The organism is Vulcanococcus limneticus LL, assembly GCF_002252705.1.
Classification (GTDB): domain Bacteria; phylum Cyanobacteriota; class Cyanobacteriia; order PCC-6307; family Cyanobiaceae; genus Vulcanococcus; species Vulcanococcus limneticus.
Genome location: NZ_NQLA01000004.1, coordinates 1 through 111,438, shown reverse-complemented (window position 1 = coordinate 111,438; position 111,438 = coordinate 1). Strand labels below are relative to the sequence as shown.

The window sequence follows — 111,438 nt, the reverse complement described above, 5'->3', positions numbered from 1 at the left end:
TTTAGAGAAAGCCGATCTGAGCTTTGATCTGATCACCAAAGCAGTTAACAATAGCTCAATCTTTACCGGTGACAATGATAATATTGTCGAGATTACCAGTGGTTTTGCCCAGGTCCCCTCGGCCACTGAGGATCAGGCTCAGGTTCCGGCCCTTCAGCCGACGCTAAATCTACAGCTGATTGATTCAGTCCCGGAACCGGCTGCCAAGGATGGGGACCCCGTTCCGTCACCCGGTCATGTCAGCCTCAATGCTGCTGCCATCGGGCTTGATCAGAGCCTTCTGGATACAGGAGCTGGTAACGATACCGTCGTTATTTCCACCATCCTATCCCCCTCACTGGTCGACACCAATCCAACTGAGGTGCTCCAAAGTCTCGATTTTGATATTAATCTAGTATCTATTGGCTTGTTGCGCTCCGAAGTCTTACTTGGCAGTGGTAATGATCGCTTATCTGTGGGGGGTGCTACGGTAGACACCCTCATTGACTTAGGCGACGGCAACAACCTCGCGTCACTGGCAGGCTCGGTTGCTGGTGACACGGTGGTACGTGCCGGTGAAGGCTTGAGCACGGTCGTCCTTGGAGACAATACTAATCAATTGTCACTTGATATGAGTGGCTCTCTGTTATTGAAGGGTGGAACAAAATCTGATCTGATTACCCTCCTGCAGGACCCGACCTCTGGCTACCTTGATGGTGCTTCTGGATCTGATCTCTTAAGGGTTGCGACTGATCCCGCTAAGCCGCTGGCCGTCACAGTTACAGGCGCTAATTCAAGCACCGTTGGCTCTGTAACAGTGCAGAATGTTGAATCCCTTGTGCTGGGAGATGGGAACGACAAGGTCCGTATGGGCCAACAGGCAAAGTTGGATGGTGTGCTGGTTGGAGGTGCTGGAAAGGACCTGATTGATTACTCCAGTTTTACCACTCCTGTCATGGTTGATCTGGATGCAGGCACTGCCACCGGTGTGCTTGGTGGGATTGCCGGTATTGAAGGGGTCCTTGGAGGTAAAGGCAATGATAAGATCAGCTTCTCTGCTTCTGCTCAGGTGGTAGATGGCGGAGCTGGCAATGATCTGCTGGTTCTCAATTGGAATCCCTGGACTACTACAGCCACACAGGGAGTCAAGATCCTTGGTGGTGCGGGCCAAGATCTGTTTGTTTTTGCTGGTCTTGATACATCCGTTCCTCCTCCGTCTTGGAATGGATCGAGTGGGCTACCTACCTTTGCCGATCTAAAGCTCGTCAACTCGGCAAGTGGTATTGGCCTCACCGACCGTATAGCCAAAAGCACAACAGTTGTTGGTGCTGGCGGCGCTGTTACAACGATTGTCCAGGAATTGACGCCATCTGGTATCAGTGGGATTGGCGATACCAGGTTGTTGCCAATTGCCCCTCTAGACCAGCTGCTTTCGGGCAGCAGTAGCTTGCAAGATTCCTCTCAACTGGCCATTGCCTTTGATCCTGCCAGTGCCCAAGGCCCTTCATTCATTGAGATCGGTAGCTTGGGTGGTTCTTCATGGAGTCGTCAGATAGCTTCGATCGCTAATTCTTCTCCTTTGAGCAGTCTTTCGGGACTCGGTGGACCGCCATTTAACCTTGTCTGATAGCGGTGACTCGCTGCTAGTGGATCTTAGTCTGACCTGAGATCCCAAAAGCATGGTGGTCGTGGGATTGATCCCTAGATGCTTGGGCTATTATTGCATCACCCGCTGTCTTCGCTGTGACTGGCTCTTCGTTGCAAATACGAGGTAGTCTAGATGGTGTGCTTGGGCGTGTTGCCTTTGGCTGGGCATTCTGCCCGTCTCTGCCACACCAGAAGCTCCGAGTTGAAATCGTTGAGGCCAGTTCAGGTAGGATCTTGGCTGATGGTTTAGCCAATCAGCCAAGAGAAGATCTCTCACGAATGGAATTTGGCGATGGTCGATATGCATTTCGCATTGCCCTACCGTTTTCCCCGGTGCATTCAGACCATCTGCAGGCTCGTGTCGAAGGAGTACTGCTGCCGGCTTCCCGTGGAGTTCAAGCCAGTATCCTGCCTCGTGATCAACTCGATGTAGTTTTACGGGACCAGGAAGACAGTCTCAAGATTCATACGGCTATCGCCAAAGCTGATATATCACTCCACAGAATACTACGCCTTGAGCGACAGCTTCAGGAGCAGGCTCGGACTCTGCATCAACATGATTTGGTGCTGAGGCTGTCTAATTCTGCCAGTCGATCAACTCCTGTCAATTCAGAGACTCTGAGCAAGGCTGCGGACCAGGGCGCGCTGATTATCCTCTCTATTATTGACTGGGACTTCCGCTTTCAGCGCCCACAGCAGTTGTCATTGTCTCTCAGCAAGAGGGGACATCGAGTATTCTACATTAATCCAACCTTTCTTCCTGTTGAGGCTCGCAATCCTGGCGAGGCACTTCGTCCTCGTTTTCGTGATATTGATCTTGCGCTGACTGAGGTCTGCCTCACCGTTCCTGCATTGCTTGGCTCTGATCATAGTCACGTTATTTACGAGCGTCCTTCGCATGGATTGTCTTTATGGCTAGCTGCGCAGATTCGCCAGGTTTGCCATGAAGCGTGTCTGGTTAGTCCTACGATTGTCGTTATGCATCCTTCTTGGCATGCTGTCTGCAGACAAGGACTGCGAGAATTTCCTTTGATCTATGATTGCATGGATTATATTGCAGGGTTTCCAGAGACATCATCTGCAGTGCTTGAGGAAGAGAGTCGCTTGATCCAAGACTGTGACTGTGCTGTTGTTGCCTCTCAGTTTCTCTATGAGCATGTGACGGCATCTCGTCGTGTGCTGGTCCGCAATGCTTGTGATTACAAATATTTCTCGTCCGCCCTTCATTCTGAGGGGGCCTCGGCTCAGCTTCCCACTGACTCACGCGACTTTGCGCATGTAGTTGGTTATTATGGTGCAATCTCGACTTGGTTTGATCTTGAACTCGTCGTGGCTGTTGCGGAGCGACTACCGGATCATCTCTTCATCTTGGCAGGTTCAACTGAAGGGTGTGATACTTCTAGGGCTTCTCATAGCTCCAATATCTTTTTTCTTGGAGAGCTTCCATATGAGGATCTCGTCCCCTTTTTAAGGCGCTGTGACATTTGTATTATTCCCTTTAAGATTAACGACCTGATTCGCGCAACAAATCCGGTGAAGATCTATGAGTATCTGGCTGCTGGCAAGCCCGTTGTGGCTACGCCACTGCCAGAGCTTAAGGCGATTGGTCTTTCATCTAACTTTTGTACTCTAGCAGAGGATGCCGTTTCATTTGTCAATGCAATTTCCGCCCTTTGTCAGACGAATACTCAAGAGCTGGCCCTACAGCGTTCTCACTACGCAAGTGGCCACACATGGGAAGCCAGAGCAGATACTTATGAACAGACTCTTGCTTCGCTTCTGCCATCAGTAACAATCGTTATCATTTGCTACAATCAGGTTGCACTTACTCGCCGCTGCGTAGAGAGCATCCTTAGCTATACTAACTATCCACGCTATGAGTTGATACTGGTTGACAATGGCTCAACTGATGGAACCTATGCTTATGCGAGTCAACTGGAGTCGGAGCACGATCACATCCGCTTCCTGCCTCTTGGCGAGAACCTTGGCTTTCCAGTTGCATGTAATCGTGGAATTCGATCTTCAGATAAAGATGCCGTTGTTTTGATGAATAATGATACGCATGTCACACCTGGATGGCTCTTCAAGTTGATACGACCATCTCTTCGTGATTCCAGCATTGGCCTTTGTGGCCCTTTAACCAATAACATTGGCAATCAGCAGAAGATTCATGTTAACTACTCCACGATGGTTGAAATGGTTGTTCGTAGCGAGATCTTTATGGCGCCTCGCTGTCGGCAGCTGTATGAAGCTGAGGGGCTCGCCTTTTTCTGTGTTTTGCTAACGCGTCGGGTTATTGATGCTGTGGGCCTTCTTGATGAAGGCTATGGTCTTGGCTTCTTTGAGGACGACGACTACTGCATGCGAGTTGCGGAAGCAGGCTATCGGATAGTGATCTGTGATGATGTGTTTGTTCATCATGAGCTGGGAGGCTCGTTTGGTCGTCTCAGTCCTCTGCGGCAACAGCTTATGCGGGATAATGAGCGCCGCTTCCTGCATAAATGGGGGCGCCTGATTTCTCATCGCTATCGAGAGGAGCCTGGATTTGGCTGATGTCTAGCCTCCGTTTCGCTCTTCCCAGCCACAGTCCCTGGTGGCAATTTGTTCGCAGTTCTCTCGAGGCCGAGGAGTGGGCTGTGGCTGAGGGTGGTCTGCGTCGGTTGCTTCAGGATTCTCCCCATCATCCTCAGATTCTCGATCTGCTGGCGTTCACTCTCCTGATGCAAGGGCAGTATCGATTTGCGGAGAGATTTCTGCATCGCGCTATTACTGCTGGCAGCCGCAACTTCTGGACACCCCATAAGCTCGGTGATGCCTTGCGCGGCCTACAGCGTCTTGATGAGGCCGTGCAGGCCTACGAGCAGGCTCTGCTTTGGGGCAGTGACAGCCCGCTAACGGTAAGAAATCTCTTGCATGTGCTTCAGATGTTGGGAGATGCCCATGTCTTGGAGCGTCTCCAACGCTTTCGGGGAGTAGGTCCTCTCTCTTGGACTGATTGCCTGCCCTGGCAGCAGGGAGCCATTCTTGCCGCCCGAAATCTCGGATCACCGGCAATGATCCAATGGCTGTGCCGGCATGGTTGCCCGGAACCTCAGATCCGCTGTCAGGCTTGGTGCGACTCCCTCGCCAGCTTGGATCTTGTGACCACTTTGGAGATCCTTGATGGCTGCTATGTCGACGATGGTGAGGTGTTTCCAGCTGCTGCGGCCCTCCGTTCTCGCCTACAGGGGTTATTGGCTTCACCCCTCCAGCAGTCGGAGTGGATGTCCGGCGGGCAGGGCGGCCAGCAGCTCGGCTCGGCCAGCACGAGCTAGCAGGCATCCCAGCCGCTGGGTCACAAGGGAGGTGATTCTCTTCCGCCCCAGCCAGGTCCGTGCTGCTTGTCGTCCACGCTTGGCTAGCCGCTCCCGCGCGCCGGCATCGCCGGCCAGGTGCCGAAGGGCTGCGGCCGCATAGTTCACGTCTGGTTCTGCCCAGGTACAGCCCGCTGGGTAGTCCCCAGCCTGACGCGGGTTCTTCGTCAGTGTGAACGGTATCAGAACAGCACTCTCTAGGGGCATGAAGTCGAGATTGCCCGAGTAGGCGGTAGCCACGACTGGCAGACCCGATGCCATCGCTTCCGCCATGCATAGACCGAATCCCTCTGATCGATGCAGATGTACAAGCACATCGGCCTCTAGGTACAGGCGGTCGAGAGCTGCACGGGATAGATGCTTGCTGATGAGTTTAATGCGTGGATCGGAGGTCACACGCAGCTGCAATTGCTCGTGCAGTTCGGGGAATTGCTCTGCACTGCCAACCTTCAAGATTAACCGTGCCTCTGGCTGACCGGTCCCCGCCAGTGACCTTCGGGGAAAGGCCTCCGTGAAGGCGTCGATCACCGCCTCGGGGTTTTTCCGGGCAGTGGTGCTCCAGAGATCAAAGGCGAAGAGACAGGTGAACACTCCATTGGGCTTATTCTCAAGTAGCTTGCGTTGATGAAAAAGGGTATCTGCGCGTTCCCAGTCGATCAGGTGTGGAATGGCTGAAACAGGAATCGGACTGCGTTGCCCTAGGCTGCTTGCGCAGAAGTTGGAGGGACACCAGAGCTGATCGAGGCCTTTGAAGCCGGAATCCCAGCCTCTGGGAAATGTATCCAACTCCCAGGCCCAGTAGCCGATCCGCAGTGGAGCCTGGAGGTTCAGCCGTTCACGCAGTCCATCCGTTTGGTTGAGGATATTGGGATTGGTATGGATCAGATCAATGGTCGCCATCCCGCCTGGCTGTTCTCCGGCCACTGGCTGGTCATTGACGTGGGTCGCCAGGGGAATGTCTTGAGCATGAACCTGAACGCCTGCTGCCTCCAAGGCCCGGACCGTGCAACGGGCCCCTTCACCCAGTCCAAATGCCCCACTCAGATGTCCCCAGAGTTTTAAGCTGATCTTGGGTAGGGATGGCTGCATAGAGGGGTGCACCAGAGTTCATGACAGGGCCTGACCATTCTGCGGTTGTTCAGCTTCAGGCTCTCTACCGGCAGGCGGAGAGCGTCTACGCGGCCGGCGATGCTCCCAGGGCGGAGTCACTGTTGCGACAGTTCCTTGATCTCCAGCCCCACCATGGGGCCGCTCACCACTTGCTTGGCAAGGTGCTGGCGGAGCGGGAGGCCTGGGGAGAAGCCCTTGATCACCAGCGCCGGAGCTGCCGCCTTCATCCCGAGCTGGGTTGGAACTGGTTTGCCACGGGCGAGCTGCTCCTTCGCCAGCAGGCCTGGGCTGAAGCCGTTCTTAGCTTTGAGAGGGCCGCGGCAGCTCTGCCCACTGAGGCCTGGATCCGGCTCCGGGTCCAGAAGGCCCGTTTACAGCAGCACTGTGGTGGCGAAGATCTCACCATGGGCCTTGGCCCAGCGGCTTATCAGTATTGGTTGTACCACCATGAGCCCCGCTTGCCGGCTACCGCGCTGAACGATTCCTGGTGGTGGCTGGATCAGGCTGGCCGCTGGCAGGGATTGCATGGCAGTGCTCACCACGATGCCCTCCCTGTTGAGACTTCGAATGACGCGTCCTCCCCCTGGCCCTGTCAGGGCTGGATGCTCCTACTGGATCCTCAATCCCGCCTGCGAGCGGGTGCCCTGCAGGCGGTCGAAGCCTGGTTGGCTGATCAACCGTCCATTTGGACGCCGCATCTGCTCTACAGCGATGAAGACCGTCTAGCGCCTGACGGCCAGCGCTTGGATCCCTGGTTCAAGCCGCAGTGGTGCCCGGACAGCTTCTTCAGCACACCCTGGCTGGAGCGGCTCAGCCTCTGGCGTGTGACCTGGTTGCGGGATCAAGGCTTGCCTTTGCCACCCTCTGAGTCTGGTGCCCGTTTTCGCTGGATTCTTGACGCTCTCTCCCGTGACCCTGTCATTGGCCATGTGCCCAGGATTCTCGTGCATCAGCTGGCGGATCCGGGAGCTCCCGCTTCCTCCGCGCTCCATTCGGATCGGGCCGCTGCCCTTCATGATCATCTGCGCCGGCAGGGGGAGGCCATTGTTGAAGTGACGCCCACCGGTCCTGAGGGGTTTCGACTGATCTGGGCCGCGCCGCGCTCCAAACGCTGTGAGCTGATCATTCCCACCCGAGACCGGGCCGATCTGCTCAGCCCCTGTCTGGAGAGCCTTTGGCGAACGGCTGGTCCTGGTGTCGCGGACCTGGATGTGCGAATCGTGGTTGTTGATAACGGATCTCAGGAAGCTGAGACGGCCACGTTGTTTGAGCGATGGCGTACCCGACTTGCCGATCGCTTCACTGTGCTGACTGATTCTGCCCCCTTCAACTGGAGTCGCCTCAACAACCGTGCCGCCAAGCTTAGTCAGGCTGAGCTCTTGGTTTTCCTCAACAACGATGTTGAGGCACCCTCGCCGGGATGGTTGGAGGCCATGGTTGCCCAGGCCCTCCGGCCAGCCATTGGTTGTGCCGGCGCCCTTTTGACCTATCCTGATGGCTCACTTCAGCACGTTGGTGTGGTCGTCGGCATGCACGGAGCTGCGGACCACGCCTATCGTGGTCTGCCCCTGGAGCATCGGGTGCATCGGGCCCGTAGCTCTTATCTCAGCAACTGGGGAGCTGTCACGGGTGCCTGCATGGCGGTGCGCAGGAACTTGTTCGAGCGAATTGGTGGATTTGATGAGGCTTTGCCTGTCGAATTTAACGATATTGATTTCTGCCTCAGGCTCGGCTCGGTCGGCTACCGTCATCTCGTTGTGCCGGAAGCACGGCTGATTCATCGGGAGAGTCAGAGCCGTGACGCCTTCTCCAGCCCTACGCTCAAGGCTGCCATCGAGATCATGAGACGGCGTTGGAAGACCCGGCTTGAGAATGGCTACCCTTGGTGGCCTCCTGCCTGTGCACGTGACTGTGGCGATGGTCGGCCTAAGGAGCTCAATCAGTAGGGACTGACTAAGCTTCGATTGTCTGCATCTTGGAGTCCCGTCTCTGCCTTTAGGCTTGAGAAGCGTCCGCTGGTCTGAATCTCCTTTGATGGCTTTACCTGAAATGCAGGCCCGCAATCTTCCTCGTGATTGGCTGGCCTCTGAGTTACAAATTCTAGCTGATTCGGGCTTGCTGTTCATCCATGGTGAACCTTGTTCCGATTTGCTTGCCAGGCAGCCAGGGGCTCTTCTGGATCAATGTCTGGATTTACTGGTCGCTCTCCCCTCCGCGCAGGGATGGCCGATCGCGACACCTCTCGTCCTTGCTTCCTGGCTGTTGCCCCAGTTGCCGCAGGATTGGGAGAGTCCCCTGAACCCGCTACTGGCCTATCTGCTGGCCTGTGCGGAGGCTTTCGCGCCGCAGCCTTCCCCTCATCCGCTGGTGGATCCCACCTGGCTCGAGATTCAACTGCCGGCCGCTTCGGCCTCCTCCGCCCATGGGTTGTCGGCGTCATACTTGGCGCGCTATCTGCAGCTATCTGCTGAGCAGCAGCAGCGGATCGGCCCCAATCCCTGGTTTGACCCGTGCTGGTATCTGAGTAGCCACCCTGATCTGCGTGAGGCCGGTATCCAGCAACCGTTCCTTCACTATCTGCATCACGGGGGTGTGGAGGGACGTGCGCCCTCGCCGATCTTCGATGCCACTCGCTGGATCAACCGTCGTGCTGATTGTCTGTTGCATCCGAATCCCCTGGTTGACTTCCTGCTCTTGAGGCGCAGTGAGCCCAGTCTTGCCCCTGAGCCTGTGCGCCTGCCAGGTCACCTTCAGCATCTTACCGCCACAGGAGATCTCATAGGTTGGGCTTGGGATCCTGGTAATTCCGATCCCATTGCCGTTCAGATATGGTGGAATAATGTTTTTTTGGCTGAGGCCCTTGCTGATTGCTGGCGATCCGAGCTGGAGATCGAAGGTTTGCGAGATGGCAGGGTTGGTTATCGCATTCCTCTCCCGGCTGACCAGTGCCAGAATCTCGTGGATGCTGCGTTAAAGGATCAGCTCGAGATTGATGTTCTTCACACCGATGGCAGGATGATTGGAGATGGGTCATGGAGACCCAGCGGCATCGATCTCAAGTGCCTGTACCAGTGGGCTGAATCTGTTCAATTCGGCTCGAAGCAGGCTGCAGGTGCCTGTGCCTCCTGGGATGGCATCCATGAGTTCCCCGAGCTGATGGCTGTTGGCAAGGCCTTCGATCGCTTCGCGGAACTTCTGGACTATCTAGAGCGAAGTCAGCGTGACACTCGCCGCCAGCGGCGGAGGCCCGATGGCCGAGGGGCCTTACCGTGGCCCCTATGATTGACATGTCATCCACACCGGTTTTCGTCACGGAACCCGCTCCGCCGGGATTGACCCTGCCCTTGCTCGATCCCGAGCGCTTCCTTGCGGATGGCTTCGAGCTCACGGCCCAGCTGGCGGTCTTCCTGGGGATCAGCACTGAGGAGCTGGCCGACCGCCTGCCCCTCGGCACCGAGGATCTGGCGGCCCTCCACCCCGGCGCCTTTGACCCGGAGCGGGCCGGCGCCTTCTATGAGGAGACCGTGGGCACTGGCCACCTGCTGGAGCTGGCCGCCTGGCACCTGGGAAGCGCCGACTACATCGCCGACACCCTGCGGCTGCAAGCTCGCTTCGCGCGTGGTCAGGTGCTCGATTTCGGCGGCGGCATCGGCAGCCACGCCCTGGCGGCGGCGGCCCTGCCCGAGGTGGAGGCCGTGTGGTTCGTCGATCTCAATCCCCACAACCGCGCCTTTGTGCAGCAGCGGGCCGAGCGGCTTGGGCTGGCGGATCGGCTGCGCTGCTTCCGCGATCTGGCCGATCCCGAGCTGCCCGCCCGGTTCGACACGATCGTCTGCCTGGATGTGCTGGAGCACCTGGCCGACCCCGCCGGCCAGCTCGAGACCTTCGCCGCCCGCATGGCGCCCCAGGCCATCGCCCTGATGAACTGGTACTTCTTCAAGGGGTTCGGGGGCGAGTACCCCTTCCACTTCGACGATCCCGCGCTGGTGGAGCGCTTCTTCCGCAGCCTGCAGGGCCGCTTTCTGGAACAGTTCCACCCGTATCTGATCACCACCCGCGCCTACCGGCTGCTGGCCTGAGCCAGGCTGGCGCTGGGCCGGCCTGTTGTGTGGCCACACGAAAAGGGCCGGTGGGGGACCACCGGCCGGGGGAGCGGGGCCCTCTGGACCCCGGGTCGCTGGGATTCAGCGCGCCAAGCTTCAGGCAGCGGCGATGTTGATGCGCTTGCGGCTGCGCAGGCCGCGCTTGATCGTGTCGAAGCTCACCACGCCATCCGCCAGGGCGAACAGGGTGTCGTCGGAGCCGCGGCCCACGTTCTGGCCGGCCAGCACGGAGGTGCCCCGCTGGCGGATCAGGATCGAGCCGGCGCTCACGGTCTCACCGCCGTAGCGCTTGACGCCGAGGCGCTTGCTGTTGGAGTCGCGGCCGTTGCGGGTGGAGCCGGTGCCTTTCTTGTGGGCCATGGTTCAGAAGGGACGGGTGAACGGGTGAGAGGTGGGATCGGGAATCTGGTTCTGGTCTCAGGCCAGGGCCTTGCCGCCGACGGTGATGGACTGCACCTGGACGCGGGTCAGCTCCTGGCGATGGCCGTTCTTGCGGCGGGTCTTCTTCTTGGGGCGCATCTTGTAGACGATCACCTTCGGGCCGCGGCGGTGCTCCAGCACCTTCAGCTCGACGGTGGCGGTCGTGACGTAGGGCTGGCCCACCGTGGCGGCGGTGCCGTCGTTCACCAGGAGCACGTTCTCCAGGGTCACGGTGCTGTCGACGTCGGCGTGGATCCGATCGAGGTCGTAGTAGCGGTTGGGCTGCACCCAGAACTGCGTACCCGACGTCTCGACGATGGCGTAGGGACCGGTTGTGGCTGGGTTGGGGGAGGTGCTCATGGCGGTCCGGGGCGTGGACAGGCTGACGGAATCCGGGGCTTCAGCCGGGCAAGCGGCCTGGCTTTTGGGGCGTCATTCGGCCTGCCGCACGGCAATCGAAAGACAAACAACGATCTTCACCCTTCGATCTGCCTATCGTCAACACTGTTGCGAGCACCCCGGGCCCCAGCTCGGCTCCATGTCCCAGCCGGCACTCACCATCGCCTCCCTTCTCACCGATCCCAGCCTGAAGCAGGCCTGCCACAGGTGGCTGCGCGGTGGCCGCTACCGCCTGGAGTATCTGGGGGCGACGCCCGACCCGGTGCGGGAGCTGGAGCGGCGCTGCGACAGCTTCGATGTGGTGCTGCTCCAGCAGGGGGCTTTTCCCGGGGAGGCCTATGGCGAGTTGGTGGCCCAGGGGCTGCTGCTGCCGGCGGTCGTGATCGGTGAGGTGAATGGGCGCACCGACTACCACGAGGCGGAGGTGCATCTGCCGCCGGACCAGCTGGAGCAGCTCAGCTACAGCGTCGATGCGGCCGTCTCGCGCTTTCTGCGGCGCGGCCTCTCCAGCGCTCCTCCCGCACCGGCCTCCGTGCCCAGCCCCGCTCTGGCCCCGCAGGCCGGCTGGGGACTGCCCAGCCGCATCAAGGATCGGCTCGGCTACCTGGGGGTGTTCTACAAGCGGGATCCCTCGCTGTTTCTGCGCAACCTGCCCGAGCAGGAACGCGAGGATCTGCTGGCGTCCCTGGAGCGTACCTACCGTGATCTGCTGCTCAGCTATTTCAGGGATCCGGCCGCCGCCAACCAGGCGATCGAGAGCTTTGTGCACACTGCCTTCTTCAGCGATCTGCCGATCACCAAGGCTGTGGAGATTCACATGAACCTGATTGATGATTTCTCGAAGCAGCTGCGACTGGAAGGTCACAAGAGCGACTTCCTCCAGGACTATCGCCTCGCTTTAATCGACGTCATGGCCCACCTGTGTGAAATGTACCGCCGCTCCGTGCCCCCTGATCTGCCGGTGGGGGCCGCCATCGCTGAGGCTTCAACCCCTATGGACAGTGCATCGTCATGGGGCTGAGCTCAGCCCACCAGCCCTCTCCGCCACGCTGTCAACCCGTTTTCGGTCCGATTTCTCGCCAATCCCCAGCAGGTGATCTGAATGAGCCCCCGCAAGACCTACATCCTCAAGCTGTACGTGGCTGGCAACACGCCCAACTCGATGCGCGCGCTCAAGACCCTCCGCGACATTCTCGAAACTGAGTTCCAGGGTGTGTATGCGCTCAAGGTGATTGATGTGCTCAAGAATCCCCAGCTCGCCGAGGAGGACAAGATCCTGGCGACGCCAACCCTGGCCAAGATCCTGCCGCCGCCGGTGCGGCGAATCATCGGTGATCTCTCCGATCGCGAGCGCGTGCTGATCGGCCTCGATCTGCTCTACGACGAGCTCTCGGAGGAGGATCTGCGCGCTCCCTTGGCCCTGGATCCGGCTGGTGCCGAGCCCCCAGTGGGCCAGGCCACCCAGGCCGGCTCCTGAAATCTGCCGAAACCCTGACACTGCCTAGAATTCTCCCAGGACCACCCGATCGATGCAGGACCCCAGCTCCCCCAACCATGCCCTACTTCAGGTGCAGAAGCTCCCCACGGGGATCGAGGGATTCGATGACATCTGTCAGGGGGGATTGCCGATCGGTCGATCCACGCTGATCAGTGGCACCTCCGGCACCGGCAAGACGGTGCTCTCTCTCAATTTTCTCTGCAATGGCATTCGCCAGTTTGATGAGCCTGGCATCTTTGTAACCTTCGAAGAGTCGCCGCTCGATATTCTGCGCAATGCTTCCAGTTTCGGCTGGAATCTGCAGGAAATGGTGGAGCAGGATAAGCTCTTTATCCTCGATGCCTCGCCTGACCCTGAGGGACAGGACGTGGTCGGCAGCTTCGATCTCTCCGGTCTGATCGAGCGGATCAACTACGCGATCCGCAAGTACAAGGCCCGGCGGGTCGCGATTGATTCGATCACGGCCGTCTTCCAGCAATACGATGCGGTTTCGGTTGTGCGGAGGGAGATCTTCCGGCTGATTGCCAGGCTCAAGGAGATCGGTGTCACCACGGTGATGACCACCGAGCGCATTGATGAATACGGCCCGATTGCCCGCTACGGCGTCGAGGAATTCGTCTCCGACAACGTGGTGATCCTTCGCAATGTGCTGGAGGGCGAGCGCCGCCGCCGCACGGTCGAGATTCTCAAGCTCCGTGGCACCACCCACATGAAGGGTGAATTCCCCTTCACGATGGGGGCGCACGGCATCAGCATCTTCCCGCTTGGGGCGATGCGTCTCACCCAGCGCTCGTCGAACGTGCGGGTCAGCTCCGGTGTGCCCCGCCTCGATGAGATGTGTGGTGGAGGTTTCTTCAAGGATTCGATCATCCTGGCAACCGGGGCAACTGGTACCGGCAAGACGCTGCTGGTGTCCAAGTTTGTTGAGAATGCCTGCAGCAACAAGGAACGGGCGATCCTGTTCGCCTATGAGGAATCGCGCGCCCAGTTGCTTCGCAATGCCACCAGCTGGGGTATCGACTTTGAGCAGATGGAGCGTGATGGTCTGCTGAAAATCATCTGCGCCTACCCTGAATCTACGGGGCTGGAGGATCATTTACAGATTATCAAGACCGAGATCAGTCAGTTCAAGCCGTCGCGGATGGCGATTGACTCACTCTCGGCCCTGGCCCGGGGTGTGAGCCACAATGCCTTCCGCCAGTTCGTGATCGGCGTGACTGGCTATGCCAAGCAGGAGGAGATTGCCGGCTTCTTTACGAACACCTCCGAGGAGTTCATGGGCAGCCACTCGATCACAGACTCCCACATTTCCACGATCACCGACACGATCCTGCTGCTGCAGTATGTGGAGATCCGGGGCGAGATGGCCCGGGCCCTGAATGTGTTCAAGATGCGCGGCTCCTGGCATGACAAGGGCATCCGGGAATTTGTGATCACCGGCAATGGCCCGGAGATCAAGGATTCCTTCTCCAATTTTGAGCGGATCATCAGCGGCGTGCCCCACCGCATCAACGCCGACGAGCGCAGCGATCTGGCCCGGATCGTGCGGGGGGTGGCCAGCGAGGACAAAATCTGAGGGGGGCCCGGCCCGCCTTTGTGCCGCACTAGCCAGCCCCATCCATCAGACCCGGCCGGCCTGTTCCAGCAGCCGCCGTTCGCGGCGCCGCTCGCCTTCCACCAGCAGTTCGTCGCCGTCGGCCTGCTCCAGCGGCAGGTCAAACCAGAAGGTGGTGCCCACCCCCACTTCGCTGACCATCTGGATGCGCGTGCCGTGCTTCTCGAGGATGCCGCGCACGATCGAGAGGCCCAGGCCCGTGCCCACTTCGGTGTGCACGGCATTCTCCACCCGATAGAAGCGCTCGAAGATGCGGCTCTGGTCCTCGCGGGAGATGCCTGAGCCCGTGTCGGCGATCTCCACCCGCAGCCGCGGCAGGGGCGAGGTGAGTTCACAGTAGGGGTTGGCGCTGTCCGGAGCAGTACTGGGATCCAGGGGGCACTGGTCGGGCCAGGGATAGGCCCGCAGGGCAAGGAGGCCGCCGCTGGCTGTGAACTTGAGGGCGTTGCCCACCAGGTTGTCGAACACCTGCAGTAATAGATCCCAGTTGCCGCGGATGCGGGGCAGGGTGCTGTCCACATCGAGTTCCAGCACCACGCCCTTGTCCTCGGCGTTGAGCCGGTAGTTGCGCAGGGTCTGCTCCATGGCCGGCCGCAGCTCCACCGGCTCCAGCGCCCAGACCCGATCGCTCTCCAGCCGGGAGAGGTCGAGCACGTCGTTGACGAGCCGGGTGAGGCGATCGGTTTCGGCGTTGGCGATGCCCAGGAATTCCTTCTTCTCCTCCTCGCTGAGCTGGTCGCCCAGGTCATGGAGGGTCTCCACGTAGCTCTTGATGTTGAAGAGCGGCGTCCGCAGCTCGTGCGAGACGTTGCTGATGAAACGGCTCTGGGCGGCGTTGAGTTCCACCTCGCGGGTGAGGTCCTGCACCGTCACAGCGATGCCCTTGAGGGTTTCGCCGCTGGCATCGCGTACCGCCTGCAGCACGATCCGCAGGGTGCGCGGCGGTTCCCCGAAGCTGCAGCGCACGTCGCTGCTGTCGCGCCCATCGATCAGCAGGCTGTCAAGCGGGGCGTGCAGTTCCACTCCGATCCGCTCCGGCAGCTCGACATCCAGGGGGCTGCCTTCCAGCTTGCGCCCCTCCCATCGGAACAGGCGCCGGGCGGTGGGATTGACCAGCACGATGCGGCCCTCGGCATCCAGCAGCAGAGCCCCATCGGCCATGGTGGCGATCAGGGACTGCTGCTTCACCTGGGCGGCAGTGAGTTCCTCGATGTTGGCCGCCTTGTAGACCTCCAGCTGGGAGGCCATGGCGTTGAAGCCCTGCAGCAGCTCCCCTAACTCGCCGCCCACCGGCTGCGCGATCCGCGTGGCGAAGTCACCGTCGGCGATGGAGCGCACACCGCGCAGCAGCTCCTTCACCGGCTGGATGATCGTGAGCGCATTGAACACCGCCCCCAGGATCACCAGCACCCAGATTGAGATGAACACCGCCACCGTCACCTCCCGGCTGAGGGCGGCGCTGGCGAGCACGGCCTCGTTGGGGTTGATGCCCAGGGCCAGCACGCCCAGATTCCGCCCCCCGGAGACGAGAGGCACGAACACGTCAGTGACCTGCCCGTCGGGGGTGAGGTGCTGGCGGATCAGCGGACTCTGGGGCTGGCGGGCGAGATCGGGGGGGAGTTCGAGGCGGCGGCTGAGCAGCAGTTCGCTGCCGCCGCTGGTACCGCTGATCGGAATGCCCAGGTAGATGACCCCCTCGGGATCGGCGAAGAAGATGTAGCGAAGGCTGCGGGTCGAACGCCAGAAGCGCTCGGCCACCGCCGCCAGCTCCCGGTCGTTGCCCTCGGCCACCAGCGGGGTCACGTTCGCCGACAGCAGCAGCCCCAGGTCGCGGGCGAAGCGGGTGTCGCTCATCCGCACATCGGTCTGGATGCCGTTGAGTGCGAAGAAGGTCATCGCCGTCATCACCAGGCTCACCACCAGGGTGGCGGCGGCGAGCAGCTTGGTCTGCAGGCTGAATTCGGCCCACCACAGCTTCAACCGCAGCCACAGCGACTGGGGCGGCCGGGAGGCGGGCAGGACGGCCTGGGGGGTCGCGCTGGCCGCAGGGGTGGGGGAGGCGGAGCTGGTCACGGCGCTCGGGGCTCCCCAGAAGCCTAGGCAGGTCGTGCTCCCCGGCCCGCTCGGCCGCTCCGCTGGCCGGTTCAGCGGCTCCGCACCTGGTGACCGATGTCGCGGCGGAAGGTGATCCCCTCGAAGCTCACCTGGTCCAGCCCGGCGTAGGCCCGCGTGAAGGCGGCATCGAAATCGTCGGCCTGGGCCACCACCGCCAGGACCCGGCCACCGCTGGTGAGGCAGGTGCCATCGGCCTGGCGGCGTGTGCCGGCGTGGAACAGCTGCAGGTCATCGCTGGGCACCAGGCCGCTGCGGATCGGATCGCCCTTGCGGATCTCGCCGGGGTAGCCCGCGGCGGCGGCGATCACGCAGGCGCTGCAGTGGGGGGCGATGCTCAGCTCCGGGGCCTGATCCAGGCGGCCCTGGGCGCAGGCCAGCAGCACCGCAGCCAGCTCGGGGCCCAGCAGCGGCATCAGGGTCTCGCACTCCGGATCGCCGAAGCGGCAGTTGAACTCGATCACGCTGGGGCCGCTCTCGGTGAGCATCAGCCCGGCGTAGATCACACCGCGGTAGTCGATGCCGCGCTCCTGCAGGGCCCTGAGGGTGGGCTCCAGCACCTGCTGCCGCACCTGCTCCAGCCCGGTGGCATCCAACAGCGGCGCCGGCGCGTAGGCCCCCATGCCGCCGGTGTTGGGGCCCGTGTCACCCTCGCCGATGCGCTTGTGGTCCTGGGCTGGGGGGAGCAGGACGAGCCGTTGGCCATCGCTGAGGGCGAACACCGACACCTCGGGGCCGTGGGTGCGCTCCTCCAGCACCAGGGAGGCGCCGGCGCTGCCGAAGCGGCCGTCAAACACCTCCTCGATCGCGGCTCGCGCCTCCTCCAGCGTTTCGGCCACGGTGACGCCCTTGCCGGCCGCCAGGCCGTCGGCCTTCACTACCAGGGGCTTGCCCTGGGCCTCCAGAGCGGCCAGGGCCTGCTCGCGGCTGCAGGCGGGCCAGTAGCCGGCGGTGGGGATGGCCGCCTCCACCATCAGCGCCTTGGCCCACTGTTTGCTGGCCTCCAGCTGGGCGCCATCGGCGCCAGGGCCGAACACCGGCAGGCCGGCGGCCCGCAGCTGGTCGGCCAGGCCGGCGGCCAGGGGTGCTTCGGGGCCTACCACCACCAGTTCGATGGCGTGCTCGCGGCAGGCGGCCAGCAGGGCGGCGTGGTCGGATTCGGGAATGGCCAGCTGCCGGCAGCCCGCCAGCTCCAGGGTGCCGCCGTTGCCGGGGGCCACCCACACCTGCTCCACACCGCCGCAGCGGGCCAGGGCCCAGGCCAGGGCGTTCTCACGCCCGCCGCCCCCCACCACCAGCACGCGGGCGGGACTGGGCACAGCGGCGGCGGGGGTGGGCATGGCGGGAGGGCCGGAGGCGGAGCGGGTGGGAGGGCCCGGCGGGGTCCCCTAGGTTGTGGCCCAGTGGACGCTGCGCGGTGCCATCCCTTCTTTACACGCCGGTGCGGCTGGGGCTGAGTAGGGCGCTGGGGTTGGTCCTGGGGGGGCTGGCCGCAGGCGCTGGGCCGCTGCCGGCCGTGGCGGCCGTGCCAGTCATCGCCCAGTCCGCCCCGGCTCGGCCCACCGGGCCTCAGGCCGCCCAGTCCGCTCCGGCCGTCTCGCCCGGTCCCAGCGGATCCGCCACGGGGGCAGGACCGGCCGCCTCGCCCGCGGAGCCCGCGGGCTCCACGATCTCCCAGGCCGCCTTCGAGGCGCTGCTGCTGCGCGGCGACCTGGCCTCCCTCGATGCCGCCTGCCTTGATGCCGCCCGCTTCGATCTGGTGAGCCGGCTGCGGATGCTGCGCAATGCCCTGCTGGCGGTGCAGCCCACTCCCCGCTCCCTGGAGCTGGTGTTGCGCAACGCCAATGCCCTGCTGAACTGCCGCGCCCCCGACGACGCCCTCACCGTGCTGAACCGCTACGGGCCCCAGGCAGGGTCCGAGCGGGACCAGTGGCTGATCCAGCAGTGGCGGGCCGCCAACGCCGGCCTGCACCACCGCCTGGCGGCCGAGGCCCTGGAGCGCCTGTCCCAGGGCAGTCTCGCCGCGCTCGAAACCATCCCCCTGCCGCTGCAGCTGCGCCAGGACGGCAGCCTGGCGACTCGCCCGGCCCTGGACGTCTACGCGGAGCACCTGGTGGTGCTGGGTCGGGAGGCTGACGCCGCTGCAGCCCTGCTGGCGGGCCGACTGCCCGGCCGGCCGGCGGCCGAGCGGCTGCAGCGGGCTGCGGCCCTGCTGCGGGAGCTGCCGCTGGAGCAGCGCAACCAGCTGCTCGAGACGGCCCTCGACCAGGCTGCCGCCGCCGGCGCCTGGGGCCTGGCGGCCTCCCTGCTGGCGGACCAGCGGGCCCTGCTCCAGGCCGCGGGCCTGAGTGACCAGCGGCCCAGTGAGCGCTTCCTCAAGCTGGCCCAGCGCATCGATGATGCCTACGGCGAGTGGCAGATCAGGAGGCAGGATCCTCAGCAGGGACCCCGCAGCGCGGAGCTGCAGCGCCAGCTGCGCTCGCCGCGGGAGCCCGGAGGCCACGCCCGATCCCAGCCATGACTGCCGCCTACACCCTCGGCTCCCTGCTCTACGAAGGCAAGGCCAAGCGGGTCTTCCAGACCGACCGGCCCGAGCTGGTGGCGGTGGAGTTCAAGGACGACGCCACGGCCTTCAACGCCCTCAAGAAGGCCCAGCTGGCCGGCAAGGGGGAGCTGAACTGCCAGATCTCTGCCCGGCTGTTCGAGCTGCTGGAGCGCGAGGGCGTACCGACCCACTACCTGGGCCTGCAGGGGCGCAGCTGGCAGGTGGTGAAGCCAGTGTCGATCGTGCCGGTGGAGGTGGTGATCCGCAACGTGGCCGCAGGCTCCCTCTGCAAGCAGATGCCGATCGCCGCCGGCACGCCCCTGGAGCCGCCCCTGCTCGATCTCTATTACAAGGACGACGCCTACGGCGACCCCCTGCTCACCGACGCCCGGCTTGCGCGTCTCGGTCTGCTGAACGCCGACCAGCGGGCGGAGCTGGAGCGCCTGGCCTTCCGGGTCAATGCGGTGCTGCGTGCCTTTTTCGCCGCAATCGGCCTGCAGCTGGTGGATTTCAAGATCGAGCTGGGCTTCACCGCCGCCGGCGAGCTGGTGGTGGCCGATGAGATCAGCCCCGACACCTGCCGCCTCTGGGACCTGCAGGTGGCTGATGCCAGCGACCGCATCCTGGACAAGGACCGGTTCCGCCAGGACCTCGGCGGCGTGGTCGAGGCCTACGGGGAGGTTCTCAAACGGGTCCAGGGGGCCTGCCCCGAGCCGCGCATTTACGGGTAACGTCAGCGGCATTTGCGGCTTGGCCGCGTGCTCAGGACGCCCATGGCTGGCCCAAGCAACGTCATGAACCGCACTCACCGGTTGCGTGAGGCCCTGGGGGTCGCCGCCACCCTGCCGGTGCTGGTGATCGGTGCCGGGTTCCAGGGCGCCCTCGCCGCCCCGGCCTCCACCCGAACCGACGCCCCCTCCACCTCCCAACCGGCCCCCGCCGGCAGCGCCCCAGCTGCCTCGCCCGCACCGGCTCCTGCCCCGCAGGCTGCCCCGGCCCCGGCCGCTGAAGTTCCCGCTGCGGGCCCAGGTAGCCTGGCACCGGCGGCGCCGGCCGAACCACGGGTGCTGATCAGTGAGGTAGTGGTCAAGGGGCTGGAGCAGCACCCCGAGCGCGAGCGCCTGGAGCTGGCCGTCTACGACGCCATGGCCACCCGCCCCGGCACCCGCGCCACCCGCAGCGAACTCCAGACCGACCTCTCGGCTGTCTACGCCACCGGATGGTTCTCGGATGTGCGCATCCAGCCCGTCGACAGCCCCCTGGGGGTGCAGGTGGTGGTGACCGTGGCCCCCAACCCGGTGCTGACCAAGGTGGAGCTGGAGGGCGTCGGAGCCAAGACCAAGCTGCCGGCCACCCTGGTCCCCGACACCTTCGCGGCGGACTACGGCAAGACCCTCAACCTCAACACCCTGCAGACCCGCCTGGGCGAGCTGCAGAAGTGGTATTCCGACCAGGGCTATTCCCTGGCCCGGGTCACTGGCCCCAGCCGCGTCAGCCCCGAGGGGGTGGTGCAGCTGCAGGTGCGGGAGGGCAGGGTGGCCGGCGTGGACGTGCAGTTCCTCAACAAGGAGGGCTCCGCCACCGACGACAAGGGCCGGGCCTACAAGGGCAAGACCAAGAGCTGGGTGATCACCCGCGAAATCTCGATCAAGCCCGGCGAGACCTTCAACCGCCGCCAGCTCGAAGACGACATCAAGCGCCTCTACGGCACTGGCCTGTTCAGTGACGTCAAGGTGACGCTGAGGCCCGTGGCGGCCACGCCGGGAGAGGTCACGATCGTGCTGGGGGTGACCGAGCAGTCCACCGGCTCGCTCTCCGGCGGCCTCGGCTACAGCCAGAGCCAGGGGGTCTTCGGCCAGATCCAGCTGCAGGACAGCAACCTGCTGGGCCGGGCCTGGGACATGGCCCTCAACTTCACCTACGGCCAGTACGGCGGCCTGGCGGATCTCACCTTCAGCGATCCCTGGATCAAGGGCGACAAGTACCGCACGGCTTTCAGGGCCCGCCTGTTCCTGAGCCGCGAAGTGCCCCAGGTCTTCCAGAGCCAGAACAACGGCAACGTCAATACCGTCTCCGACGTCTCCAACGACTTCTTCAAGGCGCCCTCCTCCGCGAACGCCTACAACATCAACAGCAACAACAATCCCACAGGCACCTCCTTCGGCAGCATCAGCAAGGCTGAAAAAGCCGACCCCAGCCTCAACTGGTTCAACCTCGACGGCAACTCGATCGCCCTGCAGCGCTTCGGCGGCAACCTCCAGTTCGTGAGGCCCCTCAACGGCGGCAACCCCTTCAAGCGCGCACCCTGGAGCGTGGTGGTGGGCCTCAGTGCCCAGGAGGTGACGCCGATGAACTTTGCCGGTGACGTGATGCCCTACGGCGTCAGCACCAACAACTTCAACGGCAGCCGCACCACCGTTGGCAACGTGATCTGTGTTGCCTACAACTGCGCTAGTAAAAACCAGCTGGTGGGCCTGCGCTTTGCGGCCACCATGAACAAGCTCAACGATCCCCGCAACCCCACTTCCGGTAACTTCCTCAGCCTCGGCACCGAACAATTCTTCTCCGTAGGCACCGATTCGCCCACCTTTAACCGCCTGCGCGGCAGCTTCACCCACTACATCCCGGTGAACTGGCTGAAGTTCTACAAGGGCTGCCGCGCCAAGCCCGGCCAGAAGCCCTCCGATTGCAAGCAGGCCCTGGCCTTCCAGGTGACCGCCGGCACCAACGTGGGCCAGCTGCCTCCCTACGAGGCCTTCTGCCTGGGTGGCTCCAACTCCGTGCGCGGCTTCTACGACTGCGACCTGGGCGTGGGCCGCAGCTTCGGCGAGGCCACGATCGAATACCGCTTCCCCCTGTTCAGCATCGTCAGCGGCGAGCTCTTCATCGATGGCGGCACCGCCTTCGGCTCCCAGAAGAACGTGCCCGGTTCGCCCGGCACCCTGCTCAACAAGCCCGGCCAGGGCTTCTCCGTGGGTACCGGCGTGATCGTCACCACCCCGGTGGGTCCGCTGCGCCTGGAGGTGGCTAGCCGGGACTTCAGCGGCGACTGGCGCTTCAACCTTGGCGTGGGCTGGAAGTTCTGAGACCCCGTTGCGAGACCCGGTTCTGAACTCAGCAGAAGCGATTCATCCCCCCGAGGTGCCCTAGCCATGACCCTCTGGCCCAGCGACTATTCCCAGGCCTGGACCCTGGCCGCTCCGGTGGAGCGCACCGGGGTGGGTCTGCACAGCGGCGGTCAGGCCCGGCTGCGGCTGGAGCCCTCGGAGCTGCCGGGCTTCCGGGTGGGCTGGCTGGATGCCCCCCAGCTGGGCCTGACGGCCCTGCACCCGGATCAGGTGTGCGAGACCCAGCTGTGCACCGTCCTGGCCCTGGGCCCGCGCCGGCTGGCGACGGTGGAGCACCTGCTGGCGGCCCTGGCCGGGCTGGGCATCACGGCGGCCCTGATCCTCGTGGAGGGGGCCGAGGTGCCCCTGCTGGACGGCTCGGCCCAGCCCTGGGTGGAGGCCATCGCCGAGGCGGGACTGCGGCCGCTCGGCGAGCGTCCCGCCGCCCTGGGCCTGGAGCAGCCGATCGTCCTCCAGCAGGGCCAGAGCTTCGCCACAGCCCTGCCCAGCGAGTGTCTGCGGATCGGAGCTGCGATCGAGTTTCCCCAGGCCGCCATCGGCCGCCAGCTCTACTCGCTCGAGCTCACTCCCCAGGCCTTTGTGGAGCAGATCGCCCCGGCCCGCACCTTCGGCTTCCGCGACCAGGTGGAGCAGCTGCGGGCCGCCGGCCTGATCCGCGGCGGCGCCCTTGACAACGCGCTGGTCTGCGACGGGGACGGCTGGCTCAACCCACCCCTGCGCTACCCCGACGAACCGGTGCGCCATAAGCTCCTGGATCTGCTGGGGGATCTGGCCCTGGTTGGTCTGCCCCGTGCCCAGGTCTTCGCGTTCCGCGGTTCCCACGGCCTCCACACCGCCCTGGCCGCGAGGCTGGCGTCCCTCTCCAGTCCCGTGCCGGCCTGAGCCTGCACCCCGGCCGCTCCCTTCCCTGCCTGACACTCTTGTCCGACTCCACCGCCACGGCTGCCGCTCCCGCCCCCCAGGCGACCGCCGCTCCGGTGCTCACCAGCGAGCAGATCCTGGGGCTGCTGCCCCACCGCTACCCCTTCGCCCTGGTGGATCGGGTGATTGAGCACGAGCCCGGCAAGCGCGCCGTGGCCCTCAAGAACGTGACCTTCAACGAGCCCCAGTTCCAGGGCCATTTCCCCGGGCGACCGCTGATGCCGGGCGTGCTGATCGTGGAGGCGATGGCCCAGGTGGGTGGCCTGATCGTGACCCAGATGCCGGAGCTGCCGAAGGGGCTGTTCGTGTTCGCCGGCATCGACGGGGTGCGCTTCCGTCGGCCCGTGGTGCCCGGTGATCAACTCCGTATCACCTGCGAGCTGCTCAGCCTCAAGCGCCGGCGCTTCGGCAAGGTGAAGGCCGAGGCCCGGGTGGATGGCGAGCTGGTCTGCTCCGGCGAGCTGATGTTTTCCCTGGTGGACTGAGGCGATGAGCAGCGCAGCGACCAGTAGTCAGGCCCCGGTCGACGGGCAGACGCGCATCCACCCCACGGCGGTGGTGGATCCCGCCGCCCAGCTCGATCTGGGGGTGGAGATCGGCCCCTTCGCCGTGGTCGGTCCGGAGGTGCGCATCGGCGCCGGCAGCCGCATCGGCCCCCATGTCGTGCTGGATGGGCGCGTCACCCTGGGCAGCCGCAATCGGATCTTCCCCGGGGCCTGCATCGGCGCCGAACCCCAGGATCTCAAGTACAACGGCGCCCCCACCGAGGTGGTGATCGGCGACGACAACTCGATCCGCGAGTGCGTCACCATCAACCGCGCCACCCATGACGGCGAACAGACCCGCATCGGCAACGGCAACCTGCTGATGGCCTACAGCCACCTGGGCCACAACTGCCACCTGGGCGATCGCATCGTGATCGCCAACGGTGTGGCGGTGGCCGGCCACGTGGTCATCGGCGATCGGGCCGTGATCGGCGGGGTGCTCGGCATCCACCAGTTCGTGCACATCGGCACCATGGCCATGCTGGGCGGCATGAGCCGCATCGACCGCGATGTGCCCCCCTTCGCGATCGTTGAGGGGCACCCTGGCCGGCTGCGGGGCCTGAACCGCATCGGCATCAAGCGCAGTGGCCTGGGTGAGCTGGACGGCGGTGCCCAGGCCAAGCAGCTCCAGGAGGTATGGGCCCAGCTCTATCGCGGCGAGGCGGTGCTGGCCGAGGCCCTGAAGCTGGTGCGCTCCTGGGATCTCTATCCGCCGGCCGAGACCCTGGTGAGCTTCCTGGAGGCCTCGATCGGTCCGGGCCGCCGCGGCCCCCTGCCTGCCCAGCGTCCATGACCCGTCTGCTGATCAGCACCGGGGAGGTGTCCGGTGACCTGCAGGGGGGCCTGCTGGTCACGGCCCTGCGCCAGGAGGCTGGGCGGCGCGGGTTGGATCTGGAGATCGTGGCCCTGGGTGGACCGCGCATGCAGCGGGCCGGCGCCCGTCTGCTGGCGGACACGGCACCGATGGGGGCAATCGGCCTGTGGGAAGCGATCCCGTTGATCCTGCCCACCCTGCGGCTGCAGCGGCGCGTCAACCGCTGGCTGAAGCGCACCCCCCCCGATGGGGTGGTGCTGATCGACTACATGGGGGCCAACGTGAGCCTGGGCCGGCGGCTCAAGCACAAGTTGCCGACGGTGCCGATCACCTACTACATCGCCCCCCAGGAGTGGGCCTTCAGCTTTGGCGAGGGGGGCACCACCCGGCTGATCAGCTTCACCGACAGGATCCTGGCGATCTTTCCCGAGGAGGCCCGCTTCTACGGCGCCCGCGGCGCCCAGGTGACCTGGGTGGGCCATCCGCTGCTCGACACCCTGCAGCAGCTGCCCTCGCGCCAGGTTGCCCGCGTCGAGCTGGGCCTGGCGCCGGACGAACAGTTGCTGCTGCTGCTGCCGGCCTCCCGCAGCCAGGAGCTGCGCTACCTGGTGCCGCCGCTGGCCGCGGCAGCCGCCGAATTGCAGCGGCGACGGCCGGGGCTGCGGGTGCTGGTGCCCGCGGGCCAGGCCAGTTTTGAGGCACCCCTGGCTCGTGCCCTGGCCGCTGCGGGGCTGCGGGCCGAGGTGGTGCCGGCGGCCGAAGCCGACCGGTTGCGGCCCGTGCTCTGCGCCGCCGCTGATCTGGCCCTCACCAAGTCCGGCACGGTGAACCTGGAACTGGCCCTGCGGGGAGTGCCGCAGGTGGTGGGCTACCGGGTCAGCCGGCCCACCGCCTGGGTGGCCAGGCACCTGCTGCGCTTCCAGGTGGACCACATCTCGCCGGTGAATCTGGTGTTGGGGGAGCGGCTGGTGCCCGAGTTGCTCCAGGACGACCTGACGGCGGCGGCGATCGTGGCCGAGGCCCTGCCGCTTCTGGAGGCCGGCGCCGGCCGGGAGCGGATGCTGGAGGGCTACGGGCGTCTGCGCCGGGCCCTGGGGGAGCAGGGCGTCACCCAGCGGGCGGCGGCCGCCATCCTGGATGGCCTGCCCGCCGCCACCCCCGCCGTGGTGCCCGCCTGATGCGCCTGGTTCCCCCCCCAGCCCGCTCCCTTCCAGCCCGCCTGGATGGCCTGCGCGATCGGTGGCGGCGATGCTGTGGCCTGGCCCTTGTGCTCGTGCTGCTCACCGCCCTGGCGGCGCCGGCCCAGGCGGCCGTGGAGGAGGCGGTGCTGGCCGGTGGCTGCTTCTGGTGCCTGGAGCACGACCTGGAGGTGCTGCCCGGGGTGCTGGAGGCGGTGAGCGGCTACAGCGGCGGCTCCCTGGCCAACCCCACCTACCGTCAGGTGTCCGCCGGCGGTACGGGCCACCAGGAGGTGGTGCGCGTGCGCTTCGACAATGCCCGCATCAGTTATCCCACCCTGCTTCGGGCCTATTGGCGCAACGTCGATGCCCTTGATGGCGGTGGCCAGTTCTGTGACCGCGGCAGCTCCTATCGGCCCGTGATCTTCCCGAAGGGGGAGCAGCAGGCCCGGCAGGCCCGCGAGAGCCTCCAGGCCGCCGCCCGCGAGCTGGGCCGGCCCGCCGCGGCCCTGAAGGTGGCGATCAGGCCGCTGCAGACCTTCTGGCCGGCGGAGGCCTACCACCAGAACTACGCCGAGACCAACGCGGTGAAGTACCGCTACTACCGCTGGGCCTGCGGCCGGGACCGGCGCCTCGACGAGCTCTGGGGCTCCCGGGCCCGCACCAGTCGGTCATGGGGTGCTGACCGCTGATTGCTTGGCCATCTCCCGGCTGGGGGATTCGCGGCGGCACTTTCTGTTGAAAAGCTGAAGGCCCTGGCCGCTCCTGAGGGCAACCCTTCAGTGTTGAAGCGGATTTGGCGCCTGTTGGCATCGAGTCCCAGCGCCTACGTTGTCCTGGTCCACCAGCCAGGGTCCGTATGTATCTGCTGACCATCCGCGATGGCCTGGTCACCCGTCACGTGGGCCCCTACGCCAGCCCAAAGCTGGCTGCCGACGACCTGGACCGGCTGCTGCGCCAGTTCGGAGAACGGGCCCGCTGGCAGATCCACGCGCTGGAGTCGCCGGAGCACGTGTTCGGCCGCGCCCAGCTGGCTGCCTGAGGAGTGGCGGCTTGAGCGAGTTCCGGTTGCCTGCGGGCTGGTGCAGCCTGAATCCTCAGTTGGGCAGCTGCTTCTTCTGGCCGGGGTAGCCCCGCAGTAGGCCGCTCTCAATCATGAGGCCCACGCCGGCCACCACGGCGATCAGGCCGAAGGTGCCATACCAGAACCAGGGGCCCGGTTCCTTGATCAGGGCTGAAGACTGGGCCGACTGGGCCCAGGTGTGGATCGTGCGCCGGGTGATCGCCTCACCGATCAGGCACAGGCCCGCGGGCAGCAGCAGGACCCCAGCCTGGGCCTTGACGTACCAGCGGATCTTGCGAGCGGCCATGGCGTCGGGTCGGGCGTCGGGGCGCGCCCACCCTAGGCGGGGCCACCCTGAAGCACCCAGTTCACCAGCGTTCGCACCCCGAAGCCGGTGGCGCCGGCCGGATCCAGGCCGCGGCCCTTGTCGCTCCAGACGGTGCCGGCGATGTCCAGGTGGGCCCAGGGGATGTCCTTGGCCACGAAGTCCCGCAGGAAGAGGGCCGCGGTGATTGAGCCGCCGGGGCGGGGACCGGTGTTCTTGAGGTCGGCCACGCCGCTCTTGAGGCCGTCTTTGTAGGAGGCCCGCAGGGGCATGCGCCACAGGGCCTCACCGCCTTGCTCGCCGGCGGCCAGCAGGGCCTCGGCCAGGCCGTCGCTGGGCGACCAGAGGCCAGCGATCTCCTCGCCCAGGGCAATCACGCAGGCGCCTGTGAGGGTGGCCAGGTCCACCAGGGCATCGGGCTCGAGTTTGCTGGCGTACACCAGGGCATCGGCCAGGGTGAGGCGCCCCTCGGCGTCGGTGTTGTTGATCTCGATCGTCTTGCCGTTGGAGGCGGTGACGATGGCGCCAGGGTGGATGGCGTTACCGCTGATCATGTTTTCGCAGGCGGCCACGATCGCGTGCACTTCCACCCCCGCTGGCTGCAGTTGGGCGATGGCCCGCATGGCGCCCAGCACCGCCGCGCTGCCGCCCATGTCGTACTTCATCATCTCGATCTGGGAGCCGGCGGTCTTGAGGTTGTAGCCGCCCGAATCGAAGGTGAGCCCCTTGCCCACCAGCACCAGGCGCCGCTCCGCGCCGGCGGCCGGTCGGTAGGTGAGGTGGATGAATTTGGGGGGCAGGTCCGAGCCCTGGGCCACCGCCAGATAGGCACCCATGCCCAGCGCTTCGCAGTCGGCCCGCTCCAGCACCTGCAACTCCAGGCCAAAGTCCCGGGCGATGGCGGCGGCCGTGTCGGCCAGGCCCTGGGGGGTCACCACGTTGGGGGGAGCGGCCACCAGCTCGCGGGCCAGCTCCACGCCGGCGCACACCGCCGCCACCCCGTTGAGGGCCGCCACCCTGGCCTCCGGCTGCCCCAGCAGGGTCACGCCGCTCGGCAGCTGGCGGGGTTCGCTCTCGCTCTTGAACCGCTGGTCGGCGAACAGGCTGAGGCGCACGGCCTCGGCGATGGCGGCCGCCGCGGCGCCGGCCTCCAGGCCCTCAAGCGGCAGGGCCAGCCCCAGCTCCCCACCACCGGCGGCCAGGCTGGCCCTCGCGGCGGCCGCGGCCGCGGTGCGCAGGCCATCGAGGTTGAGGTCGGCCGGATCGCCCAGGCCCACCAGCACCAGGGTGCGGGGGCTCTGGCCCAGCAGCTCGAAGCTCAGGCTCTCGCCGGATTTGGCCTTGAACGTGCGCTGCTGCAGCCGCTCGCCCAGGGCCGCCCCGAAGCGTGCGTCCAGCTCGCCCCGCTGGGCCGTGGCCAGGGCTCCGTCGCCGCCGAACAGGCCTACCGCCAGAACGTCGCCGCTCCAGTCGCGGGCGGTTGACGGGCTGCAGCGGAACTCCATCGGGACCTGGCGGGTGGGCGCGATCGTAGGGCTGCTGGCTGGGGCGGCGCCTGTCGGGATGGGCCTGGGAGCCGGGCGCTGTGGCTCAGTCGAGGTCGGCGGTGAAGGGGGTGGCCCAGCGGGCCCGGGTCTCCTTGTTGAAGGGGGGCAGCCAGCGCTGGATCAGCAGCTGCTCCAGGGCGCGGCGGCGCTTCACGGACTCCGGGGCATCGCCCCAGAAGCGGATCGACAGCTGACTGCCCAGTTCGGCCCGCTGCAGGGCCTCTCCGTAGGCCGCCAGGTAGCTCTTGCAGTCGTGCTCGCCCTTCCAGCGACGGTCAGCCCGGCCCGTTTCACCCACATACAGCAGCAGTGGCTGCGCCTCCAGGTGGGGCGGCCGATCCAGCACGAAATAGAGGGCGGCGCCCGCCTGGGGGGCGCTGGGCCAGCGCCAGAACTGCAGGTGCTGGGCCGCCAGGGCCAAGGGGTCTAGGCCGGCGGCCCGGTGCACGAGGTCGTCCCTGGAGGCGTCGTCGGGCGCGTGCGACCCGGAGGGCCAGAGGCTGCCCTGGCTGGCAGGGCCGGCATCCGCCGTCCCGGTGGCCGCCGCGAAGAGGGGTGCCTGGAAACCGGCGAGCCGCTGCTGCCACTCGCACAGCTGCCTCTGTTGCAGCGGCAGCCCCTCGGCTCCCGCCCCCTGACGCGGCGCGCCCGGGCCGCGGGCCAGGCCCAGCTCCGGGTCGACGCCCAGGTCCGGGCCGAACAGACTGCCCTGGCGGGGCTGGCGGGGCTGGCGGGGCTGGCGAGCGGGTGCCATCGGTCTTCAGGCGGGGCGCGGCAGCTCGGGACCGGCGGGGCCCTTGCCGAACCGCACCCGCCCGATCAGCTTCTCCACCACCGCTGGTGGCAGCTGAAGCCGCTCCTGCAGGTCCGCCAGATGGGCGAAGGGTTCCCGCTGGCGCTCGCGCAGCAGCCGCTGGCAGCGGGGCCCCGCCAGCTCCGGCAGCCGTTGCTGCAGCTCCGCTGCGCTGGCCCGGTTCAGATCCACCGCCTGGGGCCGGGAGGCGGAAGGAACCCCATCGCCATACCAGCGGAACAGCAGCAGCGGCTCCCAGCCGCGCAGTTGGGCGCCATCCAGCTCCAGCAGGCGCTGCAGGTCGTCCAGGCCGCTGAGCTGGACGCCGCCGGCCTGAAGCCGCAGCAGCAGATCCACCTGGGCCGGCTGGATGCCGGGTAGCCGCAGCCAGTCGGCGGCGGTGGCGCGGTTCACGTCGAGGCGCCAGCCCAGGGCGGCTGCATGGCGCACCTCCTCGGCGGAGGCGAGGCGAAGGGCCGGGTTCTGGCGCAGCTTGAGGGCCAGGAGCTCCTGCTCGATCGTCTCCTGTTCGACCTGGTCCTGTCCGGCCTGGTCCTGTCCGGCCTGCCCCAGGTCGGTGTTCCGCCGCTCCGCGGCGTCCTGCTGACGTGCATCTGCGCTTCGGGCGCCGGCCGGCCCCCCGGATGGGGCCCGCGGCGGCAGTTGCCCCGCGGCCTCCAGCAGGCTGCGGGCGAGGGGATCCAACCAGTGGCCCTTGGCCATGGCGGCTGGGGCGCGCTCAGGGTCGCCCGACCTTACCGAGGGCGGCCTCACTCCACCAATCCCAGCCGGATCCCCAGCACGGCGGCATGGGTGCGGTTGCGGGCGCCCAGCTTCGTCATCACCCGGCCCATGTGGCTCTTGACCGTCTCGGCCGTCACGTAGAGCTGGCTGGCGATCTCAGCGTTGCTGTGGCCGTCGGCGGCCTGGGCCAGCACGGCCAGTTCCCGTGGGCTGAGCTCCTCGCAGGGGCCGTCCTGGTGCAGGCCGTCCAGCTCAGGATGGGTGAACAGGCTGCGCAGGCCCCGGTCCAGGTAGAGCCCGCCGTTGCACACCGCCCGCACCGCGGCGGCACCGTCGCCGAGTCCGAGGCGCGATTCCAGGCAGATCCCCTCGCAGCCGGCGCGGATGGCGGCCCGGATCCGCGCCCGACGCCGCGGGTTGCTCACGATCAGCAGGGTGCGCTGCTCGGGACTGTGCTCCTTGATGGCCAGCACCAGCGCCATGCCGCAGCCCCGCTCCAGCTGGTCGCTGCAGATCAGCACATCGGGCCGGTGCCGCATCACCTGGTCCAGTCCCTCGGCCTCGGTGGTGCCGGCCCCGAGCACCTGGCCGGGGCGGGCAAAGTTGCTGCTGATGATGCTGAGGCTGAGGCGACTGCCCAGGCAGAGCACCAGGCGGCTGTCCCCCAGCAGCGCCTGACTCTCCAGGGTGTTGCGGTGCAGCTGCTCCAGCAACGGGGTGTAGTCCATGCCGATCCTGCTCGTCAGCGTCATCGCAGTCCCCAGCCTGTCCACTGGACGGCCTGGGTGCCACTGGATGGGCACAACAGCGAGGGCGACCAGCCGTGGCGGTGGGGCATCCCAGGCCGGTCAATACGGGCCTCCGCACTCGCCAGGCCCCCGTTGCGGCCAGCACAATCGAGGCCAATCCCCAGGCGCCCCTGCGCGCCGCCCGGCTGCGATGGCCTTCTTCGAATCCGAGATCGTTCAGGACGAGGCCAAGCGGCTGTTCACTGATTACCAGCAGCTGATGCAGCTGGGCGGCGAGTACGGCAAGTTCGATCGCGAGGGCAAGAAGCTCTTCATCGACCGGATGGAGGAGCTGATGGACCGCTACCGCGTGTTCATGAAGCGCTTCGAGCTCTCCGACGACTTCCAGGCCAAGCTCACGGTGGAGCAGCTGCGCACCCAGCTCAGCCAGTTCGGCATGACGCCCGAGCAGATGTTCGAGCAGATGCACCGCACCCTGGATCGGATGAAGGCCGAGCTGGAGAAGCAGGGCTGAGGGGCGCGGCCGGACCTGGCTGGACCTCCCACGGGAGGGTCTCTGCGTACGATCCGCAGCGATTGGCAGACGCGGCGCAGGAGATGGCCAAGGGCACGTGGGCGCTACCGGACTGGCTCGAACGGGGCGTCGCTGACCTGTTCCCGGCCGCTGCTGGAGCGGAGGCGGCGGCGGATCCCGACCAGCGGCTCGCGGCTCGGCTGGCGGAGGCCGAGCGCGTGGGCCGGCCCCTGCGGGTGAAGCTCGGCATCGATCCCACCGGCTCCGATATCCACCTGGGCCACTCGATCCTGTTCCGCAAGCTGCGGGCCTTCCAGGATGCGGGGCACACCGCGGTGCTGATCATCGGCGACTTCACCGCCCGCATCGGCGATCCCACAGGCAAGAGCGCCACCCGGGTGCAGCTCAGTGCCGCCGAGGTGGAGACCAACGCCGAGACCTATCTGGTGCAGCTGGGCCTGGGCCAGGATCCGGAGCGCGCCCTGCTGGATTTCGAGACCCCCGGCCGCCTGGAGGTGCGCCGCAACAGCGAGTGGCTGGCCACCCTGGATCTGCCCCAGGTGATCGAGCTGCTGGGCACCAGCACCGTGGGTCAGATGCTGGCCAAGGAGGACTTCGCCAATCGCTACGGCTCCGGCACGCCGATCTCCCTGCACGAGTTCCTCTACCCGCTGCTGCAGGGCTACGACTCGGTGCAGGTGCGCGCCGATGTGGAACTGGGCGGCACCGACCAGAAGTTCAACGTGGCCATGGGGCGCGACCTGCAGCGCCACTTCGGCCAGCGCCCCCAGTTCGGGATGCTGCTGCCGATCCTGCCGGGCCTCGATGGCGTGCAGAAGATGAGCAAGAGCCTGGGCAACACCGTGGGCCTGTCCGACGACCCCCTCTCGATGTACTCCAAGCTCGAGAAGGTGCCCGATGCGGCGGTGGAGGAGTACCTCACGCTGCTGACCAACCTGGAGTTGGCGGCTCTGCCTGAGAACCCGCGGGAGCGTCAGAAGGCGATGGCCCTGGAGATCACCCGCCAGCGCCATGGCGCGGCGGCGGCTGGGGCGGCCCAGGCCGATGCGGCGAAGCTGGTGCGACTTGGCGCAGGCACGGGCCACTTCGCTGTCTCAGGCGGGGAGGCTGATCTCCGCGCGGCGTCGGTGCCTGAGGCCTCCCTGGCGGCGGTGAACTTCCCCGCCAAGGCCTTCTATCTGCTCAGTGCCGTGGGGATCTGCGCCAGCAGCAGCGAGGCCCGCCGCCAGATCCAGGGCGGTGGCGTCAAGCTCGATGGCGAGAAGCTCACCGATCCCAACCAGGAGTTCGCCTCGGCGGCCGACCTGGAGGGCAAGGTGCTGCAGCTCGGCAAGAAGACCTTCCGGCGGTTGATTAACGGCTGACAGCCGTGCATCCCTGGCATGGGGGGCTGTGTGTCGCCGTTGGCTGGACAGGCCAGAGCCCTGTCCCTAACTTCACCCGACCCGAGCAACCCTGGCATGGCAGCGTCGATCCTCGTGGGTGATGGCCGATCGCTGACTGTCAGTTCCCATCTCTGCCAGTTGATCGAGACGCTGGACAGGCTCGGGCCTCAGCCTTGCCTGGGCAGCCTGCTGGATCTTCTGGAGAGGTCTCCCCTCACCCTGGAGGACGTCAGGCCCTGGGTGCGTCCCAATCCACGCCGCTTCTCCCGCGCCCGCGTGATCCGCCGGGAGGCCTATGAACTGCGGGTCATGACCTGGTTGCCAGGTCAGAGCGGTGATCCCCATGACCGCGGCACCTCCGTGGAGGCGATGCACGTTCTGGCGGGAACGGCCACGCAGCGCACGTACCAATTGGCCCGTGATGGTTATCTGGACCCCTGCCTGCATCTTGATCTGCCGGCAGGCAGTATCACGGGCTTTCACGATGCCGGCATCCACAGCATCGACAACCGCGACGAGCAGATGCTGGTGACGCTTCATGTGTACGCCCCGCCCCTGAATCACTTCCGCCGCTTCAAGGTGCGCCCCCAGAGGGCAGCACCAGCTTCGGCCAGTGTCTGTGTGATCGGTGGTGGCTACTCCGGTGTGATCACGGCCGTGCAGCTGCTGCGTGAGGCACGCCGGGCCCGAAGGCCGTTGACCGTCCATCTGGTGGAGCGGGAGGGGCGGCTTGGCGAGGGGGCTGCCTATGGAACTCAGGATGCGAACCACCGGCTCAATGTGCCAGCACGCAACATGAGTGCCTTTGCCGATGAGCCTGATCATTTTCTCGAATGGCTGCAGTCTCAGGGGCTTGAGGCCTTGCCCTCCACCTATGCGCTCCGCCTCCATTACGGGCGCTATATCCGGGACATCCTCGATGCCGAATTGAGCCAATCCAGGTGGCGGGACCATGACCTCGTGATCCATCTCGATGAAGCCCGCCGGGTCGAATCGTGTTCTCCGAGGGGATGGCAGGTGCATCTGGCCCGTCAGGACTCGATCAGTGCCGATGCGGTGGTGCTTGCCACCGGTCATCGTCCGCCTGGGGATCCTCTCCAGCACCGCTGGCATGGATCGCGTCAGCGCTGGATCGGCAATCCCTGGCGCCCCTACGTCGTGACGGATATCGAGCCCCACGAACCGGTCGCCGTCGTGGGAACGGGGCTTTCGGCCATCGACATTGCCCTCAGCCTGTGTGATCAGGCGCTGCCGCAGCGCACCGCCCCGGTCTGGCTGCTGTCACGGCGCGGCTGGCTCTGCGGGGCCCATGCCTCCAACCCCTTGCCGCCGCTGGATCTGGGGGATGCGGTGTCCGAGCTGCTGGCCGACCCCTCGCTCTCCACATCACGGCTGCTGCGCTGGTTTCGAACCCTGCTGAGGCGAGAGGACTGCCGGGATTGGCGACAGGCGATCGATGGGCTCAGACCCTTCACGAACCGGATCTGGGCAGCCCTGCCGCAGCCGCAGCGCGCCCGCTGGCTTCGTCATCTCAGGCCACACTGGGAGGTGCATCGTCACCGGATGGCCCCGGAGATCGCCGCCCGGATTGATCAGTTGATCGCCGCGGGTCTGCTGCGGATCCTGCCCTGCAGGCTGGACTCCGCCAGCGCTACCGACCAGGGCGTCGCCCTGACGCTGCGGGAGACCCGCGGGGAGCGCCGGGAGCGCCAGCTCGAGCTGGGATGGGTCATCAACTGCACAGGCCCTGCCCCCATCGATCGCCTCAGCGTGGATCCCCTGCTGGATTCCCTCCTGCGTTCCGGCGCCCTGCAGGTTGATTCGCTGGGGTTGGGACTTGCCAGTACCCCTGATGGCCGGGTTCTCGATGCGGCCGGTTCCATCCAGAACGATTTGCTGGTGGTCGGCACATTGCATAAACCATTGGCCTGGGAGAGCACCGCCGTGCCGGAGTTGCGCCAGCAGGCTGCGGTGGTGGCCCGGATCGCGGCATCAGTTCTGAGCGAGACCATTCTGAGCGAGACCATCTCCCCAGGTGAGGCTTGAGGCCGTGGCAGGTGGCAGCTGCCTCACTCCCGCCGGAACGTCCCCAGCCCGTTGAGGTTGAGGTTGTCAATGCGCAACGCCTCGGCACTGCCGCCCGAGCCGATCGAGAACACCACGGCGCTGGGTCCGTAGGCGTTCTCGCCTATCGGCTGGTAGCGGAAGGTGTGGCCGCTGACGTGGGTCAGGGGGAAGCGCAGCGGCGCCGGACCCAGCTCCAGCATCAGGCCCTGCCCCTCCTGGTGCCGCACGGCGATCGGGCCTACGTAGGCGTTGCGGTAGCGGCCCGCATAGGCCTGCGGCGCCAGGGCCGGAGTCGGTGCGGCGGGCGCCACGACCTGGGGATAATCCTGGCTGCCCATAGCCTGGAACACCCTGTTCAGGGCCGGGAGGTAGTCCTGCTGGATCGCACCGCGGCTGGCCAGATCCAGGAAGCTCAGCGCCAGGCTCTCGGGCAGGCCAACCGGTTGGGCGTTGGTGAGCGCCACGATCCCCAGCTTCTCTTCCGGCAACAGGTACACGGCGGTGGCGGCTCCGAGGTTGAAGGCGCCCGAATGGCTCAGCTGCACCTCGCCCCGGTTGGTGTACCCCACACCCCAGCCGAGGCCGTAGAGCCCGGCATGGTCCTGGCTGGGATTCTTCGGCGGGGTGCTGATCATCTGGGGGCGATGGGTCTCGGCCAGGGCGGTCGCCGCCACCAGCTGACGGCCATCAACCCTGCCGCCGGCGAGCTGCAGCCGCAGCCACTGGCCCAGGTCGCGAGCCGACGAGCTCACCCCACCGGCCGGTGCCTGGGCCTGGGGATCGCGCTGATAGCGGTCCACCCAGCGGCCGCCGTCGGGGACGTGGGGCCGGGCGCGGTTGGCCATCGCCATCCACTCGCTGAAGCGGGAGGTGGTGCGGGCCATGCCCAGGGGCCGGTAGAGCCGCTGGGCCGAGAGCGTCTCCCAGTCCTGGCCTGCGGCCCGGGCGGCGGCCACGGCGCCGGCGGTGAAGCCGAAGTTGGTGTAGTTGTAAACGGCGCGGAAGCGATTCTCGATCGGGATCAGGCGCAGTCGCCGCAGGATCGTCTCGCGATCGAAGCCGATGTCTTCCAGGTGGTCGCCGGCGTGGTCCGGCAGGCCGCTGCGGTGGGAGAGCAGATCCCGCAGGGTCACGCTGCTGGCGATCGCTGGAGGGCCGATGCGGGCTTCCGGCAGGGTGCGCAGCACCGGGTCGTCAAAGCCCACGCGCCCGTCGCCAACCACGGCCGCCACCACCGTGCTGGCGATGGGCTTGGAGAGGGAGGCCAGCTGGAACACCGTGTCGCCGTCCACGCGTGCCGGCTGGCCCGCCTCCAGCACACCGAAGCCCCGCAGATACACCACCCGGTCGTCGTGGACCACGACCACCGACATCCCCGGCACGCCACTGCGCCGCATCAGGTCTGCCGCCAGGCCGTCCAGCTGGGCCAGGGCGTTGCGTAGCCGCGTTGGGGTCACCTGGCTTGCCGGCGCTGGCGGCCCCTCGGCGGCGCGGGCGGCCGGGACGGCAAGCCTGGCCGGGCCGAGACCGCCCCAGCTGACCAGCAGAAGGATCCCGGCCCGGAGCGCCGGCCGGGCCGCCCGGTTCCTCGCCGCCGGGTTTGCTGCCGCCCGGTTGCGGGGTCTGCCGGAGTCGTCTGCGACCATTGCCCCCCAGCCAGTGGCGTCACGCTAGGAACGGCTGCCGCTGCCGGCGGCGGTCCCGGGGCGGTGGCAGAAGGGGCCTGTCAGAGGCTGCGCAGCACCGCCAGATCCTCGGCGTCGAGGGGGGTGGGGATGCCGTGGCGCAGCACCTCCGCGAAGTCGGCATCGCCGCTCAGCACTGTGAGCAGATAGAGCCGACCCGGCCCCGGATTCTCCAGATCGTGGAAGGCGTCCTCCGGCACCACCACCACGTCGCCGCCTCGGGCGCGGATGCAGGCCTCCCCCACGTGGAACAGCACCTGCCCGCGCAGCACGAAGAACAGTTCGGCGGCGTGGTGGTGGGCGTGGGGCGGAACCCGGTCGCTGGGGTCGTGAATCTCCAGGAAGACCGTTGCCGCCGTTGCCTGCTCCGGATCGTGCAGCAGCGACAGGCGGCAGTGGTCGCTGTCGCTGAAGCGAAAGCCCTGGAGCTGTTCGGGCCGAAGGATGCGCGGGAGCAACGGACGCAGCCGGAACGGCGGTTCACAGCGCGCATGCTGGGTCGCCGCGATGGCGTTGGCAAGGGCACCGCTCCCTAGCCTGCGGGTTGTGCGTCGTCCCTACGCCCGTGACCGCCACACCCGCCGATCGGATCATCGTGGCCCTCGATGGCATGGCCCCGGATCAGGCGCTGACCTTCGCGGCGACTGTGTCGGATCTGCGCTGGGTGAAGGTGGGACTGGAGCTATTCGTAGCGGGGGGGCCGGCCGTGGTGGAGCGGCTGCGCCAGCGGGGCCTGCGGGTGTTCCTGGATCTCAAGTTCCACGACATCCCCGCCACCATGGCCGGGGCCTGCCGCAGCGCGACCCGGCTCGGGGCCGAGCTGATCACGGTGCATGCCAGTGCGGGGAGCGAGGCCCTCGCGGCAGCCCAGAGCGCAGCGGTGCAGGCGGCTGCGGACTCCGGCCTGCCGGCGCCCACCCTGCTGGCGGTGACGGTGCTCACCAGCTGGGATCCGCTCCGCTTCGCCGCCGAGCTGGCGATCGAGGAGCCGCTGCAGGCCTACGTACCCCGCCTGGCGCAGCTGGCGGCGGCCTCCGGGATCGGCGGGGCCGTGTGCTCGCCCCTGGAGGTGGCGGCCCTGCGCGCTGCCCATCCCCATCCCTTTGCCCTGGTGACGCCGGGCATCCGGCCGGCGGGGGCCGATCGCGGCGATCAGCAGCGGGTGCTCACCCCCGCCGAGGCCGTGGCGGCGGGCTCCAGCCAGCTGGTGATCGGGCGACCGATCACGGCGGAGGCGGATCCAGCGGCGGCCTTTGCGGCCTGTTGCGCCGAGCTGGAGGGCTGAGCGATGCCCTGGTGGTGTGTCCCGAGTGTGCCCACGCATGGCCAGCCGTCGCCGACCCGGTCGAAGCCCCTGGCGAGCCCGTTGTGCGGGATGCCAACGGCAACGAGCTGGCCAGTGGCGATGCCGTGTGCGTGATCAAGGATTTGACGCTGAAGGGCACGTCGCTGGTGGTCAAGGCCGGTACCAAGGAGAAGGGCATCCGGCTGGTGGAGCGCCAGGCCAACGCCGACCACGACTTCGACTGCAAGATCCCGGGCATCGGTGCGATGTCGCTCAAATCGGAATTCGTGAAGAAGCTGTAGGCAGCTCTGTCGCCGCGCCGCGATGCCCAGCCTGCCGATCCAGACGGCCCAGCCCCCGCTCCGGTTCATTCCGCCGGCCTACACCCCCTGGCTGCGGCGCCTGGCGCAGTGGTCGTTGCCGCTGCTGCTGCGCCTTCGCCGCATCCACCGCACCGAGAGCCGCGGTGCCGAGCGCCTGGCGGCCCTGCTGGCCGACCAGCAGGCCGGCCGGGCCCGCCTGCTGCTGGCCTTCCGCCACCCCAGCACCCTGGATCCGCTGCTGATGGCCCAGCTGCTCTGGTGTGGCGTGCCGCGGGCCGCCCGCCGGGCCGGCATCCGCCTGCCGGGCACCGTCCACAGCCAGTTCCTCTACGACCGCGGCATTCCCCTCTGGGCCGGTCCCCTGGCCGGCTGGCTGCTCAGCCACCTCGGCGGCATTCCGATCCAGCGAGGCAAGCTGGATCGCCTCGCCCTCAAGACCGCCCGCGATCTGTTCGCCCACGGTCCCTTCCCCCTGGCGATCGCGCCCGAGGGGGCCACCAACCACCACGGCGAACTGCTCAGCCCCCTGGAGCCCGGCCTGGCCCAGATGGCCTTCTGGTGCTGCGAGGACCTGGCCGCCGAGGGGCGCACCGAGGAGCAGGTGTGGATCGTGCCGGTGGGGCTGCGCTACAGCCTGCTCCGGCCCCGCTGGCAGGGGATCGATGCCCTGCTGGTGGGTCTGGAGGAGCAGCTGGATCTGGCGCGGGTTGGTGGCGTGGACACCTCCGCCGCACCGGCCACGGGGCTCGGTGATCTGCGCTATCGCCGTCTGATCGCCATCGCCGAGCGCCTGCTGGCCTTGCTGGAGGACTTCTACCAGGAGGCCCACGGCGTGCGTCCCGAACGGGAGCGGCCGTTCCTGGAGCGGATCGATCGCCTGCGTCACGCCGCCCTGGCGGTGGCCGAGGCCCAGTTCGGCCTGCTGGCGAAGGGCAACCTGCAGGAGCGTTGCCGCCGCATCGAGCAGGCCGGCTGGGAGCGCATCTACCGCGCCGACCTCGCTGGGCTCTCGCCCGTGGCCCGCAGCCTGGCGGACTGGAGTGCCAGCGAGGCGGCCCTGCGCATGGGGCACATGCGGCTGGTGGAGCACTTCGCCTCGCTGAGCGGCTCCTACGTGGCAGAGAACCCCAGCCCGGATCGCTACGCCGAGGTGCTGCAGATCCTCTGGCGGGCGGTGGCCTGGATTCAGGGGCCTGGCGGTGCCCCTCTGCCCGACCTGGGGCCCCTGCAGGCCTGCATCACGGTGGGGCCGCCAATCGCCGTGTCGGAGCACTTCGCCGACTACCAGCACAATCGCCGCAGGGCGGTGGAGCGGTTGACGGCTGCGCTGGGGGCTCGCCTGGAGGCCAGCATCGGGCTGGCACCCACCGCTGCCGATGGCACGCTGCCCCCCCTGGATGAGCCATGGGCCTGAGCTTTCGCTTCCGGCCCTGCGGTGCGGGCCGCTACGCCGAAGCGGCGTTCCTCGGCGTCTGGCTGGTGGGCTGGCTGCTGGCCGAGACCATTGTCCTGGGGCTCCTGGGTGCCGGGGCCAGGTCGCTGCTGCTGGGTCTTCCCCTGGCGGGCTCCAGTTTGCCGGCATCGCCGGGGCCGGCCCTGGCGATCGGGGGCTTCCTGGTGGTGTGGCTCTCCCTCTGGACGGTGGGTGGGGTGCTCGCCCTGCGCCAGTTGTTGCGCTGCCTCTGGGCCGAAGACCGGCTCAGCCTGGAGGATGGCACCCTCTCGCTCAGCCGCCGGCTGGGGCCGTTTCGCACCCGCCAGCGCCTCGCGGACCGCACGATCCGGCAGGTGATGGTCCGCAGCGGCCGCGGTGCTGCCCCTGCCCTGGGGCCCCTGGTGGCGGAACGGAGGGATGGGCAGGTGGTGACCCTGACGGATCTGGGAACTCCGCAGCAGCGGGCGGAGGCCGCCGCTGCCCTCCAGGTGGCGCTGGCCCTGCCGGATGTCCCGACCGTGGGGAGGGCCTCGGCGGGGGCGCTGCCCCGGGGCTGGGACTGCCTGGAGCCCAGCTTCGGCAGCGCCCTGCTGGTGCCGGAGCGCCGCCGCCGCCGCCGCCAGGCCGTGGCGATCAGTGCGATCGCCCTGACGCTGGCCGCCATCCTGGCCCTGACCCTGCAGCAGGCCCGCTTCGAACCCAGTGTCTGGCCGCTCGGCCTGATGCTGCTGGCATTGACTCTCGGCGTTGCCTGGGCCAGCGCGTGGCTCTGGCTCGGTCGCCTGGAGTGGCGGCTCGAGGCCCGGCGCCTGGTGCTGCAGCGGCGCTTCGGGTCAGGGCTGCGGGAGCTGGCGGAGCTGCGCGCCCTGCAGCTGCGGGAGCACCTCGACAGCGATGGCGATGCCTGGTACATCCTGGCGAGCCCCGACGGGGCTGGCCGACCGATCCTGCAGGTCATGGGCGATCCCCAGGAGCCCCGGGCCCTGGGTCAGTGGTTGGCCCACCGCACCGGCATCCCCTTCGAAGACGCGGTACCGTCCGCCGACGAGCGCCTGGCCGCAAGGCAGCAGGAACTCGAGCGGCTGCGCCGCCAACTGGCGGGGAGTGGCCGGTGGGGCCGGCTGGCCCTGAGGCTGCTGGAGGGAATGGAGCGCCGCGGCGGCTGAGGACTCAGGCCGCGACCGTGACCCTCGGTACCAGCTCGGCGTAGAGCTGTTCGAGGGCGTCGATGTTGCGCTCCAGGGTGTAGCGCTCCAGCACCCGCGCGCGGGCGCGGCGCCCCAGCTCGGCGGTCAGCACCGGCTGGTCGCGCAGCACCGGCAGCAGGGTGCGCAGCTGGGTGGTGACCCCCTGGGTGCTGATCACGATGCCGGCACCGCCCTCCAGCACTTCGCCGTCGGCGCCGGCATCGGTGGCCACGCAGGCGGTGCCGCTGGCCATCGCCTCCAGCAGCGCCAGGCTGAGGCCCTCCACCAGGGAGGGCAGCAGGAAGACCTCGGCCAGCTGCAGCAGCGCCAGCCGCCTGGCCCGCTCGGGTTCGTAGCCCCACCAGACCACCTGGGCCTCCGCGCCGATCGCCTGCTGCAGCGAGGAGCGCAGCGGGCCGTCGCCCACGACCACCAGCACACAGTTCTCCGGCTGCACGAGGCGCCAGGCCCGCAGCAGCGCCTCCACGTTCTTCTCGGTGGCGATGCGGCCCATGTAGAGGAACACCCGCCGGCCGGAAAAGCGCTGCCGCAGCGTCGCCAGTTCCGCCTTCACGCCGCTGTCCGGGGGCTCCTGGCCGGCCGGGGCCCACTGCTGGGGATCCACGCCGTTGGGGATCACCGCCAGGCGGCTGCGCTTCACCCCCAGCCGGGCCAGCACCTCGGCCTGCAGCTCGGAGAACACGATCACCCGGTCGAAGCGGGCCAGCGATGGGGCGTAGAGCTGGTAGGTGAGCTGCTGGGTGCCGGCACTGAGGTTGCGCAGGCTGGCGTCGAAGGCGGGGTGGAAGGTGGCCACCAGCGGCAGTCCCAGCTGCTGGCACAGATCCGGCAGCAGGAAGTCCAGCGGCGAGAGGGTGAGGCTGGCGTGCACCAGATCCGGCCGCAACCGCTCCAGCGATTCGCGCAGCTCCCGCTGGGCCCCCGGCGAAGGGATCGTGTACACCTGGGACTTCACCAGGTAGGGCAGGGTCACCTCCGGAGCCTCGGCACTGCCGACGGGGTGGACCTGACTCGAGCCCTGGCTGGGGTGCTGCTCCGGCTCGTGCTCGTCGCGGCGCAGCGGGAAGCCGGTGGGGGTGTCGAAGTGGATGAAGCTGATGCCGTGGCCGCGGCGCCGGAGGGCCTCGGTGATGGTCAGGCCGTAGGTGACGTTGCCGCAGAAGGGCGATTTCTTGCCCAGCCAGGCAATGTGAACCACGCCGCCGCGCCTCGCTCGAAGGGTCAGGCTAGCAGCGTTTCCAGGGCCGCTCGAGCAGCGCCGCCACCAGGGCCAGGGCCGCCAGGGCCCACAGCACCGGCAGCAGGCCGAAGCGGCTCACCAGGGTGCCCGCCAGCACCAGGGGCAGGCTCAGGGCGATGTTGATCAGGTTGTTCTGCAGGCCGAACACCTTGCCGCGCTGGCTCTCGGGGGTCTCCTCCTGGATGGTGGTCTGGGCGGGGATCGCCAGCAGGGCAGCCCCGACGCCGAGCACGCCGCAGAGGGTGAGGGTGAGCAGCAGGCTGCCCCGCAGCTGGCCCAGCAGCACCAGGCTCCAGGCGATGGTGCCCAGGCCGGCGGAGGCCAGCACGCGCCGGTTGAAGCCATGGCCCACCTGGGCCACGGTCACGGCCCCCACCGCCAGGCCGGCGCCGCTCATGGCCAGCAGGGTGCCGAAGCGGGTGGGCCCCAGCCCCTGGATCGCCGAGGCCAGGCTGATCGACATCACGTAGAGGGCCGCCAGCAGGCTGTAGAGCAGCACCAGATGGATCATCGAGCTGCGCACGCTGGGCAGGTCGCGCAGCACCTGCATCCCCTCGCCGATCTCCCGCCAGACGCTGCTGGTGCTGGCGGGCTTCACCTCCTCCTCCACCCGGATCCAGGCGATGAACAGGGCGGCCAGGCCGTAGCAGATCGGCAGCAGCACGAATTCGCCGTTGGCGATTCCCAGCTGCGCCAGGCCGTTCTGCAGCAGCCGCAGCACCGGATCGCCGAGGGCGAAGCCCACGATCGTGGCGCCCATGCTGGTGGCCTGGTAGAGCGAATTGGCCGCGAGCAGCTGGGGGGCCGGCACCAGCATCGGGATCGCCGCCTGTTCCGCCGGGGCGAAGAACTGGGTCAGCACCGATTCGAGAAAGGTGATCAGCAGCAGGCCCCAGTAGCCCCAGCTCAGCCCCAGCCAGTAGGGCCCCTCCAGCAGGCAGAGGGGCACGAGCATCGCCAGGCCGGCGCGGATGCCGTTGGAGGCCACCATCACCTCGCGCTTGCGCCAGCGGTCGGCCCAGACCCCCGCCACCAGGCCCAGCAGCATGGCCGGGATCGTGTTGGCTACGTAGATCCCTGTGGCCAGCAGGGTGATCAGCTGGGCGCGGCTCTCGATGTCGAGCTTGAAGTGGCCGGCGGCCTCCGCCAGGGCGCCGCCGGCCGGGGGCGTGCTGCTCACCCAGTACTGGGCGATCAGGAACACCATCAACACGATGTAGAACTTGTCCGCCAGCTGGCTGAACACCTGGCCGAGCCACAGCTTGCGGAACTCGGGCAGCGCCAGAACCCCCTGGATGCCGGACGGTCTGGCGGTTCCGCTCAAGGGCTCCATCGGTTGCCGGACCCCGATGATGCCGCAGCAGGCCCCCGCGGCACGAGCGCCTCGCGCACAAGGCGCCAGGCCCGGGGCGAACGGGCCAGGTGCTCGCGGCTCCAGATCTCCACCAGCTGCAGCAGCCGCAGCCACACCGGTAAGGGCCCCATCAGGCTGCCGTCGCGCTTGCGGGGCAGGGCCGGCCGCGGCAGCCGCTGCAGCAGGGCCAGCTCCGAGGCGTTCAGCACCAGCTGGGCCCCCGCCACCGCCCCCAGCACCAGGCCTTCGGCGGGGATCAGGCTGCAGCGCCAGCTCCAGTCGCCCAGGGGGGGCTCCAGCCGGGCGCCGCTGCGGGCGCAGTGGGCCAGGGGCAGGGCGTAGCCCCCCAGGGCCAGCAGGTGCACGCTGCCCTGCACCGCCAGGGCCAGGGCCTCCACGCCTTCGCTGCGCTCTTGCACCACCAGGTCCAGCCGCGCCAGCTGCAGCAGCAGGTCGTCGAGCACCCCCGGCACGGCGGCGCCTTCGGGCACCAGCTGCAGACTCAGCTCCGCCAGGCCCTGGGCCGCCGCCAGGGTCTCCAGCCGCTGGGCCAGGGCGGCGAAGTTGCGCCGCACCTCCAGCTGGCGCACCCGCCGCAGGCCGCGGCCGCTGCCCACCTGCAGATGCAGCACCGCTAGGGGCACCGCCGCCGCCAGGGAGCTCTTCGGCTTGCGGGCGCCTGGCACGGCCAGACGGACCAGTCCGTCGCTGGCGCTGAGCAGGGTGAGCAGGCGATCGCTCTCACCCAGGGGGCCGGCCTTGAGCACCAGCCCCTCCAGGCGGCTGTCACCGCTCACGGTGCGGGGGGCTCGGCGGATTCGGCGCCCGCCGTCCGGCTACCGCCCTGGCGCAGGGCCTGCATCAGCGCCACGCCGCGGCTGGTACCCAGGCGGCTGGCGCCGGCCTCCACCAGGGCCAGGGCCTGCTCCAGATCGGCGATGCCGCCGGAGGCCTTGATCCCGGCCCTACCCCGGGCCAGCTCCCGCAGCCGCTGCACCTGCTCCACGCTGGCGGCCGGGCCGAAGCCGCTGCCGGTCTTGAGGAAACTGGCGCCGACGTCGATCGCCGCGGCCACCGCCAGTTCCAGGGCCTCGGGTGCCAGGCGACCCACCTCCAGGATCACCTTCACCGGCAGGCCCAGTTCCACGATCGGGGCCAGGTCCTGGCAGAAGGCGCCGCTGTCGCCATCGGCCAGGGCCCCGAAATCAGGCACCACATCCAGCTCGTCGGCACCGGCGGCGGCGGCCCATTCCGCCTCGGCCCACTTGATCGCCGCCGGGATGGCGCCGAAAGGGAAGCCCACGACCCCCACCAACCGGGTGCGGGAGCCGCTGCTGCCGAGGCGCTCGCGGGCCACCGGCAGCCAGCGCGAAGCCACGCACACGCCGGCAAAGCCGAAGTGGCGGGCCTCGTCGCAGCAGCGCTGGATCGCCTCGCTGCCCACGTGGGGATCCAGCAGGGCGTGGTCGATCAGGGGGGCGAGATCGGGGAGGTCGCGGGCCACGGGGTCAGGAAAGCGGCCGGAGGCCGGCTGAGACCGAGGTTGCCCCCAGGGACAACCTCGGATCGATGGGGGCAGTCTCCCCCGGCCGGCTCAGGATTCCCGCGCCTGGATCACGCCGAAACCGCCGTGGTTTCGGTGGTACACCACCTGCAGCTCACCGCTGTCCGCGTCGCGGAACAGGTAGAAGTCGTGGTCAATCAGCTCCAGCTGGTGCAGGGCGTCGTCCAGGCTCATCGCCGGCATGGCGAAATACTTCCGGCGCACGCCGGGGCTGGGCAGTTCCGCCTCCTTGCCGTCGGTGAGGCTGGCGCCGGGGGGCGGCAGGGTGGCGGCACCGGCCTCCTCGTCGCGGGCGGAGCGGTGCACCGGACCCTGGTGCTGCTCCTGCAGGCGGTCCTTGAAGCGCCGCAGCTGGCGGGTCAGCTTGTCGGCCACCAGATCGATGCTGGCGTAGAGGTTCTCGCTGCGCTCCTGGGCCCGGATCACGGTGCCGTTGGCGAAGACCGTCACTTCCGCGGTCTGCTGCGGCACCCGCGGGTTGCGGGCCACCGAGAGGTGCACATCGGCCTCCTTGACCAGACCGTTGAAGTTGCCGATCGCGCGCGTCAGCTTCTCCTCCGTGTAGTCGTGAATGGCCGGCGTCACGTCCAGATTGCGGCCGTGGATCAGAAGCTTCATCCCAGTGCTCCCAGGCTTGGGGACGCCCCAACGCTAGGAACGGTGGGTGAAACACCCAGCCGCTGACGCAATCTGTTTCCAATCGCCTGGACCGGTGGCCTACGCCACGGGGTGGCGGTGGCAGCGGCAGCTGCAGGAGCGGTTGCTCACGGATCCGGCCGGCCCCGACGCGGTGCTGCTGCTGGAGCACGAGCCCTGCTACACCCTCGGCCGTGGCGCCAGTGAGGCCTTCCTGGGCTTCGATCCGGCCGCGCCGCCGGCGCCCCTGTTCCGGATCGACCGTGGCGGTGAGGTGACCCACCACGTCCCAGGCCAGCTGGTGCTCTACCCGGTGCTCAACCTGCAGCGCCACGGCGCCGACCTGCACCGCTATCTGCGCGAGCTGGAGGGGGTGGTGCTGGATCTGCTGGCGGAGCTGGATCTGGAGGGGGAGCGGTTGGCTGGACTCACCGGCGTCTGGTTGGAGGGCCGCAAGCTGGCGGCCATCGGCGTGGGGGCGCGGCGCTGGATCAGCCAGCACGGCCTGGCCCTCAACGTGGACTGTGACCTGGCCGGCTTCAGCGCGATCGTGCCCTGTGGCATCGCCGATCGGCCCGTGGGGCGCCTGGTGGATTGGCGGCCGGAACTCACGGCGGCGCAGCTGCGGCCCCGGCTGCTGGCGGCCTTCGCCCGGCGTTTCAACCTGGCGCTCCGTCCCCCTCGGCCCCCCGAAATCCTGCAGGGGTTGTAACCATGCTCCTCAGTCCGCCGCCGCGCCGAGCGCGCCCACCGAGATGGCCCCAACCACCCGGAGCACCAGCCGCGCAGAAATCCACTGGAGTGCCGATCGGCGCGACCGCCGTGCCCTGGCCCTGCGGGATGACTGGAGCGGCATCAGCGGGATCGAACAGCTCTGGCCGGTGTTGGCCGAGCGCTACGGCGACGCCGTGGCCGTGGAAGCCCCCCACGCCAAGCCGCCGGAAACCCTGAGCTACCGCGAGCTCCAGCAGCACATCGAGCAGGCCGCGGCGGCCTTCGCGGCCCTGGGGGTGCGGCCGGGCGACGTGGTGGCCCTGTTCGCCGAGAACGGCCCCCGCTGGCTGGTGGCCGACCAGGGGCTGATGCGTGCCGGTGCCGCGGACGCGGTGCGCGGCAGTGCCGCACCGGCCGAGGAGCTGGGCTACATCCTCGGGGATTCCGGTGCCGTCGGCCTGGTGGTGGAGTCGGCGGCGCTGCTGGGGCAGCTGGCTCTGGGCTCGGAGGCGCTGGGGCGGCTCCGCTTCGTGCTGGTGCTGGAGGGGGAGGGGGGCGCCGAGGCGCCGGTGGTGCCCTGCCTCAGCTGGGCCGACTTCCTGGCCCGTGGCGCCCAGGTGCCCGTGCCGCCCTGGCCCACCGGCGGCGAGCAGCGCCTGGCGACCCTGCTCTACACCTCCGGCACCACCGGCCAGCCCAAGGGCGTGCCCCTCAGCCACGCCAACCTGCTGCACCAGATCCGCACCCTGGGCGTGGCGGTGGCGCCCCGGCCCGGCGACCACGTGCTCAGCGTGCTGCCGATCTGGCACGCCTACGAGCGCACGGCCGAATACCTGCTGCTCAGCTGCGGCTGCCGCCAGACCTACACGACCCTGCGGCACCTCAAGGCCGACCTGCAGCGGGTCCGGCCCCAGTACCTGATCAGCGTGCCCCGGCTGTGGGAGGCCCTGCTGGCCGGCTTCGAGGATGCCGTGGCCGCCATGCCGCCGGGCCGCCAGCGCCTGCTGGGCCGGGCCCTGGCCATCAGCCGTTTCCACAGCGCCCAGAAGCGCCGTGCCCGCGACCTCACCCTCAGCCCCCATGGCCCCGTGGACCGGCTGGCGGGTGCGGTCCTGGCAGGGGCCAGCTGGCCCCTGCACGCCCTGGCGGCGCGCCTGTTCTGGCCCAAGGTGCGGGCCCAGCTGGCCGGCGGTCGCCTGGGGACGGCGATCAGTGGCGGCGGCGCCCTGGCCCCCCACGTGGATGGCTTCTTTGAGGCGATCGGCATCGAGCTGCTGGTGGGCTACGGCCTCACCGAGACGGCGCCCGTGCTCACCTGTCGCCGCCCATGGGCCAACCGCCGCGGCAGCGCCGGCCAGCCCCTGCCGGGCACGGCCCTCAAGATCGTGGACCTGGAGGGCACGGCCACCCTGGGCTGGGGCGAGCGGGGCCGGGTGCTCGCCCGGGGCCCCCAGGTGATGGCCGGCTACTTCGGCAAGCCCGAGGCCACCGCCAAGGTGATCGACGCCGAGGGCTGGTTTGACACCGGCGACCTGGGCCACCTGCTGCCCGACGGCTCCCTGGTGCTCACCGGCCGGGCCAAGGACACGATCGTGCTCAGCAGCGGCGAGAACATCGAGCCCGGCCCGCTGGAGGAGGAGCTGGCCGCCTGCGCCCTGGTGGAGCAGGTGATGCTGGTGGGCCAGGACCGGCGCCAGCTCGGCGCCCTGATCGTGCCGCGCCCCGAGCCCCTGGCGGCCTTCGCCCGTGAGCAGGGGCTCACCCCGCCGCCGGTCTTCCCCGATGGCTCCCCCGCCGGCGCCGAGGCGGCGCTGCTCAAGGCGCTCACCGGCCGGCTCAACCGCCGTCTGGCGGCCCGGCCCGGCTCCCGGCCGGACGAGCGCCTGGGGGGGGTGGCCCTGGTGGCGCCCTTCAGCATCGAGAACGGCCTGCTCACCCAGACCCTCAAGCAGAAGCGCGACCGCATCACCCAGCGGGATGCCGCGGCGATCGAGGCGATCTACGGGCGCTGAGCCACCGCTGGCCCCGGTGCGGCGATCCGGCCGTTGACCCTCCGGGTCCGGGCTGAGAGCCTGGATGCTGATTTTTTGTTTCCATGGCCGACGGCTCCCTTTCGATCAAGCGCACGATCACGGTGCGGGCCGTGGTGACTCCCCGCTGGAAGGAGGACGCCGAGCGCGAGCTGAGCAACGCCATCGCCGGCAGCGATGGCCAGCTGGCCCAGCTGGAGCAGGAGGGCCAGCAGGTGGTGGATGCGATCCGCAGCCAGAGCGCCAACCCCCTCGATCCCCGCGTGTCGGAGCAGGTGGCCTCCGTGCAGGAGCAGGTGGCCGCCAAGCGGGCCGAGCTGGAGGAGCAGAAGCGCCAGCTGCTGGAGCAGCAGCGCCAAGTGCGCGAGCTGGAGCTGGAGCAGATCGTGGAGCAGGGCCAGCTGGAGAGCTTCACCGACGTGCGCGTGGGCGACAACCTGGTGGAGAAGCTGCAGGTGGCGGTGGTGGTGCGCGACGGCGTGATCGAGGCGATCGAGGGCGCCTGAGCCCGGCCGAAGCGGGCGCTACGCGGCTCCATCCCCCCGCCGGGCCGCGCCCTCTGACCAGCGGGTGGCGCCCGCAAGCCACGTAAAATCCGCCCCAATTGCGCGGCAGACCTCCGTTGGCCACCCACGAAATCTTCATGCCGGCCCTCTCCTCCACCATGACGGAGGGCAAGATCGTGGAATGGCTGAAGAAGCCCGGCGACAAGGTCGCCCGTGGCGAGTCGGTGCTGGTGGTGGAGTCGGACAAGGCCGACATGGACGTGGAGTCGTTCAATGAGGGCTTCCTGGCGGCCGTGCTGATGCCCGCCGGCGGCACGGCTCCGGTGGGCGAGACGATCGGCCTGATCGTGGAAACCGAGGCGGAGATCGCTGAGGCGGCGGCCAAGGCTCCGGCCGCTGGATCGGCGGCGGTGCCCGCTGCGGCCCCAGCCCCTGCCTCTCCTGCGGCGACCACGCCGGCTCCGGTGGCCCCAGCAGCTCCCGTTCCAGTGCCCGCTGCCGTGGCGGTCGCCCCCGCCCCGGTGGCCTCAGGCCGGGTGGTGGCCTCGCCCCGCGCCAAGAAACTGGCTAGTCAGCACGGCGTGGCCCTGGACACCCTGCGGGGCAGCGGCCCCCACGGCCGCATCCAGGCGGAGGACGTGGAGCGGGCCCTGGGGCTGACCGTGGCCGTGCCGCGGGTGGCCGAGGGCTCGGGCCCGGCTGTGGCAGCTGCTGCCGGGAACGGGGCCGCCGCCCCTGGCGCCGCTGCCCCGGCGGCCGCCCCCGCTGGCCAGAGCTTCGGGCGCCCCGGCGAGAGCGTGGCCTTCAACACCCTGCAGGCGGCGGTGGTGCGCAACATGAACGCCAGCCTGGCGGTGCCCACCTTCCACGTGGGGTACACGATCACCACCGACCGGCTCGACGCTTTCTACAAGCAGGTGAAGGGCAAGGGCGTCACGATGACGGCGCTGCTGGCCAAGGCCGTGGGCGTGGTGCTGGCCCGCCATCCCCAAGTGAACGCCGCGGCGAGCGACACCGCCATGACCTACCCCGGCGCCGTGAACGTGGCCGTGGCCGTGGCCATGGACGACGGTGGCCTGATCACGCCGGTGCTGGCCAATGCCGACCGCACAGATCTCTACTCCCTTGCCCGCAACTGGGCCGACCTGGTGGCCCGCTCTCGCAGCAAGCAGCTCAAGCCCGAGGAGTACAGCACCGGCACCTTCACCCTCTCCAACCTGGGCATGTTCGGGGTGGATCGCTTCGACGCGATCCTGCCGCCGGGCACCGGCGCGATCCTGGCGGTGGCTGCTTCCCGCCCCACGGTGGTGGCCGGCAAGGACGGCTCGATCAGCGTGAGGAACCAGATGCAGGTGAACCTCACCGCCGACCACCGCGTGATCTACGGCACCCATGCCGCCGCCTTCCTCAAGGACCTGGCCCAGCTGATCGAGACCAACCCTGAGAGCCTTGCACTCTGAGTGCAGCGGGGTGCTGATGCCCTCCGCCATCTCGCCTTCGCGCTCGATGCTCCCGATGGATCCCGCTGATCTGCGGCTCTCCAGCTACGACTTCGACCTGCCGGAGGCGCGCATCGCCCAGCGGCCGGCGGAACCCCGCCACGCCGCCCGGCTGCTGGTGGTGGATCCAGTCGGGACGGGCCCTATGCCCCATTCCCGCCACCTGAGCGTGTGGGAGCTGCAGCAGTTGCTCCAGCCCGGCGATCTGCTGGTGGTGAACGACACCCGGGTGCTGCGGGCCCGGCTGGAGGCGCGCCGGCCCAGTGGCGGTGCGGTGGAGCTGCTGGTGTTGGAGCCCTGGCAGCCCCTGCCGGGCTCCTCGGCTGCCGATGGGGTGGCGCCGGCCCCCGGCCAGTGGCTCTGCCTGGCCAAGCCGGCCAAGAAGCTCAGGCCCGGTGACTGGCTCGAGGTGGTGGCTGACGGCCAGCCGCCCCTGCCGTTGCAGGTGCTGGGCAGCGATCCTGAAACGGGCGGCCGCATCGTGCAGTTTCCGCCCGAGTGCACGGATGCGGCGGCTCTGGAGCCGCTGCTCGTGCGCTACGGCGCCATCCCCCTGCCGCCCTACATCCACGAGCACGACGCCAGCGATAACGACCGCTACCAGACCCGCTACGCCTCCCGGCCAGGAGCCGTGGCCGCGCCGACGGCGGGTCTGCACCTCAGCGACGAGCTGCTGGCGGCGATCCGCGCGCGGGGTGTGGAGCTCGCCACCACCACCCTGCACGTGGGCCTGGGCACCTTCAGGCCGGTGGAGACGGAAGACCTCAGCCAGCTGCAGCTGCACAGCGAGTGGGTGGAGGTGAGCCCGCAGCTGGTGGCGGCGGTGGCCGCCTGCCGCGAGCGCGGCGGCCGCGTGATCGCCATCGGCACCACCTCGGTGCGCAGCCTGGAGGCGGTGGCCCAGCTGCACGGGGGCGAGCTGCACCCCCACACCGGCCCCGTGAATCTGGTGATCCAGCCCGGCTACCGCTTTGCCGTGGTGCAGGGCCTGCTCACCAACTTCCACCTGCCCAAGAGCTCCCTGCTGCTGCTGGTGAGTGCCCTGATCGGCCGCGAGCGTCTGTTGGCCCTCTACGCCGAGGCGATCGAGCGCCAGTACCGCTTCTTCTCCTATGGCGACGCGATGTGGATTCCGCCCCAGGCGGTGCTCAGCTCAGCCGCCCCACCTTCGCGAACAGGCTGAACACTGGATCGGGCTTAGCGAGGACCAGCTCCTGCTGCGCTGGTCTGGGCAGCTAGGCCAGCGCGTAGGGCGGCCTCGCCGCTGATCGCTCGTTCGGTGGCGACCGGGTTGGCGGCGGCGAAGTCCCCGTTGATCAGCTGGTCGAGGGAGGTGCTGATGCCGTCCTGGCGGGGGGTGTGGTAGTTGATGCCGTCGGCGTGCCTTCCCACGTCGATGGTCTGCAGGGCCGTCGCTCCGTGGGCCACGGGCCGATCGGCGTTGCCGGTCCTGGTCACCTTGAGGGAGCCGTTCTCAAGCACTCGCCAGGCTCAGCAGCTGCCAAACCGGGTGGCGCCAGTGGCCTTGAGCTCCTCCACCAGCTCCTCGAAGCCGCCGAAATCAACGTAGATCCTGACCGTCGGGGAGCCGATCGGATCGACCGGCGCCATTGCTACATCTCCTTAGGAGAAGGCAAGGGGAGCCATCGGGTGGTGGAGTCAGCGGAGGCTCGGCCCGCCAGGAAGGCAGGCCAAGCCTCCGTTTCGAGCGGTGGGCTCACGTAATAGCCCTGAATGTAAATGGGGCGGACCATTCCCTCAAGCAGGTCCAGTTCGAGCTGGCTCTCCACACCCTCTGCCACCAGATCGAAATCGAGGTGTTCGGAGAGCCGCATGATCGAGTCCACGATCGCTTGATTGCGAGGTTGCTGGTGGAGTTCGCTGATGAAGGAGCGATCGATCTTGAGGATGTCGAAGCTGAAGTGCTGCAGGTAGGAGAGGGAGGCGTAGCCGGTGCCGAAGTCGTCGATGGCGATGCGGATTCCATGTTGCTGGAGTTGGCGGAAGGCCTCCGACGTGGTGGAGAAGTTCTCCACCAGTACGCTTTCGGTCAGCTCCAGGTGGATCAGGGAAGGATCCACCCCAAGCCGGTCGATGGTTCTGCAGGTGCGCGTCACGAAATCCGGTTGATTCAGCTGCAATCCGGAGACATTCACCGCCACGCTGATCGGACCGTAAGGGCTGTTCTGAAACGTCAGAACCTGTTGACAAGCCCTCTCCAGGATCCAGTCCCCCAGCTCAAGGATGAAGCCGCTCTGTTCCGCAAGGGGAATGAATTCGGCCGGTAGTACGTTGCCATGCTCCGGCGAGCGCCAGCGCAGCAGGGCTTCGGCACTGTGCACACGCCCAATCGGTAGGTGGAGCTGGGGCTGGTACACCAGGCGGAACTCACCGCGACTGAAACCCTTCTTCAGGTCTAAGTGCCGTCTGGCAAGCAGCCGATCGCGGTCGTCCTTCAGGGAGTTCACCTGCTTCTGGAGGATCTCGTTGATGCCGTAGAGATCAAGAGGGTCGAGCACATCGGTGAGGTCGGTTTCGGTGACCACGCCGGCCAGGTGGCCCATCGCGTTGGTCACCACCAGGTGGCCCACCCATTTGCGGTTCATCAGATCCTGCACAGCTCCCAACTCGTCGTCGGGTTTCACACAGATCGGTGGGCCACTCATCACCTGCTCCACCAGCAGGTTGCCGAGGTCCTGTCCCAGGGCCTGCAACTGAAGCAGGTCATTCTCGGTGAGAATCCCCACGGGTTTCAGATGATCTGCTTCTCCGGAGACCCCATCGCCATGGTGCCCCACGCCGTTGTCGAGGCCCTCCACCACCACCACGCAGCTGATCGAGTGGTCGCCGATTTTTTTTACCGCTTCCTGCACCATTGCCTGGGGCTCGATGGTGACCACCCTGGTGGTCATCACCTCTGCCACCTGCCGGAAGCGCAGGAAGAACGTCTGCTTGAGGAGGCGCCTCAGGCTGGAAATTGTCACCAGTCCGAGGGGGGCTCCCCCCTCGTCGACGATCGGAAGATGGCGGATGCGGTGGCGCCGCAGAAGATGGATGGTGGCGAAGATGTTTGTGAGTTCCAGTTGGCGCAGACTCAGCACCGGGCTGGTCATCACCGCGGCCAGGCGGGTGGTATCCAGATCGAGGGAGCCAGAGGCCAGGCGCACCAGGTCCCGGGTCGTGACGATGCCCTCAAGCCGGCCTCCCTCCACCACCAGCACGCAGCCCGTGTTCTCCGCCAACACCGGTGCTTTCGACGTCGATGATGGGGCTTGACCTTCGGCAGCGGCAGGAATCTGGCAGTCGAGACTGCCGCGGACCAGGGTCAGGGCTTCCCGCAGACTGGCATTCCTTGGCAGGCATGGCGGGTCGGGCAGGATCGCCAGGCTTGGATCGTCCAGGCTCAGGGGGTTGTTCATCTGGCCCCTGACGGCTGGGTTTTGTTGATCATCAAGGTCAAACCCAGGCTGCGCGAGATCGTTGCGAAATAAAAAGCCCCCGTCCAGTGGACAGGGGCCATGGGAGATGGGCAGAACGCAGGCCTTGATCAGGCGGCCGCCAGGTTGGCGGCCACGAAGTCCCAGTTCACCAGCTTGTCGAGGAAGGTGCTGATGTAGTCGGGACGGCGGTTCTGGTAGTCGAGGTAGTAGGCGTGCTCCCACACGTCGATGGTGAGCAGGGCCTTCTGGCCGTGGGCCAGGGGCAGATCGGCGTTGCCGGTCTTGGTGACCTTGAGGCTGCCGTTGTCGAGCACCAGCCAGGCCCAGCCGCTGCCGAACTGGGTGGCGCCGGCGGCCTTCAGTTCTTCCACCAGCTTCTCGAAGCTGCCGAAGTCGGCGTTGATCTTGTCGAGCAGGGCGCCCGTGGGGGTGCCGCCTCCATTGGGTTTGATGCCCTGCCAGTAGAAGCTGTGGTTCCACACCTGGGCGGCGTTGTTGAAGATGCCGGCCTTGCTGGTGTCACCGGCCACGGCCGTGATGGTGTCTTCCAGGCTCTTGCCCTCCAGTTCGGTGCCGGCCACCAGGTTGTTGAGGTTGGTCACGTAAGCGTTGTGGTGCTTGCCGTGGTGGAACTCCAGGGTCTGGCGGGAGATGTGGGGCTCGAGCGCATCGAGGCCGTAGGGCAGCGCGGGCAGCGTGTGAGCCATGGGGTGGGAAAGCTTGGGGGACAACCCGCCGGGGCGGGCTTGGGCTGGAATCGAGTGGGCTGGACCTCGCCGGGGCAAGGCGCTGATCCGATCGGCGTACCGCCGCTGGCGGGGCCGGGAGCCGTGATCTTAGGGATCACGTCCGGTTGCGAGGGTCGCCCACTGTGTCGAAAAAACCGCCCGCTGCTGCTAGGGCAGCGCGGGCGTTCGGTCGGCGAATCGGTGGCGAATCGGCCCCCGACCCCATGACCGGTTGGTCAGTTGCCGCCTGGTCAGTTGCCGACCTGGAGCAGCTCCACCTCAAAGATCAGGGTGGCGTTGGGGGGAATCACGCCGCCGGCGCCGCGCTCGCCGTAGGCCAGATCGGCGGGGATCACCAGCTTGCGCTTGCCGCCGACCTTCATGCCGGCGACGCCCTCATCCCAGCCCTTGATCACCCGACCGCCGCCGAGGGGGAAGGAGAAGGGGCCGCGGCCGTAGCTGCTGTCGAATTCCTTGCCGCTCTCCAGGGTGCCGCGGTAGTTCACCGAGACGGTCTGGCCGGAACTGGCTTCGGGACCGTCGCCGATCACCAGGTCGGTGATGCGCAGGCCGCTGGGGGTGGTGCGCTCCTTGGCGGCCACGAGTTCGCCGCCGAGGGCACTCGCGCCGGTGCTGGCGATCTGGGGGTCTGGGCTGTCGCTTGCCATGGCAAAGAGGGTGGGATTGGGGTCGTCGGGGTCGAGCTCGAAACCGCGGGTGGCGCTCACCACGGCCGGGGCCACAGCGGCAGCCGGGGGGCTGGCTGTGGTGGCGGCGGCCACGGTGGAGGGGGCCACCAGCTGGCTCACCAAGGCGAGGAGCAGGCAGGCCACGCAGACCGCCGAACTGATCAGGATGTCGCGCATGGCAGGGCACGTGGCGCCGTGAGCCCGCGATTCTGCCAGCGCCTGCCCTCCGGGGTTGTGGCCTCAGGCCGGGATCCCTTCACCACCACTGCCGTGCTGGCTGCCGCCGCTGGTCTCACCGCTGCCCGCGCCACCGCCGGTACTCCCGGTGGTGCGCAGCTGGCGCAGGGCCTGCTCGAGCCGATCGATGCGGCCCCGCAGCTCGTCCACCTCCCGCTGGCGGGCCAGACCCACGTCCTGCAGCAGCTGGTCGAGGTTGCGCTCCAACTGGCGCTCGGTCTGCCGTTCCAGTTCCGGGTTCTCACCGCGCAAGCTGGCCAGCACATCGTCCACCAGGGCACTGGCCTGGGCGGGATCGAGGCGGCCGCTGCTCACCCAGGCCTGGGTGACCGATCGCAGCCGATCGGCCATCAGCGAGGTGGTGCCAAGGCCGCGCAGCAAGAGCTGCTGGAGGGGGTTGGAGGGGTCCATGCCGCGGTGGCCGCTGATCAGCTGCCTCCGACCTTGGCGCTTCCGTAGCGTCGTGGCCATGGCAGAGAACCGGCGCCGTTGGTGGATCTCCGCCCCCCTGGTGGGGGGGCTGGCCGGCGCCCTGGCCGGGTTGGCGCTGCCGTCCCTGGGCTGGCCGCCGCTGCTGTGGCTGGCCCTGGTGCCGCTCTGGAGCCAAGGCCCCAGGTGGGGCGGCCTGTGGGGTCTGGTGGCGGTGCTGGTGAGCCACCGTTGGCTGTTGGGGCTCCATCCCCTCGATTGGATCGGGGTGCCGCTGCCCCTCAGCCTGCCCCTCTGCTGGCTGCTGTTGCTGCTGATCGCCCTGCTGGGCGGCGCGCTGGTGGCGGGCTGGCGCGCGCTGATGGAGGGGCTCGGGCCCGAGCGCTGGAGCACGGCCCTGCTGGGGGCGGCCCTGTGGGGCCTGGCCGAGGTGCTGCTGGCCAAGGGCCCCCTGTTCTGGATCGGCCTGGGGGCGGCGGCCCTGCCGGGCGATCGGGCCCTGGCGGGCCTGGCGCGGTTGGTGGGGGCCGGTGGGCTGGCGGCGCTGCAGCTGCTGCTCGGCTGGGGCCTGTGGCGCGTCCTGGCGTTGCTGCTGGCCGAGCGTCGGGGCTGGCGCCGGCTCCTGGCTGGCTGGCTTACCGCGCTGGCGGCCCTGCACCTGCTGGGGTGGGGGTTGTTGCACTCAGGGGAGGCCCCGGGAGCTGCAGCGCCGCTCGTACGGCTGCGGGGGACGGGCAACCCTGCCTTGGGGGCCGGTCTGGCCCTATCCGGCGCGCCCCAGCCTGGCGTGCCCCTGCCCCCCGTGCCCTTGCTGGTGGTGCAGCCGGCGATTCCCACCCGCGAGAAGTTCAGCGCCCTCCAGCAGGAGCGCCTGCTGGGCCGCTTGGCGGCGGCCCAGCGGGAGGCCAGCCAGCAACAGGCGGAGGCGGTGCTGCTGCCGGAGGGGGCCCTGGCCCTGGGCCAGGGCCTGCCGTTGCAGGCGCCTGTGGAGGTGCTCAGCGGCGGCTTCCGCCAGCAGGGCGTCGAGCAGCGCAGTGCCCTGCTGCGCTTTCCCCCAGAAGCGCTCGCCCCTGCGGGTTGGCTCGATAAGCACCGCCTGGTGCCGCTGGGGGAGTGGGTGCCCCTGGGGGGGCTGCTGCGCTGGTCAGGGCTCTCGGCGGTTGGCGGGCTCAGCTCCGGTGCGCCCTCGCGCCTGCTGAACAGACCCGCGGGCCCCATCGGCGTGGCCATCTGCTACGAGATCTCCGACGGCAGCGCCCTGGCGGCCGCCAGCCGCGGCGGGGCCCGTTGGCTCCTGGCCAGCGCCAACCTCGATCCCTATCCGTTGCTGCTGCAGCGCCAGTTCGCCGCGCTGGCCCAGCTGAGGGCGATCGAGGCGGGCCGCTGGCTGGTGAGCTCCGCCAACACCGGCCCGAGCCTGGTGGTGGATGCCGCCGGTGCGGTGCGCCAGCAGCTGCCGGCCGGCCGGCCGGCCACGGCCCTGCTCCGCGTCCAGCCCCTGCTGGGTCTCACCGCCTATGCCCGTTTGGGGGAGCTGCCCCTGCTGCTGCTGGCCCTGGCGGGGGGGCTGCTGCGCTGGCGTTGGCGCCACTGAGCGGAGACTCTCCGTGGGGCTCGGCTCTGGTTTCGGCTCTGGTTTCGGCTCGGGGCAGGGCCGTAGGGATCAGTCCCGGCTGAAGCTGGTGCTTTCGGGCGCAAACAGGAACACTTGCTCCCCGATCCGGGCGGCTGTGCCATCGAGGGCGTAGATCGCGCCCGTGAGGAAGTCCACCACTCGCTGGCCGATGGCCGGCTCCAGGCCGGAGAGATCCACCAGCAGGGTTTTCTGATCGCGAACGTGCAGCAGCGCATCGCAGCCTGCTTCGAAGGAGAGGGGGTGCACCACCACCACTTCAGGCTGCCGATTGTAAAAGGGATCCTCCATGGCCCTAAGGGTGCCTTCCCCGGCGGCCTGGGGCCAGGCCGCTTCCGATCGGATCTGGCCATGGCCCGCCTTGGAAGGCCAAGACCACCAGGAGCAAGGCCAACGCCAATCGGATTGCCATGCCGCAGCGACAGGCCGATGATCAGGCCGATGCCGGCGACCCACGGCCAGGACGGGTGCTCGCGGAGCCACTTCAACCAGGGCGGCAGCTGATCGCGCCTCTGCATCCAGCCGGAAGGTCGGCATGACCTGCCACTGTTCAGGCACCAGGGCCTGATCGCCCCTGGCGAGCACCTCACCAACCGCTGCGGGTGCTGGGCCTCAATGGCAGCGGCATGGCCCCGAGCGCGGCCAGTTTCGATCCCATCGGGCCAGACACCGTGATGCCCGAGCACGGCGCGGCCTCGGTGACGATCTCTGGAGCCGTGGACCATTGGCGCGCGCTGCTGGAGCACTTCGGCACGCAGTCGTTGGCGCGGCCGAGGGAGCCGGCGATGCCCTTGGCGGCCTTGAGGGCCTGCCCCTCGTCGCGCTGGCGACGGCCTGTGCACCAGCCTGGAAGCCGGCGTGGATCACCGGCTCGACGGCGTGGCGCTGGGATTCTGATCCAGCAGGCCCAGCACCTGGTGGTCATTCCAGCCCTCGCCGCGCCAGCGCTCGCCGAGAGCAGCGGCCACTGCACTCACGAGCAACAGCAGTGGCAGGAGGCCCGGATCGCCCTGGAGGGTGAACACGAAGGCGGCGCAGAACAGCGGGCAGCCATGGGCACCGGCAAACAGGGCGGTGGCCCCCACCGCCGCCAGCTGGGCGAGCGCATTGCTGTCGAGCGCCGGCAGCCCCTGCAGCGGGCTGATCAGCAGGGCACCGAGGGTCATGCTGTCGTGCATCAGGCCGCCTGGGGCCCCCAGCGCCAGGCTGAGCACACTGGACAGCAGGCGCCAGAGCCAGATCGCCGGAGGCCCCACGGCGTCGCCGGAGAGAGCCGCAGCCAGCGACAGGGAGCCGTCGTTGAGGCTCAGGCCGCCACTGGCCAGCGCCAGCAGGGTGAGTGAGCTCGCCAGCAGCACCGTGCCTACCAGCCGGCGCTTCGCCAGCAGCCGTTTCACCGCCGCCGCTGCCGGCAGCAGCAGCCGTACAAGCAGGGCGCCCGCGGCAGCGCCCACCAGGGTGAGCACGGTGGCCCAGCCCCACACCTCCGGCGGCAACGGCCCGAGCTCAAGGCCCGGCAGCCGCGCCGGCTGGCCCATGGTCGTGGCCACCAGGGTGCCGCTGCCCGCCAGCAGTAGCGCCGGCAACACCAGTGGCAGGCCACGGTGCTGGCCAAGCTCTTCCAGCCCGTAGGTGACGGCCAGCAGGGGCGAGCGAAACGCCGCTCCGAGGCCGGCCGCGCCACCGATCACCGCCACCAGCTGCGGGGAGAGGGAGGCCAGCAGCTGTAGCCCCGGCCAGCGGCGGCGGATCGCCAGCAGCACGCTGGCCCCGAGCGCCACCGACGGCGACTCCACGCCCACCGCCAGTCCACCCAGATGGGTGAGAAGCATCAGGGGCAGCCGCCGCAGCTGGGTGGCCAGGCTCAGCTGCTGCAACCAGCGCTCCTCACGTCCGGCCCGCTCGGAGTCGGGCGCGCGATCGAGGGCGAGCAGCGAAGCTGTGCCACCACCCCGGCCGCCGGCCAGCGGGCCCCAGGCCAGCAGCACCAGAAGGCTGGTGGCCCCAAACACCAGCAGACAGCCCAGCAGCGGCTGGGGCTGGGGCGCCAGCCAGAGGCCCCGTTGCAGGCGGAAGCCGAGTTCCGAGAGGGCCTGGTAGGGCCACAGCAGCACCCCAAACAACAGGCCCAGAAGCAGCCAGCTGCCCAGGGGTGCCACAACGGCGGAACTGGGTTCAGTCAAGGCGAACGCGCAGCGAGCCAGTGGCGCAATCCTGAACGGATTGGGTCCGCCTGGCAGCGGATGCGCGACACACGGCCCAACGCGTCATCGGGATGGGAGAGATCGTCTTCAATCCCTCGATTACGGCGCAGTCCTGGGGATTGCCATCGCAGTTCTCCAGCACGGTCAGCTCTGGGGGACTGCGTGTTGTGTGATGTGTGTTGGGCTGCCGTCCGGTTTCGGCAGTGATCGCCAGCCGTCGGCTGCTTTGGCGATCTCCCGAGCCGTTGGCACCCCAGGAGGGGGGGAGCGGGCGGCTGCCAGGACGAGACTAAGTCCAGTTCCGCCCCCAGTCAGGTACCGAACGCGTCGTGAAAAAAACCCCACCTGGCCAGGAGACAGGTGGGGTTTTTCTCAGAATGGAGCCAAGCGGACTCGAACCGCTGACCCCCTGCATGCCATGCAGGTGCTCTACCAGCTGAGCTATGGCCCCGTAGGTATCGGTGAGCTCGCGGAGCACTGGTCGCTCCGAGTGGGCCGTTGGCCCCGCTGCCGATGGGAAGAGCTTACACGGCAGCGGGTCCAGCCCCCTCACACCTGGCGCCAGACCGCCACGAGCTTGCCCTGGATCGTCACCTGGTCGGCGTCCACCAGGATCGGGGCGTAGGCCGGGTTCGCGGCTTCCAGACGTACCCGGCGGCCGTCACGGTGGAAGTGCTTGAGGGTGGTGCCGCTGCCAGGCACCAGGGCACTCACGATCGTGCCCTCCTTGAGGCGGCTGGGCTCGCCCACCGGCTCCAGCAACACCACGTCGCCATCGGCGATGTGGGCATCCACCATCGAATCTCCGTTCACGCTGAGGGCGAACAGGCCGCGGGTCTCCAGCACCGGCGCCAGGTCGAGACGTTCGCGCACGTCGTCGAAGGCCTCGATCAGCCCGCCGGCGGCCACGGCGCCCAGCACGGGGATGCCGCGGCTGAGGCTGCCCAGCAATTGCAGGGTGCGGGCCTGGCCCTCCTGCCAGGTGATCCAGCCCTTCTGCTGCAGATGGCGCAGTCGGCTCTGGATCGGGGCGGGCGAGCGCAACCCCATCGCCTCCATCATCTGGCGGATCGAGGGGCTGTGCCGGTGATCGCCGATGTAGGCCACCAGCCAGTCGTAGAGCTCCTGCTGGGCGGTGGTGAGGGGCTGCGGCTGGTCGGGGGTGGTGGCGAGGGAGCCCGCGGACCTGGCGATCACCGGCAATACGGATGAACTATCTGCCATTCATGGCAGAGATCGGCGCGCTTGTCCAGTACTGGCGAGGGATTGGGCCTCCCTGTGACCCCTGGCACCGGGGGGCGGTGAGCCGGCTTCAGTCCCCCAGCAGGGCGGCGAGCAGGGCCTGCTGGGCGTGCAGGCGGTTCTCGGCCTGGTCGAACACACGGCTGGCGCTGCCCTCGATCGCGCCGGCGCTTATCTCCTCGCCCCGGTGGGCGGGCAGGCAATGCAGCACGATGGCGCGGCTGTCGGCCTCGGCGATCAGGGCCTCATCCAGGCACCAGCCGGCGAAGGCCCGTTCCCGTTCCGCCTGTTCTTGCTCCTGCCCCATTGACGCCCACACATCGGTGTAGAGGCCGTGGGCACCCCGTACCGCCGCCACCGGCTCATGCAGCACCTCGATGCTGCACCGGCCCTGGGCAAGGTTGCGGGCCTGCTCCAGCACCGTGGGACTGGGGGCGAAGCCCTCGGGGCAGCCGATGCGCACGTTCACCCCGAGCAGGGCGCCGCCGAGCATCAGCGAGTGGGCCACGTTGTTGCCGTCGCCCACGTAGGCGAGGGTCAGGCCCCGCAGCCGCTCCAGCTCCAGGCTGCCGTCCGGGGCGGCGGCGAAGTGTTCCGCCAGGGTGAGGTAGTCGGCCAGGGCCTGGCAGGGGTGCTCCAGGTCGGTGAGGGCATTGACCACCGGAACCGTGGCCCAGTGGGCGTACTCCGCCAGCTCGGCCTGGGCAAAGGTGCGGATCGCCAGGGCGTCCACATAGCGGCTCAGCACCCTCGCCGTATCGGCCACGGGTTCCCCACGTCCCACCTGCGTGACGCTGGGGTTGAGATCAATCGTCTGGCCGCCCAGCCGTGCCATCGCCACGGTGAAGCTCACCCGGGTGCGGGTGGAGGCCTTGCTGAAGATCAGGCCGAGGCTGCGGCCGCCCAGATCCAGGTGGGTGCGGCCAGTTTTGAGGTCTGCGGCCAACAGCAGCAGTGCCTCGGTCTCGGCGGGGCTGAGGTCGGCGGAGGAGAGCAGGTCGCGGCCCTTCAGGCCGGCGAGCACCGGATGGCTGGCGCGGGGGGAGGTGGCGGCGCTCGGAACAGCCATGGACCCGTCTCAAAGAACCCTTATCCGGGATCGGAGGGCTGTCCGTCAAGGGGGGGAGGCCGCCACGGCAGGCCCAGGCCAGGTGCGATCAGGAGCCCATACAAAAAGGGGCCCTTGGGCCCCTCTGGATGCGATCCGGCCGGACCGGGGTGGATGGCCTCAGCCGCCTACGGCTGCGGCTTCCGGGAGGACGCTGCTGGCGAGCAGATTCTTGAGATCGTCGCCCTCAATCACCTCCTTCTCGAGGATCTGCTGCGAAATCGATTCGAGCAGCTCGCGGTTGTGGTGAAGGATCGAGAGGGCCCGATCGTGGGCTCGATCCACCAGACCGCGCACTTCCTTGTCGATCGCCTGGGCCGTGGAGTCGCTCACCACCCGGCGGGGATTGGAGCCGCCGCCGAGGAAGCGGCTGCCGCCCTGCTTGTCGTAGGCAAGGGGGCCGAGCGTGTCGCTCATGCCGTAGGTGCCCACCATCTGCTCGGCGATGTCGGTGGCGCGCTGCAGGTCGTTAGCGGCTCCGGTGGTCACCTCTCCGAACACGATCTCCTCGGCGCTGCGGCCCCCCAGCAGGGTGGCGATCTGGCCTTCGAGGTCTTCCTTGGAGTTGAGGAAGCGCTCTTCGGTGGGCAGCTGCAGGGTGTAGCCCAGGGCACTCATGCCGCGGGGAACGATCGAGATCTTGGCCACCTTGGCCCCGCCGGGCATGAGGTGCCCAACGATGGCGTGCCCCACTTCGTGGTAGGCCACCACCTTCTTCTCGTCGGGCTGCAGCACCCGGCTCTTCTTCTCCAGGCCCGCCACCACGCGCTCGATAGCCTCGTTGAGATCCGCCTGTTCGACACTGGTGCGGTAGGCCCGGGCTGCCAGCAGCGCGGCCTCGTTCACCAGGTTGGCCAGGTCGGCGCCGGCGAAGCCACTGGTGGCCTGGGCGATCTTGTCGAGATCGACACCGGCCGAGAGCTTCACCTTCTTGGCATAGATGTCGAGGATCTTCTTGCGACCCGAGAGATCGGGCCGGTCGACGAGCACCTGCCGATCGAAGCGACCGGGGCGCAGCAGGGCGGCGTCGAGGGTTTCAGGCTGGTTGGTGGCCGCCAGCACGATCACCGGCTTGTCCTGGGCGGCGAAGCCGTCCATCTCGGTGAGCAGTTGGTTAAGGGTCTGCTCCCGCTCGTCGTTGCCGCCGACCACGCCCATGGAGCCGGAGCGGCTCTTGCCAATGGCATCGAGTTCGTCGATGAAGATGATGCAGGGAGCCTTCTTCTTGGCCTCTTCAAACAGATCGCGCACCCGGGCTGCGCCGGCGCCCACGAACAGCTCCACGAACTCGGAGCCGGAAATGATGAAGAACGGCACGCCCGCCTCACCGGCCACCGCCTTGGACAGCAGGGTCTTGCCGGTGCCGGGGGGACCCACCAGCAGCACGCCCTTGGGGATGCGGGCGCCGATGGCCGTGTAGCGCTCGGGAGTCTTGAGGAAGTCGACGATCTCGGTGAGCTCGGCCTTGGCCTCATCGACGCCGGCCACGTCGGCGAAGGTCACCCGGGATTCCTCATCGGGCACATACACCTTGGCCTTGCTCTTGGTGAAGCTCAGGGCCCCCTGGGCCCCACCCATCTGGCGGCGGGCGAAGAACTGCAGCACCAGGATGAAGATCAGCGGCGGCACCACCCAGCTCAGCAGTGTGGTGAAGAAGCTGGGCTTCTGGGGCGGGGCGGCGGCGAACTCAACGCCTTTCTGCTCCAGGCGCTGCGGCAGCTCCATGTCGAAGATCGGCGTGGTGGCGAGCACCGTGGGTGCTCCTTCCGCCGGTGCCTCCTTCAGTTCGTAGCGGATCTGATCCTGGGTGATGTAGGCCCGCTTGACATTGCCATCATCCACCTGGTTGATGAACAGGGAGTAGGGCACTCGGGGCACCTGCTGGGCGCCCTGGTTTGGCAGGAAGCTGCTGAACAGCAGCAACACGCCGAAGCCGATCAGCACCAGGTTGATGATGCCGAAGCGCCTGTTGGGTGGGGTGTCGTCCTGGCGGATGGCCATGGGCTCGCGGGCTGGCGATTCGATGGCACCAAACTAGGTGGCCCCCCTCACCTGGCGCCTGCACCGTCAGGGGTGAGAACCGAACGCAGCAGACCCCCACCGTCCCCCCAGGCATCCCGCCAGGGTCCCGTCCCTCCTTTTCCCCGCCTGCGATGTGCGGCCGCTTCTCGCTCACCACCGCCATCGACCGGCTGCTGCCGCGCCTGGGGACGTCCCTGCCCGAGGGGCTGCTGGAGCACTATGCGCCGCGGCAGCGGATCGCCCCCGGCGAGCCGGTGCTGGTGCTGCGCCAGGAGCATGGGCGGATCGGCACGGCGTTGATGCTCTGGGGCCTCCTGCCCGAGTGGAGCCGCGATCCCCTGGCTGGACCGCGCCCCTTCAACGCCCGCAGTGAGACGGTGGCCGAGAAGGCCAGCTTCCGGGGCCCCTGGCGCCACCGCCGCTGCCTGCTGCCTTCCGATGGCTTTCTGGAGAAGGGCCGCCTGATCCGCCGCCGCGACCGGGCCCCTTTCTGGCTGGCGGGTCTCTGGGACCGCTGGATCGGACCGGAGGGCAGCGAGGTCGAGAGCTGCTGTGTGCTCACCACCGCCGCCAACGGCCTGATCCGCCCCTTGCACGATCGGATGCCCGTGATCCTTCCCGACGGTCTTGAGCAGGCCTGGCTGGCGCCCGCCGATGGGCCGCAGCTGCGGGCCCTGCAGCCACTGCTGGAGGGCTGGGATCCGATGGGCTGGGAGCTGCTGGAGCCCGCGGTAAGGCGGGATCACCCCCGGCGCGCGCGGTCGGCGGGCACGCCGGCTGCCTCTGGCGAGGTCGCAGGGCCCGGGGCCGCCCAGTTGGATCTGTTCCGCTGAGGGGCCCACAATCGAGCCAGATCGGCTGGAGCCTGGTTCCCTGTCCCCCGCGCCCCCGCCGCCCGCCTCACCGCTGCCATCCGCCTCTGCCCAGGTCCTGCGGCGGCTCCATCGCAGCTACAACCAGCTGTTGGTGCTCTGCGTGGTGCTGATCGGCGCCTATGCCCTGCCCGCGGGCCTGAACCGGCTGGTGGTGATGGCGTGTTTCACCTTGATGCCGCTGGTGCTGCTGCGGGGAATCGGCCATGGCAGCCCCGCCCTGCCGTTGCAGCCCTGGGCTCGCCGCGGCTACCGCGTGCTGGGCCTGCTGAGCCTCCTGGCCTTCCTGTTCTGGACCTTCACCCCGCTGGGGCTGCGCCACAGCGGGCTGCCGGTGCTGGTGCTCTGGACCCTGTTCGTCGGCTGGAGCAGCGTCCGGCTGGTGAAGGGGCTGGCCCGTGAGCCTCTGGTCAACGGGCCGGTCCTGCAGGGGGCCATGGCCGGCTATCTGCTGCTCGGCATGACCGCCGGTCTGCTGTTCGCTGCCCTGGAAACCCTGCATCCCGGCAGCTTCACCAGCGTGCACCACGCCGGTGGACAGCTGGTGGCGCCCTGGGCCCTGAGCCTGGACCACGACCCCCTCGTGTACCAGGTGGACATGGTTCGCTTCCACTACTACGCCCTGGTGACGCTCACCACCACGGGTTACGGCGACATCCTGCCGGTGACCCCCCAGGCCCAGATGGCCAGCATGGCGCTGGCCCTGGTGGGCACCGTCTATGTGGCGGTGGTGATGGCGCTGCTGATCAGCCGGCTCACGGTGCAGGAGTCGGCGGGCCCGCGTCGCGGCCCGCCGGGGAGCGATGGCGATGGGATCTAGAGCGTGAGCTCCCAGAGCAGGTCGCGATCCAGACGCTGCAGCCGCAGGTCGCCCAGCGATGCGGCCGCGTTCACATCCACCAGCTCCAGATCGCCCAGGGGCGTGCGGGCTGCGTCGCCCCCCAGCAGCTTCGGGGCCACCACGGCGGCCAGCTGCTGGATGCAGCCCTGGCGCAGGGCTGCGGCGGCCAGCTCCGGACCGCACTCCCACAGCACCTGGTTGCAGCCCCGCTCGGCCAGGGCCTGCATCAGGGTGTCGGGCTCGCAGGGCTCCAGCAACAGCCGCTCCACCCCCAGGCCATCGAGGTGGAAGCGGAACCGCCCGGGGGCGCCGTAGCCGTGGGCCACCAGGGTGGGAGCCGCGGTCTGCTCCCAGAGGCGGGCGCCATCGGGCAGATCGAGGCGGCGGCTCAGCACCACCCGCAGCGGTTCCGGTTGGCGCCCGCCGCGGCTGGTGAGCAGGGGGTCGTCAGCGCGCACGGTGCCACCTCCCACGATCACCGCATCGCAGCTGGCCCGCAGCCGGTGCACCCAGGCGCGGGCGGCCGGGCCGCTGATCCACTGGCTGGAGCCGTTGGGCAGGGCCGTGCGGCCATCCAGGCTCATCGCCCACTTGAGGATCCCCAGGGGCCGGCCTCTGCTCACCCTGTGCACGAAGGCACGGTTCAGGGCCCGGGCCTCGGTCTCGCCGACCCCCTCCACCACCTCGATGCCGGCGGCCCGCAGCTCCGCCAGTCCCTGGCCGGCCACGCGCGGGTCTGGGTCGGTCATGGCCACCACCACCCGGGCCACCCCGGCGGCTACCAGGGCCTGGCTGCAGGGGGGCGTGCGGCCGTGGTGGCAGCAGGGCTCCAGGGTCACCACGGCGGTGCCGCCCCGGGCCCGTGTGCCGGCCTGGCGCAGGGCCCCCACCTCGGCGTGGGGCTCGCCGGTGCGGGCGTGGTAGCCCTCGCCCACCAGCTGGCCGGCGGCATCGAGCACCACGCAGCCCACCTGGGGGTTGGGGCTGGTGCGGCCGGCCCCGAGGGCCGCCAGTTGCAGCGCCCGCCGCATCCAAGGCAACCAGGTGCTGGGTGGCGCCGTGGCCGCGGGCTGGGTCACCGTCATGACGCGCCGGCCTCCCGCCAGTCGGGCAGGCTGCGCCACTCGCCCACCACGTAGGGCGGCACGGGCAGCTCCACGAACACACCGGGCAGCGCCAGCCGCAGGGGGCGGTTCTGTTGCAGGTCCGCCAGCAGCGGCGCCAGGTCGAACTCGGCGGCGGCATCGCGGCCGTCGAGCGCCAACTTGGGGTTGGCGGTGGTGATGTCGTCCAGTTGCCAGCTCTGGCGGCCGGACCGCACCAGAAGTGCTGTGGGGTGATCGAGGCGCACCTTGCCCGGGTAGCCCACGATCCGCAGGGTCACCGGCCCACCGGGCTGGCCCTGCCGGTAGGCCACCACCTGCCAGCTTCGGTAGTCGAGGTCCCGCAGGCTCTCGAGGCTGCGCACCACCGGCGCGCCGTTCTCATCCGGGTGGGCGTGCACCTGGGCGACGGCCGCAGGTGGCGCAGCCAGCCAGGCCAGCAGCGCGATCGCCAGGGCCAGCAGGGGCCGCAGCGGCCCTGGCGACGTCTGCGGCCTGGGGGTGGACAGGGTCATGGAGCGATGGGGCTTGCGGTGAGGACCATGGGGCCAGCCTGCCTGGGGGCCGTCAGGCTTCCCGTTCGGCGCCGGGGATGGGCTGCCAGCCCGTGTGGGTGGCCCACAGTCCCCAGATCGCCATGGCCCGCAGGTAGTGGCAGGCGCGGAAGGTGTTGACGCCGGTGATGGCCTCCGGGGTGCGGAACTGCAGGCCGCCCGCGTACACCTGCTCCACCACGGCGCCGGTAATGGCGAAGGCGGTGCTGGTGTCGCCCATCAGCCGGTAGTAGGAGGCCAGGCCGAAGTTGATGCCGGTCCACACCTCCAGGGGATGGGTGCCGTTGGGATCGAGGGGCGTGCCGTCGCGGCGCAGGCCGTTGGCCACGCCCAGCTGTCCGCCCTGGAAGCCCTCGAAGCAGGCCTCCTTCACGGCCTTCAGCGAACTCTGGGCTCGCTCGCCGGCCACCACGGGCGGAAGCCCCAGCAGGCGGGCGTAGAAGTCGCCGCAGAGCTGGTCGGCCATCACCACCGGCGTGCCGCTCTCGGCATCGATGTTGTAGTACTCGCCGTTCCAGAGCAGGCGGTCGAAGTTGGCACGGGACTGCTCCAGCCAGCCGCTGAATTCCCGCTGTTCGCTCGACGTGTCCAGCCCCATGGCGAGCTGGAGTTGCTGGGCCATCGCCAGTGCCGCCTCCAGGGCGGCGATCCACAGCGCCCCGCAGTAGGCGCTCACCCCCTTGAGGGGCCAGTCGTCGAAGGTCTGGTCGGGGGCGCCGCCGTTGTCGGGCAGGCCGTCGCCATTGGCGTCAAAGGTCTTCAGGTAGCGCAGGGCCTGTACCGCCGCGGGCCAGCAGTCCGCCAGGAAGCGCAGGTCCTCGCCGCCGGGGGCCAGCTTGAAGGTGCGCCACACCTGCAGCACGTAGTCACTGGCCAGGTCCTTCCAGAGGTTGCAGTCCTGGTAGGCGGTGTAGTTGCTGGCATCCCAGGGGCGCTCGTTGGGGGCGCCCAGGTCGTGGGGGGTGGCGCCGGCCACTTTGCGGGCGGCCTCGACGCGGCCCTTGCCCTGGGTGAAATACCAGCCGATCGGCCGTGGTGTGGGGTCTGCGGCGGGGATGGTGCGGGCGAAGCTGCGCAGCACCGCCTTGTCGAGCTCAGGCCAGAGCTGCAGCAGGGCGAAGGAGCCGTAGAGACGCACATCGAGGCTCTCGTACCAGGCGTAGTCGAGGCACTCGAGCACGCCGAAGCGGCCCACGGGATCGCTGGGGCTGGCGGCACTCCAGAGGCTGCCGCCGGAGGCGAGGTCGTAGAGCTCGTTGAACAGTGCCATCCGCAGCGGTTCAGGGATGTCGGTCCGCTCCAGCACCGGCTGCTGCCAGGCGTCGATCTGGGTGCGCCAGTCGCGCCAGTCGCGCAGGGCCTCGGCGGCAATTGCCGCGGCGTTGTCGCCGCCGGCGCCGTAGAAGTCGGTGTAGCGGCGCAGGTCGCGCACGCCGCTGGCGAAGGCGGTCACGGGCAGGTCCCAGGCGATCACCACCGGGATCTCCACGCTGGCGCCCGGCGCCAGCCGCAGCCGCACGGCCAGGGCGGCGCTGGCCGGATCGGCGTCGCCGCTGCGGCGGTCGTTGTTGCTGTCGGGGATTGAGCCGTCCCGCGCGAAGGGCTCCCAGAGTTCGGCGCCCGTGCCGGCGGGGTTCCAGCGGCTGCAGCGCTGGATCTGGGGTGCTCCCACCCCGAGTGGACCGCTGACCCCCGCCCCGGCCAGCTCCGTCCCCTCGGGCAGCGCCAGGCACCACTGGCCCTCGCCTTCCCCGATCGGGCTGGAGAGTTCGCCCTCCAGCAGCACGCCCCGCAGGCCCGGCTGGTCGATCCAGCGGTTGCGCTGGCCGGCGCTGCGGCCGACGGCGGGCAGGTAGTTGTGTTCGGGGCTGCCGTCGTCGCGGAAGTGGACGGCCGCCGAGGCGTCGGTGTTGGTGAACCAGCCCGTGGTGTTGCGCCAGCTCAGCAGCAGCGAGAGATCGAGGGGCTGGTCGGTGGGGTTGGTGAGGCTCCAGCGGAACACCACCACCGGGTAGCTGCTGCGCTGGTAGTCGCCGGGCAGGATCGGGCTGAAGGCCTCGCAGGCCACGTCGGCGTCGAACACGCCCTCGTAGCTGGTCCAGGTGAGGGGATACCGGGCGGCGTAGGTGCCGGTGCGCTGTTCGGCGCTGCTGGCCGGGTACCAGCTCCAGGCGCCCAGGGGCTCTCCCGCCTCGGGGCGGCTGGCATCCCGCTCCGGCTTCACCGCCAGGGCGTGGGCGCGGCTGTGCTCCCCATCGCTCTCAAACAGGGCGAACTGGCAGTCGGGCAGGGTGCCGAACCAGTGCTCGCCGCCGTCGAGGTGCCAGAGGTTGAAGCTGCCGTCGGGGCCTCGGCCGATGCAGCCGGCACCGAAGCCCCCCAGGGGAGCGCCGTGGTTGGGGCCGTCGTCGAGGTTGCTGGCGTAGCGGACGGTGTAGGGCCGTTCCCAGCCCAGGCCGAAGGGCCGGCTCCAGCTCGCGGCCGGCGCCTGCCAGCTGGAGCCGGCCGAGCGGCCGGAGCCCTGGCCCCGCAGCAGCGATCTCAGGGCGGAGAGGCCGAAGCGCGCCATGGGGCCACGAAAAGTGCGCCCAGCTTGTCAGAGCTGGCTGGTGGGGCGGGCTGGCGGTGGGTCAGCCCGACTCAGGCTCAGCGCTCGGGCCCTGGAAGCCGCCACCCAGCTCCTGGTCCACCAGGGCGTCGAGGGTGACGGCGGAGCGCACCAGGGCCTGGTAGCGCTGCACCACGCGGCGGTTGCGCTCGATCCAGTTGCCGGCATCCCCGCCGCCCAGGCCGTTGCTGTCGCCGGCGAGCAGCTCCAGCTCCTTCTGCTGGGCCAGCAGGGCCAGCACCAGCTCGTGGATGCGCTGGCGGCGATCGCTCATCGGGGCAGGGGAGCGGGCGGCTGAGCATCATGGCGCCAGTGGCGGGGAAGGCCCTGGGCAGCGAGGCGATGGCGGGCAGGCCCGGCGTGCTGGAGGTGGTCGGCAACGATGCCGGTGGCCTCGCTGCACTTCCGCTGGCGGCGCAGGCGCTGATCCGCTCGGCGGCCCTGGTGGCGGGTCCGCGGCGGCTGCTCGGCGAGCTGCAGCCCTGGTGGGCCGCGCAGGCCGCCGCGGGGCTGCTGCCTCCCCAGGCGACCTGCCCCGAGCTGGTACCCACCGATCGCCCGGAGGCGGCCTGGCCGGCCCTGGAGGTGGCCCTCGCCGACGGTCGGCCGGCGGTGCTGCTGGCGAGCGGCGATCCGCTCTGGTTCGGCATCGGCCGGCTGCTGCTGCAGCGCTTCGGCCCGGAACGGCTGCGCTTCCACCCGGCCCCGAGCTCCCTGCAGCTCGCCTTCGCCCGCCTCGGTCGCCCCTGGCAGGACGCCAGCTGGATCAGCCTGCACGGCCGCGACCCCGAGCCCCTGGCGGCAGCCCTGCAGAAGCGCCCCCCCGCCCTGGCGGTGCTCACCGACCCCAGCCGCGGCGGTGCTGAGGAGGTGCGCCGGATCCTGGCGGCCTCGGGCCTGGAGATGGCCTATGCCGTTTGGCTGTGCGAGCGGCTGGGGCACCCCGAGGAGCGGGTGCAGCGGCTTGACCCCGGCGACCCCCTGCCGGCCGATTGCGATCCCCTGCACCTGGTGCTGCTGATTGCCGAGCCAGCCGCGCCCCTCGTCGATCCCGCCGCCCTGCCCCTGTTCGGCCTCGACGACGGCCTGTTCCTCCAGCACGACGACCGCCCCGGTCTGATGACCAAGCGGGAGGTGCGCATTCAGCTGCTGGCGGATCTGGAGCTACCCGAGCGCGGCGTGCTCTGGGATATCGGCGCTGGCGTGGGCTCGGTGGGGCTGGAGGCCCTGCGGCTGCGGCCGGGCCTGGCGGGCTGGTTCCTGGAGCAACGGGGTGGATCGGCGCCGCTCATCGCCACCAATGCCGAGCGGCTGGGGGTGCGGCCGGCGGGGATCTTGGAGGGCCGGGCTCCCGAGGCCCTCGCTGCCCTGCCGGACCCCGATCGGGTGCTGATCGGCGGCGGCGGCCGCGCGCGTGCGGTGGTGCTGGCGGCGGTGCTGGAGCGGCTGCTGCCCGGCGGGGTGGTGGTGATCCCCCTAGCCACGGTGGAGGCGTTGGCGGAGCTGCGGCCGCAGTTGGAGCTGGCTGGCTGCCGGGTGGTGGTGAGTCAGCACCAGGCCTGGCGCGGGGCGCCGCTGGCCGACGGAACACGCCTGGCGCCGCTCAACCCGGTGTTGGTGTTGAAGGGGAGTCGGGCCTGAAGCGGCCGGCAGTGGGGCGGATCGGCCTGGTTCTGCGGGCTCCGGAGGAGCGGGGCCCGCTGCGGTTGGCCTGCTGGGGCCTCGCCTATTTGTCAGGTGAGCCGATGCTGCGGTTGGCGCGTAAGTGATCTGCTTAGGTGATATCAATGAACAGCCAGTGGATAGTGGCTTAAATCAGTGACTGGCCAGCTCATTGAACTGTATTGATTCTGTCTGACGAGGTGCAACGGGGGGATTAACTTTTCCCTGGCCTGCTCGGTGAGTCTGCCTGGTTAATTCTCGCGTCGCTAGTGACCGTGAATGTATCGCATCGTGCTTCCCTTTATGGCTATTGGCTTATGATTATCAAGATTGTGCTTGGGCGAAAGGCATGAAGATCGGAAAAGTCAGTCACATGCTCCCAGTGGCTTGTCTGGCGGGCTTGGCCTTGGCCGTTTCCCCGGTCATGGCCTCGGGTGTCCTCACCGTCACCCGTCCGGTGATCCTGCGCGAGGCTCGCGTCGTCATGAATCTCGATCATGCAGCCTTTGAAGGCGACAATCCAACCGGCCTTAACTTCCTGGATCAGATCATGCGAGATTTTCGTGCGGCTGGCACGAGATCACGTGTTATTGCCATTGCCCATGGAGAGCTTGGCTACCTTCTTCTCGATGATGTCCGCTACAATCAGGTGCGGCGCACCAGCCGGGGCAATCCATACAAGAACATCATTCTCAATCTTCAGCAGCAAGGGGTTAAATTTGAGGAATGTGCCGTTACTGCCCGGGCCAATGGCTGGGTGAATGGTGATTTCCTGCCTGGTGTGGCGATCGTGACATCTGCGAATCTGCGAATCCTGCAGCTGGTCGGCGAGGACTACGTGCAGATCCAGCCCTAGCCTTCATTGATTCGTCGCGTCAGTGTCGCTTTCGGTTCAGATCTATAGAATGGTTCTCAGATCGAGCTGTGCATGTGACCCTCGCATCCATTCCCTTCCCTGTTGCGCCGATGGCGGCCCAGGCTCTCTCCCGGGGTCTGAGCGGATTGATGGAGGTTGATGGCGGGGCCACCGCTGAGCAGCGGCGTGTCTTCACGGCCTTGGCCACCCACCTCCTGGGGCAGGAGTCGACGGCGCTGGCGGTGCTGTCTCCTCTTGGTCCCGATCGGCTGGCAGAGGAGCTCGTTGATCCCTGTTGGCGCCGCTTGTTCCTTCAGGTCGCCATCATTCTGGATCTCTGTCGACATCCCAAGAGCGAAGCGCAGCTGAAGAATCTGGAAGCCTATGCGGAGGCCCTCCAAGTCGATCCGCCGCAGCTCAAGATCGTCCGTGATTTTGCCCATCTCTCCGCGGTTGAGGCAACGAATCGATTCGTTCGCCTCTATGAAAATTACATGCCGGAGCTCTCAGAGAACTATCGTCATCAGCCTGGAGAGGGCAGGCAAAATTACGATGATTCATTTTTTGAGGCTGTTGAGCGATTGGCTGAGATGCCAGAAGGCAGCTTGGGCTGGGCCTTCATTCAGCTCTACGAACGCAATGGCATGACTGTGCCGAGTCGAAGCACTCCGAATCCCGGTTACTACGTTTGCCATGATATGAATCACGTGATTACGGGTTATGAGCCCACGGGCCCCGGTGAGATCGCTCTGGGTGCATTCAAGCTGGCACTCAATAACAGCGATGCCAACTGGATGGCCTCGCTCACGAATTTCCTCATCCATGAAGTGGGTCTCTTTAAGCACGGAACTAACCTGCAATTCATCCCCTATGGTGGTGGTGGAGAGCCGTATCATGGAGTTGATGGCCGCTGCGGGGCCCTCGATCTTCCGGGCTCGCCGGAGCTCCTCGCAGAGGCTCTCGTGCGGGGATCCGCCTGTTCGGGGGACTTCAGCCAGCTGGATCATCTGGCCATCGCTGCGCAACCGCTGCGGGAGATTCGCCGCCAGTTTCATGTCCTGCCACTGCGGCGACCCATGATCGATCAACCTGATCTCTGGCCGAGCAGCTACTGAGTCACTCCTCCGGAACGGCGCCCTTCCCCAGTTGTCACTGGACCGGCCGGGCGCTCCTGGCCATCGATGAAGGACGCCAGGTCCCAGGCCTCCTGATCGGTGAGATTTCCACCGAAGCCACGGGGCATGTTCGCCCGCAGGAAGGGAGCCATCTTGGCCGACTCCGCCAGTCCAGCCTGTCGGTTGAAGGAGTGGGGGCCCCAGAGTGCCGGGCGGTAGTAGCGACCATCGTCGTAGCGTCCCTGGCCCTGGACGTTGTGGCAGAAGGCGCATTTCTGCCGGAAGATCTCCTGCCCCCGTGCTGCATTGCCGCTGAGGAGTGCAATCGGCGGGAAGGCCGTGGCAGGAGTTTGGAGGCCCCGAGCTTTCGCCTGCTCATCGAGCCATTGCATGTAGACGATGAAGGCCTGCATCGTGGGCTCGCCTGCCTCCAGTGGCAAGGGGTGCCCATTGAGGCTGTGGGAAAAGCACAGGTTGATACGTCGCTGTAGATCCTGAGTCTGGGGATAGTTGTATTTTCGGGTCATGCCCAGCCAGGGGGAGGCCTGGGTGTTGCCACCGGCATCGAGATGGCAACTGGCGCAGTGCAGCCGAGCCGTGGGCACCTGCGCCGGCAGCTCCTCATAGGTCGCCGTGCTGAGCGTGTAGCCGCGCAGGATGCTGTCCCAGTTCTGCCTGTCCCACCTGGTGCGTGGGGCCGCAGGCGGCGGCACGACCCTTGGGTCGGGACGGCGAGGGTAGGCCTCGGAGAAGGTGAAGCTGAAGTCTGAGGACACATACCGTTCTCTCTTGCTGCTGCGTGCCATGGCGTGGCAGCCCATGCAGGAAGAGCTGGTCTGGATGTAGGTCTCCATCGTGGTGTTGGCCAGTAGGCCCGGACGCACGGAGAAGACCGTTGTGGGCTGCCGGGCCGAGGTTTCGGACAGCGCCGCAGCCGGAGGCAGGGGCCACTGGGCCCCGACCAGTTCGTAGTTCCGCCACACCGAGGCCGGCAGCGACGCCTGGATCTGTCGATTCAGCTCCTGGAGGTTGTCATTGGACTCGTCGGCGCGGGCACAGTCGGGTTCCCTGGAGGGGATCGGTGTGAGCCGGGTGACCTGATTCGGAAACCCCGGGGGGCCCTGCCGATTGGTCAGACAGTCGCTGCAGTGGGGATTGCGAAAGGACGGGTCCGCACCCTCCACATTGTCGATCTGTTCGTAGGTGGTCCAGATCCACTGCGGTGCGCTTGCGGTCTTCTGCATCGCGTGCAGGCCGACGAGGCCCACCAGGCGTCGCCGCGGTGTGGACCCTGCCGGGTCGTCGGGGTCCCAGATATCGGCTGTCCTGGTGTAGAAGCGCGACTGCTCACCCGGCTCGAGTTCACGCCAGGCGGCCTTGATCAGGATCGATCCCTCCGGCGCGGAGATGTGCTCCAGGGCCGCCTGGCGGTCGGCCTGGAACAGTCCGTGCGTCACCACATAGTCGTAGAGGGTCCGGTTCATCCGGATCTCGTAGTGCACCAGACGCCCGCGTTGGTCGGTGAGCGTGCCCGGGAAGGCACCGCTGGCCTTCGTGGGCTGGAACGCGTCATCCAGCGGATGGTGAACCTTGCTGAGGCGGAACAGCTGCTTCACAGGGCCGCTCCGCGCTGCAGCCCTGGTCACGACGTCTCCGGCTCGGGCCGGATCCCTCCAGGGGGGGGGCGCTGAACCATCGGCCCGGTAGACCTCCGAGGCCTCCATCCAGGTTTCCCATACCCGTGGGCCCTTGGCTTCCAGGGAGCGGCCATGGTCGGGCTCACCTCTGGCTGCGGGGGCAGCTGGCCAGTTCAGGGCAATGAACTGCTGCCAGGCGAAGAGATCGGTGGCCCGCTGGGCGACATTGCGATTCGGCTGGCGCAGACCACCTTCCACATCCTGGGGGAGCTCCCAACTGAGGCGTGGCGCTTGCAAGCGAGCGCCGCAGACGGCGGGTAGCTCAGGGGCCTCCAATCGGCGCTCGCCCCGGGACTGGCCGGCCAGGGCGATGGCCCCCACAGCAGCGGTAGCACCAGGCAGCTGAGAACGATCAGCCTTCGCCACCCGGATGGGCGGAAAGGCCAGGGCTGCCTGGCTCGGTCAGGGCGGGGCGGCAGTGGCACGGGGGTGATGGTCAGGCCCTTGGGGCTGTCTCAACGGACCGAGAAGATGCTGCTGCGGCGCGGCAGTGCCTCAACGATCCCGGCAGGCACCTGGAAGGTGTTGCCGAGCACGCTGTCTGGGTTTGTGGCGATCCAGCCATCCAGATCGATGCTCTGGTAATCGCCGTCGTTGAAGACCACGAGGATGTCGACAGGCTTGGAGGAATCGTTGCGCAAGGCATGGCCATAGCCCTTGGGTACATACCCCACATCTCCCGCCACCAATTTGCTCATGCTCGCCTTGCCCTCTGAGGCGAACACACTGAGCTCCATCTCACCGTTGAGCACGTATTGCCACTCATCAGCATTGGGGTGCCAGTGGAGCTGGCGCATGGCCCCCGGTTCCAGGTGTATCAGGCCACCGGCCATGTTGAAGCTGGCTGGAAACTCCCGCGCTGTGGCCAGCCGGATGGTGCTGCCGGCCTTGGCTGCGATCGGCTTCTGACTGCCCAGCGCATAGACGTGGGAGATGGAGAGTGGCTGAATCCCCAGGCCACGTGGTTTGGTGGTGGCCAGGGGGCCGGGGGCGGGGGGGCGCCGCGAGATGTAGACCTCCTTCTTGGGGAAGCGATTCACCTGCTCGGGGCTGATGCCGAGATTCTGAGCCACCCAGGACACTGGCGTGTGTGAGATCCAGTCGGTGATGCTGAAGGTCGCGCCTTCTGAGAAGGTGCCGTCGTTGAAGACCAGCAGAAACTTGGCGTTGCCAGGGCCAAGGCCTTCGATGCTATGGCCCCAGCCCCGCGGGAAATACCACAGTCCGCCGGCATCCACGTCGGAGATTTCAACCTTCCCTTCCGGACTGGTGAGGGTGATCCGGGTTCTCCCCTCAATGACGTAGGCCCATTCAGCGGCATTGGCATGCCAGTGAAGCTCGCGAATGGCCCCGGGCTCAAGCGTCATGTAGACGCCGGCCATTCCCTTGCTCACTGGGAAGTTGTACGTTCCCACCTGCTTGGTTGTGCCTCCGTCATACAGAATGAGGGGCTTCTTGTGGAAGGGATAGCTGAAGGCCGGCAGGCCCGCACCCCAGACCACGCTGGAGAGAGACCGCCATGCTGAACTCTGCGCCAGAGCCGGGGGGGCCCAGGCGGCGAGAGCGATAACCGCCAGGGCAAGGATCGGGGCCAGGACCAGCAACCAGAGGCGCCGAACTGACGTCGGAAGCTTGATTCGTATCAACGACAACGCACTGAAACGCCGAAGGCACCTTTGAACCCTAGCGATGGACTGGGGAGAGACTCCTTGTGAAAGGATTCGACATCAGGCACGGCTTCCTATCGCCGCGCTTTGCCTCTCATTACTCCTGCCATTTCTGAGACTCATCGTCACTCCGATCCGAAGCCGGCAGGATGGGGCGCATCAGGGCATGGCCATGGGCAGCTGGACAGTGATCCTTTTCGCCTGCCTCGGCGCGGTTCTGGGGCAGAGCGGGATGTTCATCGACCTGCCCTCCCTTCCTGACCTGGCCGCCGATTTCCGGATCGGCGGCGCGGGCGCCCAGGCCACGATCGCCAGCTATGCCCTGGGGTATGGCCTCTCCCAGCTGCTCTGGGGAGCCCTCGCTGACCGCTGTGGTCGGCGTCCCGTGGCGCTGGTGGGCATGCTCCTCTTCGCCGTCGCCAGCCTCGCGCTCTGCGTCGTGACCGGGTTCGCATCCTTCCAGGCCCTGCGCCTGCTGCAGGGGGTGGGGGCCGGCTGTGGCACCTCGGTCTCGCGGGCGACCCTCCGCGACGTGTTCAGCGACCGGCGCCTCGCCCAGGCGATGTCATGGGTGAGCGTCTGCTTCGCGGGCGCCCTCGGCTTTGCCCCCTTCGTGGGGGGACAGATCGCGCAGATCGCCCCCTGGCGAGCGGACTTCCTCCTGCTGGCGGCGGTGGCGGCGGCGACGGCCGCCTTCCTGGCCATCGCCCTGCCGGAGACCCGTCCGGCCGAGGCTGGACAGCGGCCTAAGAAACCACGCCCGGCACGGATCGTCGCCGACTACGTCCGGCTGCTGGTCGATCCGCGTTTCCTGCTCCCGGCGGCCATCTGTGCGCTCGCCACCGGCATGATCGCCCTCTACGACGCGGTGAGCCCGTTCGATCTGGAGAGTGGGCTGGGGCTCAGCCGCACCGCCTTCGGCAACCTCTCCCTGAGCCTCACCGGCGCCTATCTCGTGGGCGCGATCGTCGTGAACCGCGGGGTGGTGCGGCTCGGCCAGCTCAGGCTGCTGGCTCTGGGGGCCGTCTGCGCGCTCGTGGGCCCTGTGCTGATGCTCCTCGCTGCCCTGGCGGGATGGTTCAGCGTGGCCTCCGTCCTGCTGCCGATGCTCCCCGTGGTGGTGGGTGGTGGCCTGATGATCCCCATTGGCCTGGCGATGCCGATGCAGGCGTTCCCCGAACGGGCTGGAGCCGCCTCGGCGCTCACTGGCTTCCTGCAGCAGGAGGGATCCGGTCTGTTCGTGGCCCTGGGGGCCATGCTGCCGGCCGCCCGGCTCCTGCCACTGGCGACGGCCCTGCTGGCCATCGCCCTGGTTCTGGCGCTGCTGGTGGGGGTCTACGGGAGACGCCTCCAGGAGTTGGCCGGCGCAGGGGGGCGTTGAAGTCCAGCCCGCCCCCTGGAGGCCAAGGTCATGCCAATGCCTGATCGGCCCCCCAGCGGGCGATCAGCGTGGGTCGTGGAGCTCAGCCCGGGCCAGCAGCGCTCCTTCAGGAGCGGCGCAGCCGCGACACCGACGTCGTCCTGCTGGTCGAGGACAAACCCGCTAGGGCGCCGGCTGCATGGGCGCCGTGCGCGCGGGCGGCCGTTTCAGCTGTATCGGACGGATCGGCGCCGGGCTCCCCACCCGAATCCCCAGCCTCGCCGCCTCCCCCGCCGCCAGTTCCACCACGCCATCACTGGGCTCAGCCGGTCCATAGCTGCGGCATGGGAGCCGCGGGCAGGGTGCGGCGCCGGCTTCGATCGCGATCACCTTGCCGTCGCGGATGAAGAGCATGTCGAGCGGGGAAGGGGTGCGGTGCATCCAGAACTTCACCGGTTCAGCGGGTTGGAAACGGAACCACATCCCGGTGTACGGCGCCAGCGGCGGCCGGCCCATCAGCCCCCAGGTGTACTGGCGCGGTGTGGCCGGCACCTCCAACTGGATGCAGCCATGGGGATTCGCTGAGGCACCGGCTGTGGCGGCCGCCGGTGCCTCCAAACACCACTCGGCCGTGACGGGCAGATATTGGGGTGGCCCGGCTGACGGGGGCACAGCCATGGCGAACAGCGGTGCGATCACCGGGCACCTCCGGGAGGGTGGATGGGCGGCGGCCCGTCGCTGAGGCAGTAACCCTGCCCGCGCACGGTGTGGATCAGCCGCCTTTCGCCCCCCTCCTCCAGCTTCTGGCGCAGGTAGCGCACATACACCTCGATCACGTTGCTGGCGGCCCCCTGCTGGTCGTGCCACACCTCCCGCAGGATCTGCTCGCGGCTCAGCACGGCCCCGCTGTGCTGCATCAGGTAGAGAAGCAGGGCGTACTCCCGGGCCGTGAGCGCCAGGCTGCGCTGGCCGCGCCGCACCTCGTGGCGGCTGGGCACCAGGCTCAGGTCCGCCAGGGTGAGCCGGTTGGGCGGCGGCGCGGCCTTGGCGGCCGCCTTGGCGTGCAGCCGCAGCCGCTGCAGCAGATCACTGGCCCCGTTGCTGGAGAGCCAGAAGTCGTGGGCGCCGGCACAGAGGCAGCGGGCCCGGGCCGCCACGCTGTCGCTGCCGATGTCGAGCAGCAGCACGGCGCCGGGCAGGGCCTGGTGCAGGCCAGGGATGGCGGCGACGGCATCAGCCGCCAGTACCACCAGATCGGGGGTTCCAGCGGCTGTCCAGCTGGCGGGATCCAGGGGATCGCCCAGCTGCACTGGGTAGCCGCTGGCCTCAAGCCGGGGGGCCTGGGCAATGGACGCCGCACCCAGCAGCAGCAGGGGGCTCCCTGTGGCGCCGCTCATGCCGCGCCTCCGTTGCCCGGTTTGGCCACGTGCGGTAAGCCCCAGCCCAGCTTGTTGCGCAGCACCTGGAAGAACTCGTGGTCCGCCAGGCGCACGAAGCGAACGGGGTGCTCGCTGCGGCGGATCAGCACCCGGTCTTCGGGCCAGATGTAACAGCCGGCGCTGCCATCCACCACCATCATCAGCCGCTCGGGCGTGGCGGGAAACACGGTTACCGGCTCCCGGTCGCTGAAGACCAGGGCCCGCGAGGCCAGGGAGTGGGGCGCGATCGGCGTGAGCTGCAGCACCGGGCAGTCGGGCGTGATCACCGGGCCGCCGGCGCTGAGGGCGTAGGCGGTGGAGCCGGTGGGGGTCGAGAGGATCACGCCGTCGGCGGCGATGTCCACGGGGGCGTGGCGGCCGATGGCGATTTCGAAGTGGCACATCGAGGTGAGCGGCTCGCGGTGCAGCGCCATCTCGTTGAGGCAGAGCACCTCCCAGCGCCGCTGCTCGCCTCGCAGCACGCTCACCACCAGCATGGTGCGCTCCTCCACCGTCCATTCGCCTGCGATCACCTGCTCGAGGGCCGCGTCGAGCTTGGGCAGGTAGGTCTCGGCCAGGAAGCCCAGGTGGCCTGTGTTGATCGTGAGGATCGGCACGTCAATCGGCGCCGTCTGGCGGGCGGCCGAGAGCACGGTGCCGTCGCCGCCGAGCACCAGCGCCAGCTCCATGCCGCGCCGGAAACTCGCCGGCACGCAGGCGGTGTGCCCCAGGGTGCGCAGGTGCTGGTCGGGGTTGGCGAAGCCCACCATGCCGCCGGCGCTGCTCACCCGCATCACCTCGTAGCCGGCCTGAACGAAGCGGTCTTCGATGGCGTCGGCTGTTCTGAGGGCCAGGTCCTTGCCATCATTCACGATCAGTCCAACGCAGGGCACCGATCGCGGGCGGGGGGCTGAAGGAGTTTATGAGGGGCCCCGTACGGCCTGGCGGGCCAGGCTTCAGAACTGTTCGAGGAAGCGCAGATCGCTGGTGAACAGGCGGCGGATGTCGTCGATGCCGTGGCGCACCATGCAGAAGCGCTCCACCCCCAGCCCGGCGGCAAAGCCGCTGTAGCGGGTGGGGTCGATGCCGAGGCCCTCCAGCACCGCCGGATCGACCATGCCGCAGCCCATCACCTCCAGCCAGCGGCCGCGCCACTGCACGTCCACCTCGGCGCTGGGCTCGGTGAAAGGGAAGTAGCTGGCACGGAAGCGCACCGGCAGATCCCCGAAGAACTGCTGCAGGAAGGCCGTCACGGTGCCGCGCAGGTGGCTGAAATCCAGTCCTTCATCGATGGCCAGCACCTCCACCTGGTGGAACACCGGCGAGTGGGTGGCATCCACCGCGTCGCGGCGATACACCCTGCCCGGGGCCACGATCCGCACCGGTGGGGGGTTGTTCTCCAGATGGCGGATCTGCACCGGCGAGGTGTGGGTGCGCAACAGCTCGTGCTCCGAGAGATAGAAGGTGTCCTGCATGTCCCTCGCCGGGTGGTGGGGCGGGATGTTCAGGGCGGTGAAGTTGTAGTGGTCGGTCTCGATCTCGGGGCCCTCCTCCACCCGGTAACCCAGGCCCGCGAAGATGTCCACGATCTCCTCGATCGTGCTGATCAGGGGGTGGCGATGGCCGGCCGGGATCGTGCTGGCCGGCATGGTCACATCGAGGGATTCCGCGGCGATCCGCTCCGCCAGCGCCGCCGACTTCACCCACGCCAGACGCTCCGCCAGCAGTCCTTGCACCTGCTCCTTGAGCACGTTGGCCCGTTGGCCCACCAGCGGCCGCTCCTCGCCGGGCAGCTTGCCCATGGCGCCGAGCACCCCCGAGAGCTTGCCCTTCTTGCCCAGCAGGCCGACCCGCAGCTCCTCCAGATCAGCGGCGCTGGCGGCAGCGGCGATGGCGGCGGCGGCCTGCGCTTCCAGCTGATCGAGCTGGTCAGTGAGCTGCTGCAGGCTGACGGTGGCGCTCACGGCGGGAACACGGCGACCGCCGACTCTAGGCAGCGGCGCCTGGCTGCCCTGTCCTGCTGGCTGCCCCTGCCCCGCTGGCGCGCCGACCCGCTGGCGGCGCCACTCGCCCATGGCACGGACGACACGCGCTGCCCACGGGGGCTCCCCCTAGCTTGCGGCCAGTGCACCTCGCCTGGCGCCGATGGTTCCCCTGCGCATCCTGATCAGCAACGACGACGGGGTGTTCGCGGCCGGCATCCAGGCCCTGGCGGCCGAGGCCGCCCGCCGCGGCCATGCCGTGACGGTGGTCTGCCCGGACCAGGAGCGCTCCGCCACCGGCCATGGCCTCACCCTGCAGACCCCGCTGCGGGCCGAGCGGGCCGACGCCCTGTTCGCCGAGGGGGTGACGGCCTGGGCCTGCAGCGGCACCCCCAGCGACTGCGTCAAGCTCGCCCTGTTCTCGCTGCTGGAGGCCCCGCCGGACCTGGTGCTCTCGGGCATCAATCACGGCCCCAACCTGGGCAGCGATGTGTTCTATTCCGGCACGGTGTCGGCGGCGATGGAGGGCACCCTGGAGGGGCTGCCTTCCCTGGCGGTGAGCAGCGGCTGCTTCCAGTGGCGTGACTTCGCCCCCGCGGCCGTGATCGCCCTCGACCTGGCCGAGCGCAGCCTGGCCGCCGGCTGGCCCGAGGGGCTGCTGCTGAACCTCAACGTGCCGGCCCTGCCGGCAGGAGAGATCGGTCCGCCCCGTTGGTGCCGCCCCGGCCTGCGCCGCTACGTGGATCAGTTCGATCGCCGCAGCGACCCCCGCGGCCGTACTTACTACTGGCTGGCCGGCGAGGTGGTGACCGATCTGGAATCCGCCGGAGCCGGTCCGCTTGAGTGGCCCACGGACGTCGCTCAGGTGCATGCAGGCGGAGCGGCGGTTACGCCCCTGCAGCCGGAGCTGTTCTGGCGCGGGGGCCTGAAGCAGCTGCCCGACCTGGGCTGACTGGTCGCCGCGTCAGCGGGGCCGATACATGCGCTGCAGCAGCCACAGGCTGATCACCAGACCGATCAGGTGGGCGAACAGCACCTGGGTGTTGCCCAGCACCGAGAACATCTCGATCGACGTGATCGGCAGGCCCACCACACGGCCCTGGGTTCCGGCCGGCATCTGGATCTGGGCCCCGAAGAACCCCGGCACCTGCTGGGAGGCCTGTACGAACAGGCTGCCCGCCAGCGACTGGTAGCCGAGCACGGCCAGCACCAGGCCGCCCAGGTCGGCCAGCAGCCCCCGCTTGATCAGCCGGGCCGTCTCCCCCTTGCTGGGCCGCACCGGGCTGTTCAGGGCCCGGCCGCAGCGCACGATCAGCCAGCTCTGCCACAGGCACCAGAGCAGCACCAGAAACGACAGGGTGGTGAGCGAGATCCCGGGCCCCAGGCCAAGGGCGCGGGAGGAATTGGCCGCCAGGCGCCCACCGATGTTGTTGAACACCAGCACCCCCACCACCACCACCGCCAGCACCACCTGGGTCCAGAAGCGGATCCAGCCCATGCGGCGCAGGGCGGCGGAGATCAGCTGCAGGTCCAGGCGGTCGGCCATCGGGAAAAGAGGAGAGAGGCGCCGGGGCGCGGCGGGGCGGGCCCCAAACTTGCCATGGGAGGATCGCCCCGGCGAGGGCGACGGTTGCGACGCACGGTGATCAGGACGGCACTCTCCCCACGGCAGCAGGCCAAGGCCCAGGTCCAGGCCCAGGTCCAGGGATGGCGCGGGGATGACCGGGCCGGCGGCATCGTTTCCGGAAGTCCGAGCCCCGGCCGCTGGCTTCCCCTGACCCCGGGGGCGCTTTGATTCCGCTGCGCGCGCCCGAGGAGGCCCAGCGGCCCACCGCCGTGGCCCTCGGCAGCTTCGATGGCCTGCACGCGGGGCACCGCCGGGTCATCGCGGCTGTGGCTGGGAGCGATGGCCCAGGGCAGCGGGGCCACGGTATGGAGCCAGGGGGCGAGCTGGTGCCCACGGTGGTCAGCTTCTGGCCCCATCCCCGCGAGGTGCTGTTCGGCGACACCCGCCTGCGGCTCGACATGCCCTCCGAGAAACTGGAGCTGCTGGAGCCCCTGGGCATCCGCCAGTTGGTGCTGGTGCCGTTCACCCCCCAGCTGGCTGCCCTAAGCCCGGAGGCCTTCGTGACCGAGGTGCTCGTGGGCCAGCTCCAGGCCGGCCTGGTGGCGGTGGGGGAGAACTTCCGCTTCGGCGCCGGCCGCAGCGGCGACACGGCCCTGCTGCAGGAGCTCGGGGCGCGCCACGGCCTTGAGGTGCAGGTGCTGCCGACCCTGCGCGACGGCGAGGGACGGCTGAGCAGCAGCCGGATCCGCCGGGCCCTGGCGGCCGGGGATCTGGCGGCGGCCGAGGCCCTGCTGCAGCGTCCGTACCGCTTCGGCGGCCGTGTGGTGCGGGGCCGGGGCCTGGGCCGCGAACTGGGCTGGCCGACCGCCAACCTCCAGGTGGATGGCCGCAAGCTTCTCCCCCTGGAGGGGGTCTACGCCGCCTGGGCCCGCGTCAACGGCGGCGAACCGCTGGCGGCGGTGATGAACCTGGGCCCCCAGCCCACCGTGGATCCCACCGCCCCCTCCGCCCTGGAGGTGCACCTGCTGGGGCAGCAGCTCGAGCTGGAGGGCAGTGAGCTGAGCGTGCAGCCGGTGGCGCTGCTGCGCCGCCAGCAGAAGTTTGGGAGCCTGGAGGCCCTCTGTGCCCAGATCGCCGCCGATGCCCAGCGGGCCGGCGAACTGCTGGCGGCAAGGTCTCCGGAGGCCGGAAGTTTGCCCATGGTCGCCTCCGCAGCTGGCACCGCAGGGGACATTCAGCCAGCCGGGTAGGCGTTGGTCAGACCCCAGCCGATGAAGGCGGCGATGCCGCCCAGCAGCAGAATCCCGGAGATCAGCACCAGCATCGGGCTGTCGGATCCGCCCTGGTCCATCGCTTCAGGCCTGTCGTTGGTTGGCGCCACCCTAGGCACGCTGTCGCCCCCTGCCGTTCCCCGATCCCCCCGCCCGTGACGATGCCCACCCCGTCCTCCGCCAGTGCCGCCGGCCCGGATCCCCAGGCGTCGGCCCCGCCGACGCCCGCAGCACAGCAAGCTCCAGAGCCTCCGGCCCTGGAGCGCCGCGCCGTGGAGCGCCTGCTCGACGCCAACCTCGATCGGGCCCGGGAGGGCCTGCGGGTGATCGAGGACTGGTGCCGCTTTGGGCTCGACCGGGCTGATCTGGTGGCGCGCACCAAGGACATGCGCCAGCGACTGGGGCGTTGCCACCGCAAGGCCTACAAGCTGGCCCGCCACACCGCCACGGATGTGGGCGCTGGCCTGAGCCATCCCGCCCAGGCGGAGCGCACGGCCGCCGCCGCCGTGGTGGCCGCCAACTGCGGGCGGGTGCAGGAGGCCCTGCGGGTCCTGGAAGAATTCGGCCGCGACCCCGACCCTGGGTTGGCCGCCGAGGCCGCTGCGATCCGGTATGCGCTCTACGACCTGGAGGTGGAGCTGCTGCGGGCCGCCGCCGGCCCCGGATGGCGTCAGGCGCTGCTGCAGCGCTGCCGGCTCTATCTGGTCACCAGCCCGGGGCCCGGCCTGGAGGCCACGGTGGGGCGGGCCCTGGAGGGCGGCGTGCGGCTGGTGCAGTACCGGGCCAAGGAGGGAGGCACCGGCAGCGACGGCCAGCCCCTCACCGACCAGCAGCGCCTGCTGGAAGCCCGAGCCCTGCGCCAGCTCTGCGCCCGCCATGGCGCCCTGTTCCTGGTGAACGACCGCATCGACCTGGCCCTGGCGGTGGATGCCGATGGGGTGCATCTGGGCCAGGGGGACCTGCCCCCCGCCATCGCCCGCCAGCTGCTGGGGCCCGAGCGCCTGATCGGCCGCAGCACCCATGCCGTCACCCAGCTGCGCCAGGCCGTGGCCGATGGCTGCGACTACGTGGGTGTGGGACCGGTGAATGCCACCCCCACCAAGCCGGGCCGGGAGCCGGTGGGGCTCGACTACGTGCGCCAGGCCGCCGCTGAGAGCCCGATTCCCTTCTTCGCGATCGGCGGCATCGAGGCCGCGAACCTGCCGGCCGTCCAGACTGCGGGGGCCAGCCGGGTGGCAGTCGTGCGGGCCATCACCGGCGCCGCCGATCCCCGGGCTGCGGCTGCCGAGCTGGTGGCGTTGCTGGGCTGCGGGGCGGTGCCCAACCCGGCCACCAGCACGGAGGCCAGCCGATGAGCAGCCCCGACGCCCCCGACGCCGCGGCCACCATCACGGTGCGGCTCAACGGCGAGGAGCGCCGCTGTCCGGCTGGGCTGAACCTGCAGGAGCTCCTGGAGCACGTCGGCTACCGGCCCCAGCTGGTGGTGGTGGAGTTCAACGGCGAGATCCTGCCCCGCTCCCGCTGGCTCGCGCAGCCGGTTCGGGAAGCCGACAACCTCGAGGTGGTCACCATCGTGGGAGGCGGTTCCTAGATTCCAGCGATCCCCGGGTCACGGCCTTGTCCCCCAACCGTCCGCCCCTGCTGCTCACCCTGCGGCTCCGCCGTGTCTGCAGCCTGCTCCTCGTGCCGGCCTTTCTGGCGGTACTGCTGGCGGTGCCCGAGCCCAGCTGGGCGGCCAGCGGAGGTCGCATCGGCGGCGGCAGCTTCCGCTCCGCACCCTCGGTGCCGCGCAGCTACGGGGGCGGCGGCTATCGGGGTGGCTACGGCGGCGGCGTCCAGCGCGGCTACGGCGGCGGCATCGGCTTCCCCTTCATCGTGCCCTTCTTCGGCTTCGGCGGCGGCGGCCTGTTCGGCTTCCTGATCCTGATGGCCGTGGTGGGGGTGGTGGTCAACGCCCTGCGCGGCGGTGGCGGCTCCCTGGCGGCCGGTGAGGGCGGTGGCCAGATCCGCCCCAGCCGGCCCGACGGACCCGTGTCGATCACCCAGCTTCAGGTGGGTCTGCTGGCTTCGGCCCGGGAGCTTCAGGACGACCTGCGCAGCCTGGCCACCAGCGCCGACACGTCCAGCAGCACGGGCCTGCAGCGTGTGCTGCAGGACACCACCCTGGCCCTGCTGCGCCACCCCGACCTCTGGGTGTACGCCAATGCCGAGGTGGGTGAGGTGCCCTTCGTGGCGGCTGAATCCACCTTCAACCGCCTCTCGATGACGGAGCGCAGCAAGCTGCGCAGCGAACTCACCACCAACGTGGGCGGCCGCCGCTCAGCAGCTTCGGCCGCTGCGGTGGGCGCCGCCGATGCCACCAGCGACTTCCTCGCCGTGACCCTGCTGGTCGCCAGCCGCCGCCGCCTGCCCCTCAAGCCCGTGAGCGGCTCTGAAGAGCTGCGCGAGGCCCTGCGGCTGGTGGGTTCGGTTCCCTCCGACGACCTGCTGGCCCTGGAGGTGATCTGGCAGCCCGATGGCGCCGGTGAGGTGCTCAGCACCGAGGAGCTGATCACGGCCTATCCGGATCTGAAGCACCTCTGAGCAGCTGCCGGGCTTCCAGCGTGCTGATCGGCCTGGCAGCACGCACTGACGCGGATCCGCCGGGCGGCCGCACTTTTGCCATAGCTGCTGTTGCGAATCCTTCGCATTTCCTTTGGATTTGCAGCTCCGGGTGGCGCCATTGAAGAACTTAAGAAACTCTTCGGGCTCAAGGTGTTCGTGAGGGTTCACTCAAACGCTTGCGTCTGTTTATGGTGACGGATCCATTCGCTGGCCGGCTTAGTGAGGCAGTCCGTTCGCAAACCTGAGCCCCGTTCCATGAAGTGGCAGGCGAACGGCGAGCTGGCCGGCAGTGACCTCTTTGCCTTGGTCTGTGAGCTGGAGCGGGTGGAAACCGAGGAGCGCCGCCATGAGCTCTGGCGCCTCGGCCACCGCTACCCCCAGGGCTGACTGAGCGCCGAGGCCGCTGCCGGTGGGGTTGCCGGGCCCTGATACGGGCCGCACACTGCGGACCAGCTGATCCCTACCCCATGGCCCCGCGCTCGCCCCAGTGGGTGAACACGCCGGTTCTACTGGAGGCCCTGGAGCGCTACGAACAGGGCCGGCTCTCCTACCCGATGGCGCTGTGGCTGCTCCAGCTTCTGGAGCTCGATGGGCCTGATCCAGCGGCGCGATCTGCAGAAGCGCCAGCCCGATCGCTCAGGTCCCGCTGCGGCCAGGGTCATGGTGGCTCGGGCCACTCCTGAGGATCCGCAGGGCCGCCATGGCGGCGCCATAGCCGTTGTCGATATTCACCACGGTGAGGCCCGGAGCGCAGCTGGCCAGCATCCCGTGCAGGGCCGCTGTGCCGCCGGCGCTGACGCCGTAGCCCACGCTCACCGGCACGCCGATCACCGGCTGGGGTGCCAGGCCGGCCAGCACCGTGGGCAGGGCCCCCTCCATGCCGGCGCAGGCGATCAGCACCCGTGCCTGGGCCAGGCTCTCCAGCTCCCCCAGTAGCCGGTGCAGCCCCGCGACCCCCACGTCGACCAGCAGCCGGGTGGCCACGCCGTGGGCCTGGAGCGCCAGCTCCGCCTCCTGCGCCACCGCTAGGTCGCTGGTGCCGCCGCAGAGCACCGCCACCTGGCCCAGGCCTGGATCTGGGCGGGGCAGCTCCCCCCAGATGAGGCAGCGGGACTGGCGGTGGTGCTCCAGCCGCGCGCGCCCATCGCCGAGCAGCTGCGCCACGGTCTCCGCCTTGGCCGCGTCCACCCGGGTCACCAGGCCCAGCTCGCCGGCCGCCTCCAGCTGTTTCAGGATCGCCGCGATCTGCTCGGCGCTCTTGTTCTCGCCCCAGACAGCCTCCACCATGCCGATCCGGCGGCGGCGGTCCAGGTCGAGCCGGGCGTGGGGGGGGCTGGCAGGGGAGGTGTTCCCGGCCTGGGCAGGGGGACCGGCGTGGAGGGTCTCAGCCGCGGGGAGAGTCCCGGGTTCAAAGGGGGTGGAGTTCACCTTCAAACACCAGCGGGAAGGGGTTGCCCTGGGGCATCCCCATGGCCTGGCGGGCGAGCGCCTCGAAGCGGTTCTGCACCTGGGCCACCGCTGCGGGGGGGATCGCCTCCCACTGCTCGCGGCTGGCCCAGTGGATCAACAGGGTGCCCTCCTCGCGCTTGGGGTCCCAGAGCAGCTGGCGTTCCAAAAAGCCCGGCTGTTGGGCCAGCCAGGGCTCCCAGCTGCTCCGCTCCGCCTGCAGCCAGGCCTCGACGCCGGCCGCGGGGACCTTGAGCCGTAGGTGCTCCACCACCACAACGTCGTAGCCGGATGGGGCGGTGGCGGCCATGGCGGGTGCGGGACGGAACAGGCCCATGGCCATCGAGCCCGGGGCCAACTTGACGGTGGCCAGCGAGCCCGTGGCCATCGCAACGGGTGGCACCAGGGCCGGTGCGATCAGCAGCAGAGCCGCCAGGAGCAGCCCCCCCAGCCGCCGCGCCAACGGGCTGGTCGTGGTCGGGGAGCAGGGCTCGGCCATGGCCCCATTCTGGAGCGCGGCCGACTGTTTCAGGGGCGGTGCAGCAGCGCCACCGCGTGGCAGGAGATGCCCTCCTCGCGGCCCTCGGCACCGAGCTGTTCATTGGTGGTGGCCTTGACGCCCACCTGATCGGGATCCAGGCCCATCCGCTGGGCGATGGCGGCCCGCATGGCTGCGATGTGGGGCTTGAGCTTGGGACGCTCGGCCACCACCACTGAGTCCACGTTGGTGATGCTCCAGCCCCGCTCGGCCACCAGGGCCACCACCTGCTCCAGCAGCACCAGGCTGTCGGCCCCCTTCCACCGCGGGTCGTCCGGGGGGAAGTACTTGCCGATGTCGCCCAGGGACAGGGCGCCCAGCAGGGCATCCATGATCGCGTGCACCAGCACGTCGGCATCGCTGTGGCCATCGAGGCCGAGGCCCTCGGGGTGGTCCAGTTGCTGGCCCCCCAGGATCAGCGGCCGCCCCGGCACCAGGCGGTGAATGTCGTAGCCGTTGCCGATGCGCAGTTGCATGGCACTCACTCTGCCGCCTGCTGGCTGAGCCAGCAGGCGTAGAGGTCGGGCCGGCGCTCGCGGGTGCGCTGCTCCTGCTGCTCGGCGCGCCAGCGGGAGATGGCGCCATGGTCGCCGCTGCGCAACACGGCCGGCACCTCCATCTCCCGGAAGCAGGCGGGGCGGGTGTAGTGGGGGTGCTCCAGCAGCAGGGCACTGTGGCTCTCCTCCTCCAGGCAGGCCTCGGTGCCCACGGTGCCCGGCAGCAGTCGCACGACGCCGTTGATGATCGTCATGGCGGGCAGCTCTCCACCGGTGAGAACGAAGTCGCCGATCGAAACTTCTTCATCGGCGAGGCAGCGGATGCGCTCATCGAAGCCCTCGTAGTGGCCGCAGAGGAATACCAGCTGGTCGTAGCTGCTGGCCCAGCGGCGCAGATCGGCCTGGCGCAGCGGCTGGCCCTGGGGGCTCATCAGCAGCACCCGCCGCCGCGGCAGCACGGGGATCGCCTCCACGGCCGCGAACACGGGCTCGGGCTTGAGCACCATGCCGGCGCCGCCGCCATAGGGCTCATCGTCGACCTTTCGGTAGCGGTCGCTGGCGTAATCACGCGGGTTATGGAGGTGCAGCTCGGCGCGACCCGCCGCGAAGGCCCGGCCGATCACCCCCAGCCCCCGCAGGGGAGCGAAGGCTTCCGGGGCAAGGCTCACGACGTCGAGGCGCATGGCGTCAGGTGTCGGCGCCCGGGGCCTGGGTGGGGGCGGGGCGCTGCACCCGGCGGATCTCGGAGCTGAAGCTGGCCCGCCCCGGAGCTCCGCCCCTGGGTTGGTCCACGGTGCTGCGCAGCCGCAGGTTGGGCTTGGTGAACCAGATCCGCTCGCGCAGCTCCCGCTCGTCCGTCTCGATCACCAGCTCCAGGCTGCCGTCGGGCCAGAGGGTCCAGTGGCCGCCGCGGCCGTCCACCCGCTCAGCCTGGAAGCGGCCGTCAGCGTTGAAGTGCAGGGCGCTGCGGCGGCCGGGCTGGTCCTTGCTGGTCACCGCCAGGCCGCCGACGTCACCGTGCTCACCCCCGGGGAGCAGTTCGATCAGCAGCTCACCCCGCTCGCTGGCGTGCCAGCTGTCGTCGTCGCCCACGGCCTCCAGATCGAAGCGGCTGCGCAGGCTCATCCACTCGCCGGCGCAGCACTGCAGGAAGGCTGGCAGGTCAGCTGGGGGAAAGGGAAGCTCGGCCGGGGCAGCGCTGGGGGCGGCGGTCACGGGCAGGGGCGCGCGCGGAGACGGGGGGCGCGATCGGTCCATCCTCTCAGCCGGGGGTCAGTCGCCCCGGTAGCCCAGTTCCGCCAGGCGGCTGGGGTTGCGGCGCCAGTTGGGCACCACCTTCACGAACAGCTCCAGATACACCGGCCCATCGATCAGCTTCTGCATCTGCAGCCGGGCGCCCTTGCCGATCTCCCGCAACATCTGGCCGCCCTTGCCGATCAGGATCCCCTTCTGGCTGCTGCGCTCCACCAGCACCGTGGCCAGCACCGCCGTGCGCGGCCCGTCCTCCACGATCCGCTCGATCTGGACGGCCACCGAGTGGGGCACTTCCTCGCGGGTGTGGGTCAGTACCTGCTCGCGAATCAGCTCGGCCAGCAGTAGCTGCTCCGGCTGGTCGCTCACCGCCTCGGGGGGGTAGAGGTGCGGCCCCTCGGGCAGATCGGCCGCCAGCGCTGCCACCAGTGCCTCGGTGCCCTCGCCGGTGAGTGCGCTCACCGGGTGCAGGGGCCAGGCCAGTGCGGCGCCGGCGTGGGATGTCGCGTCGCCGGTCTCGGTGGAGGAGGTTTCCCGGTCAGGGCCGGCCAGCAGGGCGCGGTAGCTGGCGGCCAGCTCCTCGGCCCGCTCGGGATCCACCAGGTCGTGCTTGTTCAGGGCCACGTGCACCGGAACCCGGCTGTGGCGCAGCAGCTCCACGATGAAGCCGTCGCCGCGGCCGGCTGGCTGGCTGCCGTCCACGAGCAGCAGCACCACATCCACCTCGCCGATGGCGCCGCGGGCGCTCTGGACCAGCCGCTGACCCAGCAGGTGGTGGGGCTTGTGGATGCCGGGCGTGTCCACCAGCACCAGCTGGGCCTCAGGGGTGGTGAGGATTGCCCGCAGCCGGTTGCGGGTGGTCTGGGCGATGGGGGAGGTGATCGCCACCTTCTCGCCCACCAGCTGGTTGAGCAGGGTGGATTTGCCCACATTGGGACGGCCCACCAGCGCTACGAAGCCGGAACGGAAGCCCGCGGGGCTCAGTCCCAGCCCCAGGCCGCCTCCGCTGGGGGGGGCAGGGATCGGCAGCAGGGTGCCGGTCACCCCCTCGTCTGACCAGGCCTCGCCGGGGTGCCCTTCGGTGGGTGGGGATGCGGCGGGCCGTGCGGCGCCGGGCATGGGGCGGCGCTTCGTGCTGGGGGGCAGCGGCTCGCTCGGGTGACTTGGCTCCATAACCTCAACACTGACAGTTCGCCGGCCCGATCTCTGCGGCCGTCCTTGCGCCATGACCGATGCCACCGGCTCCTCCGCCCTGCTTGAGCCCACCTTCCAGCAGGCCCTCGAGATCACGGCCCAGTGGCTGGGCCTGTGGGAGGGCGGTGAACTGAGCGACGAGGTTCTGGCAGATCGCGTCGGTGAGCTGGTGCTGAGCCGCGACGGCGCCCGCGGCTTCTTCGTGGTGGCCCTGGCCGGCGACTGCCCGCTGATGGACCGGCTGCCCGATCCGGTGGCGCTGGCCCTGCGCGGCGCCGGCGAGGGCGTGGTTGACCTCAGTGCCCGCAACCTGGCGATGAGCACGGCCATGGCCCTGCACCACTGCCGCAATGGTGATGGCAGTCAGCAGGCGGGCTCGGAGCGGGTGCAGCTGCGCTGCACCGAGCTGCTGCGGCTGCTGGAGCCTGCGCAGGTGAAGGCGCGGCTGGAGACCCTGCTGGCGGCCACCTCTGGCCAGGGCGAGGACGTGGCCTTCCTGGAGCGCTGGGGCTACGACGCCGAGCAGCGGGCGGCCATCGCCGAGGCGGTGCTGGCGGTGGCGCAGGGCTGAGGGCCAGACTTCGAACGAGGTGCAGGTGCAGACCATAAAAAAGCACCCCCGATGTGGGGGGTGCAGGGTGCGGGGACATGGTCTGTAAGCAGCTGTTGTTGCACAACAGGACGCAGGTCCGCGCTCCGCCGACTTCAGTCGCGGCGGCCACCGCCGTTGAGGGCGATGATCAGGCGCAGGATGAAGATGAAGAGGTTGATGTAGGTGAGGTACATCCCAAGGGCGCCGGCCAGGTACTGGTCGTCGCTGTAGGTGCGGGGCATCGTGTAGAAGTCCACGAAGGCGGCGCCTACGAACAGCACGGTGCCGAAGCCGGCGATCAGCAGCTCCATGCCGCCCATGCCGAAGCCCGGCACGAAGATGCCGCCCACGATCTGAACCACCATGGCGATCAGCAGGCCGAGGATGCCGAGGCCCACCACGCCGCTCAGCGCCTGACCGACGCTGTCACTCATGCGCCGGCCCACCACCGAGGCGATCACGAAGGTGATGCCGGTGGCCAGGGCTGCGGTGCCGATGGCGCCGATGCCGGCGGTGCCGATGGCCATGGCCACGATGCCGCTCAGGGTGAAGCCGGTGAGCAGGCTGTAGGCCGTGAGGATCGGCAGGGCCGTGCCGTTGTTGCCCTTCAGGGCCGCGTTCTGGGCCACGAAGAACAGGATGAAGTTGCCGATCAGGGCCACCCAGAACAGCGGCATGAAGCCGGCGGGGTTGCTGCCCAGCAGGGCCAGACCGCCGAGCACCCCGCCGGCGGTGAGCACCATGCCCCCGCCCACGTAGGGCAGGGCCTTGTTCACCACATTGGGGCCCACCAGGGCGCTGGATTGCGCCTCGCGGATGGCCTCCTGAAAATTGCTGCTGGCCGGCATGGCACAGGGATTTCAACTCCCCTCATCCTGCCAGCGCCGGCCAGGCAGCGGCGTGGATGTGTCAGTGGTGCTGGTGCGGATCTCCCTATCCGGACCGGGCGTCCGTATGGGGGTGGCGGCTTCAGGCGGCGTCGTCCGGCTCGGACCGTGATCCACTCCAGAGTCGGACGCCCAGCACGGCAACGCCCGTGCCGATGCAGGATTCCACAAAGCGCAGCAGGGCGTTCAGGCCCGGGCTCAGCTTCGGATCCAGGCTGCCGGTGACCATCACCACGATCACCGTGATCGCCGCCAGGCGGCCGTGGCTGGGGATGTTGACGGCCGCGCAGAGCACCACCGTGGCGAAGATCGCCAGGGCCATGCCAAGCGGGTGAAAGGGCAGCAGGGTCAGGTAGGCCGCGCTGGTGAGCGCGCCGATCGCCGACCCGAGAATCCGCAGCGAGGCCGTGGAGGTGGTCTCCCTGCGGGTGGCCTGGGTCACCACGATGGCCGAGAGCGCTGACCAGAGGCCGCCGATCTTGGGCAGGTAGCCCGGGAACAGGCTGGTGAACCAGAAGCCGACCAGGTAGGCCACCAGGGCCGACAGGGCGATTTCGGCGGGGATGCGCAGGCGCTCAGCGCTGTTCATCGCTGGAGGAGGGTCTGCGGTTGGCGTGGCTGCCATCCATTCGCCTGGTGCCGGCCGGCGCCAGCCGGTTGGCATCGCGGGCGGCATAGGCCGTCACCAGCCGCTGCACGAGGGGATGGCGCACCACATCGGCCGCCGTGAGCCGGCAGATGGCCACGCCCTCCACGCCCTCCAGCACCTGGGCAGCCTCGATCAGCCCGCTGAGCTGGCCGCTTGGCAGGTCGATCTGGGTGGGATCGCCGGTCACCACCATGCGCGAGTTCTCCCCCAGGCGGGTGAGCACCATGCGCATCTGGGCGGTGGTGGTGTTCTGGGCCTCATCGAGGATCACGAAGGCATCGGCCAGGGTGCGGCCGCGCATGTAAGCCAGGGGCGCCACCTCGATCACATTTTTCTCCAGCAGGGCAGCGGTGCGCTCCTGGCCCAGCAGGGTGTGCAGGGCGTCGTAGAGGGGCCGCAGGTAGGGATCCACCTTCTGCTGCAGATCGCCGGGCAGGAAGCCCAGCCGCTCGCCGGCCTCCACCGCCGGGCGGGTGAGGATCAGTCGCTCCACCCTGCGCTCCTGCAGCATCCGCACCGCCTGCACGGTGGCCAGGAACGTCTTGCCGGTGCCGGCAGGGCCCAGGGCCAGGGTGAGGTCGTGGCGCTCGATCGCCTCGACGTAGCTCTTCTGCTTGAGGGTACGGGGGCGGAGCAGACGGCCGGTCTGGCTCTTGGCCAGCACCTGCTGACCCAATTGCTGGTGCTCGGCGCCGCGGCCGGTGTCCAGGGCCGCCAGGGCGGTCTGCACGTCCACCTGGGTGACGGGCTGGCCCTCCTGCCAGATCGGCCGCAGCAGTTCCACCAGGCCGGAGGCCCGCTCCAGCTGGCTGGGTCGACCCCTCAGCCGCAGCGAAAGACCCCGCAGAACCAGCGAGACACCAGTCAGGGCCTCAAGGCGATGCAGGGTCGCTTCCGCCGCCCCGGCCAGCGCCAGCGCGGCGTCCTGGTCGGGGAGATCGATCGTGAAGGTCTGGAGGGTGTCAGCCCCGGACATGGGGCCGGACCTCAGGCTTCAGCAGCGGCTTCAGCGGCGGCGGCTTCCTCGGCGGCCTTGGCGGCAGCTTCCGCTGCTTCCTTGGCGGCCTGTTTGGCAGCGGCTTCGCGGGCAGCGGCCTGCTTGGCCTGGCCCACGGTCACCGAGGCGCGAACGGTCTTCTCGATCAGGCCGCCCCGCTCCAGCAGGGTCAGAACGCTGTCGGTGGGCTGGGCACCCTGGGCCAGGCGGGCACGGATGGCCTCGGTGTTCAGGCGAGTCTCCTTGGTGCGGGGGTTGTAGAAGCCCAGCTCCTCCAGGGGACGTCCGTCCCGACGGGACGTGCTGTTGGTGGCCACCAGGCGGAAGCTCGCTTCCCGCTTCTTGCCGAACCGCTTCAGGCGGAGCTTGATCATCGTGGCCTTGCCTTACTTGACTGGAGGGTGGGTTGGATCAACAGCCTTTGGGGGCGGCCTTGGGGACGCCCCTGCGGGTGAGACCGATCGGGCGGTGTGGAATCACGCGCCAAACGACAAGAATACCCTGTGACCGAACGGGGCCCCCTCCCGCTGCTGGGACAGAGCCGCAGGCTCACAGCTCGTTGGAGCCGCAGGCTCAGAGCTCGCCGAAGCCCTTGCGCTTCTTGGCGGGCTTAGGGGCTCGGGGTATCGCCCCACCACCGCGGCCAGGACGGCCCGCGGGCATGCCGCCCCCGGGGAAGCCCCCCATCCCGGGCATCCCGCCCATGCCGGGAAAGCCGCCACCCATGCCCGGCATCCCAGGCATGCCGCCGCGGGTCATCTGCTGCATGAAGCCGCGCATCTTCTGAAAGTCGGCCAGCACCTTGTCCACATCGGCAGAGCTGTGGCCGCTGCCGGCGGCGATGCGCCGCCGCCGTGACGGCTGGGAGGCCAGCAGTTCCGGCTGCTGACGCTCAGCCTCGGTCATCGAGCCGATCATCGCCTCGATCTTCTTGAGCTGCTGCTCGCCCTGCTTGAGCATGCCGTCGTCAATCTTGTTCATGCCTGGGATCAGCTTCATCAGGCCGCCCAGGGAGCCCATGCGCTTGATCAGGCGCATCTGCTGCAGGAAGTCGGAGAAGTCGAAGCTGGCCTCCTGGAGCTTCTGCTGCATGCGCGCCACATCGGCCAGCTCCACCTCCTTCTGGGCCTTCTCCACCAGGGTGAGCACGTCGCCCATGCCCAGGATGCGGCTGGCCATCCGCTCGGGGTGGAAGGGCTGAAGCGCCTCCACCTTCTCGCCGGTGCCGATGAACTTGATCGGCGCACCGCTCACCTTGCGGATCGAGAGGGCAGCGCCGCCGCGGGAGTCACCGTCGAGCTTCGTGAGCACCGCGCCGGTGATGCCCACCTGCTCGTGGAAGGCGCGGGTGAGTTCGGCGGCCTCCTGGCCGATCATCGAATCCACCACCAGCAGCACCTCGTCGGGCTGCACGGCCTCACGGATCCGCACCATCTCCTCCATCATCGAGGTGTCGATCTGGAGCCGGCCGGCGGTATCGACCAGCACCGTGTCGAAGCCCTCGGCCCTGGCCTTGGCGATGCCGGCGGCGGCGATGTCCTCAGGCTTGGCCTCGGTGCCGAGGCTGAACACCTCCACGCCGATCTGCCGCCCCAGCGTCTGCAGCTGGTCGATGGCCGCCGGGCGGTACACGTCCGCGCCCACCAGCAGCGCCTTGCGCCCCTGTTCCTTGAGGTGCAGGCCGAGCTTGGCGGTGGCGGTGGTCTTGCCGGCGCCCTGCAGGCCCGCCATCAGCACCACCGATGGCTCACCGGCCTTGCCGCCGGCAGCCAGGGGGGCGTTCTCGCCGCCCATGGTGTCCACCAGCTGCTCGTGCACCACCTGGATGAACTTCTGATCCGGGCTGATGCCGCGTACCACCTCGGTGCCGAGGGCTTTCCGGCGCACCTCGTCGACGAACTCCTTGACGACCGGCAGGCTCACGTCGGCCTCCAGCAGGGCGCGGCGCACCTCCTTGAGGGCCCCCTCGATGTTGGTCTCCGAGATGGCGCCCTGGCCCCTCAGGTTCTTGACGGCGTCTTCAAACCGCTGGGAAAGCTCGTCGAACATGGGTGTGGGGCGCGCGCGCTTGGGTGGGGCTCAGGGCCCCGCGTGGCGCGATCGTAAAAAGGCGGGGTGCCGGGCTCAGCGGCTGGCGCGGAAGGCGGCCAGGTGCCAGGTCTGGCCATCGCGGGCAAACACGTAGGTGTTGCGCCGCTCGCCCTCGGGGGTGGAGGCGATCAGCTTGCCGTTGGCGTCCTTGCGGGCGTCGCTGTAGCGCAGGGTCACCTCCGCTTCGATCCGCTGCGGTGTCTGGCTGGTGACGCTGAAGTCGCGCACCTCGGCCGTGACGGTTTCGCTCTCGCCGCGGCTGGCGTTCTCCCTCCGCTGACTCTCGACGTTGCCCACCAGGGCGCTGCGCGCCAGCTGCTCGAGCGGATGCTCCGGCGTGGCGCCCGCCAGCACGGCGGCCTTGGCGGCCAGCCAGGCCTCCAGCAGGCTCCGTAGCTGGGCTGAGCTGGGCTCCGCCACCGTGAGTGGCAGGTTCCGGGGCGCGGGCGGCGCCGGGGTTGGCGCTGGGGCTCCTGGAGCACCGGCTCCTGGGCTGGCGGCCGCCTTGGGGGCGCCCGTCGCGGCTGGGGATGGCTTGGCTCCTGTCTGAACGGTGCCGTCTGGGGCGGGCAGCACCGGGATCGGTTGGCCCCGCTCGGGTTTCGGCCGCAGGGCCAGCCAGCCGCCGACGCCGACGCCGCCCAGGGTCACCGCCACAGCCAGGGGCAGGACCCAGCTGGGAGGCTGGGCCAGCAGCTCAGCGGCCGAAGTCCGCAGCTGGGCCCACCGCTCGGCCAGCTGCAGGTCCTGCCAGTGCAGGTTCGGCCAGCCCAGGGCCAGGTCTGGCCAGTCGTCCTCGTCCTCTTCCGGCTGCAGGGGCTCGGACAGGGCCCCGGATTGGCCTGGTTGGCTCGGCGCTGCCAGGCCGCTGGCCAGGGGGTCTCCCGGCCACAGGGGCATCGCGTCGAGGCTGCTCTGCGTCGACGGGGTGCCTGCACCGGCCCCCGCGGCCGCCTCCGGCGGGTGGAGCGGGGCGCTGCGGGCCCGCTTGCGGTCCTGCTGCTCCACGTAGGCCTGCACGTCCCGGTCGGCGAACCAGGCCTCCAGGTCCGGATCGGCCTCGATGTCGCGGAAGCCGGGCAGCACTTCGCGCTCCAGCCAGTCGCGGCAGTAGGCGCAGAGGCCTGCCAGGGGCTCTTCACCCTGCTCGTTTGCCCACTGGCGCAGGGCCGGGTCGGCCCCCTGCTCGAACAGGGCCTGGGCCGGTTCGATCTGGCCCAGCAGCAGCAGCTGACAGGCCAGGAAGGGCTCCACCCCGGCCTGGCCGCTGCCCGCAAGGCGCCCGTAGGCCGCCTGCAGGCGCTCGGGTTTGCGCTGGGCGAAGCCGGACGCCGTCAGGGCGATGCTGGCCAGGAAATCTGCCAGGGGGGAGCCGGCCTCCGCCCAGCGACTGAACAGGTCCACCTGCTCCTGGGCGGTGAGGAACTGGCGGATCTGTTTGAAGAAGGGCTGGAACTCGCTCGCCGGGAAGGCCGCGTCGGACTCCCCCTCCAGGCCGCCGCGGCGGCGCACCAGCTGATCCAGCAGCTGCAGACCCTCGTTGCGCTCCAGGCTGGCGGAGAGGTCGCGGCTCAGCAGGTCCAGCACCCGGTAGGGCAGCAGGGCGTCGAGGGCCAGATCCAGACGGCGGCGCTGCTCCGGTTGCTGGCCCATGCGCTGCAGCAGCTGCAGGCCCTGCTGCAGCACGCGGGCGGCGGCCTCGTAGCGGCGCTGCTGGCGGTAGTCCTCCGCGGCGCCCTGGCAGGCCAGCCCCGCCAGCAGCGCCAGGTCGGCCTCGCGGCTGCTGCCCAGGGCCGGCGCCTGGGGCGGCTGCAGGCCGCGGCTGGCCTTCTCGAAGGCCTCCTGGGCCTGGCCCGCCTCCAGCAGCAGCAGCAGGCCGCCCACCTCCTTGGAATTGGGGATCTCCAGGGCCGGGATCGCCGACTGACCGCCCTCGCCCTCGGCGCTGAGGGCCGTCAGCTCCGCCTCGTAGGCGGTGCGGTGCCGGTCGTCGCTGAGCAGGTCGGCGCTGTTGCGCAGTAGATCGGCCCGGGCCTGGAGCGTCTCGTGGGTGAAGCCCTGGTCGGGGGCCCGGTCCAGGCGCTGCTGCAGAGTGCGAAGCACCGTCTGACCATCGGTGGCCGGGCTCACCCCGAGCAGTCGGAAATGGTCGATCGGCAGTTCCAATCCGGGCCCTTCTCTGCGGCGTGACTGTAGGCAGGGTCTGCGGTTTTGACTGCCGCCGCCGCCGCTTTCGGTGGCTGGACCCCGTACAGTCGGTCCCAGCATCAGGCTCCCGCGACAGGACGGCCGACATGACCCAGGCAGACATGAGCCAGGCCAAGACCAGTCAGGCCGCCGCCGGCGTTGGCCCCGGAGACGTCCTCGCGGCCAGTGGCGCCCCCGCCTGCTCAGGCGACGCCAACGCCGTGGGCCTGCACGCCGAGCGCCTGCTCAACCTTTACCCCTCCACCCCGGCCACTGTGTCGCGGGATGAGGGGCTGCTCCTCTATCGCGACATGACCCTGGGTCGGCGCTTTGAGGACAAGTGCGCCGAGATGTACTACCGGGGCAAGATGTTCGGCTTCGTGCATCTCTACAACGGCCAGGAGGCCGTGAGCACGGGCGTGATCCAGGCGATGAAGTTGCAGCACGACTGGTTCTGCAGCACCTACCGCGACCACGTGCATGCCCTCAGCTGCGGCGTGCCGGCCCGTGAGGTGATGAGCGAACTCTTCGGCAAGGAGACCGGCTGCAGCAAGGGCCGCGGCGGCTCGATGCACCTGTTCTCCAAGGAACACCACCTGCTGGGTGGCTATGCCTTCATCGGTGAGGGCATCCCGGTGGCCCTCGGCGCCGCCTTCACCAGCCGCTACAAGCGCGATGCCCTGGGTGATGCCAGCAGTGATGCCGTCACGGCCGCCTTCTTCGGCGACGGCACCTGCAACATTGGCCAGTTCTATGAGTGCCTGAACATGGCGGCCCTCTGGAAACTGCCGATCCTGTTTGTGGTCGAAAACAACAAGTGGGCCATCGGCATGGATCACAACCGCGCCACCAGCGATCCGGAGATCTGGCGCAAGGCGGCCGCCTTCGGCATGCACGGCGAAGAGGTGGACGGCATGGACGTGCTGGCCGTGCGCGGTGCCGCCCAGCGGGCCATCGAGCGGGCCCGCGCCGGCGAAGGTCCCACCCTGCTGGAATGCCTCACCTACCGCTTCCGCGGCCACTCCCTGGCTGACCCCGACGAGCTGCGGGCCGAGGCTGAGAAGGAGTTCTGGGCCCAGCGTGACCCGATCAAGCGCCTCGGCGCCCACCTGATCGAGCAGAACCTGGCCACGGCCGAGGAGCTTAAGGCGATCGAAAAGGAGATCGATGCCGAGGTGGCCGACTGCGTGGAGTTCGCCCTGGCGGCCCCCGAGCCCAAGCCCGAGGAGCTCACCCGCTACATCTGGGCGGAAGACTGATCCTCCGGCTGATGGCGCCCCTTCGCATTCACAGGCCTCTCCGCTAGAGACCGTGCAAGCGGGCCTGCTCCGCCGCCGCCCGGAACACCAGGCCGTGGCGCTCCACCAGGGGGGTCAGCTCGTCGTAGCCACCGCCGATCAGCGTGGCCACCGGGATGCCGCGCCGCAGGCAGGCATCGAGCACCAGCCGGTCGCGATTGAGCAGCCCTTCGCTGCTCAGGGCCAGCCGCCCCAGGCGATCGCCCCGGTGGGGATCCACGCCGGCGTTGTACAGCACCAGCTCGGGCCGCTGCTGATCCAGCAGATCGGGCAGCACATCCCCAACGGCCGCCAGGTAGGCCTGGTCCTCCAGGCCATCGGCCAGGGGCAGATCCAGGTCGCTGCGCTGCTTGCGGAGCGGGAAGTTGCTGGCGCAGTGGGCCGAGAAGGTGAACACCCGCGGCTCGCCCGCGAAGATCGCCGCGGTGGCATCGCCCTGGTGCACGTCCAGGTCCACCACCATCAGGCGCCGCACCAGCCCCTCGTCCAGCAGCACCCGGGCCGCTACGGCCGCGTCGTTGAAGATGCAGAAGCCGCTGCCGTGGTCGGGGAAGGCGTGGTGGGTGCCGCCGGCCAGGTGGCAGGCCAGCCCATGGCGCAGAGCGAGCCGTGCCGTGAGCACCGTGCCCCCCACGGCCAGCCAGGTGCGGCGCACCAGGGGGGCGGTGGCCGGCAGGCCGATGCGGCGCTTCTCCGCCGCCGACAGCTGGCCCCGGGCGAAGGCCTGGTGGTAGCGGCGCCCATGCACCAGCTCCAGCCAGCGCCTGGGTGCCGGGAGTGGCTGGTGCAGCTGTTCCTCGCTGGCCAGGCCCTGGCGGCGCAGCAGAGCGAGTAGCAGGCGGAATTTCGCCATCGGGAAACGATGGCTGCTTGGTAGCGGTGCCGAATAGGCCGGGTGGTAGATGAGCGGAGGTCTCAGGAGTCGCGGCGCGGCGGCACCCAGGCTGGCGCGACCTGGGTGCCGCTCAGAGGCTGCTCGGCATCTTGCGGGTGAGGTGGCGCAGTTTGCGCAGGGCCTTGAGTTCCACCTGGCGCACCCGCTCCCGCGACACATCCAGCAGCCGGCCAATCTCGGCCAGGGTGTGGCGCTCCTCGCCCTCCAGCCCGAAGCGCAGCTCCAGCACCTGGCGCTCCTGGTCGGTGAGGTAGGTGAGCCAGCGACCCAGCTGCTCCTGGTGGATGCCGCGCTCCACCTGCTCGAGGGGTTCGGCGCCGTTGGTGTCGGCGATCAGATCGCCGAGGAAGCTGCGGCCCTCTTCGCCGTTCACGGGCGCATCGAGGCTGGAGGTGGTGAGGGCCTGACGCAGCAGGCCGTCCAGCTCATCGAGGGGGATGTCCATCTCCTCGGCGATCTCGCGGCGGCTGGGCATGGCGCCGAGCTTGTGGGCCAGCTCCAGGCTCACTTTGCGGATGGCGCCGAGCCGCTCGGAGAGATGCACTGGCAGTCGGATCGTGCGCGACTGGCAGGCGATCGCCCGCGTCATGCTCTGGCGGATCCACCAGAAGGCATAGGTCGAGAACTTGTAGCCACGGGTGGGATCGAACTTCTCCACCGCCCGCTCCAGCCCCAGGGAGCCCTCCTGAATGAGATCGAGCAACTCCAGCCCTTTGCCTTGGTACTTCTTGGCAACGCTCACGACCAGGCGCAGATTCGCCTTCATCATCCGCTGCTTGGAGCGGCGGCCCACCCGGATGGTTTTCTGTTCCTTTTCGCTGTAGTCAGCCTCGCTGCGCTGCTCTTCGACCAGCCGCATCATCGCCTGCACCTGGTTGCCGAGTTCGATTTCCTCGGAGGGGGTGAGCAGGGGCACACGGCCGATCGTGGCGAGATACCAACTGATCGGGTCACTGCTGCGGCGCCGCGTGCTGGAGCTGGCGGAGAGGCTGGATGCCGTCATGAGTCCGCACCGGGGAAGTTTGGGAAATCTCCTATGGATTGCTGCTGGCGCGCTGTTGCTTCAGCAACCCTTCAGCTTTTATCCCTAAAACCACACGCTTTGTGTTGAGACTCACGCTATAATCTGAGCCCGTGTGTCAGTGACTACCGAGGTCTTGCCTGTGGGTGGCCTGCGCTACTCGAACGGCCTGGGGATGGCTGATTCCCTGGGCTGGTCTGGGTCTATCTGTGCCAGGGCGTGGGCAACGGCCATCGGCGTGGCTCCTCCCGCCCCCTGCTCCCCGATCGCCGCCAGGCCCGCCTCGGCGTGGTCCAGGGCCGCGGCGGCCAACAGGGATCCATCCGCGGACCAGCCGGCCGCCAGGGCCAGGGCGCCTCGGCCGGCGGCGTAGCCCGCCAGCACGTCCCCCAGACCGGCCCTGGCCGCCGCAGGGCTGGCCCGGAGCAGTTGCCAGCTGCGGCCATCGGGGGCTGCCACCACGCTGCGGGCCCCCTTCAGCAGTACGGCCGCGCCGCTGCGTTGGGCTGCGGAGCGGGCCGCCTCGGGGGGCGGCAGGTCCGCGAGGTCGGGGAAGAGGCGCGTGAATTCGCCGGCGTGGGGGGTGAGCCAGGTGGCCCCGGCCCGCCGCTGCAGCCAGTGCAGGGCCGCGTCAGCTCCACCGGCTCCGCCGCCGGCCGCCAGCCGGTTGAGACCATCGGCATCGAGCACCAGCAGGCCCGGGAACTGCTGCAGCGCCGTCCATGTGCGGGCCTCGCCGGCTTGGCGCTCCCCGCCTCCAGGCGCCGCGGCTGCTGCTGCCGGCCCGGTTCCCGGGCCGATTCCCGGGCCCAGCAGCAGTGCATCCAGCCGCTGCGACCCGGCACTCGAGCGCGCCGGCGCCACCAGGCCCAGGGCTTCCAGGTCCAGTTCCGCCAGATCCAGTCCGCCCTGGCCGTTGCGGCCCAGGTTGGCCGCCACCACCACGTGAGGCTGGACCACCCACAGCCCGGCGGCCACGGCCTGCGGCAGGCCCGCCCGCAGGCTGCCGCAGCCGCTGGCGCTGGCCCCCAGCAGCGCCAGCTGGGCCGCTCCCCGGTAGGCCTCGCTGCCCGCCAGCACCAGCAGCCGGCCCCTGCCGTACTTGGCCGCCTGCGGCGCCGGCTGGGGCCTGGGGGCCGTGGCGAGGTCTTCGGCGCCCAGGGCGAGGGGCTGGTCGGCCGGCAGGGTCTGCAGCAGGGTGGCGGGCAGGCCCAGCTCGATCCGCTCCAGCCGGCCTACCCAGGCCAGGGCCGGGTCCTGGATCAGCCCCTGCTTGAGCAGGCCGATGCAGTAGGTCGTGTCGGCGCAGGCCGGCTGGTTCCCTGTGGGCAGGCCGCTGTCGGCGCAGAGGCCGGTTGGTACATCCACCGCCACCAGCCGCTGGGGCCGTTCCCGTTGCCGCTCCGCCAGCAGGCTCTCGATCGCGTCACCCGCGGACCGCTCCTGGCCGATGCCCAGCAGGGCATCGATCCAGAGTTCGGGGCCGTTGGCATCGGGTGGTCGCTGCAGCCGCGGGATTCCCAGCCAGAGGCAGTGGCGCAGGTGGGCCGCCGTGAGCGGCTTGTGGCGTTCAAAGGGGCTCCAGATCGCCGTGGCCACTCCGGCCAGGTGCAGTTCGCGGGCGATCACCAGGCCATCGCCGCCGTTGTGGCCAGGCCCCACCAGCACCAGGGCGCCGCACTGACGCAGCAGGCCACCGTGCTGCTCCAGCAGGCGCCGGCCCACGGCCAGGGCCGCCTTCTCCATCAGGGCCTCCACCGGCAGGCCGGACGCGAAGATCTGCTCCTCCAGCCCCGCCATCTGGCGGGAACTCACCAACAGGTGGGCGGCGTCGCGGGCGGGCCAAGGCGGCGGTGGGAGCAGGGAGGCCGTGGGGTTGGGCATGGGCAGGCGGGGCCGCAGCGGCAGGAGCGGGGGTGCTGGACCCGGGCCCGGGCGCGGAACCGCACCGTCGAGCTGGGTTGTGGAGCCGAGGGGTGAACCAGGTGCCCACACCCCGCCTCCATGATGGGGAGAATCTCCGCCCTGACCCTCCGGGGCCAGCACCCTGCCGCCGTTGGCCCGCTTCTCCGCCCCGCCACTGCCCGCCACCGCCGGAGCTTCCGTGGCGGCCACCCCGGCCGGCGCCGCGGCGATCGAGCGGCTGCGCGCCTGGCCGGGTGAGCATCGTGTGGTGGTGGGCCTCTCCGGCGGGGTGGACAGTTCGCTCACGGCCGCCCTGCTGGTGGAGGCCGGCTGGACGGTGGAGGGGCTCACCCTGTGGCTGATGAGCGGCAAGGGTGCCTGCTGCGCCGAGGGACTGGTGGATGCGGCCGGCATCTGTGAGCAGCTGGGGGTGCCCCACCACGTGGTGGATTTCCGCGAGCACTTCCGCGAGCAGATCGTGGATTTCCTGGTGCAGGGCTATGGGGCGGGCGTCACGCCCCTGCCCTGCTCCCGCTGCAACCGGGAGGTGAAGTTCGGCCCGATGCTGCGCTGGGCGGCGGCGGAGCGGGGCATCGAGCGGCTTGCCACCGGCCATTACGCCCGGGTGCGCCACGCCGAGGCCGGCGACCCCCTGCCGGTGCCGGGTGAGGGGCGCGGCCGCCACCAACTGCTGCGCGGGCTCGATGCCCGCAAGGACCAGAGCTACTTCCTCTACGACCTGCCCCAGCAGGTGCTGGGCCGGCTGGTGTTCCCCCTGGGCGAGCTCACCAAGCCCGACACCCGCGCCGAGGCCGAGCGCCATGGCCTGCGCACCGCCCAAAAGCCCGAGAGCCAGGACCTCTGTCTGGCGGATCACCATGGCTCGATGAAGGCCTTCCTCGATGCCTATCTGCCGCCGCGCCAGGGGGAGATCGTGCTCGGCGATGGCCGCGTGGTGGGCCAGCACGACGGCATCGAGCACTTCACGATCGGGCAGCGCAAGGGCCTGGGGGTGGCCTGGAGCGAGCCGCTGCACGTGGTTCGTCTCGATGGCGCCATGAACCGGGTGGTGGTGGCCCCCCGCTCCGAGGCCGCCCGCTCCACCTGTGTGGTGGGTGCAATCAACTGGGTGTCGATCGAGCCGCCCACCGCCCCGCTTGAGCTGGAGGTGCAGGTGCGCTACCGCAGCGGCCCCGAGCGTGCCCTGCTCACCCCCCTGGCCCCCACGGACGCCGACTACGCCGCCGAGCGTCCCCACCGCTGCCGGCTGGAGTTTGCCGAGTCCCAGTTCTCAATCACGCCTGGGCAGGCGGCCGTTTTCTATGCGGGTGAGGTGCTGCTCGGGGGGGGCTTGATTCAGGCCTGAGGCTGGCCCTCGGGCCGGGCCCCGAAGCGTGCCGGCGGCGATGACAGCCCGCGCCCTACCAGTGGGGATCCACGGCGATCTCCAGCACCAGCTGGCCGCTGGCACTGGCCGGCACCGTGGCGATGCAGGCGCGTACCAGCTGGCCGTTCACCTCAATTTCACAGGCCCCGCAGCTGCCCCCCAGGCAGCCGGTGGGGATGGCGTAGCCGGCCACGGCGGCGGCCTGCAGCCAGTCCTCCCCGCTCTGGGCCTGGCTGCGTCTTCCGTCCGGCCAGATCACCTCCAGGCTGCGCCGTTCCGGCATCGGCTAAGTCCCGCGCGATAGGCGCCAGTCTCCGGCACCGGCCAGCGGGGATGGCTCAGCCCAGCAGCGGCCCCAGATCCACATGGGCCTCGAAGGCATCCGCCAGGCGGTCGAGCAGCGCCTCGCGCTGGCGGCTGTGGTGGGGCACGGCTTCCGGCAGGGCGGCCAGACCCCGCCGCTGCCGCAGCAGGTTCAGCCAGCGGCGCCGCCAGGGTCCGTCTTCGAACACCCCATGCAGGTAGGTGCCGGCCACCAGCCCGCCCCGCCCGCCGTCGGCGAGACGCCACCAGCCCAGCTCGGCGTCGGCGGCCAGTGGCTGGCAGGGGGCCGTGCCATCGAGCAGCTGGGTCGTGCCGCGATGCAGCTCGAACCCCTCCAGTGGCAGCCTGCCCCCCTCCCCAGGCGGGGGCCAGAGCGCTTGGCTGCGCCGATGGCGCAGGGCCTTGGTCGCGCCGAAGCGCGTGCGCAGCGGCAGCAGCCCCAGGCCTGCCCGGCTGGCGGGGCCTCCATCACCCTCCAGGCCATCGGGATCCTCGAGCGCTACCCCCAGCATCTGCAGGCCGCCGCAGATCCCGAACACGTGGCCGCCCTCCACCAGGTAGGCCTGCAGCTCAGATGCCAAGTCCCTGGCCTGCAGGGCAGCCAGGTCCCGCAGGGTCTGCTTGCTGCCGGGCACGATCACCGCATCGGGACGCCCGAGGCGCTCGCCGGGACGGATCCAGCGCAGCTGCACGCTGGGCTCGGCCTCCAGGGGATCGAGGTCGGAGAAGTTGCTGAGGGAGGGCAGGCGCAGCACGGCGATCTCCAGCTCCGCCTCGCGCTTGCGACCGCGGCGCTCCAGCAGATCCAGCGAGTCCTCCGGCGGGAAGAGCTCGTCGAGCCAGGGCATCACCCCCAGCACCGGCACCCCTGTCTGGCGTTCCAGCCAGTCGCGACCGGCATCAAACAGCTCGCGCCGGCCACGGAAACGGTTGATCAGCAGGCCGCGGATCAGGGGCCGCTCCACCGGCCGCAGTAGCGCCAGGGTGCCCACCAGCTGGGCGAACACGCCGCCGCGCTCGATGTCCGCCACCAGCAGGCAGCGGGCGCGCAGGAACTGGGCCAGGCGCAGGTTGGTCAGGTCGCGCGCCTGCAGATTCACTTCCACCGGACTGCCCGCTCCCTCAAGCACCAGGCGCCCCTGGGGATGGGCGGCCTGCAGCTCGGCCAGCCCGGTGCGGATCGCCCGCCAGCCGGGCCGGAACCAGTCGCGGTAGTAGTGCTCGGCACGGGCACTGCCCACCGAGTGGCCCAGGTGGATCACCTCGCTGGTGGAATCGCCCTGGGGCTTGAGCAGCACCGGGTTCATGGCCGCCACGGGTTCCAGGCCCGCCGACCAGGCCTGCAGGGCCTGGCTGTAGGCCATCTCACCGCCGGCCCCATCCACCCAGGCGTTGTTGCTCATGTTCTGCCCCTTGAAGGGCAGAGGTGTCTCGCCGCGGCGGCGCAGCACCCGGCACAGGGCCGCCGTCATCAGCGATTTTCCGGCGCCGCTGCTGGTGCCGAGCACCATCAACGGCGTGGGCCGGGTGGCGGGTGGCTCTGGGGGCTGTCCAGGGGTGGCGTTCACAGACGCGGCCGGCGGCGGCGCAGGCCGTGCAGCAGCCGTTCCCCCAGGTCTGCCCGTGGCAGCTCGCCCGGCCAGCGGCCGAGCAGTTGCCGGCCCATGGGGGTGAGCCGCACCCGTTCGGTCAGGCCCTGGCCATCGACCTCGCGGCGCAGCACCCCCAGGCGGATCAGCCAGATCAGGTGGTCCTCGGCGCGCTTCGGCGTGAGCGGGCGGAACCAGTAGCGGCTGCGGTCGGGGTGCTCGCACAGGCTGCCGCTGCTGATCGCTTCGACGGCGACCCGTTCGTAGAAGGCGCGCCGCAGGGGCAGGCAGCGCAGCGCCGACGCGGCCCGGGCCAGGGAACGGGGATCGGTGAGGCTGCCATCCATGGGTCGATTCTCCCGGACGGCTGCCCCCCAGCGCGGCTGGAGCGGGCGCTGACCTCCGCCTCCGCCAGGGGCCAGGATCGAGATCCTTGGCTGCCCGGCTCACCCCAGGCTGGCCGCACCGTTCACACCCTGCCGGCCGTGCTGCTGCTCGCCTCCGCCTCCCCCGCCCGCCGCCGCCTGCTGGAGCAGGCGGCCATTCCCCATCGGGTGCGGGTGAGCGGCGTCGATGAGGACGCGATTCAGGAGACCGACCCGACCCTGCTGGTGCAGCGGCTGGCCCAGATCAAGGCAGGTGTGGTGGCCGATCTGGAACGCCAGGAGGCTGGGGGCGTCGGCCCCGGGGTGCCCGGCTCCGCAGCCGGCATGCCCGTGCTCGGCTGCGACTCCCTGCTGGTGTTTGGGGGGGAGGTGTTCGGCAAACCCCTTGATCCGGACGAGGCCATGGCGCGCTGGCGGCGCATGGCCGGGGCCTGGGGGGAGCTGCACACCGGCCACTGTCTGATCTCTCCGCAAGCGGACCTGGCCCCGCGGTTGGCCACGGTCACCACCCGGGTGCAGTTCGCACCGCTCACCCCGGCCCAGATCGAGGCCTATGTCGCCACGGGTGAGCCGCTGCACTGCGCCGGAGGCTTTGCCCTGGAGGGGATCGGCGGGCTCACGGTGGAGCGGATCGAGGGCTGCTTCAGCAATGTGATCGGCCTGAGCCTGCCGCTGCTGCGGCGCTGGCTCCAGCCCCTCGGCTGAAGCCAGCCGGCCGAAGGCCTCAGCGGAACAGGTTGTTGAACAGATCCTGGATGAACTGGCCGGTGGGGGCCTGGTTCCAGGGCAACGGTCGCTGGCTGGGGCCTGTGCCGTAGCCGTAGTCGTAGGTGGGGCGGGTCACCAGCTGCAGATCCGCCCAGCGGAAGATCAGATCGTTGCCGCGGCTATAGAACTGCGCCGGCCAGAGATTGGCGGCGTCGTTTAGCACCAGCTGGCCCTGGCGGTTGCGGAAGGCATAGCGCCGACCATCGCTGAGTTCCACCACATAGGCGGTGCCATCGCCCGTAGCCCGCTGGCGCAGACCGCACTCCCCTGAAAACAGTTGCTGGCCCCGCTGGCTCAGCTCACAGCGGCTGAGTTGCTGGCCGGGACGCGTGTTGCCGTTCTGCCAGTTGTTATTGCCGTTATTCCAGTTGTTATTGCCATTGTTCCAGTTGTTATTACCGTTCTGCCAGTTGTTGTTGCCGTTGGTCCAGGCGTTGCTGTTCCAGCTGCTGCCGAACAGCTGGCGGCTCAGACGTTTGCTCACGTTGCGTCGCTGCCCGCCGTCATCCCAGCAGACCTGGCGCTGCAGTTCGCACAGCTCGCCGCTGCTGAAGACCAGCTGGTTGGGCCAGGGGCGGCCGGAGAGCTGGCGGCGCAGATTCTGCTCTGCGCGGGAGCCGAATTCACGGCGGGTCTGGGAATAGGAAACCCCGTTCCGGTCGTAGCAGATGTTGGTGCCCCGATCACAGATCACACCGTTTCGTGGGAATTTGAGGCCCTGGCCCTCGGCCTGAACGGGAGCTGTGGCGGCCAGGGGCAGGGCAACAACGCCGGCGGCCATCCAGCGCAGCAGACGGGGCGGTTGATGCAGGGCCGGGAACGCCATGGCGGTCTCCAATGGGGTGCCGTCAACCTAGGCAGCATCGAGGCTGCCGATGCGTCCCGAATCCATCTGCGGGCCGTGCAGTGATGACCAACTCTTTCTGAGCAGGTTTTCCCCTGGCCAGCCTTCTCTTCTGCTTGCGGTGGCTGACAACAAAAAAGCCCCCGCTGTTGGCGGGGGCAGGTTGTGATGATCCCAGCCCAGTCAGGCGGGGAAACGCACTGAATCAGTCGAGGTCTGGCATTGCCAGGGTGGGCTCGGCCTTACGGTCGATGCCCTTCTCGAAACCAGCGGCGGCAGCGCGGGCGCGGCCAGCGTGCCAGAGGTGGCCCACCAGGAAGAAGAAGGCGAGCACGAACTGCGTGGACGCCAGCCATTGGCGGATGTTCACGAAGTTCACCGAGTTGGGCTCGGTGATGATGCCGCCCACGGAGTTGAGGGAGGCGTTGGGGGCGTGGGTCATATAGTCAGCCGCGCGGCGCACTTGCCAGGGCTGAATATCGTTCTGGAGCTTGTCGAGGCTCAGACCGTTGGGACCACGCAGGGGCTCGAGCCAGGGACCGCGGAAGTCCCAGAAGCGCATGGTTTCACCACCGAAGATGATTTCGCCGGTAGGGGAGCGCATCAGGTACTTGCCCAGACCGGTGGGGCCCATGGCCGAACCGATGTTGGCGCCGAGGCGCTGGTCACGCACCAGGAAGGTGAAGCTCTGGGCCTGGGAGGACTCGGCGTTGGTGGGGCCGTAGAACTCAGAGGGATAGGCGGTGTTGTTGAACCAGATGTAGGCCGAGGCGATGAAGCTCATGAAGCTCAGGGCGCCCAGGCTGTAGCTCAGGTAGGCCTCACCGTTCCAGATGAAGGCACGACGCACCCAGCCGAAGGGCTTGGTGATCACGTGCCAGATGCCACCGAAGATCAGGGTCAGACCCAGCCAGATGTGGCCGCCGATGATGTCTTCCATCGAGTTCACCCCGATGATCCAGCCCTCGCCACCGAAGGGGGCGCGGGTGAGATAGCCGAAGATCACGCCGGGATCCAGGGTGGGGTTGGTGATCAGGCGCACATCGCCGCCACCAGGGGCCCAGGTGTCGTAGACACCGCCGAAGAACATGGCCTTGAACACCAGCAGCAGCGCACCCACACCCAGCAGGATCAGGTGGTAACCAATGATGTTGGTCATCTGGTTCTTATCGCGCCAATCCTGCGAGAAGAAGGCGGAGTAATTCTCCAGAATCTCGGGGCCGCGGATGGCGTGATACAGACCGCCGAGGCCGAGCACGGCGGAGCTGATCAGGTGCAGCACCCCCACCACGAAGAAGGGGTAGAGGTCGGTGACTTCACCGCCGGGACCAACGCCATAGCCAAGGGTGGCCACGTGGGGAAACAGGATCAGACCCTGTTCGTACATCGGCTTGTCGAAGGTGAAGTGGCTCACCTCGAACAGCATCATGGCGCCGGCCCAGAACACCATCAGGCCAGCGTGGGCCACGTGGGCGCCGAGCAGGCGGCCGGAGAGGTTGATCAGACGGGCGTTACCCGACCACCAGGCATAGCCGGTGGAGTCGAGATCCTTCCCGCCGATCCCGGAGAGGGAGGGATTAGAGAGCGTTACCACGGGGCAGAACCTCTTCAGGGAAGACGAAGTTTTCGTGCGGCTGGTCAGCCGGCGCCATCCAGGCGCGCAGACCTTCATTCAGCAGAATGTTCTTGGTGTAGAAGGTCTCGAACTCGGGATCCTCAGCGGCGCGGA

General features: G+C 68.9%; 106 protein-coding genes, 1 tRNA gene and 1 pseudogene (1 of these 108 only partly in view). 47 read left to right on the top strand and 61 right to left on the bottom strand.

Annotation, left to right across the window (positions count from 1 at the left end; all coding sequences use genetic code 11):
• Together CJZ98_RS18160 and CJZ98_RS18155 are read left to right on the top strand one after the other, a co-directional pair.
• Positions 1–1,606, top strand: the 3' portion of a protein-coding gene (locus tag CJZ98_RS18160) for a calcium-binding protein (protein WP_157910854.1). 1,223 nt of this gene lie to the left of the window's left edge; the window shows 1,606 of its 2,829 coding nt (coding positions 1,224–2,829); the start codon falls outside the window, past its left edge; it ends in the stop codon at positions 1,604–1,606.
• Between the two features lie 254 nt (positions 1,607–1,860).
• Positions 1,861–4,179, top strand: coding sequence for a glycosyltransferase (locus tag CJZ98_RS18155; RefSeq protein ID WP_232756172.1), 2,319 nt, complete (start codon positions 1,861–1,863; stop codon positions 4,177–4,179).
• Positions 4,180–4,865: 686 nt separating this feature from the next.
• Here the strand turns inward: CJZ98_RS18155 and CJZ98_RS03780 are convergent.
• Entirely contained in the window at positions 4,866–5,972 is a 1,107-nt protein-coding gene (locus CJZ98_RS03780) for a glycosyltransferase family 4 protein (protein ID WP_232756171.1), read from the bottom strand.
• A gap of 116 nt (positions 5,973–6,088) precedes the next feature.
• Here CJZ98_RS03780 and CJZ98_RS03775 point away from each other — a divergent pair, with 116 nt between their 5' ends.
• From CJZ98_RS03775 to CJZ98_RS03765, 3 genes are all read left to right on the top strand, one after another.
• Positions 6,089–8,035 carry a glycosyltransferase family 2 protein gene (locus tag CJZ98_RS03775; protein ID WP_094588494.1) on the top strand — a complete coding sequence of 649 codons (1,947 nt, stop codon included), beginning with the start codon at positions 6,089–6,091 and terminating at the stop codon, positions 8,033–8,035.
• Between the two features lie 88 nt (positions 8,036–8,123).
• Positions 8,124–9,371 carry a hypothetical protein gene (locus CJZ98_RS18145; protein WP_157910851.1) on the top strand — a complete coding sequence of 416 codons (1,248 nt, stop codon included), beginning with the start codon at positions 8,124–8,126 and terminating at the stop codon, positions 9,369–9,371.
• 5 nt (positions 9,372–9,376) lie between these two features.
• On the top strand, positions 9,377–10,168 hold the full coding sequence (locus tag CJZ98_RS03765) for a class I SAM-dependent methyltransferase (protein WP_094588633.1): 792 nt from the start codon (positions 9,377–9,379) through the stop codon (positions 10,166–10,168).
• Positions 10,169–10,288: 120 nt separating this feature from the next.
• On the opposite strand, the gene rpmA is transcribed toward CJZ98_RS03765, so the two are convergent.
• Both rpmA and rplU read right to left on the bottom strand, forming a co-directional pair.
• Positions 10,289–10,552 (bottom strand): 50S ribosomal protein L27, encoded by a 264-nt coding sequence (rpmA, locus tag CJZ98_RS03760; protein WP_094588490.1) that lies wholly within the window; start codon positions 10,550–10,552, stop codon positions 10,289–10,291.
• 57 nt (positions 10,553–10,609) lie between these two features.
• The gene (gene rplU / locus CJZ98_RS03755; RefSeq protein ID WP_094588488.1) at positions 10,610–10,972 is read right to left on the bottom strand and encodes a 50S ribosomal protein L21; all 363 of its coding nucleotides are present in this window, start codon (positions 10,970–10,972) and stop codon (positions 10,610–10,612) included.
• A gap of 178 nt (positions 10,973–11,150) precedes the next feature.
• Here rplU and CJZ98_RS03750 point away from each other — a divergent pair, with 178 nt between their 5' ends.
• From CJZ98_RS03750 to kaiC, 3 genes are all read left to right on the top strand, one after another.
• Complete coding sequence (locus tag CJZ98_RS03750) at positions 11,151–12,032, top strand: circadian clock protein KaiA (protein WP_094588486.1); 882 nt, start codon at positions 11,151–11,153, stop codon at positions 12,030–12,032.
• Positions 12,033–12,113: 81 nt separating this feature from the next.
• Positions 12,114–12,488 carry a circadian clock protein KaiB gene (gene kaiB / locus CJZ98_RS03745; RefSeq protein ID WP_232756170.1) on the top strand — a complete coding sequence of 125 codons (375 nt, stop codon included), beginning with the start codon at positions 12,114–12,116 and terminating at the stop codon, positions 12,486–12,488.
• A 52-nt stretch (positions 12,489–12,540) separates the two neighbouring features.
• Positions 12,541–14,085 (top strand): circadian clock protein KaiC, encoded by a 1,545-nt coding sequence (kaiC, locus tag CJZ98_RS03740; RefSeq protein ID WP_094588484.1) that lies wholly within the window; start codon positions 12,541–12,543, stop codon positions 14,083–14,085.
• Between the two features lie 45 nt (positions 14,086–14,130).
• Here kaiC and nblS read toward each other — a convergent pair whose 3' ends face one another.
• Both nblS and purD read right to left on the bottom strand, forming a co-directional pair.
• Positions 14,131–16,143: a two-component system sensor histidine kinase NblS gene (nblS, locus tag CJZ98_RS03735; RefSeq protein ID WP_094588631.1), complete on the bottom strand. Its 2,013-nt coding sequence runs from the start codon at positions 16,141–16,143 to the stop codon at positions 14,131–14,133.
• Between the two features lie 125 nt (positions 16,144–16,268).
• On the bottom strand, positions 16,269–17,576 hold the full coding sequence (purD, locus tag CJZ98_RS03730) for a phosphoribosylamine--glycine ligase (RefSeq protein ID WP_094588482.1): 1,308 nt from the start codon (positions 17,574–17,576) through the stop codon (positions 16,269–16,271).
• 77 nt (positions 17,577–17,653) lie between these two features.
• On the opposite strand from purD, the gene CJZ98_RS03725 reads away from it, so the two are divergent.
• From CJZ98_RS03725 to CJZ98_RS03685, 9 genes are all read left to right on the top strand, one after another.
• Positions 17,654–18,757 (top strand): hypothetical protein, encoded by a 1,104-nt coding sequence (locus CJZ98_RS03725; RefSeq protein ID WP_157910850.1) that lies wholly within the window; start codon positions 17,654–17,656, stop codon positions 18,755–18,757.
• On the top strand, positions 18,754–19,512 hold the full coding sequence (purC, locus tag CJZ98_RS03720) for a phosphoribosylaminoimidazolesuccinocarboxamide synthase (RefSeq protein ID WP_094588478.1): 759 nt from the start codon (positions 18,754–18,756) through the stop codon (positions 19,510–19,512). The genes CJZ98_RS03725 and purC overlap by 4 nt, the downstream gene beginning before the upstream one ends.
• 63 nt (positions 19,513–19,575) lie before the next feature.
• The gene (locus tag CJZ98_RS03715) at positions 19,576–21,867 is read left to right on the top strand and encodes a BamA/TamA family outer membrane protein (RefSeq protein WP_094588476.1); all 2,292 of its coding nucleotides are present in this window, start codon (positions 19,576–19,578) and stop codon (positions 21,865–21,867) included.
• Positions 21,868–21,933: 66 nt separating this feature from the next.
• Positions 21,934–22,791 (top strand): UDP-3-O-acyl-N-acetylglucosamine deacetylase, encoded by an 858-nt coding sequence (gene lpxC, locus CJZ98_RS03710; RefSeq protein WP_094588474.1) that lies wholly within the window; start codon positions 21,934–21,936, stop codon positions 22,789–22,791.
• 95 nt (positions 22,792–22,886) lie between these two features.
• Positions 22,887–23,315 carry a 3-hydroxyacyl-ACP dehydratase FabZ gene (gene fabZ, locus CJZ98_RS03705; protein WP_094588630.1) on the top strand — a complete coding sequence of 143 codons (429 nt, stop codon included), beginning with the start codon at positions 22,887–22,889 and terminating at the stop codon, positions 23,313–23,315.
• Positions 23,316–23,319: 4 nt separating this feature from the next.
• Complete coding sequence (gene lpxA, locus CJZ98_RS03700; RefSeq protein WP_094588472.1) at positions 23,320–24,168, top strand: acyl-ACP--UDP-N-acetylglucosamine O-acyltransferase; 849 nt, start codon at positions 23,320–23,322, stop codon at positions 24,166–24,168.
• Positions 24,165–25,367 (top strand): lipid-A-disaccharide synthase, encoded by a 1,203-nt coding sequence (gene lpxB, locus CJZ98_RS03695; protein WP_094588470.1) that lies wholly within the window; start codon positions 24,165–24,167, stop codon positions 25,365–25,367. Before lpxA ends, lpxB begins: the two co-directional genes overlap by 4 nt.
• Entirely contained in the window at positions 25,367–26,059 is a 693-nt protein-coding gene (gene msrA / locus CJZ98_RS03690) for a peptide-methionine (S)-S-oxide reductase MsrA (RefSeq protein ID WP_094588468.1), read from the top strand. The genes lpxB and msrA overlap by 1 nt, the downstream gene beginning before the upstream one ends.
• A gap of 167 nt (positions 26,060–26,226) precedes the next feature.
• A complete protein-coding gene (locus tag CJZ98_RS03685; RefSeq protein ID WP_094588466.1) occupies positions 26,227–26,409 on the top strand; it encodes a hypothetical protein in 183 nt (60 codons plus the stop codon).
• 55 nt (positions 26,410–26,464) lie between these two features.
• Here the strand turns inward: CJZ98_RS03685 and CJZ98_RS03680 are convergent, their stop codons facing one another.
• The 5 genes from CJZ98_RS03680 to CJZ98_RS03660 form a co-directional block, all read right to left on the bottom strand.
• Entirely contained in the window at positions 26,465–26,737 is a 273-nt protein-coding gene (locus tag CJZ98_RS03680; protein WP_094588464.1) for a hypothetical protein, read from the bottom strand.
• A gap of 32 nt (positions 26,738–26,769) precedes the next feature.
• Complete coding sequence (locus tag CJZ98_RS03675) at positions 26,770–28,260, bottom strand: leucyl aminopeptidase (protein ID WP_094588462.1); 1,491 nt, start codon at positions 28,258–28,260, stop codon at positions 26,770–26,772.
• 85 nt (positions 28,261–28,345) lie between these two features.
• Complete coding sequence (locus CJZ98_RS03670; RefSeq protein ID WP_232756169.1) at positions 28,346–29,056, bottom strand: GIY-YIG nuclease family protein; 711 nt, start codon at positions 29,054–29,056, stop codon at positions 28,346–28,348.
• A 6-nt stretch (positions 29,057–29,062) separates the two neighbouring features.
• Positions 29,063–29,818: a helix-hairpin-helix domain-containing protein gene (locus tag CJZ98_RS03665; protein WP_094588460.1), complete on the bottom strand. Its 756-nt coding sequence runs from the start codon at positions 29,816–29,818 to the stop codon at positions 29,063–29,065.
• A 47-nt stretch (positions 29,819–29,865) separates the two neighbouring features.
• Positions 29,866–30,591 carry a helix-turn-helix transcriptional regulator gene (locus CJZ98_RS03660; RefSeq protein ID WP_094588458.1) on the bottom strand — a complete coding sequence of 242 codons (726 nt, stop codon included), beginning with the start codon at positions 30,589–30,591 and terminating at the stop codon, positions 29,866–29,868.
• Between the two features lie 187 nt (positions 30,592–30,778).
• On the opposite strand from CJZ98_RS03660, the gene CJZ98_RS03655 reads away from it, so the two are divergent.
• From CJZ98_RS03655 to CJZ98_RS03645, 3 genes are all read left to right on the top strand, one after another.
• Entirely contained in the window at positions 30,779–31,102 is a 324-nt protein-coding gene (locus CJZ98_RS03655; protein WP_094588456.1) for a DUF1825 family protein, read from the top strand.
• An 83-nt stretch (positions 31,103–31,185) separates the two neighbouring features.
• Positions 31,186–32,487, top strand: coding sequence for a tyrosine--tRNA ligase (gene tyrS / locus CJZ98_RS03650; RefSeq protein ID WP_094588454.1), 1,302 nt, complete (start codon positions 31,186–31,188; stop codon positions 32,485–32,487).
• Positions 32,488–32,583: 96 nt separating this feature from the next.
• The gene (locus tag CJZ98_RS03645; RefSeq protein ID WP_198537460.1) at positions 32,584–34,554 is read left to right on the top strand and encodes an FAD/NAD(P)-binding protein; all 1,971 of its coding nucleotides are present in this window, start codon (positions 32,584–32,586) and stop codon (positions 34,552–34,554) included.
• A 23-nt stretch (positions 34,555–34,577) separates the two neighbouring features.
• Here the strand turns inward: CJZ98_RS03645 and CJZ98_RS03640 are convergent, their stop codons facing one another.
• Positions 34,578–36,032 carry a serine hydrolase gene (locus tag CJZ98_RS03640; protein WP_232756168.1) on the bottom strand — a complete coding sequence of 485 codons (1,455 nt, stop codon included), beginning with the start codon at positions 36,030–36,032 and terminating at the stop codon, positions 34,578–34,580.
• Between the two features lie 269 nt (positions 36,033–36,301).
• Positions 36,302–36,718, bottom strand: coding sequence for a cupin domain-containing protein (locus CJZ98_RS03635; protein WP_094588448.1), 417 nt, complete (start codon positions 36,716–36,718; stop codon positions 36,302–36,304).
• Between the two features lie 107 nt (positions 36,719–36,825).
• On the opposite strand from CJZ98_RS03635, the gene pyrF reads away from it, so the two are divergent.
• The 4 genes from pyrF to CJZ98_RS03615 are packed head-to-tail and all read left to right on the top strand — an operon-like array spanning position 36,826 to position 40,469.
• Positions 36,826–37,545 carry an orotidine-5'-phosphate decarboxylase gene (gene pyrF / locus CJZ98_RS03630; protein ID WP_094588446.1) on the top strand — a complete coding sequence of 240 codons (720 nt, stop codon included), beginning with the start codon at positions 36,826–36,828 and terminating at the stop codon, positions 37,543–37,545.
• Positions 37,546–37,556: 11 nt separating this feature from the next.
• Positions 37,557–37,847: a zinc ribbon domain-containing protein YjdM gene (locus tag CJZ98_RS03625; protein ID WP_269798971.1), complete on the top strand. Its 291-nt coding sequence runs from the start codon at positions 37,557–37,559 to the stop codon at positions 37,845–37,847.
• A 22-nt stretch (positions 37,848–37,869) separates the two neighbouring features.
• Positions 37,870–39,282 (top strand): 1-acyl-sn-glycerol-3-phosphate acyltransferase, encoded by a 1,413-nt coding sequence (locus tag CJZ98_RS03620; protein ID WP_094588444.1) that lies wholly within the window; start codon positions 37,870–37,872, stop codon positions 39,280–39,282.
• Entirely contained in the window at positions 39,273–40,469 is a 1,197-nt protein-coding gene (locus tag CJZ98_RS03615) for a hypothetical protein (RefSeq protein WP_094588442.1), read from the top strand. The genes CJZ98_RS03620 and CJZ98_RS03615 overlap by 10 nt, the downstream gene beginning before the upstream one ends.
• Before the next feature lie 4 nt (positions 40,470–40,473).
• Here the strand turns inward: CJZ98_RS03615 and CJZ98_RS03610 are convergent, their stop codons facing one another.
• The 5 genes from CJZ98_RS03610 to hpf all read right to left on the bottom strand — a co-directional run bounded on the left by CJZ98_RS03610 (position 40,474) and on the right by hpf (position 45,287).
• Positions 40,474–41,709, bottom strand: a complete 1,236-nt coding sequence (locus CJZ98_RS03610; protein ID WP_094588440.1) for a glycosyltransferase family 4 protein — start codon at positions 41,707–41,709, stop codon at positions 40,474–40,476.
• 28 nt (positions 41,710–41,737) lie between these two features.
• Positions 41,738–43,084 (bottom strand): MFS transporter, encoded by a 1,347-nt coding sequence (locus CJZ98_RS03605; protein ID WP_094588438.1) that lies wholly within the window; start codon positions 43,082–43,084, stop codon positions 41,738–41,740.
• Positions 43,072–43,902, bottom strand: coding sequence for a DNA repair protein RecO (recO, locus tag CJZ98_RS03600; protein WP_094588436.1), 831 nt, complete (start codon positions 43,900–43,902; stop codon positions 43,072–43,074). The genes CJZ98_RS03605 and recO overlap by 13 nt, the downstream gene beginning before the upstream one ends.
• Positions 43,899–44,609, bottom strand: a complete 711-nt coding sequence (gene deoC / locus CJZ98_RS03595; RefSeq protein WP_094588434.1) for a deoxyribose-phosphate aldolase — start codon at positions 44,607–44,609, stop codon at positions 43,899–43,901. The genes recO and deoC overlap by 4 nt, the downstream gene beginning before the upstream one ends.
• A 90-nt stretch (positions 44,610–44,699) precedes the next feature.
• Positions 44,700–45,287: a ribosome hibernation-promoting factor, HPF/YfiA family gene (gene hpf, locus CJZ98_RS03590; RefSeq protein WP_094588432.1), complete on the bottom strand. Its 588-nt coding sequence runs from the start codon at positions 45,285–45,287 to the stop codon at positions 44,700–44,702.
• 46 nt (positions 45,288–45,333) lie between these two features.
• Here hpf and lipB point away from each other — a divergent pair, with 46 nt between their 5' ends.
• From lipB to queA, 5 genes are all read left to right on the top strand, one after another.
• Positions 45,334–46,017 carry a lipoyl(octanoyl) transferase LipB gene (lipB, locus tag CJZ98_RS03585; RefSeq protein ID WP_094588430.1) on the top strand — a complete coding sequence of 228 codons (684 nt, stop codon included), beginning with the start codon at positions 45,334–45,336 and terminating at the stop codon, positions 46,015–46,017.
• A gap of 43 nt (positions 46,018–46,060) precedes the next feature.
• A complete protein-coding gene (locus tag CJZ98_RS03580) occupies positions 46,061–48,031 on the top strand; it encodes an AMP-binding protein (RefSeq protein WP_094588428.1) in 1,971 nt (656 codons plus the stop codon).
• An 83-nt stretch (positions 48,032–48,114) separates the two neighbouring features.
• On the top strand, positions 48,115–48,555 hold the full coding sequence (locus CJZ98_RS03575; protein WP_094588426.1) for a YlqD family protein: 441 nt from the start codon (positions 48,115–48,117) through the stop codon (positions 48,553–48,555).
• Between the two features lie 116 nt (positions 48,556–48,671).
• Positions 48,672–50,015: a dihydrolipoamide acetyltransferase family protein gene (locus tag CJZ98_RS03570; RefSeq protein WP_094588424.1), complete on the top strand. Its 1,344-nt coding sequence runs from the start codon at positions 48,672–48,674 to the stop codon at positions 50,013–50,015.
• A gap of 55 nt (positions 50,016–50,070) precedes the next feature.
• Positions 50,071–51,237 carry a tRNA preQ1(34) S-adenosylmethionine ribosyltransferase-isomerase QueA gene (queA, locus tag CJZ98_RS03565; protein WP_390625460.1) on the top strand — a complete coding sequence of 389 codons (1,167 nt, stop codon included), beginning with the start codon at positions 50,071–50,073 and terminating at the stop codon, positions 51,235–51,237.
• 14 nt (positions 51,238–51,251) lie between these two features.
• Here queA and CJZ98_RS03560 read toward each other — a convergent pair whose 3' ends face one another.
• From CJZ98_RS03560 to CJZ98_RS03540, 6 genes are all read right to left on the bottom strand, one after another.
• Positions 51,252–51,536, bottom strand: a complete 285-nt coding sequence (locus CJZ98_RS03560; protein WP_094588420.1) for a hypothetical protein — start codon at positions 51,534–51,536, stop codon at positions 51,252–51,254.
• 9 nt (positions 51,537–51,545) lie between these two features.
• A complete protein-coding gene (locus tag CJZ98_RS18985; protein ID WP_232756165.1) occupies positions 51,546–51,665 on the bottom strand; it encodes a Fe-Mn family superoxide dismutase in 120 nt (39 codons plus the stop codon).
• A gap of 2 nt (positions 51,666–51,667) precedes the next feature.
• Positions 51,668–53,473 (bottom strand): EAL domain-containing protein, encoded by a 1,806-nt coding sequence (locus tag CJZ98_RS03555; protein ID WP_094588418.1) that lies wholly within the window; start codon positions 53,471–53,473, stop codon positions 51,668–51,670.
• A gap of 128 nt (positions 53,474–53,601) precedes the next feature.
• Complete coding sequence (locus tag CJZ98_RS03550; protein WP_094588416.1) at positions 53,602–54,201, bottom strand: superoxide dismutase; 600 nt, start codon at positions 54,199–54,201, stop codon at positions 53,602–53,604.
• A gap of 272 nt (positions 54,202–54,473) precedes the next feature.
• The gene (locus tag CJZ98_RS03545; RefSeq protein ID WP_094588414.1) at positions 54,474–55,088 is read right to left on the bottom strand and encodes an FKBP-type peptidyl-prolyl cis-trans isomerase; all 615 of its coding nucleotides are present in this window, start codon (positions 55,086–55,088) and stop codon (positions 54,474–54,476) included.
• Positions 55,089–55,151: 63 nt separating this feature from the next.
• Positions 55,152–55,559, bottom strand: a complete 408-nt coding sequence (locus CJZ98_RS03540) for a phasin family protein (protein ID WP_232756183.1) — start codon at positions 55,557–55,559, stop codon at positions 55,152–55,154.
• 58 nt (positions 55,560–55,617) lie between these two features.
• Here CJZ98_RS03540 and CJZ98_RS03535 point away from each other — a divergent pair, with 58 nt between their 5' ends.
• Positions 55,618–57,171 carry an apolipoprotein N-acyltransferase gene (locus CJZ98_RS03535; RefSeq protein WP_094588412.1) on the top strand — a complete coding sequence of 518 codons (1,554 nt, stop codon included), beginning with the start codon at positions 55,618–55,620 and terminating at the stop codon, positions 57,169–57,171.
• 69 nt (positions 57,172–57,240) lie between these two features.
• Here CJZ98_RS03535 and CJZ98_RS03530 read toward each other — a convergent pair whose 3' ends face one another.
• From CJZ98_RS03530 to ftsH, 6 genes are all read right to left on the bottom strand, one after another.
• Positions 57,241–57,501, bottom strand: a complete 261-nt coding sequence (locus tag CJZ98_RS03530) for a cell division protein SepF (protein WP_094588410.1) — start codon at positions 57,499–57,501, stop codon at positions 57,241–57,243.
• Positions 57,502–58,073: 572 nt separating this feature from the next.
• The gene (locus CJZ98_RS03525; RefSeq protein ID WP_094588408.1) at positions 58,074–59,393 is read right to left on the bottom strand and encodes a chloride channel protein; all 1,320 of its coding nucleotides are present in this window, start codon (positions 59,391–59,393) and stop codon (positions 58,074–58,076) included.
• Positions 59,394–59,792: 399 nt separating this feature from the next.
• Positions 59,793–59,865: transfer RNA gene (locus CJZ98_RS03520), tRNA-Ala, on the bottom strand.
• Positions 59,866–59,963: 98 nt separating this feature from the next.
• On the bottom strand, positions 59,964–60,611 hold the full coding sequence (gene lexA / locus CJZ98_RS03515; protein ID WP_232756164.1) for a transcriptional repressor LexA: 648 nt from the start codon (positions 60,609–60,611) through the stop codon (positions 59,964–59,966).
• A 115-nt stretch (positions 60,612–60,726) separates the two neighbouring features.
• Positions 60,727–61,725 carry an ornithine carbamoyltransferase gene (gene argF, locus CJZ98_RS03510; RefSeq protein ID WP_094588404.1) on the bottom strand — a complete coding sequence of 333 codons (999 nt, stop codon included), beginning with the start codon at positions 61,723–61,725 and terminating at the stop codon, positions 60,727–60,729.
• A 159-nt stretch (positions 61,726–61,884) separates the two neighbouring features.
• Positions 61,885–63,765: an ATP-dependent zinc metalloprotease FtsH gene (gene ftsH, locus CJZ98_RS03505; protein ID WP_094588402.1), complete on the bottom strand. Its 1,881-nt coding sequence runs from the start codon at positions 63,763–63,765 to the stop codon at positions 61,885–61,887.
• 152 nt (positions 63,766–63,917) lie between these two features.
• Between ftsH and CJZ98_RS03500 the strand changes: the two genes are divergently transcribed.
• On the top strand, positions 63,918–64,619 hold the full coding sequence (locus CJZ98_RS03500; RefSeq protein ID WP_094588400.1) for an SOS response-associated peptidase: 702 nt from the start codon (positions 63,918–63,920) through the stop codon (positions 64,617–64,619).
• A 133-nt stretch (positions 64,620–64,752) separates the two neighbouring features.
• Positions 64,753–65,478 carry a potassium channel family protein gene (locus CJZ98_RS03495; RefSeq protein ID WP_232756182.1) on the top strand — a complete coding sequence of 242 codons (726 nt, stop codon included), beginning with the start codon at positions 64,753–64,755 and terminating at the stop codon, positions 65,476–65,478.
• Here CJZ98_RS03495 and ribD read toward each other — a convergent pair.
• The 4 genes from ribD to CJZ98_RS03475 form a co-directional block, all read right to left on the bottom strand.
• Positions 65,475–66,584, bottom strand: a complete 1,110-nt coding sequence (gene ribD / locus CJZ98_RS03490) for a bifunctional diaminohydroxyphosphoribosylaminopyrimidine deaminase/5-amino-6-(5-phosphoribosylamino)uracil reductase RibD (RefSeq protein WP_232756163.1) — start codon at positions 66,582–66,584, stop codon at positions 65,475–65,477. The two genes, CJZ98_RS03495 and ribD, sit on opposite strands and share 4 nt — an antisense overlap.
• Positions 66,581–67,117: a DUF3122 domain-containing protein gene (locus CJZ98_RS03485; RefSeq protein WP_094588397.1), complete on the bottom strand. Its 537-nt coding sequence runs from the start codon at positions 67,115–67,117 to the stop codon at positions 66,581–66,583. Before CJZ98_RS03485 ends, ribD begins: the two co-directional genes overlap by 4 nt.
• Before the next feature lie 52 nt (positions 67,118–67,169).
• A complete protein-coding gene (locus CJZ98_RS03480; RefSeq protein WP_094588395.1) occupies positions 67,170–69,725 on the bottom strand; it encodes a GH116 family glycosyl hydrolase in 2,556 nt (851 codons plus the stop codon).
• Between the two features lie 61 nt (positions 69,726–69,786).
• On the bottom strand, positions 69,787–70,038 hold the full coding sequence (locus CJZ98_RS03475) for a hypothetical protein (RefSeq protein ID WP_094588393.1): 252 nt from the start codon (positions 70,036–70,038) through the stop codon (positions 69,787–69,789).
• A gap of 29 nt (positions 70,039–70,067) precedes the next feature.
• On the opposite strand from CJZ98_RS03475, the gene cbiE reads away from it, so the two are divergent.
• From cbiE to CJZ98_RS18140, 3 genes are all read left to right on the top strand, one after another.
• Positions 70,068–71,405, top strand: a complete 1,338-nt coding sequence (cbiE, locus tag CJZ98_RS03470; RefSeq protein ID WP_232756162.1) for a precorrin-6y C5,15-methyltransferase (decarboxylating) subunit CbiE — start codon at positions 70,068–70,070, stop codon at positions 71,403–71,405.
• Positions 71,406–71,832: 427 nt separating this feature from the next.
• A complete protein-coding gene (locus CJZ98_RS03465) occupies positions 71,833–72,282 on the top strand; it encodes a hypothetical protein (protein WP_198537457.1) in 450 nt (149 codons plus the stop codon).
• 74 nt (positions 72,283–72,356) lie between these two features.
• A complete protein-coding gene (locus CJZ98_RS18140) occupies positions 72,357–73,397 on the top strand; it encodes a hypothetical protein (RefSeq protein ID WP_157910848.1) in 1,041 nt (346 codons plus the stop codon).
• Here the strand turns inward: CJZ98_RS18140 and CJZ98_RS03450 are convergent.
• The gene (locus CJZ98_RS03450) at positions 73,391–75,043 is read right to left on the bottom strand and encodes a c-type cytochrome (RefSeq protein ID WP_232756161.1); all 1,653 of its coding nucleotides are present in this window, start codon (positions 75,041–75,043) and stop codon (positions 73,391–73,393) included. The genes CJZ98_RS18140 and CJZ98_RS03450 overlap by 7 nt on opposite strands.
• A 506-nt stretch (positions 75,044–75,549) precedes the next feature.
• On the bottom strand, positions 75,550–76,698 hold the full coding sequence (locus CJZ98_RS03445) for a cupin domain-containing protein (RefSeq protein ID WP_094588383.1): 1,149 nt from the start codon (positions 76,696–76,698) through the stop codon (positions 75,550–75,552).
• 235 nt (positions 76,699–76,933) lie between these two features.
• Between CJZ98_RS03445 and CJZ98_RS03440 the strand changes: the two genes are divergently transcribed.
• Entirely contained in the window at positions 76,934–78,142 is a 1,209-nt protein-coding gene (locus tag CJZ98_RS03440; protein ID WP_157910847.1) for an MFS transporter, read from the top strand.
• 162 nt (positions 78,143–78,304) lie between these two features.
• Here CJZ98_RS03440 and CJZ98_RS03435 read toward each other — a convergent pair whose 3' ends face one another.
• The 4 genes from CJZ98_RS03435 to pheS all read right to left on the bottom strand — a co-directional run bounded on the left by CJZ98_RS03435 (position 78,305) and on the right by pheS (position 81,503).
• Complete coding sequence (locus CJZ98_RS03435) at positions 78,305–78,799, bottom strand: DUF192 domain-containing protein (RefSeq protein WP_094588620.1); 495 nt, start codon at positions 78,797–78,799, stop codon at positions 78,305–78,307.
• 17 nt (positions 78,800–78,816) lie between these two features.
• On the bottom strand, positions 78,817–79,518 hold the full coding sequence (locus CJZ98_RS03430; RefSeq protein ID WP_094588379.1) for a winged helix-turn-helix domain-containing protein: 702 nt from the start codon (positions 79,516–79,518) through the stop codon (positions 78,817–78,819).
• Positions 79,515–80,432 carry an NAD(+) kinase gene (locus tag CJZ98_RS03425; protein WP_094588377.1) on the bottom strand — a complete coding sequence of 306 codons (918 nt, stop codon included), beginning with the start codon at positions 80,430–80,432 and terminating at the stop codon, positions 79,515–79,517. The genes CJZ98_RS03430 and CJZ98_RS03425 overlap by 4 nt, the downstream gene beginning before the upstream one ends.
• A gap of 63 nt (positions 80,433–80,495) precedes the next feature.
• The gene (gene pheS / locus CJZ98_RS03420; protein ID WP_094588375.1) at positions 80,496–81,503 is read right to left on the bottom strand and encodes a phenylalanine--tRNA ligase subunit alpha; all 1,008 of its coding nucleotides are present in this window, start codon (positions 81,501–81,503) and stop codon (positions 80,496–80,498) included.
• A gap of 181 nt (positions 81,504–81,684) precedes the next feature.
• On the opposite strand from pheS, the gene surE reads away from it, so the two are divergent.
• On the top strand, positions 81,685–82,473 hold the full coding sequence (gene surE / locus CJZ98_RS03415; protein WP_094588373.1) for a 5'/3'-nucleotidase SurE: 789 nt from the start codon (positions 81,685–81,687) through the stop codon (positions 82,471–82,473).
• Between the two features lie 12 nt (positions 82,474–82,485).
• On the opposite strand, the gene CJZ98_RS03410 is transcribed toward surE, so the two are convergent.
• Positions 82,486–83,067, bottom strand: a complete 582-nt coding sequence (locus CJZ98_RS03410) for a DUF3611 family protein (RefSeq protein ID WP_094588371.1) — start codon at positions 83,065–83,067, stop codon at positions 82,486–82,488.
• Positions 83,068–83,312: 245 nt separating this feature from the next.
• Here CJZ98_RS03410 and CJZ98_RS03405 point away from each other — a divergent pair, with 245 nt between their 5' ends.
• From CJZ98_RS03405 to CJZ98_RS17935, 6 genes are all read left to right on the top strand, one after another.
• A complete protein-coding gene (locus tag CJZ98_RS03405; protein WP_094588369.1) occupies positions 83,313–84,338 on the top strand; it encodes a bifunctional riboflavin kinase/FAD synthetase in 1,026 nt (341 codons plus the stop codon).
• 182 nt (positions 84,339–84,520) lie between these two features.
• A complete protein-coding gene (locus CJZ98_RS03400; protein WP_094588367.1) occupies positions 84,521–85,714 on the top strand; it encodes a thiamine phosphate synthase in 1,194 nt (397 codons plus the stop codon).
• Positions 85,711–85,950, top strand: coding sequence for a sulfur carrier protein ThiS (thiS, locus tag CJZ98_RS03395; RefSeq protein ID WP_094588365.1), 240 nt, complete (start codon positions 85,711–85,713; stop codon positions 85,948–85,950). Before CJZ98_RS03400 ends, thiS begins: the two co-directional genes overlap by 4 nt.
• Before the next feature lie 26 nt (positions 85,951–85,976).
• A complete protein-coding gene (locus tag CJZ98_RS03390) occupies positions 85,977–86,942 on the top strand; it encodes a DUF1517 domain-containing protein (RefSeq protein ID WP_094588363.1) in 966 nt (321 codons plus the stop codon).
• 276 nt (positions 86,943–87,218) lie between these two features.
• On the top strand, positions 87,219–87,350 hold the full coding sequence (locus CJZ98_RS19310; protein WP_255082178.1) for a hypothetical protein: 132 nt from the start codon (positions 87,219–87,221) through the stop codon (positions 87,348–87,350).
• A gap of 80 nt (positions 87,351–87,430) precedes the next feature.
• Positions 87,431–87,646, top strand: coding sequence for a hypothetical protein (locus CJZ98_RS17935; protein ID WP_108723276.1), 216 nt, complete (start codon positions 87,431–87,433; stop codon positions 87,644–87,646).
• Here CJZ98_RS17935 and larB read toward each other — a convergent pair.
• From larB to era, 6 genes are all read right to left on the bottom strand, one after another.
• Positions 87,600–88,250, bottom strand: a complete 651-nt coding sequence (larB, locus tag CJZ98_RS03380; protein ID WP_094588619.1) for a nickel pincer cofactor biosynthesis protein LarB — start codon at positions 88,248–88,250, stop codon at positions 87,600–87,602. The two genes, CJZ98_RS17935 and larB, sit on opposite strands and share 47 nt — an antisense overlap.
• Positions 88,251–88,371: 121 nt before the next feature.
• Positions 88,372–88,752: a TIGR03792 family protein gene (locus tag CJZ98_RS03375; RefSeq protein ID WP_232756181.1), complete on the bottom strand. Its 381-nt coding sequence runs from the start codon at positions 88,750–88,752 to the stop codon at positions 88,372–88,374.
• Positions 88,753–88,937: 185 nt separating this feature from the next.
• Complete coding sequence (gene ispF / locus CJZ98_RS03370) at positions 88,938–89,423, bottom strand: 2-C-methyl-D-erythritol 2,4-cyclodiphosphate synthase (protein ID WP_094588361.1); 486 nt, start codon at positions 89,421–89,423, stop codon at positions 88,938–88,940.
• A 5-nt stretch (positions 89,424–89,428) separates the two neighbouring features.
• On the bottom strand, positions 89,429–90,127 hold the full coding sequence (trmD, locus tag CJZ98_RS03365) for a tRNA (guanosine(37)-N1)-methyltransferase TrmD (protein ID WP_094588359.1): 699 nt from the start codon (positions 90,125–90,127) through the stop codon (positions 89,429–89,431).
• Positions 90,128–90,131: 4 nt separating this feature from the next.
• Complete coding sequence (locus CJZ98_RS03360) at positions 90,132–90,659, bottom strand: phycobiliprotein lyase (RefSeq protein WP_232756158.1); 528 nt, start codon at positions 90,657–90,659, stop codon at positions 90,132–90,134.
• A gap of 57 nt (positions 90,660–90,716) precedes the next feature.
• A complete protein-coding gene (era, locus tag CJZ98_RS03355; RefSeq protein WP_094588355.1) occupies positions 90,717–91,814 on the bottom strand; it encodes a GTPase Era in 1,098 nt (365 codons plus the stop codon).
• Between the two features lie 106 nt (positions 91,815–91,920).
• Between era and CJZ98_RS03350 the strand changes: the two genes are divergently transcribed.
• On the top strand, positions 91,921–92,460 hold the full coding sequence (locus tag CJZ98_RS03350) for a hypothetical protein (protein WP_094588353.1): 540 nt from the start codon (positions 91,921–91,923) through the stop codon (positions 92,458–92,460).
• A gap of 134 nt (positions 92,461–92,594) precedes the next feature.
• Here the strand turns inward: CJZ98_RS03350 and CJZ98_RS03345 are convergent, their stop codons facing one another.
• The 6 genes from CJZ98_RS03345 to CJZ98_RS03320 all read right to left on the bottom strand — a co-directional run bounded on the left by CJZ98_RS03345 (position 92,595) and on the right by CJZ98_RS03320 (position 99,271).
• Positions 92,595–93,329, bottom strand: coding sequence for a Bax inhibitor-1/YccA family protein (locus CJZ98_RS03345; RefSeq protein WP_094588351.1), 735 nt, complete (start codon positions 93,327–93,329; stop codon positions 92,595–92,597).
• 121 nt (positions 93,330–93,450) lie between these two features.
• Positions 93,451–93,957, bottom strand: coding sequence for an FUSC family protein (locus CJZ98_RS03340; RefSeq protein WP_157910846.1), 507 nt, complete (start codon positions 93,955–93,957; stop codon positions 93,451–93,453).
• Positions 93,944–94,993 carry a PhoH family protein gene (locus tag CJZ98_RS03335; protein ID WP_094588347.1) on the bottom strand — a complete coding sequence of 350 codons (1,050 nt, stop codon included), beginning with the start codon at positions 94,991–94,993 and terminating at the stop codon, positions 93,944–93,946. Before CJZ98_RS03335 ends, CJZ98_RS03340 begins: the two co-directional genes overlap by 14 nt.
• 11 nt (positions 94,994–95,004) lie before the next feature.
• Positions 95,005–95,388: a 30S ribosomal protein S16 gene (gene rpsP / locus CJZ98_RS03330; RefSeq protein WP_094588345.1), complete on the bottom strand. Its 384-nt coding sequence runs from the start codon at positions 95,386–95,388 to the stop codon at positions 95,005–95,007.
• Between the two features lie 199 nt (positions 95,389–95,587).
• Positions 95,588–97,063, bottom strand: a complete 1,476-nt coding sequence (gene ffh, locus CJZ98_RS03325; protein WP_094588343.1) for a signal recognition particle protein — start codon at positions 97,061–97,063, stop codon at positions 95,588–95,590.
• A 75-nt stretch (positions 97,064–97,138) separates the two neighbouring features.
• The gene (locus CJZ98_RS03320) at positions 97,139–99,271 is read right to left on the bottom strand and encodes an IMS domain-containing protein (RefSeq protein WP_094588341.1); all 2,133 of its coding nucleotides are present in this window, start codon (positions 99,269–99,271) and stop codon (positions 97,139–97,141) included.
• A 128-nt stretch (positions 99,272–99,399) separates the two neighbouring features.
• Between CJZ98_RS03320 and pdhA the strand changes: the two genes are divergently transcribed.
• Positions 99,400–100,551, top strand: coding sequence for a pyruvate dehydrogenase (acetyl-transferring) E1 component subunit alpha (gene pdhA / locus CJZ98_RS03315; protein ID WP_390625461.1), 1,152 nt, complete (start codon positions 99,400–99,402; stop codon positions 100,549–100,551).
• Positions 100,552–100,594: 43 nt separating this feature from the next.
• On the opposite strand, the gene CJZ98_RS03310 is transcribed toward pdhA, so the two are convergent.
• From CJZ98_RS03310 to CJZ98_RS03300, 3 genes are all read right to left on the bottom strand, one after another.
• Entirely contained in the window at positions 100,595–101,509 is a 915-nt protein-coding gene (locus CJZ98_RS03310) for a histone deacetylase family protein (protein ID WP_094588613.1), read from the bottom strand.
• Between the two features lie 46 nt (positions 101,510–101,555).
• Positions 101,556–102,488: an RNA polymerase sigma factor, RpoD/SigA family gene (locus tag CJZ98_RS03305; protein WP_094588339.1), complete on the bottom strand. Its 933-nt coding sequence runs from the start codon at positions 102,486–102,488 to the stop codon at positions 101,556–101,558.
• A 174-nt stretch (positions 102,489–102,662) separates the two neighbouring features.
• Positions 102,663–104,390: an NAD(P)H-hydrate epimerase gene (locus tag CJZ98_RS03300; protein ID WP_094588611.1), complete on the bottom strand. Its 1,728-nt coding sequence runs from the start codon at positions 104,388–104,390 to the stop codon at positions 102,663–102,665.
• A 172-nt stretch (positions 104,391–104,562) separates the two neighbouring features.
• On the opposite strand from CJZ98_RS03300, the gene mnmA reads away from it, so the two are divergent.
• Positions 104,563–105,777 carry a tRNA 2-thiouridine(34) synthase MnmA gene (gene mnmA, locus CJZ98_RS03295; RefSeq protein ID WP_198537455.1) on the top strand — a complete coding sequence of 405 codons (1,215 nt, stop codon included), beginning with the start codon at positions 104,563–104,565 and terminating at the stop codon, positions 105,775–105,777.
• A gap of 55 nt (positions 105,778–105,832) precedes the next feature.
• On the opposite strand, the gene CJZ98_RS03290 is transcribed toward mnmA, so the two are convergent.
• From CJZ98_RS03290 to CJZ98_RS03280, 3 genes are read right to left on the bottom strand one after another with little or no spacing between them, the layout of a single operon-like run.
• Positions 105,833–106,081: a 2Fe-2S iron-sulfur cluster-binding protein gene (locus tag CJZ98_RS03290; protein WP_094588337.1), complete on the bottom strand. Its 249-nt coding sequence runs from the start codon at positions 106,079–106,081 to the stop codon at positions 105,833–105,835.
• Positions 106,082–106,136: 55 nt separating this feature from the next.
• A complete protein-coding gene (locus CJZ98_RS03285) occupies positions 106,137–107,633 on the bottom strand; it encodes a cobyric acid synthase (protein ID WP_094588335.1) in 1,497 nt (498 codons plus the stop codon).
• Positions 107,634–107,686: 53 nt separating this feature from the next.
• Positions 107,687–108,058: an Npun_F0494 family protein gene (locus tag CJZ98_RS03280; protein ID WP_094588334.1), complete on the bottom strand. Its 372-nt coding sequence runs from the start codon at positions 108,056–108,058 to the stop codon at positions 107,687–107,689.
• Between the two features lie 138 nt (positions 108,059–108,196).
• Between CJZ98_RS03280 and CJZ98_RS03275 the strand changes: the two genes are divergently transcribed.
• On the top strand, positions 108,197–108,802 hold the full coding sequence (locus CJZ98_RS03275) for a nucleoside triphosphate pyrophosphatase (protein WP_094588332.1): 606 nt from the start codon (positions 108,197–108,199) through the stop codon (positions 108,800–108,802).
• 19 nt (positions 108,803–108,821) lie between these two features.
• Here CJZ98_RS03275 and CJZ98_RS03270 read toward each other — a convergent pair whose 3' ends face one another.
• The 3 genes and pseudogenes from CJZ98_RS03270 to CJZ98_RS03260 all read right to left on the bottom strand — a co-directional run.
• Positions 108,822–109,691, bottom strand: a complete 870-nt coding sequence (locus CJZ98_RS03270) for a YcgJ family protein (RefSeq protein ID WP_094588330.1) — start codon at positions 109,689–109,691, stop codon at positions 108,822–108,824.
• 223 nt (positions 109,692–109,914) lie between these two features.
• On the bottom strand, positions 109,915–111,303 hold the full coding sequence (gene psbC, locus CJZ98_RS03265; protein ID WP_094588329.1) for a photosystem II reaction center protein CP43: 1,389 nt from the start codon (positions 111,301–111,303) through the stop codon (positions 109,915–109,917).
• A pseudogene (locus CJZ98_RS03260) lies at positions 111,287–111,438 on the bottom strand (photosystem II D2 protein (photosystem q(a) protein)); the annotation flags it as partial. The pseudogene CJZ98_RS03260 and the gene psbC, both read right to left, overlap by 17 nt.

Excerpts from the sequence above, each read along its gene's own strand:
- CJZ98_RS03775 (WP_094588494.1), top strand. The coding sequence starts at position 6,089 with ATGACAGGGCCTGACCATTCTGCGGTTGTTCAGCTTCAGGCTCTCTAC.
- CJZ98_RS18145 (WP_157910851.1), top strand. The coding sequence starts at position 8,124 with ATGGCTTTACCTGAAATGCAGGCCCGCAATCTTCCTCGTGATTGGCTG.
- CJZ98_RS03765 (WP_094588633.1), top strand. The coding sequence starts at position 9,377 with ATGTCATCCACACCGGTTTTCGTCACGGAACCCGCTCCGCCGGGATTG.
- rpmA (WP_094588490.1), bottom strand. The coding sequence starts at position 10,552 with ATGGCCCACAAGAAAGGCACCGGCTCCACCCGCAACGGCCGCGACTCC.
- rplU (WP_094588488.1), bottom strand. The coding sequence starts at position 10,972 with ATGAGCACCTCCCCCAACCCAGCCACAACCGGTCCCTACGCCATCGTC.
- CJZ98_RS03750 (WP_094588486.1), top strand. The coding sequence starts at position 11,151 with ATGTCCCAGCCGGCACTCACCATCGCCTCCCTTCTCACCGATCCCAGC.
- kaiB (WP_232756170.1), top strand. The coding sequence starts at position 12,114 with ATGAGCCCCCGCAAGACCTACATCCTCAAGCTGTACGTGGCTGGCAAC.
- kaiC (WP_094588484.1), top strand. The coding sequence starts at position 12,541 with ATGCAGGACCCCAGCTCCCCCAACCATGCCCTACTTCAGGTGCAGAAG.
- purD (WP_094588482.1), bottom strand. The coding sequence starts at position 17,576 with ATGCCCACCCCCGCCGCCGCTGTGCCCAGTCCCGCCCGCGTGCTGGTG.
- purC (WP_094588478.1), top strand. The coding sequence starts at position 18,754 with ATGACTGCCGCCTACACCCTCGGCTCCCTGCTCTACGAAGGCAAGGCC.
- CJZ98_RS03715 (WP_094588476.1), top strand. The coding sequence starts at position 19,576 with ATGAACCGCACTCACCGGTTGCGTGAGGCCCTGGGGGTCGCCGCCACC.
- lpxC (WP_094588474.1), top strand. The coding sequence starts at position 21,934 with ATGACCCTCTGGCCCAGCGACTATTCCCAGGCCTGGACCCTGGCCGCT.
- lpxA (WP_094588472.1), top strand. The coding sequence starts at position 23,320 with ATGAGCAGCGCAGCGACCAGTAGTCAGGCCCCGGTCGACGGGCAGACG.
- lpxB (WP_094588470.1), top strand. The coding sequence starts at position 24,165 with ATGACCCGTCTGCTGATCAGCACCGGGGAGGTGTCCGGTGACCTGCAG.
- msrA (WP_094588468.1), top strand. The coding sequence starts at position 25,367 with ATGCGCCTGGTTCCCCCCCCAGCCCGCTCCCTTCCAGCCCGCCTGGAT.
- CJZ98_RS03685 (WP_094588466.1), top strand. The coding sequence starts at position 26,227 with ATGTATCTGCTGACCATCCGCGATGGCCTGGTCACCCGTCACGTGGGC.
- CJZ98_RS03680 (WP_094588464.1), bottom strand. The coding sequence starts at position 26,737 with ATGGCCGCTCGCAAGATCCGCTGGTACGTCAAGGCCCAGGCTGGGGTC.
- CJZ98_RS03675 (WP_094588462.1), bottom strand. The coding sequence starts at position 28,260 with ATGGAGTTCCGCTGCAGCCCGTCAACCGCCCGCGACTGGAGCGGCGAC.
- CJZ98_RS03670 (WP_232756169.1), bottom strand. The coding sequence starts at position 29,056 with ATGGCACCCGCTCGCCAGCCCCGCCAGCCCCGCCAGCCCCGCCAGGGC.
- CJZ98_RS03665 (WP_094588460.1), bottom strand. The coding sequence starts at position 29,818 with ATGGCCAAGGGCCACTGGTTGGATCCCCTCGCCCGCAGCCTGCTGGAG.
- CJZ98_RS03660 (WP_094588458.1), bottom strand. The coding sequence starts at position 30,591 with ATGACGCTGACGAGCAGGATCGGCATGGACTACACCCCGTTGCTGGAG.
- CJZ98_RS03655 (WP_094588456.1), top strand. The coding sequence starts at position 30,779 with ATGGCCTTCTTCGAATCCGAGATCGTTCAGGACGAGGCCAAGCGGCTG.
- tyrS (WP_094588454.1), top strand. The coding sequence starts at position 31,186 with ATGGCCAAGGGCACGTGGGCGCTACCGGACTGGCTCGAACGGGGCGTC.
- CJZ98_RS03645 (WP_198537460.1), top strand. The coding sequence starts at position 32,584 with ATGGCAGCGTCGATCCTCGTGGGTGATGGCCGATCGCTGACTGTCAGT.
- CJZ98_RS03620 (WP_094588444.1), top strand. The coding sequence starts at position 37,870 with ATGCCCAGCCTGCCGATCCAGACGGCCCAGCCCCCGCTCCGGTTCATT.
- CJZ98_RS03615 (WP_094588442.1), top strand. The coding sequence starts at position 39,273 with ATGGGCCTGAGCTTTCGCTTCCGGCCCTGCGGTGCGGGCCGCTACGCC.
- CJZ98_RS03605 (WP_094588438.1), bottom strand. The coding sequence starts at position 43,084 with ATGGAGCCCTTGAGCGGAACCGCCAGACCGTCCGGCATCCAGGGGGTT.
- hpf (WP_094588432.1), bottom strand. The coding sequence starts at position 45,287 with ATGAAGCTTCTGATCCACGGCCGCAATCTGGACGTGACGCCGGCCATT.
- CJZ98_RS03580 (WP_094588428.1), top strand. The coding sequence starts at position 46,061 with ATGGCCCCAACCACCCGGAGCACCAGCCGCGCAGAAATCCACTGGAGT.
- CJZ98_RS03575 (WP_094588426.1), top strand. The coding sequence starts at position 48,115 with ATGGCCGACGGCTCCCTTTCGATCAAGCGCACGATCACGGTGCGGGCC.
- queA (WP_390625460.1), top strand. The coding sequence starts at position 50,071 with ATGGATCCCGCTGATCTGCGGCTCTCCAGCTACGACTTCGACCTGCCG.
- CJZ98_RS18985 (WP_232756165.1), bottom strand. The coding sequence starts at position 51,665 with ATGGCGCCGGTCGATCCGATCGGCTCCCCGACGGTCAGGATCTACGTT.
- CJZ98_RS03555 (WP_094588418.1), bottom strand. The coding sequence starts at position 53,473 with ATGAACAACCCCCTGAGCCTGGACGATCCAAGCCTGGCGATCCTGCCC.
- CJZ98_RS03550 (WP_094588416.1), bottom strand. The coding sequence starts at position 54,201 with ATGGCTCACACGCTGCCCGCGCTGCCCTACGGCCTCGATGCGCTCGAG.
- CJZ98_RS03545 (WP_094588414.1), bottom strand. The coding sequence starts at position 55,088 with ATGCGCGACATCCTGATCAGTTCGGCGGTCTGCGTGGCCTGCCTGCTC.
- CJZ98_RS03540 (WP_232756183.1), bottom strand. The coding sequence starts at position 55,559 with ATGGACCCCTCCAACCCCCTCCAGCAGCTCTTGCTGCGCGGCCTTGGC.
- CJZ98_RS03535 (WP_094588412.1), top strand. The coding sequence starts at position 55,618 with ATGGCAGAGAACCGGCGCCGTTGGTGGATCTCCGCCCCCCTGGTGGGG.
- CJZ98_RS03530 (WP_094588410.1), bottom strand. The coding sequence starts at position 57,501 with ATGGAGGATCCCTTTTACAATCGGCAGCCTGAAGTGGTGGTGGTGCAC.
- argF (WP_094588404.1), bottom strand. The coding sequence starts at position 61,725 with ATGGCTGTTCCGAGCGCCGCCACCTCCCCCCGCGCCAGCCATCCGGTG.
- ftsH (WP_094588402.1), bottom strand. The coding sequence starts at position 63,765 with ATGGCCATCCGCCAGGACGACACCCCACCCAACAGGCGCTTCGGCATC.
- CJZ98_RS03500 (WP_094588400.1), top strand. The coding sequence starts at position 63,918 with ATGTGCGGCCGCTTCTCGCTCACCACCGCCATCGACCGGCTGCTGCCG.
- ribD (WP_232756163.1), bottom strand. The coding sequence starts at position 66,584 with ATGACGGTGACCCAGCCCGCGGCCACGGCGCCACCCAGCACCTGGTTG.
- CJZ98_RS03485 (WP_094588397.1), bottom strand. The coding sequence starts at position 67,117 with ATGACCCTGTCCACCCCCAGGCCGCAGACGTCGCCAGGGCCGCTGCGG.
- CJZ98_RS03480 (WP_094588395.1), bottom strand. The coding sequence starts at position 69,725 with ATGGCGCGCTTCGGCCTCTCCGCCCTGAGATCGCTGCTGCGGGGCCAG.
- CJZ98_RS03475 (WP_094588393.1), bottom strand. The coding sequence starts at position 70,038 with ATGAGCGATCGCCGCCAGCGCATCCACGAGCTGGTGCTGGCCCTGCTG.
- cbiE (WP_232756162.1), top strand. The coding sequence starts at position 70,068 with ATGGCGCCAGTGGCGGGGAAGGCCCTGGGCAGCGAGGCGATGGCGGGC.
- CJZ98_RS03440 (WP_157910847.1), top strand. The coding sequence starts at position 76,934 with ATGGGCAGCTGGACAGTGATCCTTTTCGCCTGCCTCGGCGCGGTTCTG.
- CJZ98_RS03435 (WP_094588620.1), bottom strand. The coding sequence starts at position 78,799 with ATGGCTGTGCCCCCGTCAGCCGGGCCACCCCAATATCTGCCCGTCACG.
- CJZ98_RS03430 (WP_094588379.1), bottom strand. The coding sequence starts at position 79,518 with ATGAGCGGCGCCACAGGGAGCCCCCTGCTGCTGCTGGGTGCGGCGTCC.
- surE (WP_094588373.1), top strand. The coding sequence starts at position 81,685 with ATGGTTCCCCTGCGCATCCTGATCAGCAACGACGACGGGGTGTTCGCG.
- CJZ98_RS03410 (WP_094588371.1), bottom strand. The coding sequence starts at position 83,067 with ATGGCCGACCGCCTGGACCTGCAGCTGATCTCCGCCGCCCTGCGCCGC.
- CJZ98_RS03400 (WP_094588367.1), top strand. The coding sequence starts at position 84,521 with ATGCCCACCCCGTCCTCCGCCAGTGCCGCCGGCCCGGATCCCCAGGCG.
- thiS (WP_094588365.1), top strand. The coding sequence starts at position 85,711 with ATGAGCAGCCCCGACGCCCCCGACGCCGCGGCCACCATCACGGTGCGG.
- CJZ98_RS19310 (WP_255082178.1), top strand. The coding sequence starts at position 87,219 with ATGAAGTGGCAGGCGAACGGCGAGCTGGCCGGCAGTGACCTCTTTGCC.
- CJZ98_RS17935 (WP_108723276.1), top strand. The coding sequence starts at position 87,431 with ATGGCCCCGCGCTCGCCCCAGTGGGTGAACACGCCGGTTCTACTGGAG.
- larB (WP_094588619.1), bottom strand. The coding sequence starts at position 88,250 with ATGGTGGAGGCTGTCTGGGGCGAGAACAAGAGCGCCGAGCAGATCGCG.
- CJZ98_RS03375 (WP_232756181.1), bottom strand. The coding sequence starts at position 88,752 with ATGGCCATGGGCCTGTTCCGTCCCGCACCCGCCATGGCCGCCACCGCC.
- ispF (WP_094588361.1), bottom strand. The coding sequence starts at position 89,423 with ATGCAACTGCGCATCGGCAACGGCTACGACATTCACCGCCTGGTGCCG.
- trmD (WP_094588359.1), bottom strand. The coding sequence starts at position 90,127 with ATGCGCCTCGACGTCGTGAGCCTTGCCCCGGAAGCCTTCGCTCCCCTG.
- era (WP_094588355.1), bottom strand. The coding sequence starts at position 91,814 with ATGCCCGGCGCCGCACGGCCCGCCGCATCCCCACCCACCGAAGGGCAC.
- CJZ98_RS03350 (WP_094588353.1), top strand. The coding sequence starts at position 91,921 with ATGACCGATGCCACCGGCTCCTCCGCCCTGCTTGAGCCCACCTTCCAG.
- CJZ98_RS03345 (WP_094588351.1), bottom strand. The coding sequence starts at position 93,329 with ATGCCGGCCAGCAGCAATTTTCAGGAGGCCATCCGCGAGGCGCAATCC.
- CJZ98_RS03340 (WP_157910846.1), bottom strand. The coding sequence starts at position 93,957 with ATGAACAGCGCTGAGCGCCTGCGCATCCCCGCCGAAATCGCCCTGTCG.
- CJZ98_RS03335 (WP_094588347.1), bottom strand. The coding sequence starts at position 94,993 with ATGTCCGGGGCTGACACCCTCCAGACCTTCACGATCGATCTCCCCGAC.
- rpsP (WP_094588345.1), bottom strand. The coding sequence starts at position 95,388 with ATGATCAAGCTCCGCCTGAAGCGGTTCGGCAAGAAGCGGGAAGCGAGC.
- ffh (WP_094588343.1), bottom strand. The coding sequence starts at position 97,063 with ATGTTCGACGAGCTTTCCCAGCGGTTTGAAGACGCCGTCAAGAACCTG.
- pdhA (WP_390625461.1), top strand. The coding sequence starts at position 99,400 with ATGACCCAGGCAGACATGAGCCAGGCCAAGACCAGTCAGGCCGCCGCC.
- CJZ98_RS03305 (WP_094588339.1), bottom strand. The coding sequence starts at position 102,488 with ATGACGGCATCCAGCCTCTCCGCCAGCTCCAGCACGCGGCGCCGCAGC.
- CJZ98_RS03300 (WP_094588611.1), bottom strand. The coding sequence starts at position 104,390 with ATGCCCAACCCCACGGCCTCCCTGCTCCCACCGCCGCCTTGGCCCGCC.
- CJZ98_RS03290 (WP_094588337.1), bottom strand. The coding sequence starts at position 106,081 with ATGCCGGAACGGCGCAGCCTGGAGGTGATCTGGCCGGACGGAAGACGC.
- CJZ98_RS03285 (WP_094588335.1), bottom strand. The coding sequence starts at position 107,633 with ATGGTGCTCGGCACCAGCAGCGGCGCCGGAAAATCGCTGATGACGGCG.
- CJZ98_RS03280 (WP_094588334.1), bottom strand. The coding sequence starts at position 108,058 with ATGGATGGCAGCCTCACCGATCCCCGTTCCCTGGCCCGGGCCGCGTCG.
- CJZ98_RS03270 (WP_094588330.1), bottom strand. The coding sequence starts at position 109,691 with ATGGCGTTCCCGGCCCTGCATCAACCGCCCCGTCTGCTGCGCTGGATG.